Source organism: Cellulomonas sp. P5_E12 (assembly GCF_054049315.1).
In genome coordinates, this window is the sequence record NZ_JBFUMP010000002.1 from 170,363 (window position 1) to 281,104 (window position 110,742).

Below are 110,742 nucleotides of genomic sequence, written 5' to 3' on the forward strand. Positions count from 1 at the left end.
CCGTCGCCCAGGTTGGCCAGGCCGGTGGCGGTCAGGTGCGCCGTGAAGCGCCGGCCGAGGGGCTCGCGCGTGGCGACGTCCTGGCTCATGGGTGGACTCCCGGTACGATCGAAGAGGAAACTCTGCAAAGACAACTCTGCAAAGGTATCTCTGCGAATGAGCGAGAGCAAGCCCCTGCCGTTCCGGGCGCGCGCCATCGGGCCGGAGGAGCTCAAGGCGTTGGCGCACCCCTTGCGGATGGCGATGTACGACTACCTGTCCGAGCACGGGTCGGCGACCGCCAGCCAGCTGGGTCGGCACCTGGGGGAGAGCAGCGGGCAGACCAGCTACCACCTGCGCCAGCTGGAGAAGCACGGGTTCGTCGAGGACGACCCGGCCCACGAGCGCGGCCGCGACCGCTGGTGGCGTGCGGTCGGGTACAGCCTCGACGGGCGCGACATGCTCCGTGACCCGCGGACCGCCGACGCCGCGAACGCGCTGCTGCAGGGGGTGGTCGCCGAACGCGCGCAGGTGCTGCAGCGGTGGTTGGTCGCCGGCGACACCCCGGAGTGGGAGGCCGTGTCGCTCAACGACCGCTCGACGGCGGACCTCACCGTCGGCGAGATGGACGAGCTCGTGGTCGCCGTGCAGGAGATCGTCGACGGCGCGCTCAAGCGCGCCAAGGAGCGCAAGGCGGCCGGCGACACCGCGGGCCGTCGGCGCGTGCGCATCTATTTCGACGCGCTCCCGCTGCCGCTCGACGACGCGTGAGCGCGGGCCGGTAGGCTCCCGGCACGTGAAGATCCTCGTCGTCGGCACCGGTGCCCGTGAGCACGCGCTGGTGCGTGCGCTGTCCCTCGACCCCGCGGTCACCGCGCTGCACGCGGCGCCCGGCAACCCCGGCATCGGGGTGCTCGCCACGCTGCACGCGGTCGACCAGCTGGACGGTGCCGCGGTCGCCGCGCTCGCGACGTCGCTGGAAGCCGACCTCGTCGTCGTCGGCCCCGAGGCCCCCCTGGTCGCGGGCGTCGCCGACGCGGTGCGGGCCGTCGGCATCCCGGTGTTCGGCCCGTCCGCCGCGGGCGCCCGGCTCGAGGGCTCGAAGGCCTTCGCCAAGGAGGTCATGGCCGCCGCGGACGTCCCGACGGCCGAGCCGCGGGTGGCGACGACCCTGGCGGAGGCGGAGGCCGCCCTCGACGCGTTCGGTGCCCCCTACGTGGTCAAGGACGACGGGCTCGCGGCGGGCAAGGGCGTCGTCGTGACCGACGACCGCGCCGAGGCCCTCGCCCACGCGGCCGCCTGCCTGGCCAAGCCGGACGGCCGCATCGTCATCGAGGACTACCTCGACGGCCCGGAGATCTCGCTCTTCGTTCTCTCGGACGGCGCCGACGTCGTGCCGCTGGTGCCCGCGCAGGACTTCAAGCGCGCGCTCGACGGCGACGAGGGCCCCAACACCGGCGGCATGGGCGCGTACTCGCCGTTGCCGTGGGCGCCGGCCGACCTGGTCGACGAGGTGGTCGAGCGCGTGGCCCGCCCCACGATCCTCGAGATGTCGCGGCGCGGCACGCCGTTCTCCGGCGTCCTCTACGTCGGGCTCGCGCTCACGTCGAAGGGGCTGCGGGTGGTCGAGTTCAACGCCCGGTTCGGCGACCCCGAGACCCAGGTGGTCCTCGCGCGGCTCGCGACGCCGCTGGCCGGCGTGCTGCTCGCCTCGGCCGTCGGCACGCTCGGCGCGCTGCCGCCGCTGGAGTGGCGCGACGACGCCGCCGTGACCGTCGTCATCGCGTCCGGCGGCTACCCGGGCGCGGTCCGCTCGGGCGACCCGATCACGGGGATCGAGGACGCCGAGGAGCTGCCCGGCGTGCACGTCCTGCACGCCGGCACGGCCCTGCAGCTCAACGCCCCCGGCGACGACGACGACGCGATCGACGGCGCGCACCTCGTGTCCGCCGGTGGCCGGGTGCTCTCCGTGGTCGGGGTCGGCCCGAACCTGGCCGCCGCCCGTGCCGCGGCGTACGCGGGGGTCGACCAGATCGGGCTGCCCGGGTCGCACCACCGCTCGGACATCGCGGCGGCCGTCGCCGACCTCTAGCCGGTCAGGCCGCGCACCACGAGCAGGGAGTCGGTCATGGGTGCCATCATCGCGGGATGGCCACCACCACGTTCGTGTACGGCGACGGCACCTGGGGCGGGGACGCCACTGTGACCCCCAGCCTCAGCATCGAGGTCCAGGACGGTGACATCGCGACCGTCGACTACCGCCCGGCTCCCGACGGCCTCGGCCGGTTCTACCTCGGGTTCCAGCCGCGGGACTTCTTCGACGACCCGACCGAGAGCGAGCCGGTCGACCTCGCCGCGGAGGCCGAGGCGTTCGCCGAGTGGGCGCTGCTGGTCGGCGCCGTCGACGTCGAGGCCAAGCACGTGCGCCGCCTGCTGGCCGAGGCGCACGTGGACGAGCCGGAGGACACGTTCGTCGAGGAGACCGTCGAGCGGCTGGTGCGTCTGGTCGGCCTGCCCGTCCCAGAGGGTCTCGAGGGTGGGGACGATCTCGTCTGATCCGGCACACTTAGCGCCGTGACTGCTGTGATCCCCGGCTGGACCCACACCTACTCGGGCAAGGTCCGCGACCTGTACGTCCCCGAGGGCCCCATGACCTCGCTGGGTGACGTCGTGCTCGTCGTCGCCAGCGACCGCGTCTCGGCGTACGACCACGTGCTCAGCCCGGGGATCCCCGGCAAGGGTGTCGTGCTCACACAGCTCAGCCTGTGGTGGTTCGAGCAGCTCGCGGACCTGGTGCCCAACCATGTGGTGTCGACGGACGTGCCGCCGGAGGTCGCCGGGCGCGCCATGATCTGCCGCCGCCTGGAGATGTTCCCGGTCGAGTGCGTCGCGCGCGGCTACCTCACGGGGTCCGGCCTCGCGGAGTACCGGGTCTCGGGGTCGGTGACCGGGATCGCGCTGCCCGACGGGCTGGTCGACGGCTCGCGGCTGCCGGAGCCGATCTTCACGCCGGCGACCAAGGCCGAGCTGGGGGAGCACGACGAGAACGTGCCGTTCTCCACCGTCGTCGACCAGATCGGTTCGGCCTCAGCAGAGGCGCTGCGGTCCCTCACGCTCGCGGTCTACGCCCGGGCCGAGGGCATCGCGCGGGAGCGCGGCGTCATCCTGGCCGACACCAAGCTCGAGTTCGGCACCGACCCGACCACGGGCGCGATCACGCTCGGCGACGAGGTGCTGACCCCGGACTCGTCCCGGTTCTGGCCCGCCGACCTCTGGCAGCCGGGCCGCGCGCAGCCCAGCTTCGACAAGCAGTTCGTGCGCGACTGGCTCACGTCGGACGCGTCGGGGTGGGACCGTGCGGCCGACACGCCGCCGCCGACCCTGCCCGCGGACGTCGTCGAGCGCACCCGGGACCGCTACCTCGAGGCGTACGAGCGCCTGACCGGGAGCGCGTTGTCGATGTGACCTTTCGCTCACCGCGGTCGGCGGGGAGGTCGTCGGGCAGAGGTTAGGCTTACCTCATTCGTCCTCCGACCGAAGGGGAGCACTCCCGTGCGCATCGCGCGCCTCACGGCCCTCGTGGCCACCGCGACGGCCGTCGCCCTCACCCTCACCGCGTGCGGCGGCTCGGCTGACGATGCCGGCTCCACGCCGTCGGCGACGGACTCGACCGACAACGCCTATCCGGTCTCGATCGACTCCGCCCTCGGCAGCGCGGAGATCGCCGCGAAGCCCGAGCGCGTGGTGACGCTCGGGTGGGGTGCCGCGGACATCGCGTTCTCGCTGGGCACCACGCCTGTCGGCATCGAGTCGGACACCTGGGGCGGCGACGCCGAGGGGTACCAGCCGTGGTTCCGTGAGGCCGTCGAGAAGGCCGGCGACGAGCTGCCGACGACGATCGCGATGTACCCCGAGCTCGACGTCGACGCGGTCGTCGCACTGAACCCGGACCTGGTGCTCGCCCCGCAGTCAGGCCTCGACCAGAAGACGTTCGACCAGCTCTCGGCGTTCGTGCCGGTGGTCGCGTACCCCGGTGACGCCTGGCAGACCTCGCTCGAGGACCAGGTGACCATCGCCGCGAAGGCCCTCGGTGTCCCGGAGAAGGCGCAGCCGCTGCTCGACGAGCGGCAGGCCGCGATCGACGAGGCCGCCGCGGCGCACCCCGAGCTCGCCGGCGTCTCGTTCGCCTACGTGTACGGCGGCGACCAGCCCGGCGCCCTGTCGGTGTACCTGCCCGGAGACCCGCGCGTCGAGCTGCTCACCGGCCTGGGCATGACGCTGGCGCCCTCGGTGTCGACGCTGACCGCGTCGCCCGGCACGTTCGTCGCGACCCTCGGGCTGGAGAACGCGGACCAGCTGGACGACGCGCAGATGCTGTTCACCTGGTTCAACGACGCCGACGAGCAGGCCTCGACCGAGGCGCAGCCGCTCTGGGCGCAGATCCCCGCGTTCGCCTCCGGTGCCTACGTGCCGATGCTCGACCCGAAGCTGGGCATGGCCGTGTCCGTGGCTACGCCGCTGAGCGTGCCGTGGGCGCTCGACCAGTACCTGCCGCTGATCACCGCGGGCGCCGCGAACGTCGTCGCTCCGTAGCCTTCACCTCGTGAGCACCGCCGTTGCGCGAGCCCCGCACGCCMCCCGCGTGCGGGGCTCGCGCGCGCTCGGGCTCGGTCTCGGGCTGGTCGGCGCGATGCTCCTGCTGGCGCTGGTGGTCGGCCTGAGCATCGCCGTCGGCTCGAAGGCGGTGCCGCTCGGCGACGTGTGGTCGGCGTGGCGCCACCCCGACGGGTCGTACGACTCGGTGGTCGTCGCGTCGCGCATCCCGCGCACGGAGCTCGGGCTGCTGGTCGGCGCAGCGCTCGCGGTGGCCGGCGTCGTCATCCAGGGGCTCACGCGCAACCCGCTCGGCGACCCCGGGCTGCTCGGCGTCAACGCAGGGGCGTCGGCGTCGCTGGTCCTCGCCGTGGTGGTGCTCGGCGGCGCCGCGGGGCGGTCCGTGTGGGCCGCCGTGCCGGGTGCGCTGTTCGCGGCCGTCGCGGTGTACCTGGTCGGGTCCGGAGGCCGACGAGCCACGCCCGTGCGGCTCGTGCTGGCGGGCGCGGCCGTGTCGGCGGTGCTCGTGGCGCTCGTCGAGGCGATCACGCTGGCCAGCCCGACCGTCTTCGACACCTACCGCTACTGGGTGGTCGGCTCCCTGGCGGGCCGGCCGCCGTCGACCGTCGGGACGGTGCTCCCGTTCGTCGTCGTCGGCCTCGTGCTCTGCCTCCTGCTCGCGCGGCCGCTCAACGCGCTGGCGCTCGGCGACGAGGCCGCCACCTCCCTCGGCCTGCGTGCCGGCCGCACCCGCCTGCTCGGCGCCGCCGGCGCGACCGTGCTGTGCGCCGCCGCCGTCGCGGCCGTCGGGCCGATCGCGTTCGTCGGCCTCGCCGTGCCGCTCGTGGTGCGCGGGTTCACCGGCTCGGACCACCGCTGGCTGCTGCCGTACTGCCTGGTGCTCGGCCCGGTCCTGCTGCTGGCGGCCGACGTGCTGGGCCGCGTGGTCGCGCGCCCCGGGGAGCTGCCCGTCGGCGCGGTGACCGCGTTCGTCGGGGCGCCGTTCCTCATCGCGGCCGTGCGCCGGGGGAGGGTCGGCCTGTGACTGTGCCTGTCCGTGCTCGTCGGCCGGTGACACCGTGACCGGCGTGCTGACGGTCGGCCCTGGCGCGGAGCCCGTCGTCGCCCTTCGCTGGCACCGCCGACCCATCGTCGTCTGCGTCATCGCCCTCGTGGTCGTGCTCGTCACCATGCTGGTCACACTGGCAGCCGGGGAGCTCGGGATCTCGCTCGCGGACCTGCCGACCGTCGTCGCGGGGAACGGGACGCGGGTGCAGGAGTGGGTGCTGTGGACCAACCGGCTGCCGCGGCTGCTGGTCGGTGCGGCGGCCGGCGCGTCGTTCGCGGTCTCCGGGGCGATGTTCCAGTCGGTCACCCGCAATCCCCTGGGCAGCCCCGACGTCATCGGTCTCGGGGCCGGCGCGGCCGCGGGTGCGGCGGCGGCAGGCCTCCTGTGGCCCGGCGTGGTGCCGGTACCGGTCGGGGCGCTGATCGGCGCGGGCATCGCGATCGGGGCCGTCTATCTCGGCTCGGGCGCCGGCTTCCGCGCACCGCTGCGCATGGTGGTCGTCGGCATCGCGGTCGGGGCGATGTCGCTCGCGTTCGTGCAGCTCGCACTCGCGCGGGCCACCCGCGAGGACGCGCAGGTCATCGCCGCCTACCTCAACGGGAGCCTGGCCGCGCGGTCGTGGGCGGACGTCGTGCTCATCGTCGTCGCGCTGCTGGTGCTCCTGCCCGCCGCCCTGGTGCTCACCGGGCCGATGCAGCTGGTCGAGATGGGCGACGAGGTGGCCGTGTCGGTCGGCGTCCCCGCCGACCGGGTGCGCACGTGGGCCGTGGTCGTGGGCGTGCTGCTCACCGCCGCGGCCGTGACCGTCAGCGGGCCCATCGCGTTCGTCGCGCTCACCGCGCCGCAGATCTCGCGCCGCCTGACCCGCTCGACCGGTCCCGGCATGGTCGCGGCCGCGTGCTGCGGCGCCGCGGTGCTCGTCGTGGCGGACCTGATCGCCCAGTACGCCGTGCCCGGCGTCGTCTATCCCGTCGGGGTCGTCACCGCCGCGCTCGGCGGCGTGTACCTCGCGGTCCTGCTGGTCCGCGAGTGGAGAAGGAGTGCTGCGTGAACGGTCCGCCGCTGGAGGCGTCAGACCTGACGCTCGCCTACGACCAGCTCGTCGTCGCCACGGGCCTGTCCGTGCAGATCCCGCAGTCGTCGTTCACGGTCATCATCGGGCCGAACGGCTGCGGCAAGTCGACGCTGCTGCGCGCGCTGGGTCGCACCCTCAAGCCCCGTGCGGGGCAGGTGCTGCTCGACGGCGTGCCCATCGCGTCGCTGAAGAGCAAGGACGTCGCGCGGCGCCTCGCCCTGCTCCCGCAGAGCCCGATCGCGCCCGAGTCGATCACGGTCGGCGACCTCGTCGCCCGCGGGCGCTACCCGCACCAGGGTCTGCTCCGGCAGTGGTCCGCCGCCGACGCCCGCGCGGTCGCCGACGCCCTCGACGCCACGGAGGTGGCCGACCTGCGTGAGCGGTTCGTCTCCGAGCTCTCCGGTGGCCAGCGGCAACGGGTGTGGCTGGCCATGGCGCTCGCGCAGCAGACCGACCTGCTGCTGCTCGACGAGCCGACGACGTTCCTCGACATCGCCCACCAGTTCGAGGTCATGGACCTGTGCGCGCGCCTGCACGAGGAGGGGCGGACGCTCGTCGCCGTCCTGCACGACCTCAACCAGGCGGCCCGGTACGCCACGCATCTCATCGCGATGAAGGCCGGCGTGGTCGTCGCCGAGGGTCCGCCGTCCGAGGTAGTCACCGAGCCGCTCGTCCGCGAGGTCTTCGGGCTCGCGTGCCGCGTGGTGCCCGACCCCGAGACGGGGACGCCGATGGTGGTGCCCGCGCGCCGCGACGCGCACGTCCGGCACTAGAGGGTCATCTCCTCCAGCGCGGTCAGTGGCACCCAGCGCTCGCGGTCGCCCTGGGCCCCCACGGGTGCGAGGACGTCGGCGTCGACCAGCGGCCCGAGGTCCAGCCTGGTGAGGCCCTCGACGTCCGCCACGGGCACCTGGAAGGTCCTGAACGGCCCGAGCGGCGGCACCTCGTCGGCGGCTGATCGTCGCTCGATCCCCGCCACCAGCGACGTCTGGTCGAGCACGAACGCGGTCGCCCGCAGCTGCCCGTCCTCCGACGCCCACGCGGCCACCTTCCAGAACAGCCGCGGGATGCCGATGCCGCGGTACACCGGGTCGTCGTCGGCGAGCACCGGACCCGTGAAGACCGACAGCCGGCGCGCGTTCGCCCGCGCGTACCCCAGGACGTGGTCCTCGAGGCCCACCCACAGCAGCTCGCCCTGGTTGAAGGCCGAGGCCTGCGGGGCGGCGTTCGGATAGGCGAACGTGTCGAAGTTGGCCCGCCGCGCCACCACGAGGTCGCCCCAGACCGGGTCCCTGCGCCGGACCAGGTGCCCCCGGTCGAGGTCGTTGCGCACGTACAGCTCCGGGCCGGCCTGCTCGTCTGCAGGGACCCGCGGGTCGAGGTGCCAGTCGTCCCCCCGCTCCAGGTCCACCAGCTGCGCACCGTCGATGTTGACCGCCGTCGCGGCCGCGAGCCGGCGCTCCGGGTCGAGCAGCACGGTGAAGTGCGTCGACGGGAGCACCCGGACGCTCTGCGCCGGTACCGGCAGCGGCACCCGCGGACCGAGGAACGTGGGGTCGTATCCCGCCTCTACGGTGCTCACATGGGGACCGTATCGACTGCTCTTCTTCTCCGCTCAGCGCGGCTCGTGGGCACCGACGAGCCCGTCGACGTCCTGCTGCGAGACGGCCGGGTCGCCGCCGTCGGGCCGATGCTCTCCGCCCCAGGTGCGTCGACCGTCCCGCTCGACGGCCGGTGGCTGATGCCGGGCCTCTGGGACGCGCACGTGCACCTCACGCAATGGGCGCTGGCCCGGCGCCGACTCGACGTCTCGCCGGCCACCTCCGCCGCGCACGCTGCGTCGCTCGTCGCAGCGGCGCCCCGTCCCGTCCCCGGCACTGCGCTCGTCGGCTACGGCTTCCGCGACGGGCTCTGGCCAGACGCGCCGACAGCCGCCCTGCTCGACTCGGTCGTGGGCGACGTGCCCGTCGTCCTCGTCTCCGGCGACCTCCACTGCGCCTGGGCCTCGACCGCGGGTCTGCACTTCCTCGGTGTGCAGTCGCACCCCACCGGGCTGCTGCGCGAGTCGGAGTGGCTCCCGCTCTCGGGCGCAGTCGACCACGTCCCCGACGACGTCGCCGACGCCCTCGTCGACGACGCTTCCGCCGCGGCCGCCGCGCGCGGGGTCGTCGGCGTGGTCGACCTCGAGATCGCCGACAACGTCTCCGTCTGGCGCCGTCGCGCGGCTGCCCGACCCGGACGGCTCCGGGTGCGGGCGGGCGTCTGGGAGGAGTTCCTCGACCGCGTGGTACGTGAGGACCTGCACACCGGGGACACGATCGCCGGCCTGGTCACCCAGGGCCCGCTCAAGGTCATCACGGACGGCTCGCTGAACACGCGCACCGCCTACTGCCACGACCCCTACCCGGGGCTGACCGGCCCGAACGCCCGCGGGATCCTCGCCGTCCCGGCCTCCCGGCTGGCGCCACTGATGGCCCACGCGACCCGGCACGGCCTGCGCTGCGCCATCCACGCGATCGGCGACGCGGCCAACGCTCTGGCCCTGGACGCGTTCGCGGCGTCCGGCGCCGCCGGTTCGATCGAGCACGCGCAGCTGGTGTCCTGGGACGACGTCGCGCGGTTCGCGTCGCTCGGGGTCGTGGCGAGCGTGCAGCCCGAGCACGCGATGGACGACCGCGACGTCGCCGACCACCACTGGGCGGGCCGCACCGACCGCGCCTTCGCGTTCGGCGCCCTGCATGCCGCCGGCGTGAGGCTCGCACTCGGGTCGGATGCCCCGGTGGCCCCGCTGGACCCGTGGATCGCCGCCGATGCCGCCGTCACCCGCTCCCGCGCCGGCCGATCCCCCTGGCACCCCGAGCAGGTGCTGGACAGGCGGGTCGCGCTGGAGTCGTCGGTCGACGGCCGCGGGCTCGTCCCTGTCGTCGGCGCGCCCGCGGACCTCGTCGTCCTGGATGCCGACCCGTTGTCCGCCCCGCTGCGAGGGATGCCGGTGGCCGGGACGCTCGTCGCCGGCGAGTGGACGCACCTCTCGTTCTGAGCTCGCGTCGCATCCGCGAGGATGGGGCGATGCGTGCCGTGGTGATCGACCAGTTCGGCGTCCCTCCGACCCTGCGCGAGGTCCTGGCGCCCACCTGCCCTGCCGACGGCGTCGTCCTGCGGGTGACGGCCACCGGCGTCTGCCGCTCGGACTGGCACGGCTGGCAGGGTCACGACGACGACATCACGCTCCCGCACGTCCCGGGCCACGAGTTGGCCGGCGTGGTCGTCGAGGTCGGGCCCGGCGTCCGCTCGTGGAACGTCGGCGACGAGGTCACCGTGCCGTTCGTGTGCGCCTGCGGCACCTGCCCGGCGTGCCTGGCCGGTGAGCACCAGGTGTGTGAGAGGCAGCGGCAGCCCGGATTCACCGACGACGGCTCGTTCGCTGAGCTCGTCGCCCTCCACCACGCCGATGTGAACCTGGTCCGCCTGCCGGCCGGCATGTCACCGGTCACCGCCGCCGGGCTCGGGTGCCGGTTCGCCACCGCCTACCGCGCGTTCACCGTCCACGGTCGCCCAGGTCCCGGCGAGTGGGTCGCCGTGCACGGCTGTGGCGGGGTCGGGCTGTCCGCCGTGATGATCGCCGCGGCCGCGGGAGCCAAGGTGGTCGCGGTCGACGTCTCTCCGGCCGCGCGCTCGGCGGCGCTCGAGATGGGTGCGTCCGTGGTCCTCGACGGGTCCGGCGACGTCGGTGCCCAGGTCCACGCCGTGACCGGCGGGGGAGCCGCGGTGTCCATCGACGCCCTCGGCAGCCGGGAGACCGCTGCGGCATCGATCCTGTCGCTGCGCCGTCGCGGTCGGCACGTCCAGGTGGGCCTCCTGCTGGGTGCGGATGCCGCCCCGCCGCTCCCGATGGGTCGCGTCATCGGCTGGGAGCTCGAGATCTATGGCAGCCACGGCATGGCGGCGCACGAGTACCCCGCGATGCTCGCCCGGATCGCGTCGGGGGAGCTCGACCCGTCCCGCCTGGTCGGTCGGACGATCCCGCTGGACGACGCCCCCGCCGCGCTCGCCGCCCTGAGCGCGGGTTCTCCGGGCCCGGGCATGACGGTCATCGTTCCCTGACGAGCTCCACCCCGTCCGGCACCGGCTGCGGCGCCTCGGCCGCGGCCGCCCGCCGCCGGGCGGCTCCCCACTGCGTCAGCGCCACGCCGGCGAGGACCACCGCACCGCCGACAGGTTCGTACCAGTGCAGGCCCTCGTGCAGGACGAGCACGCCCAGCGTCGTCGACACGAGTGGGATCACGTAGGTGACGCTCGCCGTCACGGTGGCGCCGGCGATCGCGAGCACCCGCCAGAAGAGGACGTAGGCCAACCCGGTTCCGCCGAGCCCGAGCGCGAGGATAGCGAGAGCTGGCGCCGGTGCGAGAGGCCCCGCGAGCGGCGTGGACACCGCGAACGGCAAGATCAGTACCGCGCCGACGGCCAGTTGGATTGCCGGCAGGGCGACGTTGGACAGGCCGGTGCCGGTGAGCCGACGGCGGCTCCACGCGTTGCCGAGGCCGTAGCAGAACGTCGCGCCGAGCAGCATGAAGCCGCCCGCCAGGTCGATCGCACCCGAGTCCCAGACCCCGAGTAGCACCGCGATGCCGCCGAACCCGATGACCAGACCGCCGACCTGCATGCGGTCCGGCCTCTCGGCCGGGAGCAGCAGTGCGACGAATACCGCCGTGAACAGGGGCGTCGTCGCGTTCACCAACCCCGCCAGCACGGAGCTGACCCGCTGCTCCGCGAGCGCGAACAGCACGAACGGGATCGCCGTCATCACCGCGCCGACGACCACGAAGTCACCGATCGAGCGCCTCTCCACCCGCACGCGCTCACGCCGCACCACCAGGATCAGCGCGAGCATGACGAACCCGACGGCGATCCGCCCGAAGGCCACCTGCGTCGGGGCGAACGTCTGCAGCGCCGTCGCGATGAACAAGAAGCTGCATCCCCACAGCGCCGCGAGCAGCAGGTAAGGGGCGATCCAGCCGCGGCTCGAGGGTGCGGGAGAACTCATGGGCGCATCCTCTCCCGCCCCGCTGGCATCCCTGTCCACCCCTCCATGCCCATCACACCCTTCGTCAGTCGAGCCGTCGCCGCGGCATGGGGAGCCGTTACCGCTTGCGGTGCTGAGGCAGATTCCTCGGTCGATGAAGGCCGCAGATCGGGCTGTGCCCGCTTCGGACGACCGTCGCCCAGAGCAGGCGATACCTCTGTAGACGCCGCTCGGGTAGGGAGTGTGAGCCCATCTCGACATCCGGTGTGATGGGCTCGATGACTTCACGCGTTGGAGGGCGCCCGAGCGACGTCGTCGTCAGAGAGTGGTCCCGACGAGTCGCGTCAGAAGGGTGGGTCGCCGAGGTCCGCGCGCGGTGGCGGTGGTGGTCGGTGTTCGAGGGCGCTGGCGGTGATGTGGACGGGGATGGGGTGGCGGGCGTAGGTCAGCCCGTGCCGGTCGGTCCAGGTGGAGACGCCGGTGGCGGGGTTGTAGGTGACGTTCCACCAGCCTTCGGTCTTGGCTTGGTGGTGGTGCTTGCACAGGGCGTGCAGGTTCGCCTCGCAGGTCTGCGGGTCATGCCCATCGGGTGGTCGGTCGTGGTCGTAGGGGATGCGGTGGTCGATCTCGCAGCGGGTGGCGGGTTGCCGGCAGCCCGGGAAGGTGCAGGTCACGTCGCGGGCCTGGATGGTGCGGGTCAGGTCCGCGCCCGGCCGGTAGGTGTCGGTGCCCACGGAGCACACCTGCCCGGTGCGCGGGTCGGTCAGGACGCGTCGCCAGGTGCCGTCTTGGGCGAGCTCGCGGGCGACCTGGGCGGGGATCGGCCCATAGGAGCCGAGGAACCCCGGGGCGTCGTCCAGACCCAGCAGGGTGGAGGCGGCGACGGTGACCTGGACGGCGACGCGTTGCCCGTGCTTGCGGGGCAGCGGGGTGCCGTCGGGGGTGGTCTGCCGGTCCAGGATGCCGGTGAACACGTCCGTGAACGCGTCCGCCCGGCGCTGATCCACGGTCCGGGTGTCACCGTCGGTCCCGGTGTGCCCGGCCAGGGCGTCGATCGCGGTGAACGCCGCGGTCGCCTCGGCGGCGGGCAGGTAGGCGATGAGGCGGGCCATCGCGTCGGGGGCCAGGTCCAGGAACACCCCACGCCGGTCCCGTTCGGTGACGCGCCGCTTCTCGGCGAGGCCCGGGTTCAACGCGATCAGCGTGGCGCGCAGGTGCCGGGTCAGCTGCGGGGCGGTCAGGTCCCCGGCCCGGTGCACCGCGTCGGCCACCACGAGGTCCAGGTCGTGGGGGTCGATGCCGGCCCCGGCCTTGGAGACCTCGTCCAGGATCACGTCGACCTTGCGCCCCTCGATGGCACCGGCCGCCCACGCGTCCCCGACGGCGGGGTGCTGGGCGGCACCCCAGGCGCGCAGGAAGACGATCTCGGCGGCCCGTTTCGTGCACACCAGGGCGCACGCCAGCTCATCGGGCACGTGCCGCAACGCATCCGGGGTGCGCGCCCCGAGCTCGCGGGCGAACGAACCCTGCAGCGCCTGCAGCATGGTGATCGCCTGCTGCGTGGCCGCGACCGCGTTGACCAGGGCCGCCCCCGACACCTCCGCCACGGGCACCGTGGTCAGCATCGCCACCAGCTCCGCCAAGCCGACCTCGGCCAGCGGGAAGTCCTCCACCGCGCCCAGATCGATCACCCGCGCATCCCGCTCCGGCACGGGCGCAGCACCCGGGCGCCTGCCGTGCCCGGAGTCCGCCCATACCAGCGCGGGAGGGGCGGGCGGTGTCGGAGAGGGCGCGGCCGGCAACGAGGCGGGCACATCGACGGCCGTGAGAGGCAACGAAGCGGACACGCTCGCCGAGGCCGAGGCCGAGCCCGAGGCCGAGGCCGAGCCCGAGCCCAAGCCCGAGCCCGAGGCCGAGCCCGACCCCGGGGCCGAGGCCGAGGCCGAGCTCGATCCCGGGTTCGGGGCCGGGCATGGGTGAGGGGCCGGAGTCGGAGCCGTGTACGTGTGGTCGGTTCCGTACCCGGCGAGGCCGACGCGCGTGGTCTCGGCCAGAACTGCCGTCATCGTCGCCACCTCCCGCCATGCGAACTGCCCGATCCGGGCATAGAACAAATGTACGACCGACCACTGACATTCATCCCTGAAGAGCACAAACGCGGCGGCGGGCAGCGCCATTGGGCTGATCGTCATGACGTTGTGGGTGTCGCGGAACCCGAGACGGTGGGTCCCACAACGTCCGAAGCGGGTCGCCCGGGCGGCTGGTGGACCCGGGTCCGCGCCCACGTCGCGCTCGTCGTCGCCCTGTTCGCAGCGCTCGTCGCGACCCGAGGTCATGAACTCGACCCGAGCATGATCGCCGCAGCGGACGCCTTCCACATCCCTCACGGGCCACGCGCGGCCGGTCGACGGATTCGCCGAGAGCCTCGACCCTCGTGGCCACCGACTGAACGCCTGCGCAGAGGCGCCCCTCGCACTCGCTAGAATCGCCGCGACCCCCCACCGCCGCGCGAACACCTGGAGCCCTTTCGTGGGACGAGTCGTCGTCGATGTCATGCCGAAGCCCGAGATCCTCGACCCCCAGGGCAAGGCCGTCGCCGGCGCCCTGCCGCGGCTCGGGTTCGGGCAGTTCGCGTCCGTCCGCCAGGGCAAGCGGTTCGAGCTCGAGGTCGACGGGCCGGTGACCGAGGAGATTCTCGCGGCGGCTCGCGCGGCCGGAGAGCACGTGCTGTCCAACCCGGTGATCGAGGACGTGGTCGCGGTGTACGAGGACACGCAGGCATGACGCGCATCGGCGTCGTCACCTTTCCCGGCACGCTGGACGACCGCGACGCCGCGCGCGCGGTCCGCCTCGCGGGCGCCGAGGCGGTCTCCCTCTGGCACGGCGACGCCGACCTGCACGGGGTCGACGCCGTGGTGCTCCCCGGCGGCTTCTCCTACGGCGACTACCTGCGCGCGGGCGCCATCAGCCGCTTCGCGCCGGTGATGGGCGAGATCGTCGACGCCGCGCACAAGGGTCTGCCGGTCCTGGGCATCTGCAACGGCTTCCAGGTGCTCACGGAGGCCCACCTGCTCCCCGGCTCGATGATCAAGAACGACCACCTGCACTTCGTGTGCCGCGAGCAGGTCCTCTCGGTCGACAACGTCGACACGGCCTGGACCCGCGACTACACGGCGGGGGAGCACATCACGATCCCGCTGAAGAACCAGGACGGGCAGTACGTCGCCGACGAGCACACGCTCGACGAGCTCGAGGGCGAGGGCCGCGTGGTCTTCCGCTACCAGGGCTGGAACCCGAACGGCTCCCGCCGCGGGATCGCCGGCATCTCGAACGCCGCGGGCAACGTGGTCGGCCTCATGCCGCACCCCGAGCACGCGGTCGAGCAGGGCTTCGGCCCCGACGGCGCCCAGGGGCCCCGCACGGGCACCGACGGCCTGCGCTTCTTCACGTCCGTGCTGAAGGCGCTGGTCGGCTGAGTTGAGCACCACGCTCGCCCTGGTCGACTGGGACGACCCCGATGCCGCGCGCCTGCGCACCGCTCAGCAGGACGAGCTCCGGGACCTGTACGGCGAGGACGACATCGGCCACGCGATGACGGGCGAGAGCATCCTCGCGATGGTCCTGCTGCGCGTCGACGGTGAGCCCGTGGCGTGCGGCGCGATCCGCGACGCGTCCGATGAAGGGCTGGGCGACGGCGTCGGCGAGCTCAAGCGCATGTTCGTCGTCCCGGCCGCCCGCGGCCGCGGGTACTCCCGCGCGGTGCTCATGGAGCTGGAGGACATCGCGCGGCGTATAGGGCTGCGGAGGCTCGTCCTGGAGACCGGCGTCCTGCAGTCGCAGGCGATCGGCCTGTACCTGTCCGCCGGCTACCACTCGATGGACAACTTCGGCGAGTACGCGACCGAGACGGCGTCGCGCTGCTTCACCAAGGACCTCGACCGGCAGCCGCGTGAGCGTCGATCCGCACCGCGCCCCCCGATCGAGCTGGCCCGCGTCGCGTGGACCGACGAGGACGCGACGGCCCTGCGCAAGGAGATGTTCGCCGACGGCGCCATCCGCTACCCCGAGTTCGACGCGCCCGAGTCCTACGAGGCGTACGACGCCGAGACCGGTGTCGGCATGCTCTCCACGGTCGTCGCACGCATCGACGGCCGCGCGGTCGGGTGCGCCTCGCTGCGCACCACCGGCGACGGCTTCCCCCTGGGCTCGGGTGAGCTGAAGAAGGTCTGGGTGGCCGACGAAGCCCGCGGCACCGGCGTCGCCCGCGCGCTGCTCGCGGCGATCGAGGACGACGCCCGCGCGCACGGTCTGACCAGCGTCGTCCTGCAGACGGGCATCCGGCAGCCGGAGGCCGTCACGCTCTACCGCACCGCCGGCTACCGGCCCGTGCCGCCGTTCGCGCCTTACGCGGACGACTTCCTCTCGCTGTGCTTCGCGAAGGACATCTGAACGCCCGTCTCACATCGCGGGAACTTCCGACCGAACCCTGGTCAGGCCGTCGACTCGTTCTTACCTTGTGCGCGCCATCCCGAGCGACCGAGAGACCTGGCTCGTCGACGTCGCAGCAACCCCCCGGCCACCCGGGTGCGGGTGCTCCTGCCAGGACCGATGCGCCCGACGACCGGAAGACACGATGACCCTCCCTGACACGTTCCCCGTCGCTGTCGAGCTGACGGCCGCAGGCCTCCACCCCGCTGCCTGGCGCCTGCACCCGACCGACGCCTTCGCGGCACAGCACTGGGTCCGCCTCGCGCGGGCGGCCGAGAGCGCCGGTGCCACGTTCGTGATCGTCGACGACTCGGCCGCGCCGCCCGTCGAGCGCCCCGGCGCCCTCGTCGGCGGTCTGGACGCCGTGGGCGTCGCCGCCCTCCTCGGCCCGCTCACCGACCGCGTGGGCCTCGCGCCCGTCGTGCCGGTCACCTACCGCGAGCCGTTCCACGTGGGCAAGGAGATCCAGACGGTCGACCACGTCAGCCTCGGCCGCGCTGCGGTGCAGGTCGACGTGGCGGCGCCCGCGGGCGACAGCGGCGCGGGCGCCGAGGCGCTGCGGTACGACGAGCGAGTCCCGCGGGACGTGGCGGCGCTGTGGCGCGAGGCCGACGACGTGCTCGAGGTCCTCGGCCGGCTCTGGGACAGCTGGGAGGACGACGCGATCGTCCTCGACGCCGAGCACGACCGGTACATCGACCGCACCCGCGTGCACGCGATCGAGTTCAGCGGCGAGTTCTTCTCGGTGCAGGGCGCCTCGATAACGCCCCGCTCGCCGCAGGGCCGCCCGGTCGTGATCGTCCGCGGGGACGAGCCGCACGCCCGCGAGGTCGCGGCACGCCGCGCGGACGTCGTCCGGGTTGCCGACGAGGCGAACGTGCCGCTCGTGCGGGCGGCCGCGGCGGAGGCCGGACGCGAGGTGATCGTGCTGCTCGACGTGGACGTGCTGCTCGGCACGTCCGACGACCACGCCCGCGCACGCCTCGCGGCGCTCGACGCCCTCGAGCCGTGGCCCACGGACGCGATCGTGGCCGGCCCGGAGACCGCGGCGTCGACCCTGGCGGCGCTCGTCGCGAGCTCCGGCGCCGACGGGCTCACCATCCGTCCGCTGGCCCTGGCGAGCGACCTCCCGCTGCTCGGCGCCGCGATCACCCCCGTGGAGCAGAGGGCGAGCCTGCGCGACTCCCTCGGCCTGCCCCGCCCCACCAGCCGCTACGCGGCCGCTCGCTAAGGACCCCCGATGCCCAAGCAGATCCACCTCGCAGCCCACTTCCCCGGTGTCAACCACCACACGGTCTGGACCGACCCGAGCCACCACGCCGACACGCAGTCGTCGTTCGCGTCGTTCCAGCACCTGGCCGCCACCGCCGAGCGCGGGCTGTTCGACTTCGTGTTCCTCGCCGAGGGACTGCGCCTGCGCGAGCACCGCGGCCAGCTGGTCGACCAGGACGTCGTCGGCCGCCCGGACACCTACGCGGTCCTCGCCGCGCTGGCCGGCGTCACGTCGAGAGTCGGCCTCGCCGGCACCATCAACGCGACCTTCAACGACCCGTACGAGCTCGCCCGCCAGTTCGCGACGCTCGACCACCTCTCGGCGGGCCGCGCCGCGTGGAACGTCGTGACCTCGTCGGACGCCTTCCACGGCGCGAACTTCCGCCGCGGCGGCTACCTCGCCTACGAGGACCGGTACGAGCGCGCGCGCGAGGTCGTCGAGACCGCCCGTGCCCTGTGGGACGCGTGGGCGGCGGACGCGGTCGTGGCCGACGCCGCGTCGGGCGAGTTCGTCCGCCCCGGCTCGCTGAGCACGGTCCGCACGGGCGGCCGCCTGGTCGACATCGAGGCCACGCCCACGATCCCGCGCCCGCCGCAGGGTCACCCTGTCATCCTCCAGGCCGGCGACTCCGACGGCGGCCGCGAGCTGGCCGCGCAGGTGGCCGACGCGGTCTTCTCCCGGCACAGCGAGCTCGCTGACGGCCAGGCGTTCTACACCGACGTCAAGGGCCGCCTGGCGAAGTACGGCCGACGCCCCGAGGACCTGCTGATCCTGCCCGGCGCGTCGTTCGTGCTGGGCGACACCGAGGCCGACGCCGAGGAGAGGCTGCGCGCGATCCAGCTCCAGCAGGTCCGGCCCAGCGTCGCGCGCTCGTTCGTCGAGCAGGTGTGGAACCGCGACCTGTCGGAGTACGACGTCGACGGCCCGCTGCCCGCCATCGACCCGCTGGTCGACGCCCCGTCGATCACGAAGGGCCGCGCCTCGCACTTCCGCGACCCGCTGGCCATCGCCAACCAGTGGCGTGAGCTGTCCGAGGCCAAGGGCCTGTCCATCCGCGACCTGGTCATCCAGGTGATCGGCCGCCACTCGTTCGTCGGCACGCCGGAACGCGTGGCCGCCGAGATCGACCGGTACGTGCAGGAGGACGCCTCCGACGGCTTCATCCTCGTGCCGCACCTGACGCCGCACGGGCTCGACGAGTTCGTCGACCGCGTGGTCCCGCTGCTGCAGGAGCGGGGCTCGTTCCGCACGTCCTACGAGGGCTCGACCCTGCGCGAGCACCTCGGACTCCCGCCGGCCGACGCCTTCGGCCGCACCGCCGACGCCGATGTGAGGGCCAGCTGATGACGACCACGACCGAGCGTTCCGCCTTCGTCGCCGAGTGGGAGGACTGGCACGCCACGCGCGAGGCCTACTTCCGGCAGCCGCACGGCTGGGTGGCGATCACCGCGCTGCACTGGCTGTCCGGCGAGCCACGACGGCTCGCAGATGTCCCCGGGCTCTGGTCGGCGGACGGCGTCGTGCGCATCGAGGCGGTTGCCGACGAGGACCTCGTCCTCCCGGACGGCACGACCGTCGACGGCGTCGCGACGATCGACCCGGTCGAGGGTGCGCCGGGCCTGCAGCTCCGCGCGGGTGACCTCCTGCTCGAGGTCGCCCGCCGCACGGGTCACGCGATCGTCCGCGTGCACGACCCGTCCGCCCCGCAGCTGGCCGCGTTCGAGGGCATCCCGGCGTACGCGCCGTCCCAGGACTGGGTGCTGACCGGGCGGTTCGAGCCGTACGACGAGTCCCGCACGGTCACCACGGGCGCGGTCGTCGACGGCCTCGAGCACCACCACACCGCCGTCGGCACCGTGCACTTCGCGGTCGCCGGGATCCCGCAGTCGCTCATCGTCTTCGACGGGGGCGCCCGCGGCCTCAGCGTCCTGTTCCGGGATGCGACCAGCGGCGTCACCACCTACCCCGCCTCGCGCACGCTCGCGCTGGGCCCGGTGGCCGAGGACGGCACGGTGACGCTCGACCTCAACCGTGCCAGCAACCTGCCGTGCGGCCTGACGCAGTTCGCGACGTGCCCGATCCCGCCGCCGGAGAACGTCCTGACGGTCGCGGTCGAGGCCGGGGAGCAGTGGGTGCGCTAGCCCTTCGACGCGCGCAGGCGGGCGATCTCCGCGAACCGCATCCACTCGTCCTCGAGCGCGGCGGGCAGCGCGACCCAGTCGTAGAACAGCCGTCCGCTGTCGCCGGGTGACCAGACCGTGACGCCGGGCAGCGCCAGCGCCTCCGCGTGCTCGGCGCTGTCCCGGCCGAGCTTGACCACGAGGCGGTCGCCGCCGACGTGCCCGGCGAACATGGTCGAGCCGACCTTGAGGATCGGCCGGCCCATCATCTGTGCGCGTGTGGCGCCGCGCGCGACCAGGTCGTCGGCGATCGCCTCGTAGTCGCTCTCGGTCATGGACCGAGCATCCCGCGCCCCTCCGACATGCGACAGCCGCGCGGGCGTGCCTACGGTGGCCCGGCCGCCGCGGTCAGCAGCCCCGCGAGCGCGCCGCTCGAGGAGGACGCATGACGAACGAGGACCAGCAGGCCAAGGTCGCGGAGCTGATCAAGGACGCCCGGATCGCGATGCTCACCACGGTGTCGGCGGACGGCTCGCTGGTGAGCCGGCCCATGGGCGTGCAGGACGTGGACTTCGACGGGGACCTCTGGTTCTTCGCCGAGGAGGGCAGCCACAAGGTGCACGAGGTCGAGGGCGGCAGCCCCGCCAACGCGGCCTTCTCGGACTCGACGGCCTGGGTGTCGGTCTCGGGTCGCGCCGAGGTGGTCCGCGACCGCGCCAAGATCAAGGAGCTGTGGGGCACGTCGGCCGAGGCCTGGTTCCCGGACGGTCCGGAGACGCCCGGCGTGGTCCTGGTCGTGCTCCGCGGCGAGACGGCGGAGTACTGGCACGCCAAGGGCGGTCGCCTGACGACGGCGTTCAGCCTGGTGAAGGCCAAGGTCACCGGCGAGCGCTACGACGGCGGCGAGAACGAGACCGTCCGGCTCTGAGCGGTCACATCGACGCGACGAGGTTCACCAGCAGCGCGATGATCACGGTCCCGAACAGGTAGCTGAGCAGCGCGTGCCCCAGAGCGGTGCGCCGCATCGCCGACGACCCGAGGTCGGTGTCGGAGATGGCGAAGCTCATGCCGACGGTGACGGCGACGTACGCGAAGTCGGTGTACCGCGGCGCCTCCCGCATGTGGAAGTCGATCCCGCCGGCGTCGTCCGTCAGGTACATCCGCGCGTACCGCAGCGCGAACACCGTGTGGATCGCGGCCCAGGACGCGAGCACGCTGGCCAGCACCGCGATCGTCGGCAGCAGCTGACCGATCTCCCTGTCGACCAGGACGAACCCGATCCCCGCGAGCGTCACCAGCGCGGCGGCGAGGACGACCGCGTGCGCGCCGAACCTCGTCGGCTCCTCGCGGGTGGCGTGCGACGCGGTGTCCTCGGGACCCATCGACGCGATGGCCGCCCACGTCCACACGACGAACACGGCGGCCACGGTCGCCCAGCCCGCCAGAACCGCGGCGACCACCGAGGTCCAGCCGACGATGGCGGCGACGGCGACCCCGGCCAGCACGCCGACCAGCAGACGCACCAGCGACGACGAGTTGCTCACGCCGTCAGTGTTCCGCGCGGGACCGACGCGATCGGGGAGGCGTCAGCCGGCGAGTGTGTCGAGCGCCTGCGCGAGGTCGTCGATCAGGTCCGCCGGGTCCTCGAGGCCCACCGAGAGCCGGACCGTCGTCTCCGCGATGCCGACGGCCGCACGACCCTCGGGACCCAGCTTGCGGTGCGTCGTCGTCGCGGGGTGCGTGACCATCGACTTGGCGTCGCCGAGGTTGTTCGAGATGTCGACGATCCGCAGCGCGTCGAGCACGCCGAACGTGACCTTCTTCGCGACGTCGGGCTGCGCACCCTCGGGCACCGCGAGGTTGAACGTCACGACGGTGCCCCCGCCGGACTGCTGCGCGAGCGCGAGCTCGTGCTGCGGGTGCGACGGCAGGTACGGGTAGCGGACCAGCGAGACGCCGGGCTGCTGCTCGAGCCACGTCGCCACCTGCAGGGCCGACGCGGTCTGGTGCCGCACGCGCAGCGACAGCGTCTCGAGGCCCTTGAGCAGCACCCACGCGTTGAACGCCGACAGCGACGGCCCGGTGTTCCGGATGAGCGTCTGCACGGGACCGTGCACGTACTCGTCGGTGCCCAGGATCGCGCCGCCGAGCACGCGCCCCTGCCCGTCGATGTGCTTGGTCGCGGAGTACACGATGACATCCGCCCCGAGCTCGAGCGGGCGGGAGAGCACGGGCGTGGCGAAGACGTTGTCGACGATCACGGTCGCGCCCGCGGCGTGCGCGAGCCGGCTGACCGCCGCGATGTCGACCAGGTCCTGCATCGGGTTGGACGGCGTCTCGAAGAACACCACGTCCGCCGGCGTCGACAGCGCCTCCTCCCACTGCGACAGGTCGTGGCCGTCGACGTAGTCGGTGCGCACGCCCCACTTGGCCAGGATCTCCTCGAAGATCACGACCGTGGACCCGAAGAGCGCCCGCGCAGACACGATGCGCGACCCCGACTGCACGATCGCGGCGATGGACGTGAAGACGGCGGACATGCCGGACGCGGTGGCGTACGCGGCCTCCGCACCCTCGAGCAGGCGCAGCCGCTCCTCGAACGTGGACACCGTGGGGTTGCCGTAGCGCGAGTAGAGGAACCGGTCGGCCTCGCCGGCGAAGGCGGCCTCGGCCTCGGCGGCCGCGTCGTAGACGTAGCCCTGCGTGAGGAACAGCGCCTCGGAGGTCTCCTGGAACTGCGAGCGCACCAGCCCGCCGCGCACGGCGAGGGTGTCGGGCCGCAGGTCGGTGCGCGGGGTGCGGCGGTCGTCCCAGTCGCCGGGGCCGGGGACGCGGCGGGGGCTCACGCCTGCCGCCAGGGCAGACCGGCGGCACGCCAGCCGGAGTGGCCGCGGTGGCCGTCCGCGCCGACGTCGCCCTCGAATCCCTCGAGCACGTTGTAGGCCGGACCGAGCCCCGCCGACGTCGCGGCCTGCGCGGCGGCGACCGAGCGCACGCCCGAGCGGCACAGGAAGACGACCGGCCGGCCGGCCGTGACGCCGGCGTCGGCCAGCTGCTTGAGGAACTGCGGGTTGGGCCGTCCCGACGGGTACGACACCCACTCGACGAGCGCCGAGCGGCCGTCGATCTGGGCGGGGTCGGCGATGCCGACGTAGCGCCACTCGGCGTCGGTCCGCACGTCGACGAGCACAGCGGTCTCGTCGGTCGTGAGGAGGTCCCAGGCCTGCTGGGGGGTCAGGTCGCCGGCGTAGCTCATGCAGATCCTCGTCTCATCGGTCCTGGCGGTAGCACCCTCGGCCGGGCACAAGGTGCCCGCGGGTTGCTGCGGCGTCGTCGAGCCAGATCTCTCGGCCGCTCTGGATGGTGCCGGTGATGCTACGCGCGGCGGCACCGTCGCTCCAAGTAGTGGACAAGGTGTCCCGGCAGGCGAGACGAACCGCGCGGTGCGTTGACAGGCGCCTTGGGCTGCCGCGACCCTCGTTGCAGGTCATGAGCGCCAGCGTCAAGCCCCGGCTCGCTGGCCGGCAACCCTCCTCCGCGGTGGGGTGCCCCGGGTGACGACCTGGCCGCGTCCCGTCCGGGACCCGGCAAGCGCGGGGTTCCACCTGTCGTAGGTGTCCCCCCGGAACGTGTCGGAGGACTTCCATGACCATCATCGCCGAGCGCGCCTCGTGTGCCTCCGTCGACGAGGTGAGCGCGCTGCTCCCGGTCGTCGGCGGCACCACCACCGTCCCGCTGGTCGACGGCACCCAGCGCGTCTACGCCAACCTCGACTACGCCGCCAGCGCCCCCGCGCTCGAGGCCGTCGCGACGCGTGTGACCGAGGTGCTGCCGCTGTACGCGTCCGTGCACCGCGGTGCCGGGTACCTGTCGCAGGTGTCCACCGCGCTGTACGAGTCCGCGCGGGAGACCATCGCGCGGTTCGTCGACGCGCGTCCCGACGACGTCGCGATCATCACCCGCAACACCACGGACTCGCTCAACCTCCTGGCCGGCGTCGTGCCGGACGGCGGTCGCGTGCTCGTGCTGGACGTCGAGCACCACGCCAACCTGCTGCCCTGGGTGCAGTCGACGGAGCGCCACGGCAACCGGACGACGATCCTGCCCATCAAGGACACCGTGGCCGCGACGCTCGACGCCCTGCGCGCCGAGCTCGCCCGCCAGCCGTACGCGCTGGTCACGATCACGGGCGCGTCCAACGTGACGGGGGAGGCGCTGCCGATCGACGAGGTCGTCGCGCTCGCCCACGCCGAGGGCGCCCGCGTGGCCGTCGACGGCGCCCAGCTGGTGCCGCACCGCGGCTTCTCGCTGGCGGCGACCGACGCCGACTACGTGGCGTTCTCGGGCCACAAGACGTACGCACCGTTCGGCGCGGGGGCCCTGGTCGGCCGCCGCGACTGGCTGGACACGGGCACTCCGTACCTCGCAGGGGGAGGTGCGGTGCGCGACGTGCGGACCGATCGGACCGTCTGGCAGCCGGCGCCCGCACGGCACGAGGCGGGTTCGCCCAACGTGCTCGGGGCGATCGCCCTGGCCGAGGCGTGCGACCAGCTGGCGGCCCTCCCCGCCGGCGCCCTCGCCGCTCACGAGGAGGCCCTCCGGGCGCGCCTCGTCGAAGGACTGTCGCGCATCGACGGCGTCGAGATCGCGCGCATCTGGCCCGACTCCGCGGCCCCCGTCGGCGTCCTCACGTTCACCGTGCCGGACCACGACCCGGGCCTGGTCGCGGCCTACCTCGCCGCCGAGCACGGCATCGGCGTGCGCGACGGCCGGTTCTGCGCCCACCCCCTCCTCGCGCACCTCGGTGCGTCGGGCGGCGCCATCCGGGCGTCCGTGGGCGTCGGCACGACGAGCGAGGCGGTCGATCGGCTGGTCGTGGCCCTCACCGCGTACCTCGCCACGGGCCCCCGCGTCCGCTACGAGGTGATCGACGGCTGCTGGGCCGTGGTCGACGACACCCGTCCGCTGCTCGCCGTGCACGGCCTCGACCACCTGGCCGCGACGGCCGCGGCCGCCTGCGGCCCGGCCCTGGACGACTGACCGAACCGGCCGCTGCCGCCCGACCGCCCAGCTCGCCTCCGCGCGTCGAACTCGTTGGTCCGCGTCGAGCTCGTTGGTCGAAACCGGCGAGCTGGACTGCGACCCGCTAGCTCGACGCCAACCCGCGAGTTCGCTGTCCTAGGTCTGTGCCGCCAGTCCGACAGGATGGCCCGATGAGTGCCGCACCTGGGGACCGACACTCCGTCGGGTTGCTCGGCGTGCTCGGCTTCCTCTGCGAGCTCGTGATGATCGGGCTGCTGGCGGTGGCCGGGTGGCGGCTGGGGACGAGCACCGCCCTCTCGGTCGCGCTCGCGGTGGTGCTCCCCGCCGTGGCGATCGCGATCTGGGCCCGCTGGATGGCGCCGGCCTCAGGGCACCGGCTCCGGCGCGGGCCGCGCGTGGCCGCGCAGACGGCGCTGTTCATCGCGGTCGGCACGGTCTGCATCTACGCCGGGCTGACCACCTGGGGGATCGTCTTCAGCGTCGTCGCGTCGGCAGTCTTCGCAGGAGCGAGGGACGCCGATGCCCCGCGACGGATCTGACCTGACCCGCTACGAGGCTCGACCGGCATGATCCGCCGGCGACGTCGCGAGTGTTGCGACGAGTTGCGAGGCACGCTTCGTCGCAGACCCACGACGTCACGATCCCGACTGCATCCGGGCGCCGCCTGACCGGCGAAGAGGAGGCAGGGTGCCCACCGGTGCCCGCGCGGTGCGGCGCTCCGGCGTCGGCCGCGACCGTCGTCCGCAGGAGCTCACCATGAGGATCCGTCGCACGCTCTCCGTCCTTGCCGTCGCAGGTGTCGTCGCCGGCGGGGGACTCGCCCTCGCACCCGCGGCCAGCGCCGCAGCCCCGCCCACTGGCACGTCGAGCCTGGCGGCCCTGCTGGCGTCGGACGGCGACACGTTCGACCGCAACTGGCGCGACTTCGACATCCTCGACCAGGCCGTCGGCGCGGTCCTCGCCGCGAAGCCGTCGAGCCCGGTGGCCGTCCTCGCGGACGGCACGGTCCCGCTGACGGCGTTCCTGCCGAACGACCGCGCCTTCCAGTACCTCGCCAAGGACCTGACGCACCGCTGGTACGGCAGCGAGCAGGAGGTCCTCACGGCGCTCGCGGGCGCGGTCGGCATCGATGCCATCGAGCAGGTGCTGCTGTACCACGTGGTCCCGGGCGCGACGATCGACTCCGGCACTGCGCTGGCCAGCGACAACGCGGTGCTCACGACCGCCCAGGGCGGCACGTTCACGGTCGACGTGATCTCGAAGCGGTTCGGCATCGTGCAGCTGCGCGACCAGGACCGCAACGACCTGAACCCGTTCCTGATCCCGGGCAAGCTCGACCTCAACAAGGGCAACGTGCAGATCGCGCACGCGATCACGTTCGTCCTGCGCCCCGCGGACCTCTGAGACGCACGGACTCTGCAGGATCCGGCGCGGCGAGCCCGGATCCTGCAGGGTCCTTCAGGCCAGAGGCGTGACCGTTCCCGTCAGGTGCGGCTTGCCGCTGCGGGCGTCCCAGCCGGCGAACGTGAACCCGTCGGACGGTGACCCGGCGATCCGGACGGTCACCGTCCCGGGCAGGAGCACGGGCTTGACGAAGTCGACGGACCAGTCGAACGCGTCGCCGCGGCCTGCGCCCACGTCGGCGAGGGCGCGGGAGGCCGTGTACATGCCGTGCGCGATGGCCCGGGGGAACCCGAGGGCCTTGGCGGACAGCGCCGACAGGTGGATCGGGTTGCGGTCGCCCGACACCGCCGCGTACCGCCGCCCGATGTCGCCGTCGAGCGTCCAGCGGCCGGTGGGCGTCGGCGGGACGAAGGTCGGGGCGTCGTCGGCGGCCGAACCCTCCAGGTGCACCCCGCGCGCCAGGTAGGTGGAGACCCCGCGCCAGGCGAGCGTGCCGTCGACCGACACCTCGGTCACCAGGTCGACCTGCGTGCCCGACCGGTGGGGGCGCAGGTCGGCGGCCGACGCGCGGACGTCGACCACGTCGGACAGGGACAGCGGCCGCCGCTGCGAGACCCGGTTGGCCACGTGCACCAGGCCGACGAGCGGCAGCGGAAAGTCGGACCGGGCCATGAGCGCCGTGGCCACCGGGAACGCCAGGACGTGCACGAACCCGGCCGGCAGCTGGTCGGAGGCGGACTCGCCCAGCAGGTGCTGGTAGTCCGTCAGGCGCTCGGACGACGCCTGCACCCCGCGGACCACGTACGAGACCCCGGGCAGGGTCGACGGCCCGGACCGCACCCGACGGGCCACGGCGAGCCCGGCCCCGCGGGCGTACAGCCCGCCGAGCCCCGGTACCTCGGGCAGGACGACGGTCGTCGTCACTGGCCGACCATGTTCTGCCCGCACACGCGCAGCACGCGCCCGACCACCCCGCCGGCGGCGGGGGAGGCCAGGAACGCCACGGTCTCGGCGACGTCGACCGGCTGCCCGCCCTGCTGCAGCGAGTTCAGCCGGCGCGCCACCTGCCGCGTGACGGCGGGGATGCGCGCGGTCATCTCGGTCTCGATGAACCCGGGCGCCACCGCGTTGGCGGTGCCGCCGAAGGCCGCGAGCAGGGGCGCGGTCGCGCGGACCATGCCGATGACGCCGCCCTTGGACGCCGCGTAGTTGGTCTGCCCGCGGTTGCCTGCGATGCCCGAGGTCGACGCCAGCGACACGATCCGCGGGGCGTCCGTGAAGTCGCCGGACGTCAGCAGCGCCTCGTTGATCCGCAGCTGCGACGCGATGTTCACGGCGAGCACCGAGTCCCACTTGTCCGACGACATGTTGGCCAGCAGCTTGTCGCGCGTGATTCCGGCGTTGTGCACGACGACGTCCAGCCGACCGTGCCGCTGCAGCGCGTGCTCCAGCAGCCGCTCGCCGGCGTCCGCCGCCGTGACGTCGAGCTGCAGCGCCGTGCCGCGCACCCGGTTGGCGACCGCGACCAGCTGCTCGCCCGCCGCCGGCACGTCGACCGCGATGACGGTGGCTCCGTCGCGGGCCAGGGTGTCGGCGATCGAGGCACCGATGCCCCGCGCGGCGCCGGTGACGACGGCGACCCGGCCGGCCAGCGGCTTCTCCCAGTCGTCGGGCAGCGCGCCGGCAGCGGAGTCGACCGCCAGCAGCTGTCCGTCGACGAATGCGGACTTGGTCGACAGGAAGAACCGCAGGGCGCCGAGCACCGAGGGGGCCGTGACCGCCACGTCGTCGGCGAGCACGACGCCGTTGCCGGTGGACCCGCCCCGCAGCTCCTTGGCCAGCGACCGCAGCAGACCGTCGACGCCCTGCCGCGCGGCGGCGACCGCGGGGGCGTCATCGGCACCCGCGGCGCGAGAGACCGTGACCACGCGGGCGCCGCGCGGCAGCGACTTGAGCACCGCGCCGGCGGCCATCACCGGCTCGGCCAGCTGGTCGGGGTGCGTCAGCTCGGTGAGCGCGAGGACCACCGCGGCGTACCGGGTGCCGGGTGTGGCGTGCCGGTGCACGTCCAGGTCCCAGTCGTTCGACAGGACGCCGGACAAGGCCGCGGACTCGGAGCCGCGACCGAGCACCAGCACGGCCCCGGCGACCAGCGGCTGCCCGGGCTCGTAGCGCCGCAGGGGTGCGGGCTGCGGCAGCCCGAGCTGCTGGGCGATCTTCTTGGTGAACCCGCTGTTGACCAGGTTGAGGTAGGTGTCGCTCATGGTCAGGCCGCCTCGAGGATCGCGGTGAGGCCCAGTCCGCCGGCCGCGCAGACGGACACGAGCGCGCGGACCGGTGCGTCGGACCCGGAGGCCGCCTTCCGTCGGTGCAGCTCCTTGCTCACGGTCGCGATGATCCGCCCGCCGGTCGCGGCGAAGGGGTGCCCGGCGGCGAGCGACGAGCCGTGCACGTTGAGCTTCGCGCGGTCGACGGTGCCGAACGGCCCGTCGAGCCCGAGCCGCGTGCGCCCGAACTCCTCCGACTCCCACGCCGCGAGCGTGGTCAGCACGGTCGCCGCGAAGGCCTCGTGGATCTCGACCAGGTCGAGGTCAGCCAGCGTGAGCCCCTGGCGGGCGAGCAGGCGCGGCACCGCGAACGCCGGGGCCATGAGCAGCCCGTCGTCGCCGTGCACGAACTCGACCGCGCCGGCCTCGGCGTCGACCACCCAGGCGAGCGGGACGAGGTCGTGCGACGCGGCCCAGTCCGCGGAGCCGAGCAGCACCGCCGACGCGCCGTCGGACAGCGGCGTCGAGTTGCCCGCCGTCATCGTCGCCGGGGTGTCGAGCGTGAGGCCGAAGGCCGGCTTGAGCTTGGCCAGCTTCTCGAGCGAGGAGTCGGCGCGCAGGTTGGCGTCGCGGGTCAGCCCGCGGAACGGCGTCACCAGGTCGTCGAAGAAGCCGGAGTCGTAGGCCGCGGCCAGGTTCTGGTGACTGGCCAGCGCGACCTCGTCCTGCGCGGCCTGCGTGATCTCCCACTTCGCGGTGGTCAGCGCCTGGTGCTCGCCCATCGACAGGTGCGTGCGGGGCTCGCCCGTGGTCGGGGCCGACGGCGCGAGGTCCTTGGGGCGGATCTGCGCGATCGCCGCGAGCTTCTGCTTGGCGTTGCGAGCGCGCGACAGGTCGAGCAGCGCGCGGCGCAGGCGGTTGCTCACCGCGATGGGGGCGTCGGACGTGCTGTCGACGCCGCCCGCGATGGCGGACTCGAGCTGGCCGAGGCGGATCTTGTTGCTCAGCGAGACGACGGTCTCGAGCCCCGTGGCGCAGGCCTGCTGGACGTCGTACGCGGGGGTCTCGGCCGACAGCGCCGAGCCGAGGACGGCCTCGCGCGTGAGGTTGAAGTCCTTGCTGTGCTTGAGCACGGCGCCGGCGGCGACCTCGCCGATGCGCTCGCCCTGCAGCCCGAAGCGGGCGACGAGCCCGTCGATCGCGGCGGTCAGCATGTCCTGGTTGCTCGCCCGCACGTACGGTCCGCCGGCGCGGGCGAAGGGGATCCGGTTCCCGCCGAGGACGTAGGCGCGGCGCACCTCGGGGGTGGTGGGTACGGGGGTCGGGGTGTTGTCGGCCATGGGCGCGTTCCTCTCGCATCGTCGTCGAGCGCAGGGAGGTGTCGAGCTGGGGTGCGCTCGAGATGACGTTGTGTCCGAAACCCACAGTACCTGATACCTTCGGTCTCGTGAGTCCTGTCACACCGGGCCCGTCGACGACGACGGCCCTCACGCTGCTGAACACCGACGCCGGTCGTGCGCGACCGGCGCTTCCCGTGCCCCCGAGAGCGCGCCGGCCCCCGGAGGACGCCTTCGCCGCGGACGGCCGGTCCACACGCTGGGCCGACCACCGCGAGGCCCGCCGCGCCGAGCTGGTCCGGATCGCCCGGCGCACCGTCCACCACAAGGGCCCCGACGTCTCCATGGAGGAGATCGCGGCCGCCGCGGGGACCTCCAAGTCGATCGTCTACCGCTACTTCGCCGACAAGACCGGCCTCCAGATCGCCGTCGCCGAGGCCGTCGTGCTGCAGATCCAGGGGGCGCTCGAGGGCGTCCTGCGGATCGCGCCGACCCCGCGGGACGGCCTGCGGGCCATGGTCGCGGTGTACCTCGAGATGATCGAGTCGTCGCCGAACGTCTACGCGTTCGTGACCCGCAACGGGTCGGTCGAGTCCGGCGGGCCGCTCGGGCACTTCCTCGACTCGGTCACCGCGATGGTCGCGGCCCCGTTCGCCCGTGGCCTCACCGAGGAGCACGACGGCCGGCGAACCGCACGCAGGCCGGAGGCGGCCGAGGGGCCCGACCCCGAGGACGCGGCCCTGCAGGCCCGCGTCGCGCTGGCCGAGTCCTGGGCCGCCGGCGCCGTCGGCTTCGTGCGCGGCTCCGGCGAGTGGTGGCTGGCGCACCGCGACGAGCCCGGCAGCGCGGACCGCGAGGAGATCACCGCCCAGGTCGCCGCCTGGCTCTGGGCCGGACCCGTCGGGCTGCTCGCCCGTGACCGTCACCGAACGACCCCTGACCACACGATCGCCCCGGAGGACTCTCGATGACCACCACCGCCCCCCGTCCCACCGTCGAAGCGCCCGACTCCGGGGACCCGCGGCTCGACGCCGACGTCACCAACGTCGACATCGAGCACCTGCACCGGGTGCTCCTGGGCCACTACCCGGAGCTGCGACTGGCGGCCCGGAAGCTGTTGGCCGACGAGCGGTTCCACCGCATCGAGGGCCAGTCGCTGGCGGACCACCGCGAGCGTGTCATCGGTCAGCTGCGGATGCTGGCGACCGAGGGCGACGTGCACCGCTCGTTCCCCGAGCGGTTCGGCGGCGCCGAGGACCACGGCGGCTTCCTCGCGCGGTTCGAGGAGCTCACCCACGCCGACCCGTCGCTGCAGATCAAGTCGGGGGTGCAGTGGGGCCTGTTCGCGTCGGCCATCTACCACCTGGGCACCGAGCGCAACCACGACGACTTCCTGGCCGACGCCCTCTCGGTCAAGGTGCCGGGCGCCTTCGCGATGACGGAGACCGGCCACGGCTCCGACGTCGCCGCCATCGGCACCACCGCGACGTACGACCCGGCCACGCATGAGTTCGTCATCCACACGCCGTTCCGTGCGGCGTGGAAGGACTACCTGGGCAACGCCGGCCAGCACGGCACGGCGGCGACGGTGTTCGCGCGGCTGGTCACTGCGGGCGTGGACCAYGGCGTGCACGCGTTCTACGTGCCGATCCGCGACGAGGACACGCTCGAGTTCCTGCCGGGCGTCGGCGGCGAGGACGACGGGCTCAAGGGCGGCCTCAACGGCATCGACAACGGCCGGCTCTGGTTCGACCACGTCCGCATCCCGCGCACCAACCTGCTCAACCGGTACGGCGACGTGGCCGAGGACGGCACCTACTCGTCGCCGATCGCGAGCCCGGGCCGCCGCTTCTTCACGATGCTGGGCACCCTGGTACAGGGCCGCGTCTCGCTCGACGGCGCCGCGGTGACGGCCGCCCGCGTCGGCTTGACCATCGCGATCACCTACGGCAACCAGCGTCGCCAGTTCAACGCCGCCTCGCCCACCGACGAGGTCGTGATCCTCGACTATGCCGAGCACCAGCGCCGCCTGCTGCCGCTGCTGGCAGAGACGTACGCCGCCGGGTTCGCGCACGAGGACCTGCTCGCCGCGTTCGACGACGTGTTCTCCGGCCGCAACGACACCCCCGAGACCCGCGAGGACCTCGAGACGCTCGCCGCGGCCCTCAAGCCGGCGTCGACCTGGCACGCACTGACCACCCTGCAGGTCGCCCGCGAGGCGTGCGGCGGCGCCGGGTTCCTGGCCGAGAACCGGCTCACCGGGCTGCGCGCCGACATGGACGTCTACGCGACGTTCGAGGGCGACAACACGGTCCTGCTGCAGCTCGTCGGCAAGCGCCTGCTCGCCGACTACGCCACGCACTTCAAGCACCTGGACGCGACGAAGGTCGCCCGCATGGTGGCCGAGCGTGCGTCCGACGCCGCGCGGTACCGCACGCCGCTGCACCGCGCCGTGCAGACGATCGCCGACGTGGGCGACCCCCGCCGCTCGGCCGGCCAGCTGCGTGAGACGGCCACCCAGCGCGAGCTGCTGGTGGACCGGGTCGAGACGATGGTCGCGGAGATCGCGCAGGCCCTGCGTCCGGCGCAGAAGGCGGACCCGGCCACCGCCGCGGCGCTGTTCAACGCGCACCAGCACGAGCTGGTCGAGGCCGCCCGCGCGCACGCCGAGCTGGTCCAGTGGGAGTCGTTCACGGCGGCCCTCGAGCGCGTCACCGACCCGGGCACGCGGCAGATCCTCACCTGGGTCCGCGACCTGTTCGGGCTCACCCTGGTCGAGCGGCACCTCACCTGGTACCTGCTCAACGGCCGGCTGTCCGCCGGTCGGGCCCGCACGGTGACGTCGTACATCGACCGCCTGCTGGCCCGGCTGCGCCCGCACGCGCAGAGCCTGGTCGACGCGTTCGGCTACGAGCAGGCCCACCTGCGCGCGCCCATCGCGTCGGGCGCCGAGCAGGCCCGGCAGGACGAGGCTCGCGCTTACTACCGGGCGCAGCGCGCGTCCGGCGACGCCCCCGTCCCGGAGAAGCACCAGCGCTGACCCTCAGGAGGGGTTGCAGCGGGCCGCGATCATGTCGAGCGGGTCGACCACCGACCGCCATGGCTCGAGGTTCCACGTCGCCTTGTCCGGTGCCCCGAGCTCGTGGCACTCGAGCTGGGCCCGCATGCCGGGGGTGTCGGCGTCCGGTGCCTGCGCGACGACCTGCGCCCACAGCCCTTCCTGCGCGGCGCGGCTGCGCTCCCGTGCCCAGGCGCTGGGCGTGACCGCGAGCGAGCGGCCGCCCTCGGCCTCGCCCCAGACGGCGCTCTGAACCGCGACCGAGGCGAGCCAGACCTCCACCGGGACGGTGGTGGCGTCCCCCGCGGTGAGCCGGACCACCTCGGGGCTCACCTGCTCGAGCTCCGTGCCCCAAGGGTCCGTGGTCAGGCCGGCGACGAACGTGCCGGCGCCGTCGCGGACCACGCCGGTGCCGTCGGAGAGGGCGGTGAGGGTCATGCCCTCGGGCGCGGCCAACCGGGCGTCGCCCCCGGGCACGCTCAGCCGGGCGGAGCCGTCGTCCTGCGGGACCGCCTCGGCGGCCGGGGCCGCGACCGCGACCGTCACGGTGCCCGACGAGAGCGGCACGCCGGTCGCGCGGATCGTCGCGGGGTCGTCCGGGTCCGCGGTGGCCGTGGGGGTGGGCGTCGGCGTGGGTGTGGGTGCCGGCGCCGTCGGGGCGGGGGAGCAGCCGGCGAGGGCGAGCAGCACCGCGGTCGTCGCGAGCACGGTCCGGAGCGGGGTCATCGCCACCGGTGCGCGGCGAGGTCGTCAGGCACGGCGGTCCTCCTCCTCGTCACGGCTCCAGGGCACCTGCCACGGTAGGCGATCGGCAGCCGCCCCATCGGCCCTTCCGCCGTCCGGTGTGCCTGACACTGCGCCGGGGCGCTCCCGCGCCCCGGTATCCTGACCGTTGTCTGCCGACGTCGGCCGCGCTGCCGCAAGGTGGCGAGAGAGCCACGGGTCTCCACCGAGGGAATCGATGACCACCGCACCTGCGCGCGCCCCCCAGACCGACACCGTCGACGTCGCCGCCGCGACCCCCGACCAGGAGCAGCCGTTCGCCGAGCTGGGTCTCAAGCCGGACGAGTACCAGCGCATCCGCGACATCCTCGGCCGCCGCCCCACGGCCGCCGAGCTCGCCATGTACTCGGTCATGTGGTCGGAGCACTGCTCGTACAAGTCGAGCAAGAACCACCTGCGCCAGTTCGGCGACAAGACCACCGACGCGATGAAGGAGCACCTGCTCGTCGGCATCGGCGAGAACGCGGGCGTCGTGGACATCGGCGACGGCTGGGCGGTGACCTTCAAGGTCGAGTCGCACAACCACCCGTCCTACGTCGAGCCGTACCAGGGCGCGGCGACGGGCGTCGGCGGCATCGTGCGCGACATCATCTCGATGGGCGCGCGCCCGGTCGCCGTCATGGACCAGCTGCGGTTCGGTGCGGTCGACCACCCCGACACCGCGCGTGTGGTGCACGGCGTGGTGTCCGGCGTCGGCGGCTACGGCAACTCGCTCGGCCTGCCGAACATCGGCGGCGAGCTCGTGTTCGACGCCTCGTACCAGGGCAACCCGCTGGTCAACGCGCTGTGCCTCGGGGTCCTGCGGCACGAGGACATCCACCTGGCCAACGCGTCCGGCGCGGGCAACAAGGTCGTCCTGTTCGGCGCCCGCACGGGCGGCGACGGCATCGGCGGCGCCTCAATCCTGGCCAGCGAGACGTTCGACGACGCCAAGCCCTCCAAGCGCCCCTCGGTGCAGGTGGGTGACCCCTTCATGGAGAAGGTGCTCATCGAGTGCTGCCTCGAGCTCTACGCCGCGCGCGTGGTCGAGGGCATCCAGGACCTCGGCGCCGCCGGCATCTCCTGCGCCACCAGCGAGCTGGCCTCGAACGGCGACGGCGGCATGCACGTCGACCTCGAGAACGTGCTGCTGCGCGACCCCACGCTCACGGCCGGCGAGATCCTCATGTCGGAGTCGCAGGAGCGGATGATGGCCGTGGTCCGGCCCGACCAGCTCGACGCGTTCCTGGCCATCACCGGCAAGTGGGACGTCGAGACGGCCGTGATCGGCGAGGTCACCGGCACGGGCCGCCTGACCATCGACCACCACGGTCTGCGGATCGTCGACGTGGACCCGAAGACGGTCGCGCACGAGGGCCCGGTCTACGACCGCCCCTACGCACGCCCGGCCTGGCAGGACGGCCTGAACGCGGACACCGCCGCGAGCCTGGCGCGGCCGTCGACGAACGCCGAGATCCGCGCGACGGCCTTGCAGCTGCTGGCCAGCCCCAACCTGGCCTCCAAGGCGTGGGTGACCAACCAGTACGACCGGTTCGTGCAGGGCAACACCGCGCTCGCGCAGCCGGACGACTCGGGCGTCATCCGCGTCGACGAGTCCACCGGCCTGGGCGTCGCGCTGGCCACCGACGCCAACGGTCGGTACGCCAAGCTCGACCCGTACACGGGCGCCCAGCTGGCCCTCGCCGAGGCGTACCGCAACGTCGCGACGACGGGCGCGCGACCGCTCGCCGTGACCGACTGCCTCAACTTCGGCAGCCCCGAGCACCCCGACTCCATGTGGCAGCTGGTCGAGGCGATCCGCGGCCTGGCCGACGCCTGCCAGGTGCTCGAGGTGCCCGTGACCGGCGGCAACGTGTCGCTCTACAACGGCACCGGCGAGCCCGGTCTCATCGACTCCGCCATCCACCCGACCCCGGTGGTCGGCGTGCTGGGCGTGCTCGACGACGTCGCCGACGCGACCCCGTCGGGCTGGACCGCCCCCGGTCAGGCCGTCTACCTGCTGGGCACCACGCGAGCCGAGCTCGACGGCTCCGCGTGGGCCGACGTCGTGCACAGGCACCTGGGCGGCCTCCCGCCGACGGTGGACCTCGCCGCCGAGCGCCGGCTGGCCGAGGTCCTCACGCGGGCCAGCCGCGACGAGCTGGTCGACGCCGCGCACGACCTCTCGGAGGGCGGCCTCGTCCAGGCGCTCATCGAGTCCAGCCTGCGCTACGGCGTCGGCGTGCAGGTGTCGCTCGACCCGATCTGCGAGCGCGACGGCGTCACCCCGTTCGAGGCCCTGTTCTCGGAGTCGACGGCCCGCGTGCTGGTCGCCGTCCCGCGCTCGGAGGAGGTCCGCCTGGTCGACCTCTGCACCGCGCGCGGCGTCCCCGCCCTGCGCCTGGGTGAGACGGCCGAGTCCTGCTCGCCGGGCGCCGGGACGCCGGTCGACGAGGCCGAGCACGTGCACGGTCCGGCCGTCGAGGTGCAGGGCCTGTTCACGCTGCCCCTGGCCGAGGCCAGCGCGGCCCACGAGGCGACCCTGCCGCGCTACTTCGGCTGAGTACCCGGCAATTTCGTTGGTTCGTCGTCGCGACCGCGCCTAGCGTCGACGTGTGCCAGACGACTACCTCCGCGTGGTGCGCGCCGACAAGGGCGCGGTCCTCGTGCTGCCCGCGGACGCGCTGGAGTCGGGTGAGCCCCGTCGCGTGACCCTCGCTCGCGACGGCCTCGTCGCGAGCGAGGACGGCGAGCGGCTCGCGCCGACGGTCGGCGACTGGCTGCTCGTCGACGAGACGGACGGCGGCGCCCACGCCCGCACGCTCGGCGCCCGGCGGACGGCCCTGGTCCGCGACACGGCGGGGGAGACGTCCCGCGTGCAGGCGCTGGCCGCGAACATCGACGTCGTGCTCGTCGTCGAGCACCTCGATCCGGACCCGCAGCTGGGCCGCGTCGAGCGGCTCCTCACGCTGGCGTGGCGCTCGGGGGCCCAGCCGGTGGTCGTGCTCACCAAGGCCGACCTGGTCCCGGACCCCGAGGGGATGCGTGACGAGGTCGCCGCGGTGGCCCTCGCGGTCGACGTGCACGCCGTCAGCGTGCCGACGGACCAGGGGCTCGATCCCGTCCGCGCGCTGCTCGCGCCGGGCGCCACGCTGGTGGTCGTCGGTCCCTCGGGCGCAGGCAAGTCCACGCTGGTCAACGCGCTGGCCGGCCGCGAGGTGATGGAGACCGGCGGGCGGCGGTCCGACGGGCGCGGCAGGCACACCACGACCCACCGCGAGCTCGTCCCGCTGGCGGACGGCGCGGTGCTCATCGACACCCCCGGGATCCGCGGCGTCGGGCTGGTCGCCGACGCCGACGCGCTCGACACCACGTTCGCGGACGTCGCGGAGCTCGTCGCCCGGTGCAGGTTCGCCGACTGCCACCACGCGGGGGAGCCGGGCTGCGCGATCCAGGCCGCGCTCGACAACGGCGAGCTTCCGCAGCGGCGGTTCGACAGCTGGCGGCGCCTGGCCCGGGAGGCCGCCTACCAGGCGCGTCGGGCGGACGCGCGGCTGGCCGCCGAGGACAAGCACCGCTGGAAGCAGATCACGCGCGAGTACCAGCGCGGCATGCGGGGCCCCGGCAGGCCCCGCGGCTAGCCGGGCGGCACGTTGACGAACTGGAACTGCAGCCGCACGTCGGCCGTGCGGGGCACCATCAGCGTCGTCGCGCTCGCCGACCACGCGGACGGCACCAGGAACATCGCGGTCGGCCCCTGCACCAGCAGCCGCAGCCCGCGGTACCGGTAGCGCGGCTGCTCGGTGAGGGCCGCGCAGCCCGGGTCCGGCGCGTCCCCGGTGGTCCAGCACAGGTCCTCAGGAGCACCGACGGTGTTGCGCAGGTGCAGGTCACCGGGGCTGTCGAGGATCACGGCGGGCAGCTGGTCGAGGTGCCGGGCCATCTGGTGCGCCTGCCCGCGCCCGGACCAGTCGGCGGTGATGGCCACCGCCCAGAACGCCGCTGCGACCACCAGCACCCACATCCCGGCGACGATGCCCGGCGCGCGCGTCGTGGCGTAGCCCAGGGTCAGCGCGCACGTCGCGGCGCCGACCCCGATGAGCCCCGCAGACACCAGCGACAGGTACGGCCACGCGCCCCACCAGGCGTAGGCGACGAGCAGCACCAGCCCCGCGCCCAGCACCCCGCAGCCGGCCGACACCCACCAGCGCGCCGCGCGCTGCACCCGGACGTCCCCGCCGTCGATCGACCGGGCCTCGCGCGCCCGGACGTCGATCCGCCCGTGCAGCGCGACGACTGCCACGGACATGACCGTGAGCACCAGCAGCGGGACCAGCAACGGCTGCGGGCTGCGCATCACGTAGTCGCGCGGCGTGAACCCGATGGTGTCGACGTCGACCCCGAAGTACGCGTACTGCGACCGCGTGAACACGTACCCGAAGTAGAAGAGCAGCGTGGTCACCAGCGTGACGGGCGCGGCGATCTGCGTCGCCAGCGTGAGCCACCCGGGCAGCGCGCGGCCGCTCGGGGTGGCGGCCATGTCAGCCGTCCCCGTTGGTGACCGCGAAGCTCTCCAGGTCGAGGTCGGGCGAGACGTCCGGGGCGGCGCTGAGCGCCGTGGCGGTCTCGTCGCAGTCGGCGGCCGTCGCCGGTTCCGTGCATGCAAGCGAGCCCTGCATCCCGACGAGCGCCAGCGCGCCGTCCTGCGCGCCGGGTCCGGAGTCCCGCGCGAAGCCCGCCAGGCAGCCGGTGTCGTCGGCGGTCACGACGGCGCCCACGCACGCGCGACCCGACTGCCCGGTGCACGCGGCGGCGTAGGACGACCAGGTGGGCGGCTGCACCTCGGCGTGGATGATCGTGAACGACATCCCGTCCACCAGCGCAGGCACACCCTCGCCGCCCCAGCTCCAGAAGACGCAGACCACGCCGTCCTCGACCGAGGCGGGGGAACCGGAACCAGCGACGGCCGTGGTGAGCACCGGGAGGCCAGGACCCGACGTCTGCGGCGCCTCGAGGTCGCCCGAGCCCCTGGTGGGCGCGACGTCCGCGCCGGCGACGGAGGTCGGGGCGGGTTCGGGGTCCGTGGGCGGCCCGGAGCACGCCGCCAGGGTGGCGACGAGCGCCAGGGCCGCGAGCAGTCGTCGTCCCTGCATGGCCGACCTCCCCCGAGCGGACGGCGCCGGCTGTCGAGGGCGCATCGCCGCGTCACCTTCCAGGATGGCCGTGTCCGGCGGGAGATACGAGCCCCCGCGCGGAAGCGCATCGACGACCCGGTTCCGAGGCCTAAACGATTCGGACCCGCGCGAGCGCTCGCCAGGACACCCGGCGGTCGGGTTTCCTCGTCGGGACCGGGGTGCGCAGCGTCACCGTCGACGCCGAGCCGCCCCACCACCCGAGCCGCCCGAGGAGATCACCGCCCATGCCCACCCGCAGAAGCGTCACCGCGCTGCTCGCCGCCGCGGCCGTCGCGGTGGCCGGCCTGACCGCCGTCACCGCGAGCGCCGCGCAGGCCGCCACCGGCTGCAAGGTCGACTACACGATCACCAACCAGTGGCAGGGCGGCTTCGGCGCCGACGTGACGATCACCAACCTGGGCGACCCCGTGAGCGCGTGGACGGTCGGCTGGTCGTTCGGGGCTGGCCAGAAGATCACGTCGCTCTGGAACGGCACGGCGACCACGACGGGCTCGGYGGTCTCCGTCGCGAGCCTCCCGTGGAACGGCACCCTGGCGACGAACGGGAGGACGAGCTTCGGGTTCAATGGCTCGTGGAGCGGGTCCAACCCGGTTCCCACGGCGTTCACCGTCAACGGCACCGCCTGCACGGGCACCGCCCCGACGACGACACCGAAGCCGACCGCCACCCCGACGCCCACCTCGACCCCGACGGTGACCGTGACCCCGACGCCCACACCGACCGTGATCACACCGCCGACGACCAGCGGCTTCTACGTCGACCCGACCACGCAGGGCTACCGCGCGTGGCAGACGGCGACCGGCACCGACAAGGCGCTGCTGGAGAAGATCGCCCTGACTCCGCAGGCGTACTGGGTGGGCAACTGGTCGGACGCGGCGCACTCGAAGGCCGAGGTCGCCGACTACACCGGCCGCGCGAAGGCCGCCGGCAAGATCCCGACCCTGGTCATCTACGCGATCCCGGGCCGGGACTGCGGCTCGTACTCCGGCGGCGGCGTCGCCGAGAGCGCCTACGCGGCGTGGATCGACACCGTGGCCTCGGGGATCCAGGGCAACCCGTACGTGGTCCTCGAGCCCGACGCCCTCGCGCAGCTGGGCGACTGCACCGGCCAGGGCGACCGCGTCGGCTTCCTCAAGTACGCGGCCAAGTCGCTGACCCAGAAGGGCGCCCGCGTCTACATCGACGCCGGCCACTCTGCCTGGCTGCCCGTCAGCACGGCCGTCAGCCGGCTGAACCAGGTCGGCTTCGAGTACGCGGTCGGGTTCGCGCTCAACACGTCGAACTACCAGACCACCGCGGCGTCGAAGTCCTACGGCCAGCAGATCTCGCAGCAGCTGGGCGGCAAGAAGTTCGTCATCGACACCTCGCGCAACGGCAACGGCTCCAACGGCGAGTGGTGCAACCCGCGCGGCCGGGCGCTCGGCGACAAGCCGACGCTGGTCAACGACGGGTCGGGCCTCGACGCCCTCCTGTGGGTCAAGCTGCCCGGCGAGTCGGACGGCACCTGCAACGGCGGCCCGTCGGCCGGCGCCTGGTTCCAGGACATCGCCCTCGAGCTGGCCCGCAACGCCAAGTGGTGACTCACACGTAGTCCATCCCCATGAGCTCGCGGACGTCACGGATCGTGGCGTCCGCGAGCTCGTTCGCGTGGGCGTTCCCGGCCGCGAGGATGTCGGCCACCAGCCCGGGCTCGGCCGCGAAGAGAGCGCGACGCGAGCGCAGGGGTGCGAGGTGCTCGACGAGGGCGTCGGCGACGACGGCCTTGAGCCGCCCGGCGCCGCCCGACCCGATCTCGTCGGCGATCGCCTCCGGTGCGAACCCCGTGCACAGCGACGCCAGGAGCAGCAGGTTCGCGATCTCGGGGCGAGCGGCCGGGTCGTAGGTGATCGTCCGGTCGGTGTCGGTCTTGGCGGCTCGGATCGCCCGGACCGTCTCGTCGGGGGTCGCCCGTAGCTCGATGGCGTTGCCGCGGCTCTTGCTCATCTTGCGGCCGTCGGTGCCCAGCACCACCGGCGCCTCGGACAGCAGCGCCTCGGGCTCCCGGAAGCACGGCCCGTACCGCTGCGTGAACCGGCGCGCGATCGTCCGGGTCAGCTCCAGGTGCGGCAGCTGGTCCCTCCCCACGGGCACCACGTCGGCGTGGCAGAACAGGATGTCGGCCGCCTGGTGCACGGGGTAGGTGAGCAGCAGCCCGCTCATCGACCGGCCCGAGTCCGCCAGCTCCTGCTTCACCGTCGGGTTGCGCTCCAGCTCCGCGACGGACACCAGCGAGAGGAACGGCAGCATCAGCTGGTGGAGGGCGGGCACGGCGCTGTGGGTGAAGACCGTGGCAGCGTCGGGATCGATGCCCGCGGCGAGGTAGTCCAGCACGATCTCGTGCACGTTGCTCGCGACGTCACCCACCACCTCCCGGTCGGTGATCACCTGGTAGTCGGCCAGCACCAGGAAGGTCTCGACACCGGACTGCTGCAGGCGGACGCGGTTGGCGACCGTGCCGAACAGGTGGCCGATGTGCAGGGGACCGGTCGGGCGCTCACCGGTGAGCATGCGGGTCATGGGGGTGCTCCTTCGTCGAGAGAGGAGAGCCGCGCACGCGTCCGGAGACAGCGATGCCCCCGTAGCCGCGTGAGCAGCTCGGGGGCAGGACGACCGCGGGCTGCGTCTAGTGCAGCCAGCGCCAGGTCGTGGAGGTCATGGTCGAGAGGGTAGCCGCGCGGGGCAGAATTGGTCTATGCCTCCCCGCCGACGCACCGACCCCGCCGACGGACGTGCGGCGCTCGCGGTCTGGCGGGCCGATCCCGAGGGTGTGCCGACCCCGGCCCGGCGCACCGCGGTCCGGTTCACGCTCGAGGAGCTGGCCGAGCTGGCGCCGGGCAACGCGGTCGAGGTCCGGGTCCCGCCGGACGGCGCCGTCCAGGCGGTGGAGGGTCCTCGTCACACCCGGGGCACGCCGCCGAACGTGGTGGAGACCGACGCGCAGACGTGGCTCGCGCTGGTGACTGGCGCTCTGACCTGGGAAGAGGCCGCGGGCGACGGTCGGATCCGGGCGTCCGGCGAGCGCGCCGACCTGCGCGAGTGGCTGCCGCTGCAGGCCGCGCGACACCGTCCCTGAGCAGCGGTTGACCTAGGATCACGGGGTGTCGAACGACCCCCAGCCACAGCCCGGCCCCGACGAGACGCCCGTCCCGCCGGAGCTCGACGCGCGCGGCGTGCCGATCCCGGCGGAGGAGGAGCTGGCCGCGGTCGCGGAGCCCGCGAGGGTGCGCCACGCCCCCAAGTTCGGCGCGTTCATCACCGCGGGTGCGCTCGTCGGGATCGTCGTCGGTCTCCTGCTGACCACCGTGATCCATCCCGACGTGGCGCGCGCCGCCGACGGCTCCGGGTTCATCTCGTTCCTCGACGGCGAGGGTGCGGTCCGCACGTGGATGGCCGTCGCCGGCGCCGTGCTCGGCGGGTTCGTCGGAGGGCTGGTCGCGGTGCTGGCCGACCGCCGCAGCGTCCGTCGCGCGGTCCCCGCCGACGACTGACCCGTGGTCGGGCGTGGGCGCCCGCACAGACGCTGCGACGCGTGTGCGACCATGGTCACGTGGCCCCCCGCGCAGACGGACGTCTGAACCACGACCTCCTCCCCAACGAAAAAGGCCCCCAGGACGCTTGTGGCGTCTTCGGTGTGTGGGCTCCTGGCGAGGAAGTCGCCAAGCTCACCTACTTCGGCCTCTACGCGCTGCAGCACCGCGGCCAGGAGTCGGCGGGCATCGCCACCTCCAACGGCCAGCAGCTGCTCGTCTACAAGGACATGGGCCTCGTCTCCCAGGTCTTCGACGAGACCGCGCTCAACGCCCTGCAGGGGCACATCGCCATCGGGCACGCGCGCTACTCGACCACCGGTGGCAGCACCTGGGAGAACGCGCAGCCGACGCTCGGACCCACGTCCGCCGGCACCGTCGCCCTGGGGCACAACGGCAACCTCACCAACACGGCCGAGCTGGTCGACCTCGTCGCCGAGCGCTACGGCAGCCAGCGGCGCGGCGAGCTCGCGCGCGGCAACACCACCGACACGGCGCTGATCACCGCGCTGCTGGCGGGAGACCCGGACCATACGCTCGAGGCCACGGCGCTCGAGGTGCTCCCGCGGCTGCGCGGCGCGTTCAGCCTGGTCTTCATGGACGAGCACACCCTCTATGCCGCGCGGGACCCGCAGGGCGTCCGCCCGCTGGTGCTCGGCCGGCTGGAGCGCGGGTGGGTCGTGGCCAGCGAGACCCCGGCGCTCGACATCGTCGGCGCGTCGTTCGTCCGCGAGATCGAGCCGGGCGAGTTCATCGCCATCGACGCGGACGGACTGCGCAGCAGCCGGTTCGCCGCGGCGGACCGTGCCGGCTGCGTGTTCGAGTACGTCTATCTGGCCCGTCCCGACACCTCGATCGCCGGCCGCTCGGTGCACGCCGCGCGCGTCGCCATGGGCCGTCGGCTCGCGGTCGAGCACCCCGTCGAGGCCGACCTCGTCATCCCGGTCCCCGAGTCGGGCACTCCCGCCGCGGTCGGCTACGCGGCCGAGTCGGGCATCACGTTCGGGCAGGGCCTGACCAAGAACGCGTACGTCGGACGCACGTTCATCCAGCCGTCGCAGACGCTGCGCCAGCTGGGCATCCGGCTCAAGCTCAACCCGCTCAAGGACGTCATCCGCGGCAAGCGCCTGGTGGTCGTCGACGACTCGATCGTGCGCGGCAACACCCAGCGCGCGCTCATCCGGATGCTCCGGGAGGCGGGCGCGGCCGAGGTGCACGTGCGGATCAGCTCGCCGCCGGTGAAGTGGCCGTGCTTCTACGGCATCGACTTCGCGTCCCGGGCGGAGCTCATCGCCAACGGCCTGGGCGTCGACGAGATCGCCGCGTCGCTGGGCGCCGACTCCCTGGGCTACATCTCCCCGGAGGGCATGGTCGCGGCCACCGAGCAGCCCGCGTCGCAGCTGTGCGCCGCGTGCTTCACGGGCCAGTACCCGATCGAGCTGCCGCCCGACGACCGCCTGGGCAAGTTCCTGCTCGAGCAGAACGAGCTGCCGCTGGGTGCGCCCGAGGACGGTCTGCTCTCGATCGTGCCGAGCGCCGGTGGCGCGAGCGCGTTGGACCACCCGTGAGCGGCGCGCAGGGCACGCAGGTCACCTATGCCACGGCCGGGGTCGACACCGAGGCCGGTGACAAGGCGGTCGAGCTGATGAAGGACGCCGTGCGCGCGACGCACGGCCCGCAGGTGCTCGGCGGCGTCGGCGGCTTCGCCGGCCTGTACGACGCGAGCGCCCTGCTGACCTACCGCAAGCCGCTCCTGGCCACCTCGACCGACGGCGTCGGCACCAAGGTCGCCATCGCGCAGGCGCTCGACATCCACGACACCATCGGGTTCGACCTGGTGGGCATGGTCGTCGACGACATCGTCGTGGTCGGCGCGAAGCCCTTGTTCATGACCGACTACATCGCGTGCGGACGCGTGGTGCCCGAGCGCATCGCCGGCATCGTGCGCGGGATCGCGGCGGCGTGCTCGGTGGCGGGCACGGCGCTCGTCGGCGGCGAGACCGCGGAGCACCCCGGCCTGCTGGGTCCCGACGAGTACGACGTGGCCGGTGCCGCGACCGGCGTGGTCGAGGCCGACCAGCTGCTCGGGCCCGAGCGCGTGCGCGCGGGCGACGTGCTGCTGGCGCTGGGCTCGAGCGGGCTGCACTCCAACGGCTACTCGCTGGTGCGCAAGGTGGTGTCGGTGGCCGGCTGGGCGCTGGACCGCCACGTCGACGAGCTCGGTCGCACGCTCGGCGAGGAGCTGCTGGAGCCCACCCGCGTCTACGCGAGCGACTGCCTGGCCCTGGCCGAGCGCGCGGGCGTCGACGGGCTGCACGCGTACAGCCACGTGACCGGCGGGGGCCTCGCGTCGAACGTCGCCCGCGTGCTCCCGCAGGGCCTCGTGGCCGACATCGACCGTGGCGGCTGGACGCTGCCGCCGGTGTTCTCTCTGGTGCAGCGCCTGGGACAGGTCCCGTGGACCGACCTCGAGGGCACGCTGAACCTCGGCGTGGGCATGGTGGCGATCGTCGCCGCGGACGCCGTGGACGGGGTGCTCGCGCACGCCGCCGAGCTGGGCCTTCCGGCCTGGGAGCTGGGCACCGTACGGCACACCGATCCGGCGACCGACGTGGTCGGGGCGCCCGGCTTCGTCGCAGGGACCAAGGGCGTGCACGGGGGAGCCGTCCAGCTGACGGGTTCCTACCGGGTCTGACGGCCCGGGCTCTGACGCTCGTTCCTCACCACCTGCGCAGACACGCACGCACCACCCCGAAGGATGGTGCGGTGCAGTGCCGCCTACGCGTCAGCGCAGGTGGTGAGTACGGTCAGCGATCGTCGTCCGACCAGCGTCGGTAGTCGTCGCTGTCGTCGTCAGTGTCMGTGTCCACGACCGCGCGGGGGCGGTTGTCGGTCACGACATCGTTGTGGCCGTGCGACGTGAGCTCCTGCTCGAGAGCTCGGTAGTTGGTCTCCGGGCTGAAGTACTTCAGCTCCCGGGCCACCTTCGTCTGCTTAGCCTTCTGACGGCCGCGCCCCATGGCATCGACCCCCTCTTACGTGGATGCGGGGCGGCTCCGTGCTAACACGTGCGGCCCCGGGGTGCTGAATCGTCTCTTCGTGGGGCAACGGTACATGCTCGTTCGGTATTCCGACCACTCGCCATGGGCGACACGCGTCACGTTGGGGCCTGCGTCTGCCTCCGGAGGCCGTCGCCGCCGCGGGCCGGATTCGGACCGGCGTCCAACTTCGCACACTGGATGGGCGCGTCGAGATGTATGACCGTTTGGTCGGGTTTAGGGTGGTGGCACCTCGACCGGGTAAGCGTCGTCCGAGGGCTCGATGACACTGCATGAGAACTGTATGAGGGTCGTGTGAAGGTTCGTTACCGGACTGTGTCCCGGAATGCGACATCTGCGGCTTTCGTTCATGCTAGTGGGAGATGTCCCGGTTTCAGCTCCCAGGGCCTCCGTGACACCACCGATAGAGAACGTTTCACACCGCACTACCCGCACCTGAACTGGCCTGGCGCCGACGCCGTCGGAGTCGCAGGCCGCACGCTAGCCAGGAGGCAGCTGATGAACGCACATCCCACAGAATCCGAAGCGCTGCTCACGCCCTCTGAGGTCGCGACGCTGTTCCGGGTCGATCCGAAGACCGTCACCCGCTGGGCGAAGGCCGGGAAGCTGTCGTCGATCCGCACCCTGGGTGGTCACCGTCGTTACCGCGAGTCCGAGGTGCGCGACCTGCTCAACGGCATCCCGCAGCAGCGCCCGTCGGACGGCTGAACGACAGTCCCTGCCCGGCCGAGGCCCGTCGACCCTCCTCGACGCGCCCTCGGCCTTTGAGTGCCGGGACCGCGCCGAGCACGACATCACAACTCCGAGCGTCGCGATGAAGCGCCGCTCGGAGTTGTCGTGCCCGCCGCTCTCTACGTGCTGCTGCGCCGGTTCGCCGCGATGATCAACGCGAGCAGCGCGGCGGTGCCGGCGACGACGCTGCCCAGGATCGTCAGGGCCTTCTTGCGCGCGTCCGGGTCGGCGTCGCCGCTCGTGGCGTCGGTCCACAGCTGACGGCCCGACTCGACCGCACGCCCGGCCTGTGCCCGCGGGTCGAGGCGGGCGACGAGCTCGTCGACCGTCGAGGCCAGCTGCGCGCGCGTCACGGCGAGCTCCGCCTCGAGCGCGACCGTCTGGGGGCTGCTGAACGGGACCGGGGGCTTCTTGTCCTTGGCCGGCGTCTCGACCTTGTCATCGCTCATGACTGGAATCCTGCCTTGACCGCGGTGATGTCGTTCTGCACGTTCTCGATGGCCAGTGCCGGCGTGGGCGGCGATCCCGCCTTGATCCGGTTGATGCCGATCAGCACGAGGATCGCGATGACCAGCAGCAGCACCGCGCAGACGATGAGTGCGGCGAGCCACAGCTCCAGCCAGATGTCGAGCACGATGACCGCCAGCGCGATGCCCGCGGCGATCAGGTAGAGCGCGAGCACGGCACCCACGGCGACCAGGGCGGCACCGATGCCCAGCTGCTGCGCGCGACCGGTGATCTCCGCCTTCGCGAGATCGATCTCCGCGCGGACCAGGCGGGCGGCCTGCTCGCTCAGATCGGATACGAGCTGGCCCAGCGACTTCTCGTCACCCGGCGGTCCCGACTGCGTGGTCATGGGCACGACCTCTCGTCTGCGCGTACGTAGAGCACTCAGTCTGCTGGTCAGCGAACCGCCGCGCGAGGGGTGAGCGCGTGATCACCCCTCGACGGTCAGTCCGCCCAGGGGTGCACCTGCTCCTCGGCCGGGTGGACCGGCTCGTGGATGCGGACCACGGAGACGGCCGGGGGCGGGGGCAGGCGGCGCTTGGCCCAGGCCGCGACGCCGGCTCCGATGAGCAGGAGCGCGACGCCGATGATGAGCGCGGACAGCCACGGCTCGACCACGTGCGACAGGCCCAGCACCGCGGACGTGACGAGCAGGGCCAGGCCGAAGAAGGTGAGGAGAGCGGCCGCGCCGAACCCGATCGCGGACGGGCGCACCTCGATGGCGCGGGCGCGGACGCTGCGGGCGACCGCGTCGATCTCCGTCTGGATCGCCTCGCGCACGTGGTCCTCGACCTGCTCGAACTTCTCCCGCGCGCGCTCCGCCAGCGGCTCGGTGAAGCGGTCGAAGAAGCTGCGGGGTCGGTCGGAGCCGGACGTGCTGGCCATGGGTCCTCCTGGTGGGGCGGCGGTCCGCCCAGCCTAGGAGCAGAGTCGCTGGTCGCGAGGTTGCCGCGCGCGCCGCCCCGCACCGGACCGATCTGCCCGCCGCGCACCTGTTCGCCCCAGTTGGTGGTAGAACGGCCGTGGCGAACCGCCGGAGCGCAGAGGAGCTCGTGATGGCAGTAGTGGATGTAGACCAGCTGGGCCACGTCGATGTGGCGGTCATCCTGTTCGACGGGCTCGACGTGGGCGACGAGGTGGCCGCGGCTCTGAGCGAGCTGCACAGCTCGGGCACCGTCCGCATCATCGACCTCGCCGAGGTGAGCAAGGCTGCCGACGGCAGCGTCACGCTCATCGAGCCGGCGGACGGGGAGACCGGCACGGCCCTGGACTCGGTCGGGGACGACCCGCTCGACCTGCTGAGCGAGGCGGACCTGCTCGAGATCGGTGAGGGGCTCGACCCCGGGCAGACCGCGCTCGTCGTGGTGTGGGACAACGCGTGGGCCGTCAGGCTCGCGAGCGCGGTGCGCAGCTCGGGCGGCGAGGTCGTCGCGTTCGAGCGCATCCCGCGGGAGATCGTGCAGATCGCCATCGAGGCGCTGAATGAAGGAGCTGGTGAGTGATGCGTGGACGACGGATGGGACGCCCCGGGCTGGTCGGGACCATGGCGCGGACCGCCGTGATCGCCGGCACGGCGACCGCGGTGAGTGGCAACGTGTCGCGGCGGCAGGCGGGCAGGGCGCAGGACGCCCAGGACGCGCAGTATGCCGAGGAGCAGGCCGCGGCCCAGCAGCAGCAGGCGGCGCAGGCCGCCGCTCAGCAGGCGGCGGCTCCTGCGGCGCCACAGAACGACATCATCGCCCAGCTCACGCAGCTGGCTGATCTCAAGGCGGCCGGCGCGCTCGACGACGCGGAGTTCGCCGCGGCGAAGGCCAAGGTTCTCGGCGGCTGACCCCCATCATGACGAAGCCCCGCTCCGGAGAGATCCGGGCGGGGCTTCTGATGTGGCCACTGGCAGGGTCGAACTGCCGACCTTTCGATTTTCAGTCGAACGCTCTACCAACTGAGCTAAGTGGCCAGACGTACCGAGCGACCCCGACGGGACTTGAACCCGCGACCTCCGCCGTGACAGGGCGGCGCGCTAACCAACTGCGCTACGGGGCCTTGATGAAGCTGCAAGGCCTTGTTGCTGATACTGCTCGTACCCCCAACGGGATTCGAACCCGTGCTACCGCCGTGAAAGGGCGGGGTCCTAGGCCGCTAGACGATGGGGGCTTGTCCAACGCGAACATCCAACCCCCAACGCCGAGGCGCCGGATGACCGGTGACGAGCATACGGGGTGATCGGCCCGATCTCCAAAGTGACTCCGGGTGGCGGCCGTCACGTGCTCGTGAGCAGGCAGGATGGTGCCCATGGTCGACATGTCGCTCGCCGAGTTCGAGGACGCCGTGCGCGATGCGCTCGACGAGATCCCCGACGAGCTCGCCGCGATGATGGACAACGTCGTCGTGCTGGTGGAGGACCGTTCGCCCGACGGGGAGCCCGAGCTGCTGGGGCTGTACGAGGGCACCCCGCTGACCGAGCGCGGCGACTTCTGGGCCGCCGGGTCCCTGCCGGACCGCATCACGATCTTCCGGCTGCCCACCCTGGCCATCTGCGACGACCGGGACGACGTCGTCGAGGAGGTCGCGGTCACGGTGGTGCACGAGATCGCGCACCACTTCGGCATCGACGACGAGCGGCTGCACGAGCTGGGCTGGGACTGACCGTGGGTCACGACCACTCCCACTCCACCGCGGCCCAGGCGCACCGCGGGCGGCTCGTCGCGGTGCTCGTCCTCACGCTCGTCGTGCTGGTGGTCGAGGTGGTGGGCGGGCTGGTCTCCGGGTCGTTCGCGCTGATCGCCGACGCCGGCCACATGCTCACCGACGCCGCCGGGGTGGGTCTCGCGCTCGGCGCGACGGCGCTCGCCGCCCGACCCGCGACCGCCACCCGCACCTTCGGGTGGCAGCGCGCCGAGATCCTCGCCGCGCTGGTGAACGGGCTGGTCATCGCCGTCGTCGGGATCGGCGTGATCGTCGGCGGGATCGCGCGCCTCGTGACGCCGAGGCCGGTCGAGGCCGGCCTGATGCTGGCGGTCGCCGTCGTCGGCCTCGTCGCCAACGCCGTCGGGCTGGCGCTTCTCCGCCGGGGGCAGGCGGAGTCGCTGACCGTCCGGGGCGCCTACCTGGAGGTGCTGGGCGACCTGCTCGGATCGGCGGCCGTCGTCGTCGCCGCGGTCGTCGTGCTGACCACCGGGTTCGAGCGGGCCGACGGGATCGCCTCCGTCGTCATCGGCCTGATGATCGTGCCGCGCGCGGTCGCCCTGCTCCGCGAGGTGGGTGCCGTGCTGCTGGAGGCGACGCCGCGCGGGGTCGACCTCGACTCGATCCGGTCGCACATCTGCGGCGTCCGCGGCGTGCTGGGGGTGCACGACCTGCACGCCTGGACGATCACGTCCGGCGTCCCCGTCCTGTCGGCGCACGTCGAGGTGCCCGACGAGCTCCTGTCCCGCGGTGAGGCCGGCCGGGTGCTCGACGACCTGCGCCGCTGCCTGGCCGGCCACTTCGACGTCGACCACTGCACGTTCCAGCTGGAGCCCCCGTCCACCACGGGACGCGAGCACCACGCGCACGCCTGAGACGCCGCATAGGGTCGGGGCATGGTTGCTGTGGGGATCGCGCTGCTGCCGCAAGAGCGCTGGGCGTCGGCTCGTCGCAGGTGGCAGCAGGCCGAGGAGTGGGGCTTCGACCACGCGTGGACGTACGACCACCTGGCCTGGCGGTCGCTCGTGGACGAGCAGTGGTTCGCGACCGTGCCCCTGCTGGCCGCCGCGGCCGCCGTGACCGAGCGGATCGGCCTGGGCACGTGGGTGGCGTCGCCGAACTTCCGTCACCCCGTGCCGTTCGCCAAGGACGTGATGGGTCTCGACGACATCAGCGGCGGCCGGTTCCTGCTCGGGGTCGGCGCCGGCGGTGAGGGCTTCGACGCCTCCGTCACCGGCGACCCGCCGACGCGAGGGGAGCGCACCCGGCGCTTCGAGGAGTTCGTCGGGCTGCTCGACCAGCTGTTGACGCAGCCCGTCACGTCGCACCAGGGCGAGTTCTACCGCGCCGACCAGGCCCGGATGATCCCCGGCACGATCGCGCAGCCGCGCACGCCGTTCGTCGTCGCCGCCAACGGGCCGCGTGCCATGGCGCTCGCCGCCCGGTACGGGCAGGGCTGGGCCACCTACGGGCCGGCGTACGCGACCGAGGACGTGCCCGACGACCCGACCGCCGCGCAGGAGCAGTGGTGGACCGGGCTCGCCACGATGCTCGAGCAGCTCGACGCCATCGAGGCGACCGCCCGCGCGGTCCGTGAGGCTCCGCTGAGGCGGTACCTGAGCCTGGACGGGGCGCCGATCTTCTCGATGACGTCGCTGGACCTGGTGACCGAGGGGATCGAGCGCGCCGCGGACCTGGGGTTCAGCGACGTCGTCGTGCACTGGCCGCGGACCGAGGGGATCTACGCCGGCAGCGAGTCGGTGCTCCAGGGCCTGGTCGAGCGCCTGCCGAGGCTCCACGCACTCTGACGGGGGTCAGTGCGCCTGGCGGGCTTCCCAGGCGCTGGTGACCATGTCGAGCAGCGAGTGGCGCATCTGCCAGTCCAGGTCGCGCGCGGCCAGCTCGCCGGACGCGACGATGCGGGCCGGGTCGCCGGGGCGGCGCGGGGCGGTGTCGGGCTCGAACGGGATGCCGGTGCCGTCGGCCATGGCGGTCATGATCTCGCGCACGGACACGCCGTCGCCCGACCCCAGGTTGTAGACGGGCTCCAGGGTGCGGCCGGCGGCGAGCGCCTGGGCCGCGGCCACGTGGGAGTCGGCGAGGTCGGCGACGTGGATGTAGTCGCGGACGCAGGTCCCGTCGGGCGTCGCGTAGTCGGTGCCGTTGATGCGCGGCGTGCGGCCCTCGGCCAGGGCGTTGAGCACCAGCGGGAAGAGGTTGTGCGGGCTGGTGTCGTAGAGGTCCGGGGTCGCCGAGCCGACGACGTTGAAGTAGCGCAGCGACGTGTGCCGCAGGCCGGCGGCGGTGCCCTGGTCGCGCAGCAGCCACTCGCCGATGAGCTTGGACTCGCCGTACGGCGACTCCGGATTGGTCGACGTGGCCTCGGTGACCAGGTCGACGTCCGGCGTGCCGTAGACGGCCGCCGACGACGAGAACACGATCGCGTCGACGCCCTGCGACGCCATCGCCTCGAGCAGGTGCGCCGTGCCGGTGACGTTCTGCTCGTACGTGTGCAGGGGGCGCTCGACGGAGACGCCTGCGTACTTGAAGCCGGCCAGGTGCACCACGCCGACGACGCCGTGCTGCGACAGCGTGTCCGCCACGAGGTCGGTGTCGAGGATCGAGCCCTCGACCAGAGGAACGTCGTCGGGGACGAACGCCCGGTGCCCGCTGGAGAGGTCGTCGAGGACCACCGTCTCCAGGCCGACCTGCCCGAACGCCCGCACCACGTGCGACCCGATGTACCCGGCACCCCCGGTGACCAGCCATGTCATGCGCCCGAGCGTACCGACGACGGTGGCGCAGGCCGAACGCCGTGCCGCTTTCGCGCCGCTGCATCTGTCGAGGCCCTTCGGACCGAAGGGTGCGCAGAGATGTTCACGATGCGCGCCAGGAGATGCTCAGTAGGCTGAGTATTCCTGCGCAGGACCGGGACCAGGACGGGAGGGCTCGTGACGGGAGGGCTCGTGCAGCCAGAGCAGCAGGTGGCGCTCCGGCCGGCCGACGCAGCAGACCTCGCGGAGGCGGTGGAGCGAGCGATGGCCGAGACGACAGCGGTGCTCCACGACTTCCTCGGCGCCCGCGGGCGCGCGGCGCAGGGCAGGTCGGACGGTGCGCGCCGCCTGTGGGCCGACCTGGCGGGCGTCGTCGGCGGCAAGCTCATGCGGCCCCGGTTGGCGGTCGCCGCCTACCTGGGGCTCGGCGGCGCCGACGCGCGTGCGGTCGCCCCGGTCGCGGCGGCGATCGAGGTGCTGCACACGGCGATGCTCGTGCACGACGACCTGCTCGACCACGACGAGGTACGGCGGGGTCGGCCCAACGTCGCGGGTGCCACGCGTGCCCGGCTGGCCTCGCACGGGCTCGACGACCGGGCTGTGGCGGACCAGGTGCTCGCGGCGGGTGTCCTCGCGGGGGACCTGGCGATCGCCTCGGCGTTCTCGCTGGTGGCCGACGCCCCGGCGGAGCCCGCGACGCTGCTGCGCGTGGTGGGGCTCTTGGGCCAGGGCATCGAGACGACCGTCGTCGGCGAGCTGCTCGACGTCACGGCGTCGCTCAGCGCTCCGGGGGACGTGGACGCGCTCGCGGTGGCCGAGCTCAAGACCGCGGCGTACTCCGGCGCGCTGCCCCTGGTGGTCGGCGCGGTGCTCGCGGGTGCCGACGAGGAGCGGGTGGCGCAGCTCAGGGCGGTCGGCGTGGCCCTCGGCGTCGCGTTCCAGCTGACCGACGACGAGCTCGGGGTGTTCGGCGACCCCGGCGTCACCGGCAAGTCGGTGCTCTCCGACCTGCGGGAGGGCAAGCGCACGGAGCTGCTGTGTCGGGCCTACGCCCTGGCCGACGCCGCCGGGCGTGCCGTGCTGGACGCGCACGTGGGGCGGCCCGACCTTGACGAGACGGGGGCCGCGGCCGTGCGGCAGGTGATGGTGTCCGTCGGGGCTCTCGACGAGGTGCGGGAGCTGACGCGGCGGACCGGGCAACGTGCGCGCGAGCTGGCGCTCGGCGGGTTGCCCGAGCCGCTGGGGGGCTACCTTGTGGGCGTGGTCGACGACCTCGTGGGACGGGGTCACTGAGTGGCGGGGGGCACCATGGCGCAGGCGCGATCCGCGCGTGACCGGGCGCTCCGGCTGTACGACGCGACGGCCGCCCGCACCAGCGCCGGCGTGCTGGCCGCCTACTCGACGTCCTTCGGGCTGGGGACGCGTCTGCTCGGGCGGCAGGCTCAGCAGGACATCCGTGCCGTCTACGCGCTCGTGCGGCTGGCCGACGAGGTGGTGGACACCTACCGGGGCGACGACGCCGGCGCCGAGCTGGACGAGCTCGAGGAGCAGACCGCCCGTGCCCTGCGGACCGGGTACTCGACCAACCTCGTGGTGCACGCGTTCGCGCGGACCGCTCGCCGGGTGGGGATCGGCGCGTCCGAGACGGCGCCGTTCTTCGCCTCCATGCGGACCGACCTCACGGTGCACGAGCACGACCGCGCGAGCTACGAGGCCTACGTCTTCGGGTCGGCCGAGGTGGTGGGACTCATGTGCGTCCGGGCCTTCCTCAACGAGGACCGGCGCCCCGACGAGCCGGTCCGCCAGCCCGACGAGATGCAGGTAGCCGGCGCGCGGGCGCTCGGGGCGGCGTTCCAGAAGATCAACTTCCTGCGCGACCTCGGCGCGGACAGCGAGGAGCTGGGCCGGACGTACTTCCCGGGCACGACGCCGGGCCACCTCGACGCGGCGCAGCTGCACGCGATCCTCGAGGAGATCAACGACGACGTCGCCACCGCGCGCGCGGCCGTCCCCACGCTCCCGCGGCGCGCGCGGTACGCCGTCGGGGCGACGCTGGCCCTCTACCAGCGGCTGCTCGACGAGATCGCGACGCGGCCACCGGAGTCGTTGCTGGTCGGGCGCGTGCGCCTGCCGACGCCGGTCAAGCTGCTGGTGGTCGGCGAGTCCGTGCTGGCGGAGGCGCGGGCGGGTCGCGCGGTCGACGCATGAGCTCTCGCGGGCATCGATCCGGCCCCGGCCGCGTCGTAGTGATCGGCGGAGGCATCGCCGGACTGACCACGGCCGCGCTGCTGGCGCGCGGGGGCGCCCAGGTGACGCTCCTGGAGCGGCACGACCAGCTGGGCGGGCGCGCGGGCACGCTGTCGATCGACGGGTTCCGGTTCGACACCGGCCCGTCCTGGTACTTCATGCCCGAGGTCTTCGCGCACGCGTTCGCGCTGCTGGGCGAGCGGATCGAGGACCACGTCGAGCTGGAGCGGCTGGACCCGGCGTACCGGCTGTTCCCCGAGGGCTCCGACCCCTTCGACGTCGTGGCGGACCCGGAGGCCAACTGGGCGACGTTCGACGCTCGCGAGCCCGGTGCCGGCGACGCGATGCGGCGGTACGCGGAGCGGGCCACGCAGGCGTACCGGACGGCCCTCGACTCGTTCCTCTACACCACGTTCGCGCGGCCGGACCGGCTGCTGTCTGCGGAGATCCTGCGGCAGTCGGGGACGCTGGCGGGGCTGCTGACCGGGACGCTCGCCGGCAAGGTCGCCGCGACCGTGACGGATCCGGTGCTCCGGCAGGTGCTCGGGTACCACGCCGTGTTCCTCGGGTCCTCGCCGTACCGGGTGCCGGCGCTGTACTCGCTGATGAGCCACCTCGACCTCGTCGACGGCGTACGTTTCCCCCGCGGCGGGATGTACACCGTGATCGAGGCGCTCGAGCGGATCGCCCGCACGGAGGGCGTCGAGGTGCGCACGGGGGCCGACGTGTCGCTCATCGAGATCGACGACGAGGGTCCGTCCGTCAGGCATCCGCGCAGGTCAGGCACGGCCTGCGGGGTCCGGCTGGCCGACGGCTCGCTCGTTCCCGCGGACGTCGTCGTGTCCGCCGCGGACCGCCACCACACGGAGACCGCGCTGCTCGGCCGGCACCGGGACCTGCCCGAGCCGTGGTGGGAGGACCGGGGGCCCGGGATCTCGGCTCTGCTGATCATGGCCGGCGTGCGCGGCGAGCTGCCGGAGCTGGCGCACCACTCGCTGTTCTTCACGCGCGACTGGCCGACGAACTTCGAGGACATCCTCGGCTCCGGGCGGTCGACCCCGCCCGAGGGGCTGCGGGTGCCCGAGGTCGCGTCGATGTACGTGTCGCGGACCACCGCGAGCGACCCGACCGCGGCGCCGCCGGGCCACGAGAACCTGTTCGTCCTCGTCCCGTTCCCCGCCGACCCGGCCCTCGGCGGCGACGCCCTGGAACGGCATGCGGACCGGTACCTCGACCAGATCGGTGGCTGGGCGGGCGTCCCGGACCTGCGCGGCCGCGTGGTGACCCGGAAGGTGGTGGGCCCGGCGGACTTCGCGCGCGACTTCTCCTCCTGGCGCGGCACGGCGCTCGGCATGGAGCACACGCTGCGGCAGAGCGCGATGTTCCGGCCGGGCGACGCCTCCGCGCGCGTCCCCAACGTGCTGCACGTCGGGGGTGGCACGATCCCCGGTGTGGGACTGCCGATGTGCCTGATCAGCGCCGAGCTCGTGGTCAAGCGGATGCTGGGGGAGACGTCGTCGCGCCCGCTGCCCGCGCCGCTGCGTCCCGGGTACCTGGCGTCCGCGCGTCCCCGCGGGGTGTGGAGCGAGCAGGTCGGATGAGATTCCTGTACCTCGGCGCTCTGCTCCTGTCGCTGGGGGGCCTCGCCCTGCTCGACCGGCGCTTGCGGCTCGCGTTCTGGGCCGATGCGCGCCGCGCCGCCCTCACAGTCGGGATCGGCGTGGTCGGCTTCCTCGCCTGGGACGGCATCGGCCTGCTGCTCGGCATCTTCGCCCGCGGCGACTCGCCCCACATGACGGGCCTGCTGCTGGCGCCCGAGCTGCCGCTGGAGGAGGCGTTCTTCCTGGCGCTGCTCTGCTACACGGCGCTGCTGGCGTGGCGCTGGTTCGACCTGTCCGCGAGGCAGCGTGAGGCCGGTCGCCGCGCGCTCGCCGACGAGGGGGACGCGTCGTGACGAACATGGTCCTCAACGTGCTCGTGCTGGCCGTGCTGGGGGCGGTCTGCTGGCCGACGCTGCGTCGGATGCGGGCGATCCCGCTCGTCGCGACCGCGGTGCTCCTGTGCGTGCTCACCGCGGTCTTCGACACCATCATGATCGCCGCCGACCTGTACGTGTTCGACCCCGACAAGATCCTCGGCATCCGAATCTGGGGTGCACCGCTGGAGGACTTCGCGTACGCGATCGCCGCCGCCGTCGGGATGCCCGTGCTGTGGATCGTCCTCGGTCGCCGCCGTCGCCAGGACGCCGAGTGAGAGAGGTCCTGGCGGCCTCGCGCCCGTTCTCCTGGATCAACACCGCGTACCCGTTCGCGGCCGGCTACCTGCTGGCCACGGGCGGCCGGATCGACGTGACGTTCGTCGTCGGTACCCTGTTCTTCCTGGGCCCCTACAACCTGCTGATGTACGGCATCAACGACGTGTTCGACTACGCCTCCGACCTGCGCAACCCCCGCAAGGGCGGCATCGAGGGCGGCCTCGTGGCGCCGTCCCGCGCGCGACAGGTGCACCGCCGGATCCTGTGGGCGTGCGTCGTCACGACCGTGCCGTTCGTCGCGTACCTGCTGCTCGTCGGCGGCGCCGCCGCGAACGCGACGCTGGCGCTGGTGCTCTTCCTGGTCGTCGCCTACTCGGCGCCCGTGCTCCGGTTCAAGGAGCGGCCGGTGCTGGACTCGTTGACGTCCGCGATGCACTTCGTCGGCCCCCTGCTGTACGCGTTGGTGCTGGTCGGCGCGGACCTGGGGGCGACGACCACGTGGCCGGTGCTCGTGGCGTTCGTGCTCTGGGGGATGGCGTCGCACGCGTTCGGTGCGGTGCAGGACGTGCGCGCCGACCGCGAGGCCGGCATCGCGTCGGTGGCCACCGCGCTCGGCGCGCACCGGACGGTCGTCGCGTCGACGGTGCTCTACGTGCTGGCGGCGGCCGTGCTGCTCGTCGTCCCGTGGCCCGGGTCGCTCGCGGCGGTGCTGCCCATCCCTTATGCCGTCAACGCGGCGCAGTTCTGGTCCGTGCGCGACGAGGACTGCGAGCGGGCCAACGCCGGGTGGCGCCGCTTCCTCTGGCTCAACCTCGTCACAGGGTTCCTCGTGACGATGCTGCTGATCGTCATTGCGCGGACGACGTGACCTCTTAGGTCGCTCCGGCGTACTCGAGGTCGAGCACGTCGACGTGCCCGCGGGAGCACACCGCACCGACCATCCGGCCGGTGAACCCGCCGGCGACCTCGCTCGACAGGTAACGGCCGTCGAGTCGACCGAGCTCGGTGCGCAGTCCCGACCGCTCGACGCAGGCGACGAGCACGTCGGGTCCGCCGGCACCATCGGCCCCGGGATCGGCCCGCAGCTCGAGCACGACGCCGCCGGGATCGTCGCCGGGCTCGCCGTGCCACTCCCCGAGCGGGGTCGTCACGGACCCGATGCGCGCCACGGCGCGCACCCGACCACCGTCGACCTCCAGGGTGAGCGCGTGCCGCGGGTCGATGCGCACCTCCAGACCGCCGACACCGTCGGTCGCGTCGATCCGCGCCCTGACGGTCGTGGTGCGATGCTCCTGGCGCCGCCCCACGAACGTGCGAGCGTCGTGTTCGCCCGCCGACTCGGCCGGCGACGAGAGCCGCCATCGGCCTTCGGCCCGGCGCAGGACCTCGTCGGGGAAGACGGCGGCTCCGACCCAGTCAGCCGGGAGTTCCGGCACCGTGCCGTCGAGCCGCTGCGACCAACCGGCTGTCTCCGGCGGCTCGAGCGGCTCGCCTACCCGCGGCCAGCCGTTCACCCAGTCGACCTGCACGGCAAAGGTCTCCCGGCCGAGCACATGCCAGCCGGGGAACCGACCCGCGGACCGCACCCCGAGGTGCACGAGGGCCCACGAGCCGTCGGACCGCTCCACGAGGTCGCCGTGCCCGGTGCTCTGCACCGTCCGGCTCGTTCCGCGGGCCGTCAGCACGGGGTTCTCGTCGAACGGCTCGAACGGCCCCGTCGGGGCCGGGCCGCGGGCGACCGACACGGCGTGCCCGAGACCGGTGCCCCCTTCGGCGAGGACGAGGTACCACGTGTCGCCGACGCGGTAGAGGTGCGGTCCCTCCGGGTCGCGTCCGCCGGTGCCGCTCCAGAGCCGCCGCGGCTCGGTGAGCAGGCGCCCGGACGCGAGGTCGACCTCGGCCTGCAGGATCCCGCCGTCGGACCAGGTCAGGTAGCAGGTTCCGAGATCGTCCCAGGCCAGGTCGGGGTCGATGCCACCGGCCTCCTCGATGCGCACGGGGGCCGACCACGGGCCAGCAGGGTCGGCCGCGCTCACCACGAGGTGGCCAGGGCCGTCGTCCACGTTCGTCGTGACGAGCCAGAACCGGCCGTCGTGGTGCCGGAGCGTGGGCGCGTAGATCCCGCCCGACGGACCGACCCGCGCGAGTGCGAGCTGGTCCGGACGGTCGAGCGCGTGCCCGACGAGCGTCCAGTCGACGAGGTCGACGGAACGGAACACGGGAACGCCGGGGGCGTACTCGAAGCTCGAGCACGCGAGGTAGAACGCCTCGCCTACCCGGCAGACGCTGGGGTCAGGGTGGAACCCGGCGATGACCGGACGGGTCGGCACGCGGGTCGCGGAGGTCATGCGAGCGTCACGGCCCACGCGGCTCCGGCGTCCTCGCGCACGACGAGGTAGCCGCCGGCCGCGACGGGCGCGCCGTCGTCGGTGCGCGTGCCGCCGACGAGGTCCAGGCCCGGCCCGGTCACGCGAGCCGGGACGGGGCCGTGGTTGAGCACGAACAGGTAGTCGTGGTCCGACCCGCGCCGGCGCACGACCTCGACGTCGCCCGGTCGGTCCGGCACCACGGGCGTCACCCCGGCCCCGGACGCGACCTCCTCGAGCAGGGCGCGCGTCGCCGCAAGGTCCAGGTGGGTCGAGACGTAGGTGACAGTCCCCGCCCCGCGCTGCACCCGCGTGAGCGCCGGCTGCCCGTCGAGGTCGCCGCCGCGGTACCGGCGCAGCACCGTGGCGTCGACGGGCTGCACGAGCTCCGACCACACCGACCCCGTCGAGCCGTCGTCCAGCGTCACGGTCTCGCCGGGTGCCAGCGGCGCGATGTGCTCGACGCGAAGACCGACCAGCTCGCGCAGCCGGCCGGGGTAGCCGCCGGTGACGACGTGCAGGTTCTCGTCCGCGATCCCGGTGAACGGCCAGACCACGAGGTGGCCGCCGCCCGCGACGAACTCCTCGGCCGAGCGGACCGCGTCGTCGTCGAGCGCGAACATGCTCGGGACCAGCAGCACCTGGTACCGGGACAGGTCGGACCCGGGCCGCGTGAAGTCGACCTGCAGCCCCGCGTGCCACGCCGCGCGGTGCACGGAGCGCACGGCGTCGGAGTAGCTCAGGTGGTCCGACGGCAGGCTGCGGTTCTCCAGCGCCCACCAACCCTCGGCGTGCCACCAGACCGCGATCCCGCTGTCGACCAGGCGTCCGTCGGCGGGCGGGCTCAGCACCTCGGCGATCGAGTCGAGGACCGAGCCGAGCTCGCACACCGCCCGGAACGTCGCGGAGTCGGCCCCCGCGTGCGGCACCATCGCGCCGTGCCAGGCCTCCGAGCCCGCCGCCGACGCGCGCCACTGGAAGAACAGCGACGACTGCGCCCCGCGCGCCACGTAGCCGAGCGAGTTGCGCACGGCCCGCGCTGGGTCCTTGAATGCGATCCGCCCGTCGGTCGAGATCGAGCTCATCGACTGCTCCATGAGCAGCCAGGGTCCGCCGTCGGCCCACGACCGCGTGAGGTCTGAGCCGTAGGCGACGTGCGCCTCACCGTCGGGACCGGTCGTGTCGAGGTAGTGGTCGACGGACGGCACGTCGAGCTCGGCGGACCAGCTCCACTGCTCGAGGTGGTTCCAGGTGGGGAGCATGAAGTTCGTCGTGATGGGGGCCGACGACCCGGTGGCGCGGATCTCGGCGCTCTGCTCGCGGTACGCGTCGAGCATCTCGTCGGAGAAGAATCGGCGGAAGTCGACGGCCTGCGTCGGGTTGTGCAGGTACTGGGTCGCGCGGGGCGGCAGGACGTCGTCCCACGACTCGTAGTGCTGGCTCCAGAACGTCGTCCACCACGCCTCGTTGAGCGCGTCGAGCGTCCCGTACCGCGCCTGCAACCACGACCGGAACGCCGCAGCGACGTGGTCGCACCAGCAGTACGTGCCGTACTCGTTGTGCACGTGCCACGCCTTCAGCGCCGGGTGCGCGCCGTACCGGCGGGCCAGCACGCCGGCGATCGACCGGGAGCGCTCGCGGTAGGCGGGCGCGCACACGCAGTAGGTGTCGCGGCTGCCGTGCGACAGCCGCGTCCCGTCGGCGAGGACGGGCAGCGCGTCCGGGTKGGCCGCGCTGAACCAGGGCGGCGGCGAGGCCGTCGGGGTCGCCAGCACGACGCCGATGCCGCCGGCATGCAGGGTCTCGACGACGTCGTCGAGCCAGCCCAGCTCGTAGCGGCCTTCCTCTGGCTCGAGCAGCGCCCAGGAGAAGACACCGATCGTCGCGGTGTTCACCCCGGCACGCTGCATGAGCGCGACGTCCTGCGCCCAGACCTCGCGCGGCCACTGCTCGGGGTTGTAGTCGCCACCGAACCAGATCCGGTCGGGGACGAACGGCGTGCGGGTCATCGGGTCTCCTGCTGCGAGGTCATCGACCGTCGGGACCGAGCCACACGCGCTGGTCCGGGACCAGCTTCGCGAGCTCGTCCCACAGGTCGGCGGGAACGGGGTGCCGCGCCCAGGCGAGCGCGTCGTCGATCTGCTGCGGCCGGGTCGCCCCGACGATCGTCGACGCGACGCGCGGGTCGCGCGTGGAGAGCTGGAGCGCCGCGGCGGGCACCGGGACACCGTGCCGGGTGCACGCCGCGGCGATCGCCGTGAGCGCCGCGAGGTGGTCGGGAGTCGCCGGCCGGTACGCGTACGTCAGAGGGACGCTGGGCCGCGGCTCCCGGGCGAGGATCCCCCCGCCGAAGGGTGCGGCGTTGAAGACCGCCACCCCGTGCTCGACGGCCGCGTCGAGCAGGGCGTCGGCGGACCTGTCGAGCAGGGTGAGCCGGTTGTGCGTGACGAGGGCATCGAAGACGCCGAGCCGCACGAAGCGCTCCATCATGGCCGCGGGTCCGCCGGCGACGCCGACGAGCCCGACGACGCCCTCGTCCCGCAGCGCGAGCAGCGCCTCCAGGGGTCCGCCCGGGGCCGTCGCCGCCGCGAACGTGATGCGCTCGGGGTCGTGCAGGTGCACCAGCGGCAGACGGTCGAGCCCGAGCCGCTCGAGGCTCTCCTCGACCGAGCGTCGGACGCGGTCGCCGGAGAAGTCGTCGACCCCGTCGGCCGGGTCCACCTTCGTCGCGACGAGATGCCCCGCCGGGACGCCGCCGAGCGACCGCAGCACGGACCCGATCCGCTCCTCCGAGCGGCCGTAGCCGTTGCTCGTGTCGAGCACCGCGAGCGGACCCGTCAGCGCCGCGGTGATCGTGGCCGCCGCTGTCTCGTCGTCGACGCGGTCGCTGCCGAGCGCCGAGGCGCCGACGGTCAGGACGCCGACCTCCACGCCGGGGCCGACCACGCGGCGCACGGCCGGGTCGGGAGAGCTCATCCCTTGAGCCCGCCGCTGATCAGGTCCAGGCGCCAGAAGCGCTGGAGGAAGAGCAGGAGCGCGACGAGCGGGATGATCGACACGGCCGCGCCGATGATCGCGACGCTGTACAGCGCCGGCTCTCCGGACCCCTTGGACAGCAGCGTGTAGAGCCCGACCGTGATCGGATACTTGCTCTGGTCCGACAGCATGATGAACGGCAGCAGGAAGTTGTTCCAGATGCCGACGAACTGCAGCATGAAGACGGTCACCATGCCGGGGATCATCATCGGCACGCCGATGCTCGTGAAGATCCGGGCCTCGCCGGCGCCGTCGAGCCGGGCGGCCTCGATGGTCTCGACCGGTACGGACGCCGCCGCGAACACCCGGCAGAGGTAGATGCCGAACGGCGAGACGATCACCGGCAGCAGGACGGACAGGTACGACCCGGCGAAACCGATCTGCGACATCAGCAGGTACTGCGGGATCGCGAGCGTGATGCCGGGGATGAGGACTCCGGCGAGGATCGCGTAGAACACGAGGTCGCGGCCGCGGAACTGGTACTTCGCCAGGCCGTAGCCCGCCATCGCCGAGACGATGACGGAGAGCACGGCGCCGACTCCTGCGTACAGGAGGCTGTTGAGGGCCCAGGTGGTGTACTGCCCGCCGCCGTACGCGAACAGGTCGTGGAGGTTGTCGATCAGCCCGGTGCCGGGGGCGAACGTGAAGGTCGTGAAGAGCTCCGAGCGCGACTTCGTCGAGGCGACGAGCACCCAGGCGACCGGCACGAGGCAGTACAGCGCCCCGACGAGGATGACCGCGGTCGGAATCGCCTTCGACAGCAACGGGGTGCGCACCGTGTCGTGCGCGAGGGTCGGGCGGGCCATCAGTTCTCTCCTCCGAACGCGCGCTTCTGCGTGAGCCGCAGGAGGATCACGGACAGGGCAACGGTGCACACCGCGAGGAACACCGAGCTCGCGGCGGCGCGGGGCAGGTCGTCGCGGATGAACGCGTCGCGGTAGATCGTCATGAGCGGCACCCAGGTCTGGGAGATCGCGCTCGTCATGGGTCGAAGGGTGGTCGGTTCGCCGTAGACCTGGAGCGTGCCGATGAGCGCGAACAGGCCGGTCAGGACGAGGGCCGGAGTCACCAGCGGCACCTTGACCCGCCAGGCGATCTGCCACTCGTTGGCGCCGTCGATGCGAGCCGCGTCGTAGAGCTCGCCCGGGATCCCGCGCAACGAGGTGTAGATGATGATCATGTTGAACCCGACCCCGCCCCAGATCGCGATGTTGGCGACGGAGCCGAAGATCCAGGGGTTCTCCAGGAACGGGATCGTGCCCCAGCCCAGCTTCTCGGTGATGTACGAGAACGGGCTGGTCAGGGGCAGGTACATGAAGCCCCACATGAGGGTCGCGACGACCCCGGGCACGGCGTACGGGATGAAGATCGACGTGCGGGAGAACCGCTTGGCCTTCGTCGCGCCGAGGTCGAGCAGGAGCGCGAACAGGAGGGCCAGGCCGAGGGTGAGCGGGATCGCGATGGCGCCGTAGATCGCGAGCCGGCCGAAGCCGGCGAGGAACTCGGGGTCGGTGATCGCCGAGACGTAGTTCTCGAGCCCGATGAACACCTCCTTGCGCTTGCCGAACGCGCCGCCCGAGACCAGCCGCAGCCCTCGGAAGCTGAGGTAGATCGAGTAGAGCATCGGCACGAGGAGGAACGCGATGTACAGCACGACCGCCGGCGCGACGAACACGTAGGGGGCGATCGGCGAGCGGCGGAGCTTCTTGGGCGTGGTGACACCTGTCGACGTCGTCGTCGGCGTCGTGGTGGTTGTCGTCATGTCACTCTCCATCGGGAGGCCCGGCCGCGGCGCACGTGACGCCGCGGCCGGGACGTCCTCACTCGCTGACGTCGAACCCGGTCTTCTTCATGTCGTCCACGACGACCTTCTGGGTTGCCGTGAGGGCGTCGCTCAGCGGCGTCCCGTCCTGCACGGCCTTGGCCATCGCGTCCTGGAACGCCGACTGGGCGACGTTGACGTTCGGGCCCCACGAGATGTTCGGGATCGTGTTGCCGGCGATCGTCGACGCGAGCTGCCAGAAGTCGGTCTGCTGCGGCATGAGCAGCGGCGGCTCGGACGTCTCCGCCTTCGTCTGGCCCAGAGTCGAGGCCGGGTACTGGCCTGTCTCGAGCTGGATCCCGGCACCCTCGTCGCTGGAGTTGATCCACGCAGCGAACTCCGCAGCCTCCTTCGGGTGCTTCGACGACGTCGTCACGACGACGGCCGAGCCGCCCTGGTAGGCCACCGCGCTGTCACCGGGTGTCCACTGCGGGAGCGGGGCCATCGCCCACTGGCCGGCCATGGACTCGGCCACGCCATAGATCACGCCGGGGGCCCACAGCGCGGACGGCCACGACAGCACCTGACCGGCGTTGACCTCCTGGTTCCACTGCGGCGTCAGCAGGTCCTCGACCTTGATGAGGTCGTTGTCGATGAGGTCCTGCCAGTAGTCGGCGACCTCCTTCGACGCCTCGTCGTCGATTCCGACGGTCCACTTGTCGCCGTCGACCGTCCACCACTTCGCACCGGCCTGCTGCGCCATACCGGCGAAGAAGCCGAACTCGGTGGTGTTGAACGTGGCGAGGTACGTCGTCGGGTCGGCCTGGCGGACCGCCTGCGCCGCGGTCTTGAACTCGGCCCACGTGGTGGGGACCGGGACGCCGAGCTCGTCGAGCCGCGCCTGGTTGTAGATGAACGCCATGGGGCCGACGTCCTGCGGGACGCCGTAGATCGCGTCGTTGAAGGTCGTCAGGCCCCAGGTCGCGTCCGTGAAGCTCGACTTGAGGTCGTCGTCGACGTACTCGGTGATGTCGGCGGCCACGTCCCCGACAATCATCGCCGGGAGCGTCTGGTACTCGACGACGGACACGTCCGGGGCGTTGCCGGCCCGGGTCGCGGTGAGCAGCTTGGCGGAGGAGTCCGTGCCGCCACCGGCGTCGGTGTGCTTGACCTGGATGTCGGGGTGGGCCTTGTTCCACGCCTCGACCATCGGGTCCTGGGCCGTGCCCCACGCCCAGTACTCGAGCGTGACGGGGCCGCCACTGGTGGAGTCGTCGTCGGAGCCCGAGTCGCCGCCGGAGCAGCCGACGAGCAGTGCACCCACGGCGATCAGGGCGCCTGCGGCGGTGATCACTCTCGAACGCATGTTTCACATCTCCCTTGACGTGGTACTTGGGGTCGGGGTGCGGGGCCCCGTCGAAGCGAAGCGCTTCGATGACTGATGGGCGCCATCGTGTGCCTGATCCGATGCGACTGTCAACCGTCTTGCCGGAATTGTTATCCGCCGAAGATCGCCGTCCTCGTCGGGAGCGGACGCCGAATTCGAAGCGCTTCGACATCAGATTTCGAAGCGCTTCGACGTCAAGCTGTGGCGTGGGGGAGGTACCCGGTAAGGCGTCAGGACGGGGGCGTGACGCTGCCGCGACGCTCCAGCATCGGCGAGACCAGGCGGGTCTCGCCCGTGCTCTCCTGGCGCAGCCGGGCCATCGCCATCTCGACCGCGATCCGGCCGATGTCGTGGCCGGGGACCGTGATCGCGTCGACCGGGTGGCGCAGCGTCTCGGCGATGTTCGCCGCGCTGATGGCCACGAGCGACATGGCGTCGGGCACCGGTCGGCCGGCCCGCTCGAGCGCGTCGACGACGCCGGCGAGGGCGGCCTCGTTGTGCACGACGAGACCCGTCACCTCGGGATGCTCGGCGAGCAGCTGGTCCACCACCGCGACACCGCCGGCATAGCTCGGGTCGCAGGGCAGGACGTGCAGCTCGACGTTGCTGTGCGTCGCCTGGTCGACCACCCCGTCGCGCATGCGGACCGCGTAGTTCGCGCGGCGCTCGAACCGCTCGCGGGACGCGCCGATGAGCGCGAGCCGCTTGTGACCTGCATCGATGAGCGTCCGGGTGGCCAGGCGGCCGGCCGCGGCGAAGTCGAGGTCGACGCAGGCCAGGCCCGAGGTGTCGTCCGGGACGCCGATGAGGACCGCGGGGAGGTCCATGGCGCGCAGCGACGGCAGCCGGGCGTCTTGGGACTCGACGTCCATGACGATCACGGCGTCCGCGAGGGATCGCGCGGCCACCCGGTCGATCTCCTGGATGTCCTCCTGGGTGAGCAGCAGGACGTCGTGGTCGAACGTCCGGGCCGCGGTGACCACCCCGGCGACGAACTCCATGATGATCGCGACGTTGATCCCCGGCCGGAACGGCACCATGAGCGCGATGACGTTGCTCCGCGCCGACGCCAGGGCCTGCGCGCCGGCGTGCGGGTGGAACGCCAGGTCGCGGATCGCGCGCTCGACCCGCTCGCGAGTCGGCTGCGAGATCGGCCGCTTGCCGCTGATCACGTAGCTCACGGTCGACAGGGACACCCCGGCCGCCCGGGCAACATCGCCGATGGTCGCCATGGCGCAAGATTAGCGGCACGCGGAGCCGGACGGTTCCCGAATGGTTGGGCGCGATGCCGGGGGTGCATTTTCCGACCGTCGCCGTTCACGTCGGCGTTCTCGTCGGCGTACGCCTCTAGGCGCGGCCGCAGCGGTGGCGTACGCTCCGTCAGGCGAAGCGCTTCGATGATCTGTGCACCGACCCGGCTGCCCGTCCCGACGAGGGGGCGGCGTGGCGCGTGGTCGGACAGAAGCAGGACCGAGAGGACGACGATGAAGTTCACCGACGGCTACTGGCAGACGCTCCCCGGCACCACCGTGCTGCACCCCCGCGACGTCGCGGACGTCGTCGTCGGCGACGCCGACGTCCGGGTGTACGCGGCCACGGTCCCGCAGGTGCGCCGCGGCGACTCGCTCAACCGCCCGCTCGTCTCGGTGGCGTTCGACAGCCCGATGGACGACGTGATCCGGGTGCGCATCGAGCACTTCAGCGGCGGCGTGGACCGCGGCCCGCACTTCGAGGTGGCGGCCGGCGCCGGGGACGTGAAGGTCGTCCCGGACGACGGCTTCGTCACGCTCCGGAGCGGGGAGCTGAGCGCGCGGATCGCCACGACCGGTGCCTGGGACGTGCGGTTCGAGGCCGGCGGCAGGCTGCTGACGTCGTCGACCCCCCGCTCGGTGGGGATCGTCACGGACGCCGCGGGCGACTCGTACGTGCACGAGCAGCTGAGCCTGGGCGTGCGCGAGCACGTCTACGGGCTCGGCGAGCGGTTCGGCGCGTTCGTCAAGAACGGCCAGTCGGTCGACATCTGGAACGCCGACGGCGGTACGTCGTCCGAGCAGGCGTACAAGAACGTCCCGTTCTACCTGTCCGACGCCGGGTACGGGGTGTTCGTCGACCACCCCGGGCGGGTCTCGTTCGAGGTGGGCTCCGAGGTTGTCAGCAGGACACAGTTCTCGGTCCCCGGTGAGTCCCTGCAGTACTACGTCATCCACGGGCCGACGCCCAAGGACGTGCTCCGCCGGTACACCGCGCTGACCGGCCGCCCGGCACAGGTCCCGGCCTGGTCGTACGGCCTCTGGCTCTCCACCTCGTTCACCACGAGCTACGACGAGGCGACCGTGACCTCGTTCGTCGACGGCATGGCCGAGCGTGACCTGCCGCTGAGCGTCTTCCACTTCGACTGCTTCTGGATGCGCGCCTTCCACTGGACCGACTTCACCTGGGACCCCGCGACGTTCCCGGACCCGGAGGGCATGCTCGCGCGGCTCAAGGCCAAGGGCCTGAAGATCTGCGTCTGGATCAACCCCTACATCGCGCAGCGCTCCGCTCTCTTCGAGGAGGGCCGCGCGGGCGGGTTCCTGGTGACCCGCGCCGACGGCTCGATCTGGCAGACGGACATGTGGCAGGCCGGCATGGGGCTCGTCGACTTCACCAATCCCGAGGCGGTGGCCTGGTATCAGGCGCACCTGCGCCGGCTGGTCGGGCAGGGCGTGGACGCGTTCAAGACCGACTTCGGCGAGCGGATCCCGACCGACGTGGTCTGGCACGACGGCTCGGACCCGCAGCGGATGCACAACTACTACACGCAGCTGTACAACCGCGCCGTCTTCGACGTCCTGGAGGCCGAGCAGGGGCCGGGGGAGGCGGTGCTCTTCGCGCGGTCAGCGACGGCGGGCGGCCAGCAGTTCCCCGTGCACTGGGGCGGTGACTGCGAGTCGACGTTCGTGTCGATGGCGGAGTCGCTGCGCGGCGGTCTGTCGCTCGCCGCGTCCGGGTTCGGGTTCTGGAGCCACGACATCGGGGGCTTCGAGGGCACACCGGACGCCGCCGTGTTCAAGCGGTGGCTGGCGTTCGGCCTGCTGTCGTCGCACAGCCGCCTGCACGGGTCGAGCTCGTACCGGGTGCCGTGGGCCTTCGACGAGGAGGCCGTCGACGTCGCGCGGCTGTTCACCCGGCTCAAGCTCTCCCTGATGCCGTACCTCGCCGCGGCCGGCGCCGAGGCGCACCGGGACGGCGTGCCCGTCATGCGGCCGATGGTGCTGGAGTTCCCCGACGACCCCGCAGCCGCCACGATCGACACCCAGTACATGCTCGGGCCCGACCTGCTGGTCGCCCCCGTCTTCAATGCCGAGGGAGACGTCGACGTCTACGTGCCCGAGGGCACCTGGACCTCGCTGCTCACCGGCGACCAGGTCACCGGCCCGCGCTGGGTGCGCGAGCGGCACGGCTTCGACTCCGTCCCGCTGTACGTGCGGCCGGGATCGGTGCTCGCCCTGGGTGCTCGCTCCGACCGGCCCGACTACGACTGGGCCGACGGCGTCACGCTGCGTCTGTTCGACCTGCCGGACGGCCATCGCTCGGTGACGACGGTCCCCGCCGTCGGGGAGCGTGCGGACGTCGCGTTCGTGGTGACACGGACCGGCGACGAGGTGCGGGTGGAGGCCCGGGGCGCGAGGGCGCCGTGGTCCGTGCGCGTCGAGGCCGCCGGTCGGCCGGTGCTGACCGTGGCCGCCGCAGCGGGACAGTCCGAGGCGACGCTCGACCTCTCGATCGCCTGACGTCAGGGCTCGGACGGGCTGACGGGCAGGGAGTCCGGCGGGCGGTAGCGGCCGACGAGGACGCGCGCGCCGAGGAACGTCAGCACCCACAGGACGATCACGAGGGCGCTCTCCGCGACGGGCGTGACCAGCCACGGGAGCAGGTCGGAGAAGCCGGGGCCCGGTGTGCCGCCGGACAGCGCGACGCCCACGGTGGCGCCCGCGCCCGTCTGCCACCAGACCCAGCTGAGCCCGGCGGCGGGGATGGCGTAGGCGGTCGCCCGGCCGGGTGCGGGCCGACGGGCCAGGAGCACGGCCGAGCCGATGACGAGGACCAGCAGCAGCGCCGCCGTCCGCACGACGGTGACCCGGGTGGTGACGAGCTCGCCGGAGAGCGATGCGCCGTACGCGGTGACGCGGATGCCGGGCACCACCCACAGCGGGGCGGTGAGGGCCGCCGCGACGACCGCGAGCACGCGGACCGGGGACTCGTCGCCGACGAGCGCGACCACGCCCGTCGTCGCGAGCACGCCGAGCAGGAGCACGAGTGTGGGCAGAAGGAGGTCGGCACCCGCTGATCCTTCGACCACGACCGAGGAGAGCGGTGCGTACGCGAACCAGCCGAACGAGCTCTGGGGCTGCCACCACCACGCCGCACCCAGCGCCGCGGCGGGGACGGCGAACCAGGCGGCCCACCGCGCCGCGGTCGTCCGGTGCAGGAGCACGAGCATGCTGACGCCCAGCACGGCGACGACCCCGGCGACCACCAGACCGGCGCGCGGACCGGGAACCTGGCGCACGGGCGGGAAGAGCGCCACCAGCGCGACGACGACGCCCAGCACCCCGGCCGCGACCGCGCCGGCGACGACGAGCCTGTTCCGCATGGCGACAGGCTAGGGGCGAACACCCGGACCGCGTGGGCGGTCCGGATGGCTACAGTCCGCACCATGGCGAACGCGAGCACCCTCGACTGGACCGTGTTCGTGCTGGTGGTGGGCCTGCGCCTGGTGGTGCCGCTCTTCATCCCGCGGTTCCCGCTGCCCGCGATCCTGGCCGCGCTGGTGATCGACGGCGTGGACAAGTCGATCTTCGCGGCGTTCACCGGCTTCCCGCTCGACAACTACCAGTCGTACGACAAGGCGCTGGACATCTACTACCTGACGATCGCGTACCTGGCGGTGCTGCGGAACTGGCGCAACCCGTTCGCCGTCGGCGTCGGTGCGTTCCTCTGGTACTACCGGCTGGTCGGGGTGCTCGCGTTCGAGATCACCGGTGCGCGCTGGCTGCTCATGGTGTTCCCCAACACGTTCGAGTACTTCGTGATCGCCATCGAGGTGGTCCGCACCCGGTGGGACGCCAACCGGCTGAGCAAGGCGGCGTTCCTGTGGACCGCCGGCCTCATCTGGGTGGTGATCAAGCTGCCGCAGGAGTGGTGGATCCACGTCGCGCAGCTGGACTTCACCGACGAGTTCAGCAAGCTGGTGGACGAGCGGCCGTGGGTCTGGGGCCTGCTGGCGATCGTCGCCGTGGTGCTCGTGATCGTCGGGCGCCGCGTGTACCGCCGACTCCCCCCGGCCGACTGGCCGTTCACGCTGGACGCCGACGTGGTCGCGGAACGGGTCGGGTGGGTACCGCGGGGGCCCGTGGCCTGGGCGCCGTCCGGCGTCCGCCACGTCGTCGAGAAGGTGGTCCTCGCCGGGCTGGTCACGATGATCATGTTCGAGTCGTTCCCGCTGGTGGAGGGGCGCCTGTCGGTCGTGGCGCTCGTCGTGGCGGCGACCGTGCTGCTCCACGCGGCCCTCGCCGTCTGGCGCGCCCGCCTGCGCAGGAGGGCGCCCCTGGGGGTGCAGGTCGTCGTCAACACCGTGATCAGCGTCGCCGCGATGCTCGTGTTCGCCGCCTTCGCGACCGGGCAGCGCGGCCAGGTGTCCGTCGGCGACGTCCTGTTGTTCGCCTACCTCGTCGCGCTCGTCGTCACGCTGTACGACCGCTACGCGGCGCGCCGGGAGGCGTGCGTCGAGGCGACCGTGGGAGCCGGTTCACCTAGGGGGTGAACCGCCCCCCCCCGTCAGTCCTGGGCGCGCAGGTTCCTCCACTGCTCGCGGCGGGCGGCCTGCTCGATCGGGTCCGGCACGGGCAGCGACGCCAGCAGGCGCTGCGTGTACGGGTGCTTCGGCGCGCCGAGGACCTCGTCGCCCGTGCCCTCCTCCACCAGCACGCCGCGGTGCAGCACCGCGATGCGGTGGGCGAGCAGGTCGACCACGGCCAGGTCGTGGCTGATGAACAGGCACGCGAAGCCCAGCTCGGCCTGCAGGCGGGCGAACAGGTCGAGCACGCGCGCCTGCACGGACACGTCGAGCGCGCTCGTCGGCTCGTCGGCGATGAGCAGCTCGGGGCCCAGGATGAGCGCGCGGGCGAGGCTGGCGCGCTGGCGCTGGCCGCCCGAGAGCTCGTGCGGGAACCGGTCGCCGAACGCCTTGGGCAGCTGCACCGCCTCCATGAGCTCGTCGACCTTCGGTCGCGCCTCCTGCGGGTTGCGGGCGAGCCCGTGGACCACCATCGGCTCGGCGACGCACTGCGCGATCGTCAGCAGCGGGTTGAAGCTCGTCGCCGGGTCCTGGAACACGAACCCGATGCGCTTGCGGACCGGTTTGAAGGTCCTCTCCTTGACGCCGAGCATCTCGACGCCGTGGACCTTGAGCGAGCCGCCGCTGACCGGGGTCAGTCCCGCGATCGCGCGGCCGATCGTCGTCTTCCCGCTGCCGGACTCGCCCACCAGGCCGAGCACCTCGCCGGGACGGATGACGAGGTCGACCCCGTCGACGGCCGTGAACGCGGGCTGCCGGAGCCGGCCYGGGTAGACGACCCGCAGGTCCTTCGCCTCGACGACGGGCGTCGAGGACTCGTCGACCACCATGGCCTCGAGCTCGTCGGCCACGCGCACGCGGTCGCGCAGGCGGCGGCCGCCCACGCGGGGGACCGCGTCGAGGAGCTTGCGGGTGTACGGGTGCTGCGGCGACGCGAACAGCGTGCGGACGTCCGCCTGCTCGACGATCTCGCCGTTGTACATGACCGCCACGCGGTCCGCGAGGTCCGCGACGACGCCCATGTTGTGCGTGATCAGCACGATCGCGGAGCCGTACTCCTGGGGGAGCCGGCGCAGCAGGTCGAGGATCTCGGCCTGCACCGTGACGTCGAGGGCCGTCGTCGGCTCGTCGGCGATGATCAGGCCCGGGTCCAGCACCAGGGCCTGCGCGATGACGATGCGCTGCTTCTGGCCGCCCGAGAACTGGTGCGGGTAGTAGTCGACGCGGTGCTCGGGGTCGGGGATGCCGACCAGGCGCAGGACCTCGATCGCCTGGGCGCGGGCGTCCTTGTCCGACAGCTTGCGGTGGGCGCGCAGGCCCTCGGCGATCTGCCAGCCGACCGGGAACACCGGGTTCAGCGCGGTCGACGGCTCCTGGAACACCATGGCCGCGTCGCGACCGCGCACGTCGCGCAGCTCGTTCGCGCTCATCGTGGCCACGTCGTGCGTGGCCGAGCCGTCCTTGCGAGTGAGCAGCACGGCGCCGCTGGTCAGCGCGGTCTCGGGCAGGAGGCCGAGGATCGAGCGGGCGGTGACGGTCTTGCCCGAGCCCGACTCGCCGACGATGGCGAGCACCTCCCCGGCGGCCACGCTGAGCGTGACGCCCTCGACGGCCCGGACGGTGCCGGAGTCCGTCGCGAACGAGACGTGCAGGTCCGTGATGTCGACGACGTTCTGGGTGGTCATGAGCGGTCCTCGGTCTCTCCGTACAGGTTCGACGGTGCCTCGAGCTCGTCGATGGTCCCGAAGTCGTCGTCCGCGACACCGCCGGGGACGGCCACGACCGGGCTGACCGGTGCGGCCGCCTTGGCCCTGCGGCGCGTGCGCAGGCGCGGGTCGGCGAGGTCGTTGAGCGACTCGCCCACGAGCGTGACGCCCAGCACGGTGAGCACGATCGCGACGCCCGGGGGCACGGCCGTCCACCAGATGCCGCTGGTCACGTCGGACAGCGACTTGGACAGGTCGTAGCCCCAGTCCGCGGCGGCCGTCGGCTCGATGCCGAACCCGAGGAAGCCCAGGCCGGCCAGCGTGAGGACGGCCTCGGAGCTGTTGAGCGTGAGGATGAGGGGGAGCGTGCGGGTGGAGTTGCGCAGCACGTGCCGGCCCATGATCCGCAGGTGGCCCGAGCCGATCACCCGGGCGGACTCGACGAACGCCTCGGCCTTGACGCGCACCACCTCGGCGCGGACGACGCGGAAGTACTGCGGGATCATCACGACGCTCAGGGAGATGGCGGCCGCCATGACGCCGCCCCACATCGAGGACTCGCCGCCGCTGATGACGATCGCGACGACGATGGCGAGCAGCAGCGACGGGAACGCGAACAGGGCGTCGGCGATCACGACGAGCACGCGGTCGACCCAGCCGCCGAAGTACCCGGACACCAGACCGAKGGCGACGCCGAGGAAGATCGAGAGCACGACGGCGACGACGATGACGAGGGCCGCCGGGCGGGCGCCCCAGATCGTGCGGGACAGGACGTCGTAGCCGCCGACGGTGGTGCCCAGCAGGTGCTCGGCGGAAGGCGGCTGCTGGGAGCCGAAGTTGACGCCGTCGACGGAGAGCTGTGCGTAGCCGTAGGGCGCAAGCACGGGCGCGAAGACGGCGGTCACGAGGAAGATCGCGACGAGCACGAGCCCGCTGACGAGCATCGTGCGCTGCAGACCGACGCTGGTGCGGACCTGGCGCAGCACGGGCAGGCGCTTCCAGAGGGCGGTGTGCTCGGGGGCCGCCGGGGCGGCGTGGACGGCGTCGGGGCCGTCGAGGGGGGTGAGTGCGGTCATGTCAGTACTTGATCCTCGGGTCGACGAGTGCGGCGATGACGTCGACGATGAAGTTCGTCAGTGCCACCACGACGGCGAGCAGCACGACCAGCCCCTGGACAGCGACGAAGTCGCGCGCCAGCAGGAACTGGACCAGCTCGAAGCCGAGGCCCTTCCACTCGAAGGTCTTCTCGGTGAGGACGGCGCCGCTGAGCAGCAGCGCGATCTGCAGGCCGATCACGGTGATGATCGGGACGAGCGCGGGCCGCCACGCGTGCTGGCGCAGCAGTCGCCGCTCGTTCACGCCGCGCGAGCGCGCCGCCTCGACGTAGCCGGTCGACAGCGTGCCGATGACGTTGGTGCGGACCAGCCGCAGGAAGATCCCACCGGTCAGCAGGCCGAGGGCGAGGGCCGGCAGGATCGCGTGCTGCAGCACGTCCCACACCACGGCGGGGTCACCCGTGCTGATCGCGTCCACGATGTACAGGCCGGTCCCGGCGCCGTTGCGCTGGATCTCGATCTGGGCGTCGGTGGACGCGCGCCCCGCGACCGGGAGCCAGCCCAGCCACACGGAGAAGACGAGCTTGAGCAGGATGCCGGCGAAGAAGACGGGCGTCGCGTAGGCGACGATGCCGGACACCCGCAGGGTCGCGTCGACGCCCCGGTCGCGGCGTGCGGCCGCGATCCGACCGAGCGGGATGCCGACCAGGAGCGCGACGATCAGGGCGTAGAACGCCAGCTCGAGCGTCGCGGCCCCGTAGGTGAGGACCACCTCGGTCACCGGACGGTTGGTCGAGATGGTCGTCCCGAAGTCGCCGTGCAGGAGGTTGGTGAGGTAGTCCCAGTACTGCACGAGGATCGGCCGGTCGTAGCCGGCGGCGTGGATCCGCTCCTGCAGCTGGTCGTGCGTGAGCCGGCCGCCCAGCGAGGCGGTGATCGGGTCGCCCGTCGAGCGCATGAGGATGAAGACGGTCGTCACCAGGATGAAGATCGTCGGGAAGATCAGCAGGAACCGGATCAGCAGGTAGCTGCCCAGGTGCCCCCCCGATCGCCTGCTCTTCGCGGCCGGGGTCGCCGGCGCCGCTGGTTGCCCGGGCGCGACGCCGGTGGGCGCTCCGGTGGTGGTGGAGGTCATGGTTCCTGCCTGTGCATGGTCGTGCCGCGAAGATGCGGTGCGGACGAGCCCGACGGCCCCGTCCCCGATTGTGCTCGGGAACGGGACCGTCGGCCGGGTGGTGCTGTGTCAGCTCTTGGAGAAGGCGGCGTAGCGGGTCTTGAACGACGCGTCGAGGGTGTCCTCGGCGCCGCTCACGTCCTTGCCGACGACGGCCACCTGGGCGCCCTGGAGGAGCGGGACGGTGGAGAGGTCCTTGGCGACCGCGTCCTGGATGTCCTCGATGAGCTGCGTGCGGGCGTCGGGGTCAGCCGTCGTCGCCTGCTGCAGGATCATGTCGTTGACCGTCTTGTTGTCGTAGTGGTTGCTCAGGAAGTTCTCCGTGAGGAAGAACGGCGTGAGGTAGTTGTCGGCGTCCGAGTAGTCCGGGAACCAGCCCAGCTGGTAGGCCGGGAAGACGTCGGAGGTGCGGTCCTTGGAGTACTGGACCCACTCGGTGGTCTGCAGGTCGACCTTGAACAGGCCGTCCTTCTCCAGCTGCTCCTTGACGAGCGCGTACTCGTCGCCGGACGACGGGCCGTAGTGCTCGGTGGAGTACTGCAGGCTGAGCGCGACCGGCGTGGTGACGCCGGCGTCCTCGAGGGCGGCCTTCGCCTTGTCGGCGTCGGGTCCGCCGTTGCCGTCGCCGTACAGGCTCTTCAGGGACTGGGTGGCGCCCGTCAGGCCGTCCGGGACGTAGGAGTACAGGGGCGTGTAGGTGCCCTTGTAGACCTGCTCCGAGAGAGGCTCGCGGTCGACCAGGTCGGCCACCGCCTGGCGGACCGCGAGGGCCTTCGCCGGGTCGGCGTCGTCCGTCTTGGCGCCGTACGGCTGCGTGTCGAAGTTGAACGTGATGTAGCGGATCTCACCGCCGGGGCCGTCGACGACCTTGACGTTGTCGTCCGTCTTGAGGTCCGCGATGTCCGTCGCGGAGAGGCTACGGAGCGCGACGTCGATGTTGCCCTCCTGGATGTCCAGCTTGAGGTTCGACGAGTCCGCGTAGTACTTGAGGTTGACCTCTTCGGTCTTCGCCGGCGGCAGGATGCCCTTGTAGTCCGGGTTGGCCTTGAACGAGACCAGCGAGTTGAAGTCGTAGCCCGTGATCGTGTACTGACCGGCGAAGGCGTCGGCGTCGACGATGTCGCTGTCAGGCGTCAGCGCGTCGGCCGAGAAGCTCTCCTCGTCGACGATCGGGCCCGCGGGGCTGGAGAGGATCTGCGGGAAGATCTGGTCGTCCGCCGACTTCAGGTGGAAGACCACCGTGGTGTCGTCGACGGCCTCGGTGCTGTCCAGGTTGTAGAGCAGCGACGACGGGCCGTTCTCGTCCGCGATCTTCACCTGCCGGTCGAACGTGAACTTCACGTCGGACGACGTCAGGTCGTGCCCGTTTGCCCACTTCAGGCCCGGCTTGAGCTTGACCGTGTACTCGGTCGGCGCCGTGAACTCCGCCGACTCGGCGATGTCCGGCTGCACGTCGGGGCTGCCGTACGGGGTGTTCATGAGGAACGGGAACACCTGGTTCTGCACGGCGAACGAGCCGTTGTCGTACGAGCCCGCCGGGTCCAGGGTGGTGACCTTGTCCGTCGTGCCGATCGTCAGCGAGCCGCCTGCGGCGGAGGTGCTGCCACCGTCGCCTTCGTCGTCGTTGCTGCCCGAGCAGGCGGTGAGCACGAGGGCTGTCGCGGCGAGTCCCGCGGTCGCCGCGAGGACGCGGCGACGAGATGGTGCGAGGGAGGACATGCGCTACCTCTTCTGTCAGGGCCGCGGGCGCACGGGTAGCGCCCGCCGGCTGGATTCTCAGTGGGCTATGGGTAGCACACAGATGTGTCAGGCATCACGAGGGTCTTACCGGTAAGTAACATCCACATCTCGGGATGGTCACGATCGCCCGGAGATTTCACGGAGGACTCCGTCCTCGTCGATGTTCTCCGGATCGTCGGAACGCACCCCCAGCAGGCCCGCGACCAGCGGTCCCGTCGCGCCGTAGATGATCGCGGTGGCCAGCACGACGCCGAAGACGACGGGCACGAGCTCCGGGAACGGCTCGCCGGCGTCCTCGAACTGGAGCGCGAACACGCTCGCGGTCGACGCGGCGACGATGCCGCGCGGCGCCATCCAGCCGACCATCGCCCGCTCTCGGCGGCTCAGCGCGGTCCGGCTCGTGGCGACCGCGGCGGCCAGCGGTCGCAGGACGAGGACGAGGAGCCCGACCAGGACGAGCGTCAGCGGGGCGTAGTGCAGGAGGGCGTCGAGGTCGACGCGCGCCGACAGCACGATGAACAGCGACCCGATCAGTAGCATGCCGACGTGGCTGCCGAACTCGTGCAGCGCGTCCAGCCGCACCCACCGCTGGTTGGCGAGGGCGACACCCAGGGTCGTCGTCGCCCAGAGACCCGACTCCTCGTGGAGCGCCTCGGCCGCGGCGAACGCCGTGAGCGCGATGGCGACCCCGAGCGCGACGTGCGTGGCCGGCGGCACCTTGCCGACCGTCACCAGCAGGAGGAACAGCCCCGCAGCGGCCAGCCCGGTGAGGACGCCGGCCAGCGCCGTCGATCCGAGGTGCAGCCCGTCGTGGAGGGCGAGGTTCACCATCCCGAGCGCGACGGTGGCGCCGATGGGGTCGATGAAGATGCCCTCGAACGCCAGCACCGACTCGAGCGGCTGCTTCGGCCGGATCACGGCGAGCATGGGGCCGACGACGGTCGGCCCGGAGACGATGAGGATCGCGCCGATGACCAGGGCATGGTCGAGGGGCAAGTCGAACACCGCGCGAGCGAGGATCGTCGCGCCGATGCCGGTGATGAGAGCGCCCGCCGTCACCAGCCCGAGCACCGGCCGTCGTGCTCCCCCGTGGAGCCGGGAGAAGTCGAGCTTGAGCGACTCCTCGAAGAGCAGCAGCCCGACCGCCATCGACACCAGCGGGAAGAGCGCCTCGCCGAGGATGGCGTCCGGGTTCACCCAGCCGAGCACCGGGCCGACCAGCAGGCCGAGCAGCAGCAGCAGGATGATCGACGGAATACGGGTGGCCTTGCCGAGGATCTGACCGAGGACGCCGAACAGGACGATCGCCGCGACGCCGGCCGTGAACCCGAGCTCCATGTCGGCCATTCTGTCGGCTCAGTGGGCTCCGTCGGCTGCCTTCCGGCGCTTCGGGATCAGGTGCATGACCCCGACGACGACGGCACCGACCACGAGTCCGACGAGGGCCGAGCCGAGGGTGTCGACGAGCCACGCGAGGAACCCGCCGACGCCCGGCACGCCGTCCACCGCGTCCTCGAGGTGGTGCAGCAGCTCCATGGGGGCGTGCCAGCCCAGCTCGTCGACGCCCGAGAGCAGGATGTGGCCGCCGACCCAGAGCATGGCGACGATGCCGACGGTCGACAGCACCGACAGGACCTTCGGCATGGCGCGGACCAGCACGCGCCCGGTGGCGGCGGCCGCGGCGTTGCTGCGGCCGGCCAGGTGGAGGCCGATGTCGTCCATCTTCACGATGAGCCCGACGACGCCGTAGACCAGCGCCGTGATGGCCAGGGCCACGATGGCCAGGATGATCGCGCGGGACAGCAGCGGCTCGTCGGCCACCTCGTTGAGGGCGATCACCATGATCTCGGCGGACAGGATGAAGTCGGTGCGGATCGCGCCCGTGACCATCGACTTCTCGGTGGCCTCGCCCTGGACGGCGACCGGGGTGGTCGTGTGCTCCTTGGCGTGCCCGCTGACCAGCTCCCAGATCTTCTCCGCGCCCTCGTAGGCGAGGTAGGTGCCGCCGACCATGAGGATCGGCGTCAGCAGCCAGGGGAGGAACTGGCTGAGCAGCAGCGCCGCGGGGAGGATGAACAGCAGCTTGTTGCGCAGGGAGCCCACGGCGATGCGTCGGACGATCGGCAGCTCGCGGTCGGGCGAGAAGCCGTGCACGTAGCGAGGGGTCACGGCGGTGTCGTCGATGACGACGCCCGCCGCCTTCGCGCTCGCCCGTCCCGCGGCCGCGCCGACGTCGTCCACCGAGGCCGCGGCGAGCTTCGCCAGGGCGGCGATGTCGTCGAGAAGTGCGGCCAGACCGCCTGCCATCGGTGCTCCCTCGTTCGTGTTCGGGCGATCCTGGCACAGCCAGCACGGCGGGGCCTCGCCGGGAGATACGCTCCCGCCACCCCGACTGGAGGTTCGCCCGTGCCCACCGACGACTATCGCCCTCGCGGACCGCGCCGCGCCCTCACCGGCTGGCAGATGGTGGGCCTCGTGCTGTCGATCGTCCTGGGTGTCTGCGGGCTGGCCGTGCTGGCCTTCGGCGTCCTGGTGGTCGTGGGCATGAACCAGTGGGCGAGCAACAAGTGAGGGGCGACCTTCGGGCGCACGTGCGGCTCGTCGTCCTCATGGCGCGCCCCGCGCTCGTGCTCCTGCTCGGCAGCTACGCGGCCATCGGTCTGGCGCAGCACGGCGCGGCCGACGACGCGTGGCGCACGCTGGGTGTGCTCGTCGTCGTGATCGGCTACCTGCTCGCGTCCGTCGTCCTCAACGATCTGGCCGACGTCGCCGTCGACCGGATCAACCTCGCCGGCGACCGGTCGCGGCCGCTCACCACCGGGAGCACCCCGCGCGAGCTCGTGCTTGTCGCCGTCACGGGAGGTGTGCTGGCGGTGGCCTGCGCGGTGGCGCTGGGCTGGCCGGTCCTCGTCGTCCTGGTCGCCGGCCTGCTCGTCGGGGCCGCGTACTCGGTGCCGCCGCTGAGCTTCTCCAAGCGCGGGGTCGTCGCGTCCCTGGTGCTGCCGCTGTGCATCGTCGCCGTGCCGTACCTGGTGGGGCTGCTGGCGGCCGACGCGCGCTTGAGCTCCGGCGATGTCGCGCTGCTCGGCGGGCTCTACGTCGCGATCATCGGCCGCCTGCTGCTCAAGGACTTCCGCGACGTGCGCGGCGACACGCTGCTGGGCAAGCGGACGTTCCTCGTCAGGTACGGCCGCCAGGTCACGTGCCGGACCAGTGCGGTGCTGTGCATCGTCGGCGGTGCGTTGCTGCTGCTCGCCGTGCCGGACCGGAGCGTCGCGCTCGTCGCCGTCTACGCCGTCGGGCTCGCGATCGTGGTCTGGTTGCTGGTCCGCCTGGCGTCGAGCACGGGACCTCGGCAGGACACGGTGCTGGTCGCGGCCGTCGCGATCATCGGTCGCGGCCTGCTCATGGCGCTGCTGGCGCACCTGTCGATGAGGCCGCTCGGCTGGACGGTGCTGCAGCAGGCGCTCGTCGTGCTGGCGCTGGGGGTGCTGACGGTCGGTTTGGCCTCGGACATGCTGCGGTACGGCCCACGCGTGCGGGGTACGGCTCCGGTGCTGGAGCAGTCCCGCGTGGAGTGATCACAGCTCGCGGCGCATGATCACGCGCGGACGGCCGCCGCTGTGGCCGGTGGTCGGCGCAGCCTGCGTGAACCCCGCCGCCTCGAACAGGCGGCTGGTCCCGACGTAGCCCGAGATGACGTCGACCCGGTCGCCCGTGCCGACGTCGATCGGGTAGCCCTCGACGACCTGCGCACCGCTCGCTCGCGCGTGGGCGACCGCGCCCTCGAGCAGCTCGTGCATGAGGCCCTGGTGGCGGAACCGCGGTCTGACGACGAAGCAGACGATGCTCCAGGCGTCGCGGTCGTCGACGAACGGGATCGTGCGCGAGTTCATGAGCCGCCGGTAGCTGGTGCGCGGCGCGACCGAGCACCAGCCGGCCACCTCGCCGTCGACGTAGGCGAGCACCCCCGGCCCGGGCTCCTGCGCGCACTCGTCGCGCATGTACTGCCCGCGCTCCTCGTTGGGCACCCGGCTGTCGCGGTACGCCATGCACCAGCACCCGCCGCCGCCCGGCTTCTTGACGCCGACGACCTCGAAGAAGTCGTCGTAGCGGCCGAACGCGGGCAGCACCTTCACGGTCATGCGGCCACGCTAGGACCGGTCGCCGACACTCACCGCGCGGAGGTCCATCGAGCCGTCGGAGGCCGCCCAGCACTTCGGCTGGATCGGCGGGCTGCTGGAGGACATCGAGGCGGGGTACTACCGCTAGACGCGCTCGGGCGCCTGCTCGTCGATGCGGTGGCGCTCGTCCTGGATCGTGGCGCCGGCCGCGACCAGCTTGAGCTCGTGGGCGCGGAAGTGGTGGCCGCAGAAGAGCAGCTCCAGCCCGTCGGCCGACGGGAGGGTCGCCTTCACGAACGCCTGGGCGCCGCAGCGGTCGCACCGGTCCTGGCGCGTGAGCTCGGTCGTGGCGATGTCGACAGTGGCGGTGGTCATGGGCGGACACCTCGTCTCGCTGGAGGGGGCGGTGCTCGTCGGTCGGACGAGCACTGCGTGTGCTGCTCATCCGAACGGTCGCCCCTGGCCGGGGATTCCGGATCCGCGTTCGCTCAGCGGGGAACCCGACTGGTCGCGCAAGGTCGCTCGCTGTGGCGCAGTCAGACGAGCATCGTGGGCTGGCGAACGGCTTGGCGAGCGCCGTGCGCGACGTGTGCACACGGCTGGCGCGTCGGCTGCGGGAGCGAGTAGCGTCCCGATCCAACGTCCAGTTACACCTTTTGTCCCGACTTACGGCCGCCTCGAGGGTGGCCGTGGCCGACCAGCGCGCCGTCCCGCGGCGTTGTCAGGGGTAGTGGTTGTCGGTGGGTGGGGGCCCGCAGCGAGCCGCTGGAGGCGGGCTCATGGTCAGGTCGATGAGGACTTCACGACGAGGGGCGCTGGTCGCAATTCTCGGTGCCGCGGCGCTGACGATCACTGCGGTGCCGGCGTCGGCTGGTGGCAATGTCGAGGTGACGCCGTACTCGAACAGCAACGACTGGACGTACAACGACTGCGGGTACCCGGTCTCCGTCCACGAGGAGATCACCGGGACGTACAAGGCGCGGGCGGGCAAGAAGGACAACGAGACGTTCTACTACGTCACGGACTCCTTCTCTTACCGGCAGGTTCACACGCGGGTCGACACCGGCCAGTGGTACGTGCGTCGCGGGAACCAGCAGATCAAGGACATGAAGGCCACCCGAGTCGAGGGCACCGTCTTCCAGTCGACGCTCGTGGTGAAGGACAGCCCGGGCGTCATCGAGGACTCGGCCGGCAAGGTCGTCCAGAAGGACCGGGGTGTCATCAAGTTCGAGGCACTGTGGGACACCGGGGGCGACACCGACCCGGGCAAGCAGTTCCTCGAGCTGATCAGCGCCACGGTCCGCGGGCCTCACCCCGGCTTCGACCAGGACTACTGCAAAGTCCCAGGCGACCTCGTCGGCACGGGCTCGGCCGACCGGATGACCCTGAAGCCCGTCGGCTCCACCGGCTCGGCGTCCGGGTACATGGAGTACCTGCCGCCGGACTACGCCGCACCGACGAAGTCGCCGCTGCTGGTGTTCCTGCACGGCTACGGCGAGAGCGGGGACGGTTCGGCCGACCAGCTCCCCCTCCTCGAAGGCACAGCCATCCCGCGGTTCATCGCGAACGACGGCTGGGCTGCCAGCCAGCCGTTTGTCGTCCTCGCCCCGCAGCACGCACCCGACGACGGCGACGACGTGTTCTCCAGCTGCGACGGACTGTTCCAGGGCGCCTCGTGCGTGATGGCCATCCAGCACGAGCTGGGCAACGTGCCCGAGCACTCGCCCTGCATGACGCCCCAGGAGGTCGACGCGTTCCTCACCTACGCCATCGCTGCCTACGACGTCGATCCGTCCCGGGTGTACCTGACCGGGCTCAGCTGTGGCGCCTACGGCGTCTGGTCGTACCTCGAGACGCACGGCAACGAGACAGTCGCCGCTGCGGTTCCCATCGCGGGTGATGGCCGCCCGATGTGGGGCTCGGTCGGCTGCGCGCTCGGCAAGGTTCCGCTGTGGGCGTTCGCCGGCGACGCTGACGACACGGTCAACCCGGCTGGCAGCATCGAGCCTGTCGCGAACATCAACACGTGCCCGCCGCCCGCGGTCCCGGCTCAGGTGACGATCTACCCGGGTGCGGATCACGACTCGTGGACGCAGACGTACACGATCGGTGCCGCGAACGACATCTACTCGTGGATGCTCAGCCACACGCACACGTAGTCCTTGCTCGACCGCGCACGCGCGAGAGGTCCGGCCGGTTCGGCTGGACCTCTCGCGTCGTGCGCTGGTGCCTGCCAGGTGCTGCGCAGAAAGGGCTCGGGGTCCGGAGATATCGGGACAAAAGACCCTAGCCGATGCCCAGGACGCCGGGCGTAGCGTCCAAGCAACGCGCTCGACGAGGAGTCGAAATGAGTGACATCACCACGTCGCCGTCAGCAGCAGGCGTCTCACGACGGACCGTTCTCAAGACTGCCGGCGCAGCCTTCGGCCTCTACTTCGTCGGGGTCCTCGGCGGTAGGCCCTGGGTGCTCGAGGCCGCGGCCGGCGAGGCCGCCGCCGGCTTCCTCGACCCACTGTCGGTGCCGAAGTGGGTGACGCCTCTCGTGGTCCCGCCGGTGATGCCGACCACGGGCAGCACCGCGCTGCGCGGAGGCAAGAAGGCCGATCTGTACGACATCGCGGTCCGGCAGATCAGCCAGCAGGTGCTGCCCGCGCCTCTCCCACCGACCACGCTGTGGGCCTACGGGCCGACGTCGGCCCGCTCGGGCAAGGCCACCCTCCTCTTCCACGCACCTAGCGCGACGATCGAGGCCAAGTGGCAGCGACCGGTCCGCGTCACCTGGCGCAACGAGCTCGTCGACGCCGACGGCCACTTCTTGCCGCACCTCCTGCCCATCGACCCGACGCTGCACTGGGCGAACCCACCCGGCGGCACCACTGACCGTGACAGCCGGCCCACGTTCGCCGCGACGCCGGGGCCCTACCGAGGCCCGGTGCCCGTGGTGACGCACGTCCACGGCGCCGTCGGCGTCGGCGACGAGAGCGACGGCTACCCGGAGGCCTGGTACCTGCCCGACGCCGTGGACGTCCCCGTTGATCACGCGCACGACGGGACCTGGTACGCGTTCTTCCGGTCGAAGGCCGAGGGGGCGCACGGCGTGTCCTGGCCCGCGGGAGGCGCGACCTTCCACTACCCAGACGACCAGCGCGCCTCGACGCTCTGGTTCCACGACCACACCCTGGGGATGACGCGCGCAAACGTCTACGCGGGACCCGCAGGCTTCTACCTGCTGCGGGGCGGGCCGCACGGGGACGACGCGGTGATCGACTCGCGGACAGGACAGCCTGCGGTGCTGCCGGGGCCCGCACCCAAGGCGGCGGACGGGTTCCCCAGCAGCAAGCCGTACCGCGAGATCCCGCTCGCGATCCAGGACCGCTCGTTCCTCTCCGACGGGTCGCTCTTCTATCCCGACTCCCGCGAGTACTTCGACGGCACCGTGGGCCCGTACGTGCCCGAGGGTGACGTCTCGCCGATCTGGAACCCCGAGTTCTTCGGCAACACGATGATGGTCAACGGCCACACCTGGCCGACGCACACCGTCGAGCAGCGCCGATACCGGTTCCGTCTGCTCAACGGCTGCAACTCGCGATTCCTCATCCTCGACCTCGGCCTCCCTGGTGCGGAGGCGTGGCAGATCGGAACCGAGGGTGGATTCCTCGCCGCACCGGTGAACCTCACTGCCGAGCACGGTGGCCGCCTGCTCCTCGGCCCGGCCGAGCGCGCGGACGTGATCCTCGACCTCACGCACGTGCCGGTCGGCTCGCACATCATCAGGAACCTCGGACCGGACGAGCCCTTCGGTGGAGGGCAGCCCGACGACGACTTCGATGTCGCCGACCCGGCGTCCACCGGTCAGGTGCTCCAGCTCGTCGTGGTCCCCGCGACGAGTCCGGACCTCACCACGCCCCCGGCCTTCCTGGTGCTCCCCGCGATCGACCCTCTCCCGACGACGTCGGTCCGGCGACTCGCGCTGGTCGAGGAGATGTCCATGGCTCCCGAGCTCGCGGACGACCCCCCACCCATCGCTGCGCTGCTGGGCACCGTGGACGCCACGGGCACGTGGTCCACCTACATGTGGAGCGACCCGATCACCGAGAACCCGGCCGTGGGCGCGGCGGAGACCTGGGAGATCTACAACTCAACCGCGGACGCCCACCCGATCCACGTCCACGAGGTCGTCTTCCAGGTCGCGGACCGGGAGCCGGTGGTGATCGACGAGGCGACGCACAACATCGCCCCCGCAGGCGGGGCCCGACCGCCCGAGCCCGGTGAGAACGGCTGGAAGGACACCGTCATCGCCTACCCCGGCGAGGTGACCCGGATCCGCATGCGGTTCGGCCGCGGCGGCCAGTTCGTCTGGCACTGCCACATCGTCGAGCACGAGGACAACGAGATGATGCGGCCGTACCGCATCGGCCCGGAGCAGCCGGGACAGCCGGGGCATCCTCCGGCCTAGCGTGGCCGACCATCGAGCCTGCGCGGTCGGCATCCGGCCGCGGAGGGTCGATGGTCGAGTGACACCGCTGGTCGGCGTCAGCCGCCCCGACCGGCAGCCAGAGCTCGACCGCGCCGGTATTGACGACCACCTCCGCCGCGACCGTCATGCGCCAGGACTAGGAAGAATCCCTGGTCAAGTGGGCCCCGTGGGGATCGAACCCACAACCCGCGGATTAAAAGTCCGCTGCTCTGCCAATTGAGCTAGAGGCCCGGTGGATGGGGACATAACTGAGAGAAACGCTCGGGACAAGTCCCGTGTAGTTCAAGCCCCTGGTGCCCCTCACCTCGACTGAGACCCTACGACACGACGGGTCCGGGCTATCCCATCGGGCACCCTGTCAGGGGTCTACCCGGCGCGATTCGGTTGTGCCAGGTTGCGCAGTGGTCGCTCGCGGAGCCACCAACCAACTCACTGAACGTGCCACATCGCCAGCCCGCAGCCACTCGTGTCGCTCGGAGTGCGGATCGCGCTGGGAGTCCCGCCACGCCACCATGACGTGCGTCGACGTCCACCGCACCGCCCGCGCAGGCCGCCACTCCTCGGATCCGTCGGACCACATCACCCGCACAATTACTGGCACGTCGCCTTGCGGGCGCAGGGGTGGCGCCTCAGGTGCCTCTCGGTTCGCCACCGAGCGGGGATCGCGACCTCCACTCACTGGGCGAGCGTATCGAACGTTTGTTCGGGCGCGGTTCGTGTCGCGGTGAACTGACCTCCGGATCACCCCTGGTTGACGACCTGACCGACCCGATCCGCGAGATCGCAAGACCCGACCACCGCAGCGCTGGCACGAACCCCGAGCGCCGTCCTGTTCGTGCCGATTCGCACCAGCGGAAGCGCAACGTGCGGTGGGTCGGGCGCCGACTCGCGTCGGCCCGTCCCGCACAGGTCTCGGGTCGCCGCTACCCGGCTGCACGTGCAAGCGGTGACCACTCCGGGTCGCGGCCGAGGAAGCGCAGGAGCTCGGCCGCGGCGTCGTCGACGTCCACCGGGTCGAGGGCCGGCGCGTACGCGCCCCACTGTCGCAGCGGCTCGACGAGCTCGTGGGCGACCGGCAGGAGGGCCGCGGCGAGCTCGTCGTCGAGGGGGGACGGCTGGTCGGTGGCGACAGCGATGTCCCAGGCGTGGATGGCCGCGTCGAGGGCCGCCGCGCCCGCGGCGAGGTGGGCAGGGAGCGTGCCCTGCGGCAGAGGTGTCGGCGCGGTGCCCCGCGGGTCGACGCCGGCGAATGCCCGGGCGGCAGCGGCGAGGGCGGGCTCGAGCAGCTCGAGCGGCGCACCCGTCAGGGCACCGTCCGGGGCGAACGGGTCGCCGGTCGGGCCGTCCCGGCCTGTGATGAACAGGGAGTACGCGCGCTGGTCGCCGGCGGCGTGCTGCAGGACCTGCGCGACGTCCCACGCGGTGCATGGGGTCGGGCGGGCGAGGTCCGGCGAGCGGAGCGCGCGGACGGTGCGGTGCAGGGCGGTGTGTGCGCGGTCCAGGACGTCGAAGTCGGTCATCGTGCTCTCCTCAGGCCTCCGAGGGCTTAACGGAATGATCCATTCCGTTAGTAGGAACATAGCGGAGCGATCCGTTCCGTTCAAGTGCTACGGTCAGCCCATGACAGCCCTGAGCGGCCGGCGCGGCCAGGCCGCCCGCAACGACGTCGCCATCCTCGCCGCCGCTCGTGAGTGCTTCACGCTCGACCCGGGCGCGCCCGTGTCCGCGGTCGCCCAAGCCGCCGGCGTCGGCATCAGCGCGCTCTACCGGCGCTACCCGAGCAAGGAGGCGCTGCTCGCGCGCCTGTGTCTCGACGGTCTCGGCGAGTTCATCGACATCGCGCGCCGCGCGAGCGCCGAGGCGGACGCGGGCGAGGCGTTCGCCGTGTTCGTCCGGGGCATCGTGGAGGCGGACGTGCACGCGCTGACCGTCAGCCTGGCAGGGTTGTTCCACCCCACCGATGAGCATCGCGCTCGCGCGGCCGACTCGGGCCGCCTTGCGCACGAGCTGCTCACCGCCGCGCAGGCGGCCGGCGTCGTGCGGAGCGACGTCGTCGACGAGGACCTGCCGATGCTCTGGGAGCAGCTGACCGCGGTCCACGGCGCCGACGCAGCCCGCACCGCGCAACTGCGTCGTCGGTATGTCGAGATCCAGCTCGCGGGCCTGCGCCCGGTGACCGCGGACCCGCTTCCCGAGGGCGCTCCGACCACCGCGGAGCTCGGCGCCCGCTGGGTCCCGCGCGTCTGACGCACTGCCGACCGCAGAGGGCACGGCGAGACAGGTCGTGCCGGCATGGGTTGACGCCGCGACTCGTCGGGAAGTGCGCCTCAGGGTCAGACCTGGCCGAAGTTGTGCAGGTCAGAGCCGTCCTCAGCGTCGCTTTGTCCTGCTACGTTGCGATCCTGTCCCTGTCTCAGCGGCGAGGAGGCACTCCATGCCCGTGGACCCCGTGTCGAACCCCATCGTGCTCCAGCGCGCAGATCCCTGCGTCCTGCGCCACGACGGCCAGTACTACTTCACGGGTTCGCACCCGTTGTACGACCGCATCGTCCTGCGCCGGGCAGAACGCCTCGCGGACCTGCAGGCCGCGCCCGAGGTGACCATCTGGAGCAAGCACGCCGAAGGGCCGCAGTCCAACCTCATCTGGGCGCCCGAGCTCCATCGCATCGGTGAAGCCTGGTACGTCTACTACGCCGCGGCGCCCAACCCGGACGTCACCTTCGACGTCCCCGATGCGGACGACACCTTCAACCACCGTGTCTACTGCCTCGAGTGCCTCGACGCGGACCCCCTCACCGGCACCTGGACGGAGAAAGGCCAGGTGGACACCGGCTGGGAGTCCTTCGCGCTCGACGCGACGAGCTTCGTCCTCCGTGGCGACCAGTACCTGGTGTGGGCGCAGCAGGACTTCGCGGTGAAGGGGCACTCGAACCTCTACATCGCGCGCATGGAGAACCCGTGGACGCTCGCGACGCCCGCGGTGATGCTGTGCCGGCCGGAGCTCGACTGGGAGATCATCGGGTTCTGGGTCGCGGAGGGTCCGTCGGTCCTGCAGCGGGACGGGCGGCTGTTCCTCACCTACAGCGCCTCCGCGACGGGTATCGACTACGCGATGGGGCTGCTCACCGCGTCCGCGGATGCGGATCTCCTCGATCCTGCGAGCTGGACCAAGTCTCCCGAGCCGGTCTTCACCAGCGCCCCCGAGAACGGCGTCTACGGTCCGGGCCACAACAGCTTCACGGAGTCGATCGAGGGGGAGACGGTGCTGGTCTATCACGCCCGCAGCTACACGGAGCTCATCGGCAACCCCTTGTGGGATCCCAACCGGCACGCCTGCGCGCAGGTCCTGCCCTTCGCGGACGGTGAGCCCCGATGGGGGGTGCCGCAGCCGCTGAGCCGTCCGGTGCCCTCCGGTGTCGAGGTGCTTGCGTCCGACGGGACGATCTGATGAGCGACCGGGGCGGTCAGGCCACCGTGGCTCCGGCCACCGGGCCCAGGTTCGTCGACTCGATCAAGCGCCCGGTGCTGTGGAACTACGGCGGGATCTACTTCTTCTACTTCGTCGCCTGGCAGTTCATCTTCACGTTCATGGGCCTGTGGCTCGACGACGAGGGCATGTCGTCGACGAGCATCGGCAGGGTGAGCACGGTCATGGCGCTCACCGCGCTGTGCCTGCAGCCGCTGTACGGATTCCTTCAGGACCGCCTGGGCTTCCGCAAGCCGCTGTTCTCGTTCGTGGTCGTGTGCGCCGCGCTGATCGGGCCGTTCTTCCTGTTCGTGTTCAAGCCGCTCATCGACGTCGACCAGACCCTCGCCGCCGTGGTCGGTGGCATGTACCTCAGCCTCGTCACCTATGCGGGCGTGTCCGTGGTCGAGGCCTTCAACGAGCGCGCGAGCCGAGCCAACGGGTTCGAGTACGGCCACGCGCGGCTCTTCGGCGCGCTCGGCGGCTCCTTCGCCTCGGCCATCGGCGGACTGGTCTGGAGCACCAACCCCGACAACATCTGGTGGGCCGCGTCGTTCTCTGCCCTGGTGCTGGGCGTCCTGCTCTTCGTCGCGCGAGTGCCGCGCCAGCCAGCCGGTGCGAAGGGGGCCGGGGGCGAGTCGAAGGTGCACAAGGTCAGCAAGGAGGACATCCGCAAGCTGGTCACGGACCGCAACTTCCTCGGTTTCGTGGTCCTCATGATGGGCACGGCCGCCCTGTACGACGTGTTCGACCAGCAGTACTCGATCTACTTCACCGGCCTCGTCGACCACACGGACCCCGAGGCGCTGTTCGGCACGGTGGTGTCGATCCAGATCCTGCTCGAGGCCGTGGTGCTGATCTTCACGCCCGCCATCATCAACCGGATCGGCGCCAAGCGCGGACTGCAGGTCTTCGCCGCGATCCTCGTCGTGCGGGTGCTGGGCTCCGCGCTCTTCACCAGCACGGGGGCACTGATCGCCTGGCGGTGGCTCGCCGCGATCGAGATGCCGTTCATGCTCGTCTCGGTGATGAAGTACATCACCCGGATGTTCGACGTGAAGATCTCCGCGACCGCGTACATGCTCGGTTTCGGCGTCGCGAAGTCCCTGGGGGTTGCGGTCTTCTCCGGGGCGTTCGGCCGGTCCTACGACAAGAACGGGTTCTCCCAGTCCTACCTGATCATGGGCGTGGTGATCCTGATCGCGACCATCCTCGCGAGCCTTCTCATGGGCGACGACAAGGGCCGTGAGGCGCCCACGGGCGAACTTGCCGACGGGGTCGCCGTCGGGATCGACGACCAGGGGAGTGCCCCTGGGCGTTGAGCCGCGTGCTGCGCCACGAGGGCCGCGTCCTCACTTGGCCCGCGCTGACGCGCGTCTCCCTCGCAGACCGGGGTTGGCGTCGGTGGGCGCGGCGGTCCCCCTGACGCCGCGCCCACCGGGCCCCTCAGGCGGCGACCGTCGCGCGCTCCCGCGCCGTCTCCTCGACGACCTCGACCGTGCGGGCGACGGCGTCGTAGCGCGCATACTCCGCGGCGAGCTCGGTCGCGCGCCGCCGGTACGACGGGTCGGCCAGCACGTCGAGAACACCCGCGCGGACGGCGGCCGCGGCGGCCACGTCCTGCGCGTCGGTCCGTACCCCGACCCCGGTGCCCGACCAGACGACCCGTGCGGTCACCTCGGCCTTGTCCTCGGTCCGGCCTGCGACGACGAGCGGGACGCCGTGCGCGAGCGCCTGCTGGACCCCGCCGAAGCCGCCGTTGGTCACCATCACGTCGACGAGCGGCAGCAGGTGCTCGAACGGCACGAACCGTGCGGCACGCACGTTCGACGGCCGGTCCGGCAGGAAGTCGTCGGGCTCCCCGATCGCGGTCGTCGCGACGACGAGCACGTCCTCGTCCGCGAGCCCCTCGAGCGTCGGGCGCAGCAGCCGGTCGGGGTCGGTGGCGATCGTCCCCTGCGTGACCAGGACGACCGGCCGCCCGGCCTCGCGGGCCGCCCGCACGTCCGACCACCACGCCGGCTCGTCGAACGCGTCCACGCCGCGCGGCGTGATCTGGCCGACGAACTCGAGCTCGGGGTGCGGCTCCAGCCGCGGGTACTCGAACCCCGGCACCGACGCCTGCAGCAGCCGGTCAGCGAGCGTCCCCACCCAGTCGAAGAAGAAGACGTCGAGGTCGCCGGCGCCCACCTGCTCGGCGACGAGCTGCGCCTCGCGCTGGGCCTCGCGGAAGACGACCTTCTGGATCAGCAGGGTCAGGACCCGCTGCTTGAGGCGGTCGAGCGCGTGGCGCGGCGGCTGCAGACCGGGCCCGAACGGTGGGACGTCGCGGCCCGAGAGCTGCAGGGGGAGGACGGACAGCTGGACCGACGGCACGCCGTGCCGCCGAGCGGCGAGCGCTCCGGCGACGAACGCGCTCTCCACCACGACGACGTCAGGCTGCTCGGCGGCGAGGTAGGCGGAGACGTCGTCGACGTAGGCGGGCACGGTCCGCACGAAGAGGTGCACGACCTCCCAGCGCAGGCGGCGCAGGCCGGGCGCGGGGGCGCCGTTGGCGTCGGACCAGGCGTTGACGTCGGAGTCGTCCTCGTCGCGGCCGAGGGTCATCGGGACGTACCGCGCGCCGGTCGCCTCCACGGCGTCGGCGAACTTGCTGCCGGTGTAGACGGCGACGTCGTGACCGGCGTCGACGAGGGCCCGCACGATCGGCAGCGCGGGTCGCACGTGCCCGGTGATCGGCGTGAGGGTGAACAGGACCTTGCTCATGACGAGTGCTCTCCAGCTTCGGCACGGTGGACAGAGGCGGCGGGTTGCCGCCATGTCAGGAACCCGGCCGGACCGGCCTGATACGTCCGGTTCGACCGGGTTTCCTGACGAAAGGTGCCGGGTGTGCCACTTGCGAACGACTGGTGCCGGCTTGAGGCCGTCGTCAGTCGAGCGAGCCGTGGCGGAACACGCGCCAGACGGTGGGCAGCATCTGCTTCCTCGGGACGCCGCGCAGGATGCGGGTGATCTGCGCGCCCGCGACCAGGGCACCGAGGGCGCCGAGGACCGTCTGCACGACGATGAGGCCGACGAGGACGTTCTCGGCGTCGAGCCCGAAGGCCGCGCTGATCACCGGCGCAGCGAGCCACACGGGGATCCACCAGAGCAGGATCAGGAGCACGCCCACGCGCAGACGCGCGGGCGAGATGTGAGCCCTCGGGGCGGCGTCGTCCATCGGGGTCGACTCTGGCACGAGTGCGCCCCGAACAACCGCACGGATCACCCAGAAGGCCCGCCGGCTCACCGCCGCACGCTCGGCGCGCGTTGTCGAGCCGTCGTGGAGATCGCCGGGGCTGTGCAGGCTCGAGCCTGCCGGGCGCGCTGACGTCAGCCGGGCAGCTCAGAGGCCACGAACCCGGGGATGTCTTCAACGCGGTGGTAGACCGGCAATCCGCGTTCTTGCGCGATTGCGACGTCCTGGTCAGCGCCGGTCGACTCGCCCTCCAGGCGCAGGACGGCATCGCAGTGCTGCAGCAGTCGTTCAGCCGTGGGGTACATGACGCTCTGCGCGAGCGGGCTCAGCGGGCCGTCGGCACCCGCGCTGCTGAGCACGGGAAGTGCCACCCACTCGCCGATCATCGGGAGGTGACCGCTGCGGAAGATGGGCCAGGCGGCCTGCTCGAGACGTTCGAGGTTCTGCGCCATCAGGTCGGGGTCGTCGCCCGTGCCGGAGCGGTAGGGGCCAGCAATCAAGATCATCATGGGTGTCGTCATGTGCAGTAGTATGCATGAATCGGAAGAAACAAGGGAGATCGTGCAGATGCTCGCTGCTCAGCGGAAAGAACTCCTCCTGGACCGGCTGCGGGTCGACGGGCGGCTCGTGGCCAAGGAGCTGGCGACCGAGCTGGACACCTCCGAGGACACCATCCGTCGTGACCTGCGCGAGCTCGCCGACGCGGGGCTCTGCCAGCGCGTGTACGGCGGCGCCATCCCGGTGCCCTTGGCCGCGGCAAGCTACGCGCGACGGCAGGAGATCGCGACGGCGAGCAAGCACCGCGTGGCGCTGGCCTGCGTGGGTCTGATCCAGCCGCGGAGCACGCTGATCCTCGACGGCGGCACGACGGCGCTCGAGGTCGCCCGACTTCTCCCGGTCGATCTCGAGGTCACGGTGATCACCCACAGCCCGACGATCGCCGTCGCGCTCGTCGACCACCCGGCCGAGGTGTTCATCATCGGCGGTCGACTGTTCAAGCACTCGGTCGTGGCATCCGGGGCGGCCGCGGCCGAGGCGGCGGCTCAGGTCACCGCCGACCTGTTCCTGATGGGCGTGACGGGCGTGCGGTCGGACACGGGCCTGACGACGGGTGACGTCGACGAGGCTGCGATGAAGCGAACCCTCTCGCGGCGAGCGGCCCAGACGTGGGTCATGGCGAGCGAGGAGAAGATCGGCGCGGCATCGCCGTTCTCGGTGCTTCGTCTCGACGAGGTCGCCGGGATCGTCAGCGACGCCGACCCGCAGAACCCCGTCCTCACCGAGGTCGAACGCGCCGGGGTGGACGTACTCCGCGCTTGAGTCGCGGTCGACGAGATCCCCGTCGCCCGTTCCTCCGGTCGCGCGTTCTCGCTCACCGCCGGTCGACGCGCAGGGTGGTGGCGGTGACAGCCGCTGGCCGTGTCGACGTGCCGGTAGCCGACCTCAACGACGGTGCGGACGGCGGCGCCCGTCTCGGCGGGTGGGGCTGGAAGACGCCAAGCCGAGGGCGGGCATGGCCACGCCGTTGTTCAGGGTGAGGGCGGGGATCGCGGTCGTCATGGCGTCCACCGTACGAACGAGCCGAGCCCTCTGGAGGGCCTGTCGTGACCCGGTAACGCCAGTACCTCCCCGCTGCGGACGCCGGAACGTACCGTCGTCGGTATGGATCTGAGCGCGGAGACCCGTGAGTTCCTCATGACGCGTCGCGGCCGCATCACGCCGGAGCGCGCCGGTCTGGCGGCGTACGGCGGCAACCGGCGCGTGCCCGGGCTGCGCCGCGAGGAGGTCTCGATGCTCGCCGGCGTGAGCATCGACTACTACACGCGCATGGAGCGCGGGAACCTCTCCGGGGTCTCCGAGGAAGTCCTCGAGGCCTTGGCAGGGGCGTTGCAGCTGGACGAGGCCGAGCGCGGTCACCTGTTCGACCTGGCCCGTGCGGCCAACGCATCCGGCGCCGCCCGGTCCCGAGCCCGCACGGCGCCGACGCCTGTCCTGCGTCCCGTCGTCCAGCGCATCGTGGACGCCCTGGAGGGTGCGCCGGCATTCGTGCGCAACGGTCGCCTGGACGTGCTCGGCGCCAACCTGCTCGGCCGTGCGCTGTACTCGCCGCTCTACGACTCGATGCAGCGTGCGCCCGGCAGGCCGGTCAACACCGCCCGTTTCCAGTTCCTCGACCCGGCCGGCGCGCGAGCGTTCTGGGGCGAGAAGGCCGACCGCATGGCGCACGACGCCGTCGCAATCCTCCGCGCCGAAGCCGGCCGGAACCCGTACGACAAGCGCCTGACCGACCTTGTCGGGGAGCTGTCCACCCGCAGCGAGGACTTCCGCCGCCTGTGGGCCTCGCACGACGTCCGGTATCACCGCTCCGGGACCAAGGTGTTCCATCACCCGGCGGTCGGCCTGCTCGAGCTCGACTACGAGGCCCTCGTCCTGCCCGCCGACCCCGGGCTGCAGCTCAACGTGTACTCGGCGGTCCCGGGCTCGCCGTCCGCGGACGGTCTGAAGGTCCTCGCCTCCTGGGCCGCGACGACCTTGACCGACCACCGCGCGGTCGACGCGGCGACGAACTGACAAACCCTCAGCGCCGGGTCACGCCCGGGGGAGAACGGTCAGCACGCGCACCAGGTGCTCGCGGAACTCGGCCATGAACCGGCGCAGGAGCGCCTCGGTGCCCTCCAGGAGGACCTCCCCGTCGTCGGTGAACATGTCCGGTGTCCAGCGCAGATATGCCTCGGGTGCCGTCATCTGCCGGGCGTTGACGAAGCTGAGCACCCCGCGCAGGCTCTGCTGGGCCATGGCCGTGCCGATGGGTCCCGTCGACATCCCGATCACGGCCGCGGGGATGTGGTCGAAGGAGTTCTGGCCCCATGGTCGCGAGGCCCAGTCGATCGCGTTCTTCAGCCCGCCGGGGATGGACCGGTTGTACTCCGGAGTGACGAAGAGAACGGCCTGCACGGAGGCGATCGCCTCCTTCAACGCCCGGGCCTCGACGGGGAAGTCGTCGTCGTGGTCGGGGCTGTACAGCGGCAGGTCCTTGATCGGGATCTCGCGGAGCTCGAGGTCGTGCGGCGCCACGCGGACCAGCGCCTTCGCCAGGGTGCGGTTGATGGACGACGACGACAGGCTCCCGACGAAGTACCCGACTCGGTACGTGGTCACGACTCACCATCCTCTTCGGGCGGGAACGTTCGCGGTTCATGCCACCGTACCGACGCTCGAACGGTCTCGTCGGTCGGCGGCTCTCATCCCCGATCGTCAGGTGGTGCAGCGGGCAGGTGGACCGCGACGCGGAGACCGCCGGCGGCCCGCGGGGTGAGGGTGACGGTCCCGTCGCGTGCTCGGGCCGGGACAACTCCGGGACACCTCGGCGATGTGCCCGGGACACCCGGCCGACGACCGTAGCGGTCATGACAACAACAACCCTCAGTGCCCCGTCCACCTCCCACTCCGCTCCCGAGCCGGCGGTGACGTCGAGCTGGCGGCGCCGCGCGGCTGTCGGCGTCACGGCCTTCCTGGCCTCCGCGCTCCCCGTCGTGTTCACCGTCAACCTCACCCGCATGCTCGTCACCGGCATCGAGCCGGACCACCGCTTCCACCAGGCGACCGGCCAGGGCCTGATCCTGTGTGCGCTGTGGCTGGGGGCACTGCTGCCGCTGGTCCGGGCCGGGTGGAGCGGTCGCCGACCGTCCACGGCGACAGGCCTTCTGCACCTCGCCCTCGCAGGCTCCGGCGTCGTCTGCGCGGTGGTGGCTCCCGGGGGCGGCGCGCCGTTCCTGATCGGCGTCATCGTGGTCACCGGCGCCCTGCTCTGGCTCGCGATGCCGCGGCGGCCGCGGCTGCGGGGTCCGGTCCGCATCGACCCCGTCCTCGCTCCTCTCGCGCTGGCCCTGGCCGCGTTCCTGACCCCTTACGCGATCAACCAGCTCGCGCTCCAGAACCTGGCGACGACCGGCCTCCACTCGGAGAACCCGCACCTGTTCGACATGGCCTGGACGTCGGTCACGCTCATCGTCCTGGCAGTTCTGGCGGCGCTGCTGCCGGCCGGCCGCTCGCTCGTCGCGTGGGTCGCCGTCTCGTGCCTGGGCTTCGGCCTCGCCGGTCTCGCGTTCGGCGAGGGGACCACGTGGTCGCTCCTGGCGCTCGCTTTCGGCGTGGTCTCGGCGGTCGCCGCGTGGATGCAGCGCCGCAACCCCGTTGAGCCCTCGACCGAGCAGTGCGGGATCTAGGATCCCCGCCATGGCCGTTGTGGTCGACCAGTCGGTCCGCCCCGCCCCGCGACCCGGTCAGCCCGGGCGTGGGGCTGCGGTGCGCCTCGTGCTGCGCCACCGCTGGGCGAGCCTGGTCGCCGCGCTCGCGTGCGGCGCATCGGTCGCCGCGGTCGCGCTCATGACCATCGGCGACGTCTGGCACCTGCCGCCGGCCCCCCAGCTGGTCGTCGACGCGACCGTCGGGTTCGTCTACCCGGTGACCGCGCTCGTCATCCTCCTGGGGCGGGCCCCTGCTCGCGGGACGCGGGCGCTCGCGTGGGTGATGCTCGGCGCGGGGCTCGCGTCCGCGCTCGCCGTGCTGACGGCCGCCCTCGCGCTCGTCGCGTCCGAGCCGAGCGACCTCGTCGGGATCCTCGTCCAGCTGCAGAGCTGGCTCTGGGTCCCCGGGTTCCTGCCGCTGGTGACCTGGGTCCCGCTGCTGTACCCGGACGGGCTGCTGCCCGGTCGGATCTGGCGGGTCGTCGCGTCCGCCGCCGGTGCAGGGATCGTCCTGCTCGCCCTCGCTGTCGGTCTCTACCCAGAGGACTTCCAGGGCGCCGTCCCGATCGCCAAGCCGGTCACTAACGAGGGCGTGGCGAAGGTGTTGGCGGTCGCCGCGGCGGTCCTGCTGGTGCCGGCGACGATCGCCTCGGTGTGGAGCCTCGTGCTCCGGCTGCGTCGGTCGCAGGGGCTTCGTCGGCGGCAGGTCGTCGTCCTCCTGGTCGCGGCCGGGACGCTGGTCGCGGCGACCCTGGCGCAGGGTCTGCTCCCCAGTCCGGTCGACGTGCTCGTCCAGGCCGCCGCCGTGGCGCTGGTCCCGATCGCGATCGGGGTGGCGGTCACGCGCCACCGGCTCTACGACCTCGACACGGCGGTCTGTCGTGCCCTGGTGACCGCGAGCCTCGCCATCTGCCTGATCGGTGTCTACCTCAGCGTCTTCGCGGTGCTGCAGGCGGTCGGCGACGAGCGTTCGGCGCTCAGCGCCGCCGTCGCGGCGGGGGTAACAGGCGCGTTGATCCACCCGCTGGGTCGGCGGCTGTGGGCCGGCGCCGACCGCCTGTTCTACGGCGACCGCGCCGACCCGTACGCGGTGACGTCCCGACTCTCGTCGCGGCTCGCCGCGCCTGGGCTCGACATCGCCGCGGTCCCGGACGTGATGTGCCAGAGCGTCGTCTCGTCGTTGCGGCTGGGCGCGGCCGAGGTGTGGTTGCTCGTCGACGGCGAGGAGCGACGGCTGGCGAGGGCCGGGGACTCGTCGACGTCCGGCGAGCGGTTCGCGATGAGGCATCGGGGCGAGACGGCCGGGTGGCTCGTCGTCGCGCCGCGCCCGGGCGAGGTCGTCGTCACCGAGCGGGATGCGGACATCCTCGCGGGCATCGCCGATCTCGTGGCGCCCTCGATCGCCGCCCTGCGGCTGCACCAGGAGCTGCAACGCAGCCGCGAGCTGCTCGTGGCCGCCCGTGAAGCCGAGCGGCAGCGTCTGCGGCGGGAGCTCCACGACGGCGTGGGGGCGACGCTGGCCGGCCTGCGGCTCCAGGTCGAGTCCGCGCAGGCGTTGGTGGCCGATCCCACCGCGAGCGCCCTCCTCAAGGCCGCCGGTGGCAGCGTCGGCCACGCGGTCGCGGAGGTGCGCACCATCTCCAACGGGCTGCGCCCGCCCGGGATCGACGACCTCGGGCTCGCCCGTGCGCTGGTGCTGCTCGCGGAGCGGCACCGCACGACCGGGCTCGCTGTCGAGGTCGCCATCGACGAGGTGGGCGAGGTCGGTGCGGCCACCGAGGTCGCGACGTACCGGATCGCGGCCGAGGCCCTCGCGAACGTCTCGGGACATGCGCACGCTAACCGGATCGTCCTGACCCTCACCCGGAGCGCCGACGCGCTGGCCCTCGTCGTCGTCGACGACGGTGTCGGGCCGGACGGCGGCCGCGACCCGCGTCCCGGATCGGGCCTCGGCATCGCGTCGATGCGGCAGCGCGCCGAGGAGATCGGCGGATCCCTGACCGTGCGGGCCGTCGATCCCGGACCCGGTACCGAGCTGCGCGCGGTGCTCCCCTCGACCCTGGAAGGGCCGCGATGACCCGCGTGCTGCTCGTCGACGACCACCCGCTGTTCCTCGACGGCGTGCGTGCGGCGCTCTCCGGCGCCGAAGGGCTCGAGGTGGTCGGTGAGGCTCACGACGTGGCCGCCGCGCTCGCGCTGGTGACCGAGCTCCGCCCGGACGTGGTGCTCATGGACCTCAACCTCCCCGACGGGTCCGGCATCGACGCCACCAGGGCGGTGCTCCGGTCGAGCCCCGAGACCCGCGTGCTCGTGATGACGATGGCGGACCAGGACGACGCCGTCGTCGCGGCCATGCGCGCGGGTGCCCGCGGCTACGTGGTCAAGGGTGCCGGCCGTGCCGAGCTGATCCAGTCGGTGCAGACCGTCGCCGCCGGCGGCGCCGTGTTCAGCACCACCGTCGCCGACCGCCTCGTCGACTACTTCGCCGGGCTCGCCGCTCAACCCGGGCGCGAGGTCTTCCCCCGGCTGAGCGACCGGGAACGGGAGGTCCTCGAGCTCGTCGCCCGCGGCCACGACAACCGGCGCATCGCGCGGGAGCTGTTCATCTCCGACAAGACGGTGCGCAACCACGTGTCGTCGCTGTTCACCAAGCTCGACGTCCCCGACCGGGCCGAGGCCATCCGCCGCGCCCGCGGGGCAGGCATGGGCGAGCTGCCCTGAGGTCCGCGCGCCGTCGTCACACCTGCCCGGGGAAGAGCCCGAAGCGAGCCATCGGCTCGACCAGCGGCGACAGCGTCCACGAGAAGCTCGGCCCCTTCGCGCCCGCCGCCGAGCGCGGGCGGGTCGTGGCGTTCCTGGCGTGGCTCGTCGCGCCCCGCTGACCAGCGACCTCGACCCACGACGCATCGACAATCGCCCATCATGGTGGGCATGCTCCTCAACCAGCGGATCGCCGACGGGATCCGCAGCGGCGAGGTGACGCTGGCGTTCCGGCGATGGGCGACGCCCCGGGTCAAGCCCGGCGGCTCATTCCTGTCGTCGGTGGGCATCGTTCTCGTCGGACCCGTCGACGAGGTCAGCGGCGCGACGCCCGACGAGGCGCGCGCGGCCGGTGCGTCGTCGGTGGACGAGGTGGTCGGCGGCCGGACCGAGCTCCCGCTGTACCGGATCGGGCTCTCGTGGGGTGGTCCCGACCCGCGCGAGGCGCTGTCCGCCGACACGTCGTTCACTGCGGAACAGCTGGAGGCGCTCGCGGCCACGCTCGCCCGCTGGGACGCATCGACGCCGTGGACGCGACAGACGCTCGAGCTGGTCCGCGACCGCCCGGCGACCCGCGCGCCCGACCTGGCCGCCTCGGTCGGGCGCGAGACCGCTCCGTTCAAGCGGGACGTCCGCCGGCTCAAGGAGCTCGGCCTGACGCACAGCCTCGAGGTCGGCTACCGGCTCTCGCCGCGCGGGCGGGCGTACCTGGACCGCGCGGAATCGGGCGCGACGAGCTGATGGCCAAGGCGGAGCGCGGCCTCGAGCGGCCGACGGATGCGCTGCCACCGCTGTACGCGGCCGGCTTCGTCACGGCTTTCGGCGCCCACAGCGTCGCCGCGGGACTTGGTGCCAGCGGGGAGAGCCTGGGGCTGAACCTGCTGCGCATCGGCTTCCTGATCGCGATCTACGACGTCGCCGAGGTCGTCCTCAAGCCGGTGTTCGGCTCCCTGAGCGACCGGATCGGCGCCAAGCCCGTGATCGTCGGCGGCCTCGTCGCCTTCGCCGTCACGTCGTCGATCGGGGTGTGGGGGGCGGAGCCGCTGGTCCTCGTCCTCGCCCGGCTGGGGCAGGGGGCGGCCGCTTCGGCGTTCTCCCCGGCCGCGTCCGCCACGGTCGCCCGGCTAGCGGGCCCGGGCCGGGCCGGCCGGTACTTCGGGCGGTACGGCTCGTGGAAGGCGCTCGGCTACACCCTCGGCCCACTGATCGGCGCGGCACTCCTGCACCTGGGCGGGTTCCCGCTCCTCTTCGTCGCGCTGGCTGCCGTCGCCGCACTGGCCGCGGTCTGGGTCGCCGTCCGGCTGCCCCGGATCGAGCCGCTGCCCCGGCCGCGCTACACCGTCGCCGACGTGGTCCGGCAGTCCACCCATCGACAGTTCGTGATCCCCACCCTGGTCCTGGCGGCGTCGACCGGCGCGCTCGGGGCGGCCATCGGGTTCCTGCCCGCCCTGGCCGACCATCTGGGGGCGGGGCTGCTGGCCGCCCTGGGGATCGCCTCGGTCCTGGCGCTGTGCTCGACCCTGACGCAACCTCTGGCGGGTGCCTTGCGCGACCGGAACCGTCTCACCGACCCCGCCGGGATGACGGGCGGGCTGCTCCTGGCCGCGGGCGGCGCCCTGCTTGCCGCCGTGCTGCCCTCCGTCGTCGGTCTCTACCTGGCGGGCGGCCTCATCGGGGCGGGGATCGGGGTGTCGACGCCCTTCGCGTTCGCCTACCTCGCCGAGACGACACCCCATGAGCGCATGGGTCGCACCATGGGCACCGCCGAGCTGGGTCGCGAGCTCGGCGACGCCGGCGGCCCGCTCCTCGTCGGGGCCGTCGCGACGGTCTGGTCGCTCCCCGTCGGCCTCGGCGCGCTCGCCCTCGTCCTGGCCGCGACGAGCGCACTGCCCGGGGGCGATCGACTCGTCCCCGCGCCACCGAGCGTCGGCGGAGGTTGACCTCAACCCGCTCTCGGCCTGCCCCAACCCGGGTCTACCCTCGAACGGTCGCCCACACCGTGGATCAGCCGAGGAGCAGCCATGGGCCGCCTGCACATCGACCTGTTCGTCACCCTCGACGGCGTCGCGCAGGCGCCGGGCGCCCCCGAGGAGGACCCGTCCGACGGCTTCCCCTTCGGCGGCTGGCAGGCGCCGCTGTTCGACGACGTCGTCGGCCGTGAGGTGGGCGCCGGCATCGCGGCCATGGACGCGTTGCTGCTCGGACGCCGGACGTACGACATCTTCGCCGGGTACTGGCCGCACCAGGACGGCGACATCGCGCGCCAGCTCAACGCCGTGCCCAAGTACGTCGCCAGCCGCGGGACGCCGGACCTCGGCTGGGCGGGGACCACCCTGCTCGGCGCGGACGTCGTGGCGGAGATCCGGGCCGTGCGGGACCGGCACGAGAGCACCCACGTCATCGGCAGCGTCGACCTCGTCCAGACGCTGCTCGCCGAGCGGTTGTTCGACGTGCTGACGCTCTGGGTCTACCCGATCGTCCTCGGCCAGGGGAAGAAGGTCTTCCCCGACGGTGTCCGGGCGTCGGGGCTCACGCTGCTCGAGCCGCCGGTGACGGGGAGCGCCGGTGCGGTCCAGCTGCGCTACGCCCCGACGGGCGCCGACCCGGGCACAGGTGACATGACCGAGGTGGACGGCGCGGCCTGACACCAGGCTTCAGGCCCGACCGAGGCCCGCGTCCCGGGCGCGCGCGATCGCCGCGGCGCGGTCCGCCACCTGGAGCTTGACGAGCACGTTCGACACGACGTTGCGCACGGTCTTCGCACTGATCCCCAGCCGCTCGCCGATCGCCGGGTTGCCGAGCCCGCGCGCGAGCAGGTCCAGCACCTGGTTCTCGCGCGGGGTGAGCTGCACGAACGGACCGAGGTCGGGCGGTGCGGCGGCGAACCAGGCGGCGAGACGTCCGGCGAGCTCCCGCCCGAACACGGCGTCCCCGCGCGCGACCGAGCGCACGGCGGCGAGGACGGTGGCGGGCTCCTCGGCCTTGAGGACGTACCCGCGCGCGCCGGCCTGGATGGCGCGGAACACGAGCGCGTCGTCGTCGTACATGGTCAGGACGAGGACGCCGGTGTGCGGCGCGGCGGCGACGATGCGCCGAGTCGCCTCCACACCGTCGAGCTCGGGCATCTTGAGGTCGAGCACGACGACATCGGGCGTGAGCTCCTCGGTCCGGGCGACCGCGTCCGCCCCGTTGCCCACCTGCGCGACGACGACGATGTCGCCCGCAGCCGCGAGCAGCCCCACGAGCCCTTCGCGGTACAACGGGTGGTCGTCGGCGACCACCACGCGGGTGGCGTCCCCGGTCATGTGGACGCCCCGACCGCCACCAGAGGCAGGACGGCGACAAGCCGCGTCCCGCCACCGGGCGCCGGCGAGACGACGAGCTCGCCCCCCAGCTCACCGGCCCGCTCGTGCATCGTCGTCAGGCCGACCCCGGCCCGCGCCCCGGGCGCCATCCCGGTGCCGTCGTCCTGCACGGTGACCCGCAAGGCGTCCGGCAGACGTTCGATCGACACCTGTGCGTGCGCGGCTCCGGCGTGCGCGACGACGTTGGCCAGCGCGCCGACGGCGATCCGGTACGCCGCCACCTCGGCCGCCGCGGGCAGGACCTCGTGGCCGAGGTCGCTGACCACGTCGACCTTCACGGCGAGCTCGTCGGCGTGCTCGCGGAGCGCGAGAACCAGCCCGCGCTCGTCGAGCGCCGGGGGACGCAGCCCGTACGAGAGCTCGCGGACCTCGGCCGCCGCCTGGGTGGCAGACACCGCGATGCCGGCGAGCGCGCGGTCGAGCTCGCCCTCCCGCCCCTGCTGCGTGACGAGGGCCTGGGCGGTGGCCGCACGCAGCGCGATGCCGGCGATGGTCGGGGTGACCTCGTCGTGGAGCATGCGGCGCAGCGCGCGACGCTCCTCCTCGCGGGCCAGCACGAGGCGCTCGCGCGAGGCCCGCACGGCGGCGTCGAGGCGTTCCTCGGCGACGGCCGCGGCGACCCGCCCGGCAAGGCCGGCGAGCAGCCGACGCTCCGCGGGGTCGAAGGGCTCGTCCGGTCGGCGGCGGGCGATCCGCAGGGTGCCGAGGCGCTCCGAGTGGTGCACGAGGGGGAGGGCCTCGACGGCGTCGTCGGACGGCGGACCGGTCGATGGCCCCGCAGCGACCAGCGGTCGGCCGACGGCGTCGATCCCCACCCATGGCGAGCGCAGCGCGTGCGCGATCTCGTCGGCCACCAGCGAGAGGACGTCGCGACGGGTGGCGTCCGCGATCCGCTCCCCGAGCCGGCTGAGTGCGCGGTACGGGTCGTCCCGGTCGCCGTAGAGCGCCCGGCGGCCGAGGCCGGTCAGTCCCCGGCGCATGGGGTCCAGCGTGAGCGCGACACCCGCGGCCGCCACCAGCGCCACCTGCACGGGCACCACGGCCGAGGCCGAGGCGCCCAGCAGGGCGGTGATGCCCGTGTAGACGACGACGATGCCGAGCGTGAGCCCGGAGGCCACGAGCGTGCGCAGCAGGACGACGTCGAGGCCGAAGAGTCGCTGCCGCAGCAGGGCGACGAGCAGTCCGGCCACGGCGACGAGACCCGGAAGCCCGATCCAGGTGCCGGGCAGCAGCGACCGACCGACGAGGAGCTGCGGGACGAGCCAGAGCGCGGCGGCGAGCATCAGCGCGGCCGCCCCGGTGAGACCGACCCACCGGACCTGCCGCGCGGCATCCTGATCAGGTGCGCCGCCGCGAACCCGACGGGCGAACACGACGATCGCGACGACGAACACGATCAGGGTCAGCGCGGCCTCGGCGTTGAGGGCCGCGCTCGCGGCCGCGAACGGACCGGCGGACGAGCCGATCACCGCCACCGCCGTCGCGAGGAGTGCGGGCGCGACGGACGCCGGTGTCGCGAACCGCGACCACAGAGTCCGCCACGGGAAGATGAGCGCGAACGCGAGCACCCCGCCCCACCCGAGCAGGTAGCAGCCGACGACAGCACCGAGGAACAGGTTCCGCGGCCACGACGAGAACCCGCCATGCAGCGGGAGCTCGAGCAGGTACACGATCGTGCTGGTGGCGAGCCCGGTCCCCATGAGCAGGAGGGCCTGGGCGGCCCGGTCGCGCGGGCGACGCACGAACGCGTAGGCACCCACGCCCAGCAAGGAGCCGACGAACAGGAGCGTCGACCATCCCGGTGCCAGCCGGGTGGCGACGTCGGCCGGCCCGAGCCGGACGTCGACGACGAGATGCTCGCCGTCGCGCACGAGCGCGTACCGCACGGAGTCCACCGACGACGTGACCATGCCGGTCACCTCGTCGCCCGCGTGCACCGGGCAGCCGACCTCGGCGACCGGGAGCACGCCCGTCGTCGCCCACGCACTGGGCGCCGACGTCAGCCGCGCGCACTCGCCGGCTGTGTCAACACGCCAGGCGACGAACGCGGCACAGATCGCGAGCGCCACCGACACGAGCACCAGCACGCCTGCCGGGCTGCCCTGCGCTGTCACCCGCCGTCCCGCGGACGGAGCACCCATGCGCTCATCGTGGCCGCCTCCCGGGGCGGTGTCACGGGTCGACCGGGGTCAGCCGGAGCAGCGGGATACGCCGGGGCGTGGTGGTCCAGTAGTGCTCGAGCCTCGGGTACGCCGTGGTGAGCACCGTGCGGGCGTCGTCGTAGTCGCCGTTCTGAAGCTCCAGGGCCCGGACCACCCGGACCCGCGGGCCGATCTCGACGTCCGCATCGGGGTCCGCGACGAGGTTGAAGTACCACCCCGGGAGCGCGGCCCGGCCGCCGTTCGTCGCCATCACCACGTAGGCGTCGTCGACCTCCGCGAACACGACGGCCACGCTGCGGACGAGACCCGACCGGCGCCCGGTCGTCGTCAGCAGGAGCACCGGCGCGCCCTTGGCGCGACCCATGAACCGGCCGCCGGTCGCGCGGTAGCCGGCGATGCAGGCCCGCGTGAGCTGGTTCATGAGCTCCCGGACTGCCGCATCGACCGTGGGGGGCCGGATGCCGAGCACCAGCGGCCACGCCGTCAACGCGACCCAGCCGAGCACCCCCGGCACGAGTGCGACGACCAGGGCGGGGCTGCCCCACGGCAGGAGCGCGAGCCCGGCCAGTCCGACGACCGCGCCGAGCACGAAGACCAGGACGGTTGCCCGCCCGGTCGCCGCGGCGACCCCGCCGATCGCGCCCCACCGGGCGCCGCGCCGCGAGACGAGCCAGACCCAGCCGACCACGAGGGGGAGGCCGACGGCCGACACGGCGTACTGGTCGTCGAGGGTGATCTGCTCATGGACCAACAGCGGACCGGCGACCGCCATCGCGGCGAGACCGACGACCGTGAGCGCCGACCAGACGCGCACGAGGCCGTCGCGCAGGACGAACGCGAACCAGGCAACCGCCGGGATGAGCAGGAACCACGCGAGCGAGCCGACGACGTCGTTCGCGCGGCCGGCCCAGTGCCACGGGCCGCCCGACGTGGTGAACGGGTCGGCGAAGGCGAAGAACGCGGCGAGCAGCGCCGTGCCGACCACGCCACAGACTCCGCTCGCGACCGTCAGTGCGCGGACGTGGGGTGGCATCGGCATCGGGGCGGCGCGCAGGCCGCTCGCGGCGCCCGCCCTCGCGGCCGAGGGCGCGCTCACCATGCACCTTCGGGCGTGCCCGTCGAGAAGCCCAGCGGCGTCGGCGTCTCCACCCGTCGAGCGTGCGCGCACGCGACGCCTTCGGACGGCGACAGGTGTTCGTAGCGGGCGCACGGGTCCAGGCACGAGCTGGCGCCGGGGCGCATGTGGTCGCCCGGGCACCGGTCGGCCGGCGCCGTGGCGTACTGCGCCGGGCTGGGGGCCGGCGTGGCGGCCGGCCCGGTGGCGCCGAGCACGCTCGYGGTGAGCACCACCGCGAGGCAGGCGGCCGCGAGCGTGGCGAACGCGGCCCGTGCCGCGCGGGGAGGCGGCCCTTCGGCTGAGTTCTCGCTCGGGTTGAGCGGGTCGTCCAGCTCGACGATCGACATCCTGATGCGACGCATCGGTTCCTCCTCGGGGAGCACCTGACTCCTGAGGTACGAACGTCTCGCCGGGGTGTCCCGGGCGTCATGGGGCACCCGTCCCGGGCGGCCGGGAGGAATGCCCGACCGGGTGGGGGCAGCCGCCCCGGTCAGCCCGGCGAGGGCGGTCCTCGACGGCGGCGCCGACTTGTCCGACAATCGCACGACACGTGATGAGGGAGCCCGATGACCTCGACGGCACCGACGCCGCTCGCCGCCCTGCTGGCCGGGTGCGTCGCTGAGCGTGCGCAGGTCCGGACTGACGAGCTGAGCCGCCGGGCCGTCGCGCACGACGCGTCCCACGTGCTGCTGGTCCCCGAGGCGGTGGTGGCCCCGCGCAACGCCGCCGAGGTGGGCAGGCTGCTGCGCGCGACGGCCGACGCGGGGGTACCGCTGACCTTCCGCTCGGGCGGGACCAGCCTGTCCGGGCAGGCCGGCAGCGACGGCGTGCTGGTGGACGTGCGCCGGCACTTCCAGGGGGTCGAGGTGCTGGACGGCGGCGACCGTGTGCGGGTGCAGCCCGGCGTGACGGTCCGCCAGCTGAACGCACACCTGGCCCGGTTCGGTCGCCGGTTCGGGCCGGACCCGGCCAGCGAGGTCGCGTGCACCGTCGGCGGGGTCGTCGCCAACAACTCCTCGGGCATGGCGTGCGGCACGGCCGAGAACAGCTACCGCACCCTGGAGTCGCTGGTCGTGGTCCTCCCGTCGGGGACGGTCGTCGACACCGGCGCGGCTGACGCGGACGAGCTGCTGCGCGTCGTCGAGCCTGTCCTGTACGCGGGCCTGCACGCGCTGCGCCGACGGGTGCTCGACGAGCCTGCCTCGGTGGCGACCCTCGCCCGGCAGTTCGCGATGAAGAACACCATGGGCTACGGCCTCAACGCGCTGGTGGACTTCGACACCGTCCCGCAGATGCTGGCGCACCTGGTGGTGGGCAGCGAGGGGACGCTCGCCTTCGTCGCCTCGGCGACGTTCCGCACGGTCCCGCTGCGCACCCACGCGGCGTCGGCGCTGCTCGTCTTCGACGACCTCTACGCGGCCAACCGGGCGCTGCCGGCGCTGGTCGCCACCGGTGCCGCCACCCTCGAGCTCATGGACGCCACCTCGCTGCGGGTCGGGCAGACCCTCGCCGACTGTCCGCCGGCGGTCGCCGCGCTCACCGTGGACCGGCAGGCGGCACTGCTCGTGGAGTACCAGGCGACGACCGCCGATGAGCTCGCGTCGCTGGTCGGCGGCGCGCGACCCGTGCTCGGCGGGGTCCCGCTCACCGCCGACCATGGAACCCGCCATCAGCTCTGGAAGCTGCGCAAGGGGCTGTACACCTCGGTGGCCGGCGCGCGCCGCAGCGGGACGACCGCCCTGCTCGAGGACGTCGTCGTGCCGGTGGAGCGGCTGGCGGACACGTGCACGTCACTGACGACGCTCTTCGGCCGGTACGCCTACGACGACGCGGTGATCTTCGGTCACGCCAAGGACGGCAACCTCCACTTCATGCTCACCGACCGGTTCGAGTCGGGCGAGCAGCTGGCGCGCTACGCCGCCTTCACCGAGGACCTGGTGGCGCTCGTCCTGGACAACGGTGGATCGCTGAAGGCCGAGCACGGCACCGGCCGCGTCATGGCGCCGTTCGTCCGGCGCCAGTATGGCGACGAGCTCTACGACGTGATGCGCGAGGTCAAGCGCCTGTTCGACCCGCGTGGGCTGCTCAACCCCGGCGTCCTGCTCTCCGACGACCCCGACGCCCACCTCCGGCACATCAAGCTGGCCCCGACGGTCGAGGCGGAGGTCGACCGCTGCGTCGAGTGCGGCTACTGCGAGCCGGTGTGCCCGTCGCGGGACCTCACCCTGACGCCGCGCCAGCGGATCGCGCTGCGCCGGGACATCCGAGCGGCGGAGCTGGCGGGCGACGAGGCCACGGCCGCGCGGCTCGAGCGCGCCTACGAGTACCCCGGCGTGGACACCTGCGCGGTCGACGGGATGTGCGCCACCGCGTGCCCGGTCGGCATCAACACCGGCCTGTTGATCAAGACGCTCCGCCGCGAGAACCTGTCCGCGCCCGAGGGAGCGGTCTGGACCGCGGCGGCGAAGCACTGGGGCGCGACGACGGCCCTCGCCGGGACCGCGCTCACCGTGGCCCGTGCGGTGCCCGGCCCGCTGGTGCCTGCCGTGACCGCGGCGGCCCGCGCGGTCCTCGGGACCGACACGGTGCCGCAGTGGACGTCCGACCTCCCCGGCGGCGGTGCGCCCCGCCGCCGACCGCGGCCCGTCGCGGCGCCCGACGGCGTCTACGTGCCGGCGTGCGTCAACGTGATGTTCGGCCCGGCCGAGGGGCCCGGCGTGCAGGTCGCGTTCGAGGACCTCTGCGCGGCCGCGGGCATCACGCTGCTGGTCCCCGAGGGGATCGAGAACCTGTGCTGCGGCACGCCCTGGTCGTCCAAGGGGATCGCCGCGGGTCACGACGCGATGCGCGCCGCCGTCCTGCCCGCCCTGCGCGACGCGACCGACGGGGGCCGGCTGCCCGTGGTCTGCGACGCCTCGTCGTGCACCGAGGGCTTCCGCCAGCTCGTCGGGGGCGAGGTGCAGGTCGTCGACGTCGTGGCCTTCGTCGCCGACCGCGTGCTGCCGGTCCTCGGACCGTTCCGCCGGCTCGACTCCCTCACCCTGCACCCCACCTGCTCGTCCACGCAGCTGGGGCTCGACCCGGCCCTGCGCACGGTTGCCGAGGCCGTCGCCGAGACGGTCACCGTGCCCCTCGACTGGGGGTGCTGCGCCTTCGCGGGCGACCGCGGGATGCTGCGCCCAGAGCTGACCGCCGCGGCGACCCGTCGGGAGGCCGCGGAGGTCGCTCGTCTGGGCGCCCAGGCGCACGCCAGCTGCAACCGCACCTGCGAGCTGGGCATGACGCGGGCCACGGGCGCGACCTACCGGCACGTCGTCGAGCTGCTGGCCGACCAGGCCCTCCACTGATCCGCACCACAAAGTTCCGCACCATCCAGCAAAGGAGCAGAGATGAACCCGGAGACCACGGCACTCGTCCTGATCGAGTTCCAGAACGACTTCACCAGCGAGGGCGGCGTGCTGCACGGCGCGGTCCAGGACGTCATGGAGAGCACCGGCATGCTCGCGCACGCCAGGACGGCGCTCGAGGCCACGCGCGCCGCGGGTGCCACCGTGATCCACAGCCCCATCGCATTCGCCGCGGGGTACGGCGAGATCACCGCGCACCCCTACGGGATCCTCAAGGGCGTCGTCGACTCGAACGCCTTCGTCAAGGGCTCGTGGGGCGCCGACTTCGTCGAGGACGTCGCCCCCGCCGGCGACGACATCGTCGTGGAGGGCAAGCGCGGTCTCGACGCCTTCGGGTCGACCAACCTCGACTTCATCCTGCGGTCCAAGGGCATCACGACGGTGGTGCTGGGCGGCTTCCTCACCAACTGCTGCGTGGAGTCGACCATGCGCTCGGCCTACGAGAAGGGCTTCGAGGTCATCACGCTCACCGACGCCGTCGGCGCCACCTCGCAGGCCGAGCACGACAACGCGATCACCTACGACTATCCGATGTTCTCCAAGCCGATGACGGTCGACGAGTACGTGGGGACCCTCCGCGGCGCGGCGGTGACAGCCGACAGCTCGCGCGGCTACTGAGGGGCGAACTGGCTGGCGGTGAACACGGCTCCCTGCGGGTCGCGGATCGTCGCCGTGCGCGCCCACTGGTTCTCCTCGGTCGCGACGACCGCGCCCCCGTGCGCGGTCGCCAGCGCCGCGGTCTCGTCGCGGTCCGCCACGGCGAACGAGACGTGCCAGTGGGGCGTCTCGTTGTCGCTGAGTGGCGCGATCCAGCCGATGGCGTCGGCGAACCCGGGCGGCACGGACACGCCGGACTGCCGCTCGTGGATGTCGGGGTCCACCGTGGCCGCGAGGTGGTCGCCGTACCCGGGGACGCGGATCATCGTGGCGAACCCGACATCCGCGACCTCCCACCCGAACGCCCGGGTGTAGAGGCCGGGGGCGGCGGCCGGGTCGCTGGTGTGCAGGTCGCTGAAGTTCCAGGCGCCCGGCGCGTTGACGATCTGTGCGCCGAGGCGCCGCTTCGGCTGCCAGAGCCGCAGGTCGGCGCCCTGCTGGTCGGTGAACGCGGCCCACGCGCCGCCCTCGCCCGCAACCGTCGGGCCGGTGGTGATCGTGCCGCCCGCCGCGACAACCCGGGCGAGCGCCGCGTCGAGGTCCTCGACGGCGACGTAGGTGTGCCAGGAGGGGTCGGCCGGCGCGTCGCCGGAGGGGTCCGACGGTCCGCCGATGCCCGCGGCGTCCCGGCCGTCGACCTGCGCGATCACGTACCGGAAGGGCAGCCCGGGCGGCGTGGCGTCGTGGAACGACCACCCGAGGACGGGGCCGTAGAACGCCTTGGCCGCCTCGACGTCCGGCTGCTCGATGTCGACCCAGGACGTCACGCCCGGGGGATAGGTCCGCTGCTGCTGCGTCATCCCGTCAGGCTACGAAGAGCCACCGACATGCGTCAGCCCCGTAGGTCGAGCTCCAGCAGCGTGCAGGAGAAGTCGGCGAAGTCGCGCTGCCCGACGGCCCGGAACCCGTAGGCCTCGTAGTAGGCGCGCAGCACCGGGTTGGTGGTCCGGCAGTCGAGCCGGAACACGTCGACCCCGGCGTCGCGCCCACGGGCGGCCGCCCAGTCGAGCAGTGCCGTGCCGATGCCCGCGCCGGTGTGGCGGCGGTCGACCATGAGGCCGTGGACGTAGACCGCAAAGGAGCCGTCAGCCCCCCAGAAGTCCGGGTCCGACCACAGCAGCCGGACGGCCCCGACGACACCGCCGTC

At 72.6% G+C, this 110,742-nt stretch carries 108 protein-coding genes, 4 tRNA genes and 2 riboswitches (2 of these 114 only partly in view); of the genes, 61 read left to right on the top strand and 51 right to left on the bottom strand.

All coding sequences use genetic code 11. The annotated features are described in order from the left end of the window. On the bottom strand, nt 1-89 hold the 5' end (the start) of the coding sequence (locus tag ACXJKA_RS02175) for an MFS transporter (protein WP_456823525.1). 1,207 nt of this gene lie to the left of the window's left edge; 89 of the gene's 1,296 nt are visible here — the first part of the coding sequence; the start codon lies at nt 87-89; the stop codon falls past the left edge of the window. 67 nt (nt 90-156) lie between these two features. On the opposite strand from ACXJKA_RS02175, the gene ACXJKA_RS02180 reads away from it, so the two are divergent. From ACXJKA_RS02180 to ACXJKA_RS02215, 8 genes are all read left to right on the top strand, one after another. Next, on the top strand, nt 157-750 hold the full coding sequence (locus ACXJKA_RS02180; protein ID WP_456823526.1) for a helix-turn-helix domain-containing protein: 594 nt from the start codon (nt 157-159) through the stop codon (nt 748-750). A gap of 25 nt (nt 751-775) precedes the next feature. After that, nucleotides 776-2,071 carry a phosphoribosylamine--glycine ligase gene (gene purD, locus ACXJKA_RS02185; RefSeq protein ID WP_456823527.1) on the top strand — a complete coding sequence of 432 codons (1,296 nt, stop codon included), beginning with the start codon at nt 776-778 and terminating at the stop codon, nt 2,069-2,071. Nucleotides 2,072-2,127: 56 nt separating this feature from the next. Next, a complete protein-coding gene (locus ACXJKA_RS02190) occupies nt 2,128-2,535 on the top strand; it encodes a hypothetical protein (RefSeq protein WP_456823528.1) in 408 nt (135 codons plus the stop codon). A gap of 18 nt (nt 2,536-2,553) precedes the next feature. Beyond that, complete coding sequence (locus ACXJKA_RS02195; protein ID WP_456823529.1) at nt 2,554-3,444, top strand: phosphoribosylaminoimidazolesuccinocarboxamide synthase; 891 nt, start codon at nt 2,554-2,556, stop codon at nt 3,442-3,444. An 87-nt stretch (nt 3,445-3,531) separates the two neighbouring features. Next, entirely contained in the window at nt 3,532-4,572 is a 1,041-nt protein-coding gene (locus ACXJKA_RS02200; RefSeq protein ID WP_456823530.1) for an ABC transporter substrate-binding protein, read from the top strand. Nucleotides 4,573-4,582: 10 nt separating this feature from the next. Then, nucleotides 4,583-5,617, top strand: coding sequence for a FecCD family ABC transporter permease (locus tag ACXJKA_RS02205; protein ID WP_456823531.1), 1,035 nt, complete (start codon nt 4,583-4,585; stop codon nt 5,615-5,617). Between the two features lie 34 nt (nt 5,618-5,651). Beyond that, the gene (locus ACXJKA_RS02210; RefSeq protein WP_456823532.1) at nt 5,652-6,692 is read left to right on the top strand and encodes a FecCD family ABC transporter permease; all 1,041 of its coding nucleotides are present in this window, start codon (nt 5,652-5,654) and stop codon (nt 6,690-6,692) included. Continuing rightward, complete coding sequence (locus tag ACXJKA_RS02215; RefSeq protein WP_456823533.1) at nt 6,689-7,489, top strand: ABC transporter ATP-binding protein; 801 nt, start codon at nt 6,689-6,691, stop codon at nt 7,487-7,489. The genes ACXJKA_RS02210 and ACXJKA_RS02215 overlap by 4 nt, the downstream gene beginning before the upstream one ends. On the opposite strand, the gene ACXJKA_RS02220 is transcribed toward ACXJKA_RS02215, so the two are convergent. Continuing rightward, complete coding sequence (locus ACXJKA_RS02220) at nt 7,486-8,298, bottom strand: DNA/RNA non-specific endonuclease (protein ID WP_456823534.1); 813 nt, start codon at nt 8,296-8,298, stop codon at nt 7,486-7,488. The two genes, ACXJKA_RS02215 and ACXJKA_RS02220, sit on opposite strands and share 4 nt — an antisense overlap. Between ACXJKA_RS02220 and ACXJKA_RS02225 the strand changes: the two genes are divergently transcribed. Together ACXJKA_RS02225 and ACXJKA_RS02230 are read left to right on the top strand one after the other, a co-directional pair. Then, on the top strand, nt 8,299-9,756 hold the full coding sequence (locus tag ACXJKA_RS02225; RefSeq protein WP_456823535.1) for an amidohydrolase family protein: 1,458 nt from the start codon (nt 8,299-8,301) through the stop codon (nt 9,754-9,756). 29 nt (nt 9,757-9,785) lie between these two features. Continuing rightward, nucleotides 9,786-10,820, top strand: coding sequence for an alcohol dehydrogenase catalytic domain-containing protein (locus tag ACXJKA_RS02230; RefSeq protein ID WP_456823536.1), 1,035 nt, complete (start codon nt 9,786-9,788; stop codon nt 10,818-10,820). On the opposite strand, the gene ACXJKA_RS02235 is transcribed toward ACXJKA_RS02230, so the two are convergent. Together ACXJKA_RS02235 and ACXJKA_RS02240 are read right to left on the bottom strand one after the other, a co-directional pair. Continuing rightward, entirely contained in the window at nt 10,807-11,760 is a 954-nt protein-coding gene (locus ACXJKA_RS02235) for a DMT family transporter (protein WP_456823537.1), read from the bottom strand. The genes ACXJKA_RS02230 and ACXJKA_RS02235 overlap by 14 nt on opposite strands. Nucleotides 11,761-12,083: 323 nt before the next feature. Beyond that, entirely contained in the window at nt 12,084-13,430 is a 1,347-nt protein-coding gene (locus ACXJKA_RS02240) for a DUF222 domain-containing protein (protein ID WP_456823538.1), read from the bottom strand. Nucleotides 13,431-13,563: 133 nt separating this feature from the next. Between ACXJKA_RS02240 and ACXJKA_RS02245 the strand changes: the two genes are divergently transcribed. From ACXJKA_RS02245 to ACXJKA_RS02275, 7 genes are all read left to right on the top strand, one after another. Then, complete coding sequence (locus ACXJKA_RS02245; RefSeq protein WP_456823539.1) at nt 13,564-13,719, top strand: hypothetical protein; 156 nt, start codon at nt 13,564-13,566, stop codon at nt 13,717-13,719. A gap of 549 nt (nt 13,720-14,268) precedes the next feature. After that, nucleotides 14,269-14,523: a phosphoribosylformylglycinamidine synthase subunit PurS gene (gene purS, locus ACXJKA_RS02250; RefSeq protein WP_456823540.1), complete on the top strand. Its 255-nt coding sequence runs from the start codon at nt 14,269-14,271 to the stop codon at nt 14,521-14,523. Continuing rightward, entirely contained in the window at nt 14,520-15,215 is a 696-nt protein-coding gene (purQ, locus tag ACXJKA_RS02255) for a phosphoribosylformylglycinamidine synthase subunit PurQ (RefSeq protein WP_456823541.1), read from the top strand. Before purS ends, purQ begins: the two co-directional genes overlap by 4 nt. 1 nt (nt 15,216) lies before the next feature. Then, nucleotides 15,217-16,188: a GNAT family N-acetyltransferase gene (locus tag ACXJKA_RS02260; protein WP_456823542.1), complete on the top strand. Its 972-nt coding sequence runs from the start codon at nt 15,217-15,219 to the stop codon at nt 16,186-16,188. Between the two features lie 184 nt (nt 16,189-16,372). Then, nucleotides 16,373-17,458 carry an LLM class flavin-dependent oxidoreductase gene (locus ACXJKA_RS02265; protein ID WP_456823543.1) on the top strand — a complete coding sequence of 362 codons (1,086 nt, stop codon included), beginning with the start codon at nt 16,373-16,375 and terminating at the stop codon, nt 17,456-17,458. Between the two features lie 9 nt (nt 17,459-17,467). Next, entirely contained in the window at nt 17,468-18,844 is a 1,377-nt protein-coding gene (locus ACXJKA_RS02270; RefSeq protein WP_456823544.1) for an NtaA/DmoA family FMN-dependent monooxygenase, read from the top strand. Continuing rightward, nucleotides 18,844-19,641: a DUF1684 domain-containing protein gene (locus ACXJKA_RS02275; protein ID WP_456823545.1), complete on the top strand. Its 798-nt coding sequence runs from the start codon at nt 18,844-18,846 to the stop codon at nt 19,639-19,641. Before ACXJKA_RS02270 ends, ACXJKA_RS02275 begins: the two co-directional genes overlap by 1 nt. Here the strand turns inward: ACXJKA_RS02275 and ACXJKA_RS02280 are convergent. Then, nucleotides 19,638-19,955, bottom strand: a complete 318-nt coding sequence (locus ACXJKA_RS02280; protein WP_456823546.1) for a hypothetical protein — start codon at nt 19,953-19,955, stop codon at nt 19,638-19,640. The two genes, ACXJKA_RS02275 and ACXJKA_RS02280, sit on opposite strands and share 4 nt — an antisense overlap. A gap of 110 nt (nt 19,956-20,065) precedes the next feature. On the opposite strand from ACXJKA_RS02280, the gene ACXJKA_RS02285 reads away from it, so the two are divergent. Continuing rightward, nucleotides 20,066-20,548, top strand: coding sequence for a pyridoxamine 5'-phosphate oxidase family protein (locus tag ACXJKA_RS02285; protein ID WP_456823547.1), 483 nt, complete (start codon nt 20,066-20,068; stop codon nt 20,546-20,548). Nucleotides 20,549-20,552: 4 nt separating this feature from the next. On the opposite strand, the gene ACXJKA_RS02290 is transcribed toward ACXJKA_RS02285, so the two are convergent. From ACXJKA_RS02290 to ACXJKA_RS02300, 3 genes are read right to left on the bottom strand one after another with little or no spacing between them, the layout of a single operon-like run. Further along, nucleotides 20,553-21,164 carry a DUF1345 domain-containing protein gene (locus ACXJKA_RS02290; RefSeq protein WP_456823548.1) on the bottom strand — a complete coding sequence of 204 codons (612 nt, stop codon included), beginning with the start codon at nt 21,162-21,164 and terminating at the stop codon, nt 20,553-20,555. 42 nt (nt 21,165-21,206) lie between these two features. After that, a complete protein-coding gene (locus ACXJKA_RS02295) occupies nt 21,207-22,403 on the bottom strand; it encodes an O-succinylhomoserine sulfhydrylase (RefSeq protein WP_456823666.1) in 1,197 nt (398 codons plus the stop codon). Nucleotides 22,404-22,462: 59 nt separating this feature from the next. Continuing rightward, on the bottom strand, nt 22,463-22,876 hold the full coding sequence (locus ACXJKA_RS02300; RefSeq protein ID WP_456823549.1) for a rhodanese-like domain-containing protein: 414 nt from the start codon (nt 22,874-22,876) through the stop codon (nt 22,463-22,465). A gap of 10 nt (nt 22,877-22,886) precedes the next feature. Continuing rightward, a riboswitch (SAM riboswitch) is annotated at nt 22,887-22,987 on the bottom strand. 118 nt (nt 22,988-23,105) lie between these two features. Then, nucleotides 23,106-23,220: riboswitch (SAM riboswitch) on the top strand. A 45-nt stretch (nt 23,221-23,265) separates the two neighbouring features. Between ACXJKA_RS02300 and ACXJKA_RS02305 the strand changes: the two genes are divergently transcribed. The 3 genes from ACXJKA_RS02305 (at nt 23,266) to ACXJKA_RS02315 (ending at nt 26,067) form a co-directional block, all read left to right on the top strand. Continuing rightward, nucleotides 23,266-24,660, top strand: coding sequence for an aminotransferase class V-fold PLP-dependent enzyme (locus ACXJKA_RS02305; protein WP_456823550.1), 1,395 nt, complete (start codon nt 23,266-23,268; stop codon nt 24,658-24,660). A gap of 173 nt (nt 24,661-24,833) precedes the next feature. Further along, nucleotides 24,834-25,202, top strand: coding sequence for a YrdB family protein (locus ACXJKA_RS02310; RefSeq protein WP_456823551.1), 369 nt, complete (start codon nt 24,834-24,836; stop codon nt 25,200-25,202). A 148-nt stretch (nt 25,203-25,350) separates the two neighbouring features. Continuing rightward, nucleotides 25,351-26,067 (top strand): fasciclin domain-containing protein, encoded by a 717-nt coding sequence (locus ACXJKA_RS02315; RefSeq protein WP_456823552.1) that lies wholly within the window; start codon nt 25,351-25,353, stop codon nt 26,065-26,067. A gap of 54 nt (nt 26,068-26,121) precedes the next feature. Here the strand turns inward: ACXJKA_RS02315 and ACXJKA_RS02320 are convergent, their stop codons facing one another. The 3 genes from ACXJKA_RS02320 to ACXJKA_RS02330 are packed head-to-tail and all read right to left on the bottom strand — an operon-like array spanning nt 26,122 to nt 29,674. Continuing rightward, nucleotides 26,122-26,991 carry a MaoC family dehydratase gene (locus tag ACXJKA_RS02320; RefSeq protein WP_456823553.1) on the bottom strand — a complete coding sequence of 290 codons (870 nt, stop codon included), beginning with the start codon at nt 26,989-26,991 and terminating at the stop codon, nt 26,122-26,124. Beyond that, a complete protein-coding gene (locus ACXJKA_RS02325) occupies nt 26,988-28,331 on the bottom strand; it encodes a 3-oxoacyl-ACP reductase (protein WP_456823554.1) in 1,344 nt (447 codons plus the stop codon). Before ACXJKA_RS02325 ends, ACXJKA_RS02320 begins: the two co-directional genes overlap by 4 nt. A 2-nt stretch (nt 28,332-28,333) precedes the next feature. Beyond that, nucleotides 28,334-29,674, bottom strand: a complete 1,341-nt coding sequence (locus ACXJKA_RS02330; RefSeq protein WP_456823555.1) for an acetyl-CoA C-acetyltransferase — start codon at nt 29,672-29,674, stop codon at nt 28,334-28,336. Between the two features lie 107 nt (nt 29,675-29,781). On the opposite strand from ACXJKA_RS02330, the gene ACXJKA_RS02335 reads away from it, so the two are divergent. Both ACXJKA_RS02335 and ACXJKA_RS02340 read left to right on the top strand, forming a co-directional pair. Further along, a complete protein-coding gene (locus ACXJKA_RS02335; protein ID WP_456823556.1) occupies nt 29,782-30,642 on the top strand; it encodes a TetR/AcrR family transcriptional regulator in 861 nt (286 codons plus the stop codon). Then, a complete protein-coding gene (locus tag ACXJKA_RS02340) occupies nt 30,639-32,711 on the top strand; it encodes an acyl-CoA dehydrogenase family protein (protein WP_456823557.1) in 2,073 nt (690 codons plus the stop codon). The genes ACXJKA_RS02335 and ACXJKA_RS02340 overlap by 4 nt, the downstream gene beginning before the upstream one ends. Nucleotides 32,712-32,714: 3 nt before the next feature. Here ACXJKA_RS02340 and ACXJKA_RS02345 read toward each other — a convergent pair whose 3' ends face one another. Beyond that, nucleotides 32,715-33,455 (bottom strand): DUF2599 domain-containing protein, encoded by a 741-nt coding sequence (locus ACXJKA_RS02345; protein ID WP_456823558.1) that lies wholly within the window; start codon nt 33,453-33,455, stop codon nt 32,715-32,717. A 235-nt stretch (nt 33,456-33,690) separates the two neighbouring features. Between ACXJKA_RS02345 and purL the strand changes: the two genes are divergently transcribed. Both purL and rsgA read left to right on the top strand, forming a co-directional pair. Further along, entirely contained in the window at nt 33,691-36,054 is a 2,364-nt protein-coding gene (gene purL, locus ACXJKA_RS02350; protein WP_456823559.1) for a phosphoribosylformylglycinamidine synthase subunit PurL, read from the top strand. A 52-nt stretch (nt 36,055-36,106) separates the two neighbouring features. After that, the gene (gene rsgA, locus ACXJKA_RS02355; RefSeq protein WP_456823560.1) at nt 36,107-37,132 is read left to right on the top strand and encodes a ribosome small subunit-dependent GTPase A; all 1,026 of its coding nucleotides are present in this window, start codon (nt 36,107-36,109) and stop codon (nt 37,130-37,132) included. On the opposite strand, the gene ACXJKA_RS02360 is transcribed toward rsgA, so the two are convergent. Both ACXJKA_RS02360 and ACXJKA_RS02365 read right to left on the bottom strand, forming a co-directional pair. After that, on the bottom strand, nt 37,129-38,031 hold the full coding sequence (locus tag ACXJKA_RS02360) for a hypothetical protein (RefSeq protein ID WP_456823561.1): 903 nt from the start codon (nt 38,029-38,031) through the stop codon (nt 37,129-37,131). The two genes, rsgA and ACXJKA_RS02360, sit on opposite strands and share 4 nt — an antisense overlap. A gap of 1 nt (nt 38,032) precedes the next feature. Continuing rightward, nucleotides 38,033-38,644, bottom strand: a complete 612-nt coding sequence (locus tag ACXJKA_RS02365; RefSeq protein ID WP_456823562.1) for a hypothetical protein — start codon at nt 38,642-38,644, stop codon at nt 38,033-38,035. Between the two features lie 266 nt (nt 38,645-38,910). Between ACXJKA_RS02365 and ACXJKA_RS02370 the strand changes: the two genes are divergently transcribed. After that, nucleotides 38,911-40,266, top strand: coding sequence for a glycoside hydrolase family 6 protein (locus ACXJKA_RS02370; RefSeq protein WP_456823563.1), 1,356 nt, complete (start codon nt 38,911-38,913; stop codon nt 40,264-40,266). Between the two features lies 1 nt (nt 40,267). On the opposite strand, the gene trpS is transcribed toward ACXJKA_RS02370, so the two are convergent. Further along, nucleotides 40,268-41,242, bottom strand: a complete 975-nt coding sequence (gene trpS / locus ACXJKA_RS02375; RefSeq protein WP_456823564.1) for a tryptophan--tRNA ligase — start codon at nt 41,240-41,242, stop codon at nt 40,268-40,270. A 175-nt stretch (nt 41,243-41,417) separates the two neighbouring features. Between trpS and ACXJKA_RS02380 the strand changes: the two genes are divergently transcribed. Genes ACXJKA_RS02380 through purM form a run of 4 tightly spaced genes read left to right on the top strand, consistent with a single transcriptional unit; the run spans nt 41,418 to nt 44,947 of the window. After that, nucleotides 41,418-41,798, top strand: a complete 381-nt coding sequence (locus ACXJKA_RS02380) for a sterol carrier family protein (RefSeq protein ID WP_456823565.1) — start codon at nt 41,418-41,420, stop codon at nt 41,796-41,798. 25 nt (nt 41,799-41,823) lie between these two features. Then, the gene (locus ACXJKA_RS02385; protein ID WP_456823566.1) at nt 41,824-42,213 is read left to right on the top strand and encodes a histidine kinase; all 390 of its coding nucleotides are present in this window, start codon (nt 41,824-41,826) and stop codon (nt 42,211-42,213) included. A 59-nt stretch (nt 42,214-42,272) separates the two neighbouring features. Continuing rightward, nucleotides 42,273-43,820: an amidophosphoribosyltransferase gene (purF, locus tag ACXJKA_RS02390; protein ID WP_456823567.1), complete on the top strand. Its 1,548-nt coding sequence runs from the start codon at nt 42,273-42,275 to the stop codon at nt 43,818-43,820. Then, on the top strand, nt 43,817-44,947 hold the full coding sequence (gene purM, locus ACXJKA_RS02395) for a phosphoribosylformylglycinamidine cyclo-ligase (RefSeq protein ID WP_456823568.1): 1,131 nt from the start codon (nt 43,817-43,819) through the stop codon (nt 44,945-44,947). The genes purF and purM overlap by 4 nt, the downstream gene beginning before the upstream one ends. A gap of 112 nt (nt 44,948-45,059) precedes the next feature. Here the strand turns inward: purM and ACXJKA_RS02400 are convergent, their stop codons facing one another. After that, nucleotides 45,060-45,272, bottom strand: a complete 213-nt coding sequence (locus ACXJKA_RS02400; protein ID WP_456823569.1) for a DUF3073 domain-containing protein — start codon at nt 45,270-45,272, stop codon at nt 45,060-45,062. Between the two features lie 537 nt (nt 45,273-45,809). On the opposite strand from ACXJKA_RS02400, the gene ACXJKA_RS02405 reads away from it, so the two are divergent. After that, nucleotides 45,810-46,019 carry a BldC family transcriptional regulator gene (locus ACXJKA_RS02405; protein WP_456823570.1) on the top strand — a complete coding sequence of 70 codons (210 nt, stop codon included), beginning with the start codon at nt 45,810-45,812 and terminating at the stop codon, nt 46,017-46,019. Between the two features lie 143 nt (nt 46,020-46,162). Here the strand turns inward: ACXJKA_RS02405 and ACXJKA_RS02410 are convergent, their stop codons facing one another. The 3 genes from ACXJKA_RS02410 to ACXJKA_RS02420 form a co-directional block, all read right to left on the bottom strand. After that, nucleotides 46,163-46,492 (bottom strand): DUF3618 domain-containing protein, encoded by a 330-nt coding sequence (locus ACXJKA_RS02410; protein WP_456823571.1) that lies wholly within the window; start codon nt 46,490-46,492, stop codon nt 46,163-46,165. Next, nucleotides 46,489-46,899 (bottom strand): phage holin family protein, encoded by a 411-nt coding sequence (locus ACXJKA_RS02415; RefSeq protein WP_456823572.1) that lies wholly within the window; start codon nt 46,897-46,899, stop codon nt 46,489-46,491. The genes ACXJKA_RS02410 and ACXJKA_RS02415 overlap by 4 nt, the downstream gene beginning before the upstream one ends. Before the next feature lie 95 nt (nt 46,900-46,994). Beyond that, the gene (locus ACXJKA_RS02420; protein ID WP_456823573.1) at nt 46,995-47,435 is read right to left on the bottom strand and encodes a phage holin family protein; all 441 of its coding nucleotides are present in this window, start codon (nt 47,433-47,435) and stop codon (nt 46,995-46,997) included. A gap of 170 nt (nt 47,436-47,605) precedes the next feature. Here ACXJKA_RS02420 and ACXJKA_RS02425 point away from each other — a divergent pair, with 170 nt between their 5' ends. After that, nucleotides 47,606-48,052 carry a DUF6325 family protein gene (locus tag ACXJKA_RS02425; RefSeq protein WP_456823574.1) on the top strand — a complete coding sequence of 149 codons (447 nt, stop codon included), beginning with the start codon at nt 47,606-47,608 and terminating at the stop codon, nt 48,050-48,052. A 14-nt stretch (nt 48,053-48,066) separates the two neighbouring features. Beyond that, nucleotides 48,067-48,381 (top strand): SHOCT domain-containing protein, encoded by a 315-nt coding sequence (locus ACXJKA_RS02430; RefSeq protein WP_456823575.1) that lies wholly within the window; start codon nt 48,067-48,069, stop codon nt 48,379-48,381. A 53-nt stretch (nt 48,382-48,434) separates the two neighbouring features. Here the strand turns inward: ACXJKA_RS02430 and ACXJKA_RS02435 are convergent. The 3 genes from ACXJKA_RS02435 to ACXJKA_RS02445 form a co-directional block, all read right to left on the bottom strand. After that, a tRNA-Phe gene (locus ACXJKA_RS02435) sits at nt 48,435-48,507 on the bottom strand. Nucleotides 48,508-48,519: 12 nt separating this feature from the next. Next, nucleotides 48,520-48,593: transfer RNA gene (locus ACXJKA_RS02440), tRNA-Asp, on the bottom strand. A gap of 38 nt (nt 48,594-48,631) precedes the next feature. Further along, nucleotides 48,632-48,704 (bottom strand) — tRNA-Glu (locus tag ACXJKA_RS02445). A 138-nt stretch (nt 48,705-48,842) separates the two neighbouring features. Here ACXJKA_RS02445 and ACXJKA_RS02450 point away from each other — a divergent pair. The 3 genes from ACXJKA_RS02450 to ACXJKA_RS02460 are packed head-to-tail and all read left to right on the top strand — an operon-like array spanning nt 48,843 to nt 51,043. Further along, nucleotides 48,843-49,196, top strand: a complete 354-nt coding sequence (locus ACXJKA_RS02450; protein ID WP_456823576.1) for a metallopeptidase family protein — start codon at nt 48,843-48,845, stop codon at nt 49,194-49,196. A 2-nt stretch (nt 49,197-49,198) separates the two neighbouring features. Further along, a complete protein-coding gene (locus ACXJKA_RS02455) occupies nt 49,199-50,110 on the top strand; it encodes a cation diffusion facilitator family transporter (RefSeq protein ID WP_456823577.1) in 912 nt (303 codons plus the stop codon). Between the two features lie 21 nt (nt 50,111-50,131). Continuing rightward, on the top strand, nt 50,132-51,043 hold the full coding sequence (locus ACXJKA_RS02460) for an LLM class flavin-dependent oxidoreductase (RefSeq protein ID WP_456823578.1): 912 nt from the start codon (nt 50,132-50,134) through the stop codon (nt 51,041-51,043). Between the two features lie 6 nt (nt 51,044-51,049). On the opposite strand, the gene galE is transcribed toward ACXJKA_RS02460, so the two are convergent. Further along, complete coding sequence (gene galE, locus ACXJKA_RS02465; RefSeq protein WP_456823579.1) at nt 51,050-52,009, bottom strand: UDP-glucose 4-epimerase GalE; 960 nt, start codon at nt 52,007-52,009, stop codon at nt 51,050-51,052. Nucleotides 52,010-52,273: 264 nt separating this feature from the next. On the opposite strand from galE, the gene ACXJKA_RS02470 reads away from it, so the two are divergent. From ACXJKA_RS02470 to ACXJKA_RS02495, 6 genes are read left to right on the top strand one after another with little or no spacing between them, the layout of a single operon-like run. Then, nucleotides 52,274-53,302 (top strand): polyprenyl synthetase family protein, encoded by a 1,029-nt coding sequence (locus ACXJKA_RS02470; protein WP_456823580.1) that lies wholly within the window; start codon nt 52,274-52,276, stop codon nt 53,300-53,302. Between the two features lie 15 nt (nt 53,303-53,317). Further along, nucleotides 53,318-54,217, top strand: coding sequence for a phytoene/squalene synthase family protein (locus tag ACXJKA_RS02475; protein ID WP_456823581.1), 900 nt, complete (start codon nt 53,318-53,320; stop codon nt 54,215-54,217). After that, a complete protein-coding gene (gene crtI / locus ACXJKA_RS02480; RefSeq protein WP_456823582.1) occupies nt 54,214-55,857 on the top strand; it encodes a phytoene desaturase family protein in 1,644 nt (547 codons plus the stop codon). Before ACXJKA_RS02475 ends, crtI begins: the two co-directional genes overlap by 4 nt. Then, nucleotides 55,854-56,210, top strand: coding sequence for a lycopene cyclase domain-containing protein (locus ACXJKA_RS02485; protein WP_456823583.1), 357 nt, complete (start codon nt 55,854-55,856; stop codon nt 56,208-56,210). The genes crtI and ACXJKA_RS02485 overlap by 4 nt, the downstream gene beginning before the upstream one ends. A 5-nt stretch (nt 56,211-56,215) precedes the next feature. After that, entirely contained in the window at nt 56,216-56,509 is a 294-nt protein-coding gene (locus ACXJKA_RS02490) for a lycopene cyclase domain-containing protein (RefSeq protein WP_456823667.1), read from the top strand. Beyond that, nucleotides 56,506-57,378 carry a prenyltransferase gene (locus tag ACXJKA_RS02495; RefSeq protein ID WP_456823584.1) on the top strand — a complete coding sequence of 291 codons (873 nt, stop codon included), beginning with the start codon at nt 56,506-56,508 and terminating at the stop codon, nt 57,376-57,378. Before ACXJKA_RS02490 ends, ACXJKA_RS02495 begins: the two co-directional genes overlap by 4 nt. Nucleotides 57,379-57,382: 4 nt before the next feature. Here the strand turns inward: ACXJKA_RS02495 and ACXJKA_RS02500 are convergent, their stop codons facing one another. The 7 genes from ACXJKA_RS02500 to ACXJKA_RS02530 all read right to left on the bottom strand — a co-directional run bounded on the left by ACXJKA_RS02500 (nt 57,383) and on the right by ACXJKA_RS02530 (nt 66,293). Beyond that, nucleotides 57,383-58,858, bottom strand: a complete 1,476-nt coding sequence (locus ACXJKA_RS02500; RefSeq protein WP_456823585.1) for a family 43 glycosylhydrolase — start codon at nt 58,856-58,858, stop codon at nt 57,383-57,385. After that, nucleotides 58,855-60,885 carry a beta-galactosidase gene (locus ACXJKA_RS02505; RefSeq protein WP_456823586.1) on the bottom strand — a complete coding sequence of 677 codons (2,031 nt, stop codon included), beginning with the start codon at nt 60,883-60,885 and terminating at the stop codon, nt 58,855-58,857. The genes ACXJKA_RS02500 and ACXJKA_RS02505 overlap by 4 nt, the downstream gene beginning before the upstream one ends. A 19-nt stretch (nt 60,886-60,904) precedes the next feature. Further along, complete coding sequence (locus ACXJKA_RS02510) at nt 60,905-61,852, bottom strand: aldo/keto reductase (protein ID WP_456823587.1); 948 nt, start codon at nt 61,850-61,852, stop codon at nt 60,905-60,907. Continuing rightward, entirely contained in the window at nt 61,849-62,718 is an 870-nt protein-coding gene (locus ACXJKA_RS02515) for a carbohydrate ABC transporter permease (protein ID WP_456823588.1), read from the bottom strand. Before ACXJKA_RS02515 ends, ACXJKA_RS02510 begins: the two co-directional genes overlap by 4 nt. After that, a complete protein-coding gene (locus tag ACXJKA_RS02520; protein WP_456823589.1) occupies nt 62,718-63,674 on the bottom strand; it encodes a carbohydrate ABC transporter permease in 957 nt (318 codons plus the stop codon). Before ACXJKA_RS02520 ends, ACXJKA_RS02515 begins: the two co-directional genes overlap by 1 nt. 58 nt (nt 63,675-63,732) lie before the next feature. Beyond that, a complete protein-coding gene (locus ACXJKA_RS02525; protein ID WP_456823590.1) occupies nt 63,733-65,040 on the bottom strand; it encodes an ABC transporter substrate-binding protein in 1,308 nt (435 codons plus the stop codon). Between the two features lie 251 nt (nt 65,041-65,291). Then, a complete protein-coding gene (locus tag ACXJKA_RS02530) occupies nt 65,292-66,293 on the bottom strand; it encodes a LacI family DNA-binding transcriptional regulator (RefSeq protein WP_456823591.1) in 1,002 nt (333 codons plus the stop codon). A 252-nt stretch (nt 66,294-66,545) separates the two neighbouring features. On the opposite strand from ACXJKA_RS02530, the gene yicI reads away from it, so the two are divergent. Continuing rightward, nucleotides 66,546-68,834: an alpha-xylosidase gene (yicI, locus tag ACXJKA_RS02535; protein ID WP_456823592.1), complete on the top strand. Its 2,289-nt coding sequence runs from the start codon at nt 66,546-66,548 to the stop codon at nt 68,832-68,834. A 2-nt stretch (nt 68,835-68,836) separates the two neighbouring features. On the opposite strand, the gene ACXJKA_RS02540 is transcribed toward yicI, so the two are convergent. Continuing rightward, the gene (locus ACXJKA_RS02540) at nt 68,837-69,697 is read right to left on the bottom strand and encodes a hypothetical protein (RefSeq protein ID WP_456823593.1); all 861 of its coding nucleotides are present in this window, start codon (nt 69,695-69,697) and stop codon (nt 68,837-68,839) included. A gap of 63 nt (nt 69,698-69,760) precedes the next feature. Here ACXJKA_RS02540 and ACXJKA_RS02545 point away from each other — a divergent pair, with 63 nt between their 5' ends. Continuing rightward, on the top strand, nt 69,761-70,867 hold the full coding sequence (locus ACXJKA_RS02545) for a hypothetical protein (RefSeq protein ID WP_456823594.1): 1,107 nt from the start codon (nt 69,761-69,763) through the stop codon (nt 70,865-70,867). 14 nt (nt 70,868-70,881) lie between these two features. Here the strand turns inward: ACXJKA_RS02545 and ACXJKA_RS02550 are convergent, their stop codons facing one another. From ACXJKA_RS02550 to ACXJKA_RS02575, 6 genes are all read right to left on the bottom strand, one after another. Continuing rightward, the gene (locus ACXJKA_RS02550) at nt 70,882-72,585 is read right to left on the bottom strand and encodes an ABC transporter ATP-binding protein (protein WP_456823595.1); all 1,704 of its coding nucleotides are present in this window, start codon (nt 72,583-72,585) and stop codon (nt 70,882-70,884) included. Then, nucleotides 72,582-73,682 carry an ABC transporter permease gene (locus ACXJKA_RS02555; RefSeq protein WP_456823596.1) on the bottom strand — a complete coding sequence of 367 codons (1,101 nt, stop codon included), beginning with the start codon at nt 73,680-73,682 and terminating at the stop codon, nt 72,582-72,584. Before ACXJKA_RS02555 ends, ACXJKA_RS02550 begins: the two co-directional genes overlap by 4 nt. A gap of 1 nt (nt 73,683) precedes the next feature. Next, entirely contained in the window at nt 73,684-74,796 is a 1,113-nt protein-coding gene (locus ACXJKA_RS02560; protein WP_456823597.1) for an ABC transporter permease, read from the bottom strand. A 108-nt stretch (nt 74,797-74,904) separates the two neighbouring features. Continuing rightward, the gene (locus tag ACXJKA_RS02565; protein ID WP_456823598.1) at nt 74,905-76,554 is read right to left on the bottom strand and encodes an ABC transporter substrate-binding protein; all 1,650 of its coding nucleotides are present in this window, start codon (nt 76,552-76,554) and stop codon (nt 74,905-74,907) included. 138 nt (nt 76,555-76,692) lie between these two features. Beyond that, nucleotides 76,693-77,913, bottom strand: coding sequence for a cation:proton antiporter domain-containing protein (locus tag ACXJKA_RS02570; protein WP_456823599.1), 1,221 nt, complete (start codon nt 77,911-77,913; stop codon nt 76,693-76,695). Nucleotides 77,914-77,931: 18 nt separating this feature from the next. Beyond that, a complete protein-coding gene (locus tag ACXJKA_RS02575) occupies nt 77,932-78,882 on the bottom strand; it encodes a DUF808 domain-containing protein (protein ID WP_456823600.1) in 951 nt (316 codons plus the stop codon). A 99-nt stretch (nt 78,883-78,981) separates the two neighbouring features. Between ACXJKA_RS02575 and ACXJKA_RS02580 the strand changes: the two genes are divergently transcribed. Beyond that, complete coding sequence (locus ACXJKA_RS02580; protein WP_456823601.1) at nt 78,982-79,146, top strand: hypothetical protein; 165 nt, start codon at nt 78,982-78,984, stop codon at nt 79,144-79,146. Next, the gene (locus ACXJKA_RS02585; RefSeq protein WP_456823602.1) at nt 79,143-80,156 is read left to right on the top strand and encodes a UbiA prenyltransferase family protein; all 1,014 of its coding nucleotides are present in this window, start codon (nt 79,143-79,145) and stop codon (nt 80,154-80,156) included. The genes ACXJKA_RS02580 and ACXJKA_RS02585 overlap by 4 nt, the downstream gene beginning before the upstream one ends. Here the strand turns inward: ACXJKA_RS02585 and ACXJKA_RS02590 are convergent, their stop codons facing one another. Both ACXJKA_RS02590 and ACXJKA_RS02595 read right to left on the bottom strand, forming a co-directional pair. Beyond that, complete coding sequence (locus ACXJKA_RS02590; RefSeq protein ID WP_456823603.1) at nt 80,157-80,720, bottom strand: GNAT family N-acetyltransferase; 564 nt, start codon at nt 80,718-80,720, stop codon at nt 80,157-80,159. It abuts the gene before it with no gap. Nucleotides 80,721-80,843: 123 nt separating this feature from the next. Then, the gene (locus ACXJKA_RS02595; protein ID WP_456823604.1) at nt 80,844-81,074 is read right to left on the bottom strand and encodes a DUF7455 domain-containing protein; all 231 of its coding nucleotides are present in this window, start codon (nt 81,072-81,074) and stop codon (nt 80,844-80,846) included. A gap of 416 nt (nt 81,075-81,490) precedes the next feature. On the opposite strand from ACXJKA_RS02595, the gene ACXJKA_RS02600 reads away from it, so the two are divergent. Together ACXJKA_RS02600 and ACXJKA_RS02605 are read left to right on the top strand one after the other, a co-directional pair. After that, the gene (locus ACXJKA_RS02600; protein WP_456823605.1) at nt 81,491-82,858 is read left to right on the top strand and encodes a carboxylesterase family protein; all 1,368 of its coding nucleotides are present in this window, start codon (nt 81,491-81,493) and stop codon (nt 82,856-82,858) included. Between the two features lie 188 nt (nt 82,859-83,046). Further along, nucleotides 83,047-85,155: a multicopper oxidase family protein gene (locus ACXJKA_RS02605; protein ID WP_456823606.1), complete on the top strand. Its 2,109-nt coding sequence runs from the start codon at nt 83,047-83,049 to the stop codon at nt 85,153-85,155. A 179-nt stretch (nt 85,156-85,334) separates the two neighbouring features. On the opposite strand, the gene ACXJKA_RS02610 is transcribed toward ACXJKA_RS02605, so the two are convergent. Then, nucleotides 85,335-85,407, bottom strand: a tRNA-Lys gene (locus ACXJKA_RS02610). Between the two features lie 692 nt (nt 85,408-86,099). Continuing rightward, nucleotides 86,100-86,696 (bottom strand): TIGR03086 family metal-binding protein, encoded by a 597-nt coding sequence (locus tag ACXJKA_RS02615; protein WP_456823607.1) that lies wholly within the window; start codon nt 86,694-86,696, stop codon nt 86,100-86,102. A gap of 100 nt (nt 86,697-86,796) precedes the next feature. Here ACXJKA_RS02615 and ACXJKA_RS02620 point away from each other — a divergent pair, with 100 nt between their 5' ends. The 3 genes from ACXJKA_RS02620 to ACXJKA_RS02630 all read left to right on the top strand — a co-directional run bounded on the left by ACXJKA_RS02620 (nt 86,797) and on the right by ACXJKA_RS02630 (nt 89,964). Continuing rightward, complete coding sequence (locus ACXJKA_RS02620) at nt 86,797-87,423, top strand: TetR/AcrR family transcriptional regulator (protein ID WP_456823608.1); 627 nt, start codon at nt 86,797-86,799, stop codon at nt 87,421-87,423. Between the two features lie 187 nt (nt 87,424-87,610). After that, complete coding sequence (locus tag ACXJKA_RS02625; RefSeq protein ID WP_456823609.1) at nt 87,611-88,624, top strand: glycoside hydrolase family 43 protein; 1,014 nt, start codon at nt 87,611-87,613, stop codon at nt 88,622-88,624. Further along, on the top strand, nt 88,624-89,964 hold the full coding sequence (locus ACXJKA_RS02630) for an oligosaccharide MFS transporter (protein WP_456823610.1): 1,341 nt from the start codon (nt 88,624-88,626) through the stop codon (nt 89,962-89,964). The genes ACXJKA_RS02625 and ACXJKA_RS02630 overlap by 1 nt, the downstream gene beginning before the upstream one ends. A 124-nt stretch (nt 89,965-90,088) precedes the next feature. Here the strand turns inward: ACXJKA_RS02630 and ACXJKA_RS02635 are convergent, their stop codons facing one another. The 3 genes from ACXJKA_RS02635 to ACXJKA_RS02645 form a co-directional block, all read right to left on the bottom strand. Beyond that, a complete protein-coding gene (locus ACXJKA_RS02635) occupies nt 90,089-91,408 on the bottom strand; it encodes a glycosyltransferase (RefSeq protein WP_456823611.1) in 1,320 nt (439 codons plus the stop codon). Nucleotides 91,409-91,571: 163 nt separating this feature from the next. After that, nucleotides 91,572-91,862, bottom strand: coding sequence for a hypothetical protein (locus ACXJKA_RS02640; protein WP_456823612.1), 291 nt, complete (start codon nt 91,860-91,862; stop codon nt 91,572-91,574). A 152-nt stretch (nt 91,863-92,014) separates the two neighbouring features. Further along, a complete protein-coding gene (locus tag ACXJKA_RS02645) occupies nt 92,015-92,401 on the bottom strand; it encodes a DUF4406 domain-containing protein (protein WP_456823613.1) in 387 nt (128 codons plus the stop codon). Nucleotides 92,402-92,447: 46 nt separating this feature from the next. Between ACXJKA_RS02645 and ACXJKA_RS02650 the strand changes: the two genes are divergently transcribed. Together ACXJKA_RS02650 and ACXJKA_RS02655 are read left to right on the top strand one after the other, a co-directional pair. Further along, nucleotides 92,448-93,200 (top strand): DeoR/GlpR family DNA-binding transcription regulator, encoded by a 753-nt coding sequence (locus ACXJKA_RS02650; protein ID WP_456823614.1) that lies wholly within the window; start codon nt 92,448-92,450, stop codon nt 93,198-93,200. Nucleotides 93,201-93,542: 342 nt separating this feature from the next. Further along, the gene (locus ACXJKA_RS02655; RefSeq protein WP_456823615.1) at nt 93,543-94,451 is read left to right on the top strand and encodes a helix-turn-helix transcriptional regulator; all 909 of its coding nucleotides are present in this window, start codon (nt 93,543-93,545) and stop codon (nt 94,449-94,451) included. An 18-nt stretch (nt 94,452-94,469) separates the two neighbouring features. Here ACXJKA_RS02655 and ACXJKA_RS02660 read toward each other — a convergent pair whose 3' ends face one another. Next, a complete protein-coding gene (locus ACXJKA_RS02660; RefSeq protein ID WP_456823616.1) occupies nt 94,470-95,039 on the bottom strand; it encodes an NADPH-dependent FMN reductase in 570 nt (189 codons plus the stop codon). 248 nt (nt 95,040-95,287) lie between these two features. Between ACXJKA_RS02660 and ACXJKA_RS02665 the strand changes: the two genes are divergently transcribed. From ACXJKA_RS02665 to ACXJKA_RS02690, 6 genes are all read left to right on the top strand, one after another. Next, complete coding sequence (locus ACXJKA_RS02665) at nt 95,288-96,106, top strand: hypothetical protein (RefSeq protein ID WP_456823617.1); 819 nt, start codon at nt 95,288-95,290, stop codon at nt 96,104-96,106. Between the two features lie 10 nt (nt 96,107-96,116). After that, nucleotides 96,117-98,204, top strand: coding sequence for a histidine kinase (locus ACXJKA_RS02670; RefSeq protein ID WP_456823618.1), 2,088 nt, complete (start codon nt 96,117-96,119; stop codon nt 98,202-98,204). Then, the gene (locus tag ACXJKA_RS02675) at nt 98,201-98,848 is read left to right on the top strand and encodes a response regulator (protein WP_456823619.1); all 648 of its coding nucleotides are present in this window, start codon (nt 98,201-98,203) and stop codon (nt 98,846-98,848) included. The genes ACXJKA_RS02670 and ACXJKA_RS02675 overlap by 4 nt, the downstream gene beginning before the upstream one ends. 201 nt (nt 98,849-99,049) lie before the next feature. Continuing rightward, a complete protein-coding gene (locus tag ACXJKA_RS02680) occupies nt 99,050-99,628 on the top strand; it encodes a hypothetical protein (RefSeq protein ID WP_456823620.1) in 579 nt (192 codons plus the stop codon). Beyond that, the gene (locus tag ACXJKA_RS02685; protein ID WP_456823621.1) at nt 99,628-100,827 is read left to right on the top strand and encodes an MFS transporter; all 1,200 of its coding nucleotides are present in this window, start codon (nt 99,628-99,630) and stop codon (nt 100,825-100,827) included. Before ACXJKA_RS02680 ends, ACXJKA_RS02685 begins: the two co-directional genes overlap by 1 nt. An 81-nt stretch (nt 100,828-100,908) precedes the next feature. Then, complete coding sequence (locus tag ACXJKA_RS02690) at nt 100,909-101,532, top strand: dihydrofolate reductase family protein (protein WP_456823622.1); 624 nt, start codon at nt 100,909-100,911, stop codon at nt 101,530-101,532. Nucleotides 101,533-101,541: 9 nt separating this feature from the next. Here the strand turns inward: ACXJKA_RS02690 and ACXJKA_RS02695 are convergent, their stop codons facing one another. The 4 genes from ACXJKA_RS02695 to ACXJKA_RS02710 are packed head-to-tail and all read right to left on the bottom strand — an operon-like array spanning nt 101,542 to nt 105,893. Next, a complete protein-coding gene (locus ACXJKA_RS02695) occupies nt 101,542-102,192 on the bottom strand; it encodes a response regulator transcription factor (RefSeq protein WP_456823623.1) in 651 nt (216 codons plus the stop codon). After that, nucleotides 102,189-104,393 (bottom strand): sensor histidine kinase, encoded by a 2,205-nt coding sequence (locus ACXJKA_RS02700; RefSeq protein WP_456823624.1) that lies wholly within the window; start codon nt 104,391-104,393, stop codon nt 102,189-102,191. Before ACXJKA_RS02700 ends, ACXJKA_RS02695 begins: the two co-directional genes overlap by 4 nt. Nucleotides 104,394-104,424: 31 nt before the next feature. Then, nucleotides 104,425-105,510, bottom strand: a complete 1,086-nt coding sequence (locus tag ACXJKA_RS02705) for a nitroreductase/quinone reductase family protein (RefSeq protein WP_456823625.1) — start codon at nt 105,508-105,510, stop codon at nt 104,425-104,427. Beyond that, nucleotides 105,507-105,893 carry a hypothetical protein gene (locus ACXJKA_RS02710; protein ID WP_456823626.1) on the bottom strand — a complete coding sequence of 129 codons (387 nt, stop codon included), beginning with the start codon at nt 105,891-105,893 and terminating at the stop codon, nt 105,507-105,509. Before ACXJKA_RS02710 ends, ACXJKA_RS02705 begins: the two co-directional genes overlap by 4 nt. Before the next feature lie 204 nt (nt 105,894-106,097). Between ACXJKA_RS02710 and ACXJKA_RS02715 the strand changes: the two genes are divergently transcribed. Continuing rightward, on the top strand, nt 106,098-108,878 hold the full coding sequence (locus ACXJKA_RS02715) for an FAD-binding and (Fe-S)-binding domain-containing protein (RefSeq protein ID WP_456823627.1): 2,781 nt from the start codon (nt 106,098-106,100) through the stop codon (nt 108,876-108,878). A 42-nt stretch (nt 108,879-108,920) separates the two neighbouring features. After that, nucleotides 108,921-109,556: a cysteine hydrolase family protein gene (locus tag ACXJKA_RS02720; RefSeq protein WP_456823628.1), complete on the top strand. Its 636-nt coding sequence runs from the start codon at nt 108,921-108,923 to the stop codon at nt 109,554-109,556. Here the strand turns inward: ACXJKA_RS02720 and ACXJKA_RS02725 are convergent. Both ACXJKA_RS02725 and ACXJKA_RS02730 read right to left on the bottom strand, forming a co-directional pair. Continuing rightward, nucleotides 109,550-110,395, bottom strand: coding sequence for a VOC family protein (locus ACXJKA_RS02725; RefSeq protein ID WP_456823629.1), 846 nt, complete (start codon nt 110,393-110,395; stop codon nt 109,550-109,552). The two genes, ACXJKA_RS02720 and ACXJKA_RS02725, sit on opposite strands and share 7 nt — an antisense overlap. A 32-nt stretch (nt 110,396-110,427) precedes the next feature. Continuing rightward, nucleotides 110,428-110,742 carry the end of a GNAT family N-acetyltransferase gene (locus tag ACXJKA_RS02730; RefSeq protein WP_456823630.1) on the bottom strand. The gene runs 567 nt beyond the window's last position, so the window shows 315 of its 882 coding nt (coding positions 568-882); its start codon lies off the right edge, out of view; it ends in the stop codon at nt 110,428-110,430.

Excerpts from the sequence above, each read along its gene's own strand:
- ACXJKA_RS02180 (WP_456823526.1), top strand. The coding sequence starts at position 157 with ATGAGCGAGAGCAAGCCCCTGCCGTTCCGGGCGCGCGCCATCGGGCCG.
- ACXJKA_RS02190 (WP_456823528.1), top strand. The coding sequence starts at position 2,128 with ATGGCCACCACCACGTTCGTGTACGGCGACGGCACCTGGGGCGGGGAC.
- ACXJKA_RS02225 (WP_456823535.1), top strand. The coding sequence starts at position 8,299 with ATGGGGACCGTATCGACTGCTCTTCTTCTCCGCTCAGCGCGGCTCGTG.
- ACXJKA_RS02230 (WP_456823536.1), top strand. The coding sequence starts at position 9,786 with ATGCGTGCCGTGGTGATCGACCAGTTCGGCGTCCCTCCGACCCTGCGC.
- ACXJKA_RS02235 (WP_456823537.1), bottom strand. The coding sequence starts at position 11,760 with ATGAGTTCTCCCGCACCCTCGAGCCGCGGCTGGATCGCCCCTTACCTG.
- purQ (WP_456823541.1), top strand. The coding sequence starts at position 14,520 with ATGACGCGCATCGGCGTCGTCACCTTTCCCGGCACGCTGGACGACCGC.
- ACXJKA_RS02265 (WP_456823543.1), top strand. The coding sequence starts at position 16,373 with ATGACCCTCCCTGACACGTTCCCCGTCGCTGTCGAGCTGACGGCCGCA.
- ACXJKA_RS02270 (WP_456823544.1), top strand. The coding sequence starts at position 17,468 with ATGCCCAAGCAGATCCACCTCGCAGCCCACTTCCCCGGTGTCAACCAC.
- ACXJKA_RS02275 (WP_456823545.1), top strand. The coding sequence starts at position 18,844 with ATGACGACCACGACCGAGCGTTCCGCCTTCGTCGCCGAGTGGGAGGAC.
- ACXJKA_RS02280 (WP_456823546.1), bottom strand. The coding sequence starts at position 19,955 with ATGACCGAGAGCGACTACGAGGCGATCGCCGACGACCTGGTCGCGCGC.
- ACXJKA_RS02285 (WP_456823547.1), top strand. The coding sequence starts at position 20,066 with ATGACGAACGAGGACCAGCAGGCCAAGGTCGCGGAGCTGATCAAGGAC.
- ACXJKA_RS02300 (WP_456823549.1), bottom strand. The coding sequence starts at position 22,876 with ATGAGCTACGCCGGCGACCTGACCCCCCAGCAGGCCTGGGACCTCCTC.
- ACXJKA_RS02305 (WP_456823550.1), top strand. The coding sequence starts at position 23,266 with ATGACCATCATCGCCGAGCGCGCCTCGTGTGCCTCCGTCGACGAGGTG.
- ACXJKA_RS02310 (WP_456823551.1), top strand. The coding sequence starts at position 24,834 with ATGAGTGCCGCACCTGGGGACCGACACTCCGTCGGGTTGCTCGGCGTG.
- ACXJKA_RS02325 (WP_456823554.1), bottom strand. The coding sequence starts at position 28,331 with ATGAGCGACACCTACCTCAACCTGGTCAACAGCGGGTTCACCAAGAAG.
- ACXJKA_RS02330 (WP_456823555.1), bottom strand. The coding sequence starts at position 29,674 with ATGGCCGACAACACCCCGACCCCCGTACCCACCACCCCCGAGGTGCGC.
- ACXJKA_RS02345 (WP_456823558.1), bottom strand. The coding sequence starts at position 33,455 with ATGACCCCGCTCCGGACCGTGCTCGCGACGACCGCGGTGCTGCTCGCC.
- purL (WP_456823559.1), top strand. The coding sequence starts at position 33,691 with ATGACCACCGCACCTGCGCGCGCCCCCCAGACCGACACCGTCGACGTC.
- ACXJKA_RS02360 (WP_456823561.1), bottom strand. The coding sequence starts at position 38,031 with ATGGCCGCCACCCCGAGCGGCCGCGCGCTGCCCGGGTGGCTCACGCTG.
- ACXJKA_RS02365 (WP_456823562.1), bottom strand. The coding sequence starts at position 38,644 with ATGCAGGGACGACGACTGCTCGCGGCCCTGGCGCTCGTCGCCACCCTG.
- trpS (WP_456823564.1), bottom strand. The coding sequence starts at position 41,242 with ATGACCCGCATGCTCACCGGTGAGCGCCCGACCGGTCCCCTGCACATC.
- ACXJKA_RS02380 (WP_456823565.1), top strand. The coding sequence starts at position 41,418 with ATGCCTCCCCGCCGACGCACCGACCCCGCCGACGGACGTGCGGCGCTC.
- ACXJKA_RS02405 (WP_456823570.1), top strand. The coding sequence starts at position 45,810 with ATGAACGCACATCCCACAGAATCCGAAGCGCTGCTCACGCCCTCTGAG.
- ACXJKA_RS02410 (WP_456823571.1), bottom strand. The coding sequence starts at position 46,492 with ATGAGCGATGACAAGGTCGAGACGCCGGCCAAGGACAAGAAGCCCCCG.
- ACXJKA_RS02415 (WP_456823572.1), bottom strand. The coding sequence starts at position 46,899 with ATGACCACGCAGTCGGGACCGCCGGGTGACGAGAAGTCGCTGGGCCAG.
- ACXJKA_RS02420 (WP_456823573.1), bottom strand. The coding sequence starts at position 47,435 with ATGGCCAGCACGTCCGGCTCCGACCGACCCCGCAGCTTCTTCGACCGC.
- ACXJKA_RS02425 (WP_456823574.1), top strand. The coding sequence starts at position 47,606 with ATGGCAGTAGTGGATGTAGACCAGCTGGGCCACGTCGATGTGGCGGTC.
- ACXJKA_RS02430 (WP_456823575.1), top strand. The coding sequence starts at position 48,067 with ATGGGACGCCCCGGGCTGGTCGGGACCATGGCGCGGACCGCCGTGATC.
- ACXJKA_RS02450 (WP_456823576.1), top strand. The coding sequence starts at position 48,843 with ATGGTCGACATGTCGCTCGCCGAGTTCGAGGACGCCGTGCGCGATGCG.
- ACXJKA_RS02460 (WP_456823578.1), top strand. The coding sequence starts at position 50,132 with ATGGTTGCTGTGGGGATCGCGCTGCTGCCGCAAGAGCGCTGGGCGTCG.
- galE (WP_456823579.1), bottom strand. The coding sequence starts at position 52,009 with ATGACATGGCTGGTCACCGGGGGTGCCGGGTACATCGGGTCGCACGTG.
- ACXJKA_RS02470 (WP_456823580.1), top strand. The coding sequence starts at position 52,274 with ATGGCCGAGACGACAGCGGTGCTCCACGACTTCCTCGGCGCCCGCGGG.
- ACXJKA_RS02475 (WP_456823581.1), top strand. The coding sequence starts at position 53,318 with ATGGCGCAGGCGCGATCCGCGCGTGACCGGGCGCTCCGGCTGTACGAC.
- crtI (WP_456823582.1), top strand. The coding sequence starts at position 54,214 with ATGAGCTCTCGCGGGCATCGATCCGGCCCCGGCCGCGTCGTAGTGATC.
- ACXJKA_RS02485 (WP_456823583.1), top strand. The coding sequence starts at position 55,854 with ATGAGATTCCTGTACCTCGGCGCTCTGCTCCTGTCGCTGGGGGGCCTC.
- ACXJKA_RS02490 (WP_456823667.1), top strand. The coding sequence starts at position 56,216 with ATGGTCCTCAACGTGCTCGTGCTGGCCGTGCTGGGGGCGGTCTGCTGG.
- ACXJKA_RS02500 (WP_456823585.1), bottom strand. The coding sequence starts at position 58,858 with ATGACCTCCGCGACCCGCGTGCCGACCCGTCCGGTCATCGCCGGGTTC.
- ACXJKA_RS02510 (WP_456823587.1), bottom strand. The coding sequence starts at position 61,852 with ATGAGCTCTCCCGACCCGGCCGTGCGCCGCGTGGTCGGCCCCGGCGTG.
- ACXJKA_RS02515 (WP_456823588.1), bottom strand. The coding sequence starts at position 62,718 with ATGGCCCGCCCGACCCTCGCGCACGACACGGTGCGCACCCCGTTGCTG.
- ACXJKA_RS02520 (WP_456823589.1), bottom strand. The coding sequence starts at position 63,674 with ATGACGACAACCACCACGACGCCGACGACGACGTCGACAGGTGTCACC.
- ACXJKA_RS02525 (WP_456823590.1), bottom strand. The coding sequence starts at position 65,040 with ATGCGTTCGAGAGTGATCACCGCCGCAGGCGCCCTGATCGCCGTGGGT.
- ACXJKA_RS02530 (WP_456823591.1), bottom strand. The coding sequence starts at position 66,293 with ATGGCGACCATCGGCGATGTTGCCCGGGCGGCCGGGGTGTCCCTGTCG.
- yicI (WP_456823592.1), top strand. The coding sequence starts at position 66,546 with ATGAAGTTCACCGACGGCTACTGGCAGACGCTCCCCGGCACCACCGTG.
- ACXJKA_RS02540 (WP_456823593.1), bottom strand. The coding sequence starts at position 69,697 with ATGCGGAACAGGCTCGTCGTCGCCGGCGCGGTCGCGGCCGGGGTGCTG.
- ACXJKA_RS02545 (WP_456823594.1), top strand. The coding sequence starts at position 69,761 with ATGGCGAACGCGAGCACCCTCGACTGGACCGTGTTCGTGCTGGTGGTG.
- ACXJKA_RS02560 (WP_456823597.1), bottom strand. The coding sequence starts at position 74,796 with ATGACCTCCACCACCACCGGAGCGCCCACCGGCGTCGCGCCCGGGCAA.
- ACXJKA_RS02565 (WP_456823598.1), bottom strand. The coding sequence starts at position 76,554 with ATGTCCTCCCTCGCACCATCTCGTCGCCGCGTCCTCGCGGCGACCGCG.
- ACXJKA_RS02570 (WP_456823599.1), bottom strand. The coding sequence starts at position 77,913 with ATGGAGCTCGGGTTCACGGCCGGCGTCGCGGCGATCGTCCTGTTCGGC.
- ACXJKA_RS02575 (WP_456823600.1), bottom strand. The coding sequence starts at position 78,882 with ATGGCAGGCGGTCTGGCCGCACTTCTCGACGACATCGCCGCCCTGGCG.
- ACXJKA_RS02590 (WP_456823603.1), bottom strand. The coding sequence starts at position 80,720 with ATGACCGTGAAGGTGCTGCCCGCGTTCGGCCGCTACGACGACTTCTTC.
- ACXJKA_RS02595 (WP_456823604.1), bottom strand. The coding sequence starts at position 81,074 with ATGACCACCGCCACTGTCGACATCGCCACGACCGAGCTCACGCGCCAG.
- ACXJKA_RS02600 (WP_456823605.1), top strand. The coding sequence starts at position 81,491 with ATGAGGACTTCACGACGAGGGGCGCTGGTCGCAATTCTCGGTGCCGCG.
- ACXJKA_RS02605 (WP_456823606.1), top strand. The coding sequence starts at position 83,047 with ATGAGTGACATCACCACGTCGCCGTCAGCAGCAGGCGTCTCACGACGG.
- ACXJKA_RS02615 (WP_456823607.1), bottom strand. The coding sequence starts at position 86,696 with ATGACCGACTTCGACGTCCTGGACCGCGCACACACCGCCCTGCACCGC.
- ACXJKA_RS02620 (WP_456823608.1), top strand. The coding sequence starts at position 86,797 with ATGACAGCCCTGAGCGGCCGGCGCGGCCAGGCCGCCCGCAACGACGTC.
- ACXJKA_RS02625 (WP_456823609.1), top strand. The coding sequence starts at position 87,611 with ATGCCCGTGGACCCCGTGTCGAACCCCATCGTGCTCCAGCGCGCAGAT.
- ACXJKA_RS02630 (WP_456823610.1), top strand. The coding sequence starts at position 88,624 with ATGAGCGACCGGGGCGGTCAGGCCACCGTGGCTCCGGCCACCGGGCCC.
- ACXJKA_RS02635 (WP_456823611.1), bottom strand. The coding sequence starts at position 91,408 with ATGAGCAAGGTCCTGTTCACCCTCACGCCGATCACCGGGCACGTGCGA.
- ACXJKA_RS02640 (WP_456823612.1), bottom strand. The coding sequence starts at position 91,862 with ATGGACGACGCCGCCCCGAGGGCTCACATCTCGCCCGCGCGTCTGCGC.
- ACXJKA_RS02645 (WP_456823613.1), bottom strand. The coding sequence starts at position 92,401 with ATGACGACACCCATGATGATCTTGATTGCTGGCCCCTACCGCTCCGGC.
- ACXJKA_RS02650 (WP_456823614.1), top strand. The coding sequence starts at position 92,448 with ATGCTCGCTGCTCAGCGGAAAGAACTCCTCCTGGACCGGCTGCGGGTC.
- ACXJKA_RS02655 (WP_456823615.1), top strand. The coding sequence starts at position 93,543 with ATGGATCTGAGCGCGGAGACCCGTGAGTTCCTCATGACGCGTCGCGGC.
- ACXJKA_RS02665 (WP_456823617.1), top strand. The coding sequence starts at position 95,288 with ATGACAACAACAACCCTCAGTGCCCCGTCCACCTCCCACTCCGCTCCC.
- ACXJKA_RS02670 (WP_456823618.1), top strand. The coding sequence starts at position 96,117 with ATGGCCGTTGTGGTCGACCAGTCGGTCCGCCCCGCCCCGCGACCCGGT.
- ACXJKA_RS02675 (WP_456823619.1), top strand. The coding sequence starts at position 98,201 with ATGACCCGCGTGCTGCTCGTCGACGACCACCCGCTGTTCCTCGACGGC.
- ACXJKA_RS02680 (WP_456823620.1), top strand. The coding sequence starts at position 99,050 with ATGGTGGGCATGCTCCTCAACCAGCGGATCGCCGACGGGATCCGCAGC.
- ACXJKA_RS02685 (WP_456823621.1), top strand. The coding sequence starts at position 99,628 with ATGGCCAAGGCGGAGCGCGGCCTCGAGCGGCCGACGGATGCGCTGCCA.
- ACXJKA_RS02690 (WP_456823622.1), top strand. The coding sequence starts at position 100,909 with ATGGGCCGCCTGCACATCGACCTGTTCGTCACCCTCGACGGCGTCGCG.
- ACXJKA_RS02695 (WP_456823623.1), bottom strand. The coding sequence starts at position 102,192 with ATGACCGGGGACGCCACCCGCGTGGTGGTCGCCGACGACCACCCGTTG.
- ACXJKA_RS02700 (WP_456823624.1), bottom strand. The coding sequence starts at position 104,393 with ATGGGTGCTCCGTCCGCGGGACGGCGGGTGACAGCGCAGGGCAGCCCG.
- ACXJKA_RS02715 (WP_456823627.1), top strand. The coding sequence starts at position 106,098 with ATGACCTCGACGGCACCGACGCCGCTCGCCGCCCTGCTGGCCGGGTGC.
- ACXJKA_RS02720 (WP_456823628.1), top strand. The coding sequence starts at position 108,921 with ATGAACCCGGAGACCACGGCACTCGTCCTGATCGAGTTCCAGAACGAC.
- ACXJKA_RS02725 (WP_456823629.1), bottom strand. The coding sequence starts at position 110,395 with ATGACGCAGCAGCAGCGGACCTATCCCCCGGGCGTGACGTCCTGGGTC.